The sequence below is a fragment of the Bradyrhizobium sp. AZCC 2289 genome, assembly GCF_036924615.1.
Classification (GTDB): domain Bacteria; phylum Pseudomonadota; class Alphaproteobacteria; order Rhizobiales; family Xanthobacteraceae; genus Bradyrhizobium.
In genome coordinates this window covers 9,079,092-9,191,868 of the sequence record NZ_JAZHRY010000001.1, presented here as the reverse complement: position 1 = coordinate 9,191,868, position 112,777 = coordinate 9,079,092, and the positions used below count along the sequence as shown (strand labels likewise).

At 63.4% G+C, this 112,777-nt stretch carries 113 protein-coding genes and 1 pseudogene (2 of these 114 only partly in view); 52 read left to right on the top strand and 62 right to left on the bottom strand.

What is annotated here, in order from left to right:
• Positions 1–1,115, top strand: partial view of a protein adenylyltransferase SelO gene (locus V1289_RS43020; RefSeq protein ID WP_334407901.1) — the 3' portion only. Its footprint begins 361 nt before the window's first position; only the last 1,115 of its 1,476 coding nucleotides appear in the window; the start codon falls outside the window, past its left edge; the stop codon is at positions 1,113–1,115.
• A 994-nt stretch (positions 1,116–2,109) separates the two neighbouring features.
• Positions 2,110–2,424, top strand: coding sequence for a hypothetical protein (locus tag V1289_RS43015; RefSeq protein ID WP_334405558.1), 315 nt, complete (start codon positions 2,110–2,112; stop codon positions 2,422–2,424).
• A 29-nt stretch (positions 2,425–2,453) separates the two neighbouring features.
• On the opposite strand, the gene V1289_RS43010 is transcribed toward V1289_RS43015, so the two are convergent.
• Positions 2,454–3,089 (bottom strand): hypothetical protein, encoded by a 636-nt coding sequence (locus tag V1289_RS43010; protein ID WP_334405556.1) that lies wholly within the window; start codon positions 3,087–3,089, stop codon positions 2,454–2,456.
• Positions 3,090–3,741: 652 nt separating this feature from the next.
• On the opposite strand from V1289_RS43010, the gene rnd reads away from it, so the two are divergent.
• Positions 3,742–4,890 carry a ribonuclease D gene (gene rnd / locus V1289_RS43005; protein WP_334405554.1) on the top strand — a complete coding sequence of 383 codons (1,149 nt, stop codon included), beginning with the start codon at positions 3,742–3,744 and terminating at the stop codon, positions 4,888–4,890.
• 176 nt (positions 4,891–5,066) lie between these two features.
• On the opposite strand, the gene V1289_RS43000 is transcribed toward rnd, so the two are convergent.
• From V1289_RS43000 to purM, 3 genes are all read right to left on the bottom strand, one after another.
• Positions 5,067–6,218 (bottom strand): autotransporter outer membrane beta-barrel domain-containing protein, encoded by a 1,152-nt coding sequence (locus tag V1289_RS43000; protein WP_334405552.1) that lies wholly within the window; start codon positions 6,216–6,218, stop codon positions 5,067–5,069.
• A 197-nt stretch (positions 6,219–6,415) separates the two neighbouring features.
• Positions 6,416–7,069 carry a phosphoribosylglycinamide formyltransferase gene (gene purN / locus V1289_RS42995; protein ID WP_334405550.1) on the bottom strand — a complete coding sequence of 218 codons (654 nt, stop codon included), beginning with the start codon at positions 7,067–7,069 and terminating at the stop codon, positions 6,416–6,418.
• Positions 7,066–8,139, bottom strand: a complete 1,074-nt coding sequence (purM, locus tag V1289_RS42990) for a phosphoribosylformylglycinamidine cyclo-ligase (protein ID WP_309184436.1) — start codon at positions 8,137–8,139, stop codon at positions 7,066–7,068. The genes purN and purM overlap by 4 nt, the downstream gene beginning before the upstream one ends.
• A gap of 158 nt (positions 8,140–8,297) precedes the next feature.
• On the opposite strand from purM, the gene V1289_RS42985 reads away from it, so the two are divergent.
• The 4 genes from V1289_RS42985 to ppx all read left to right on the top strand — a co-directional run bounded on the left by V1289_RS42985 (position 8,298) and on the right by ppx (position 13,380).
• On the top strand, positions 8,298–8,852 hold the full coding sequence (locus V1289_RS42985) for a CDP-alcohol phosphatidyltransferase family protein (protein ID WP_375144031.1): 555 nt from the start codon (positions 8,298–8,300) through the stop codon (positions 8,850–8,852).
• Positions 8,852–9,529: a chromosomal replication initiator DnaA gene (locus tag V1289_RS42980; protein ID WP_334405548.1), complete on the top strand. Its 678-nt coding sequence runs from the start codon at positions 8,852–8,854 to the stop codon at positions 9,527–9,529. Before V1289_RS42985 ends, V1289_RS42980 begins: the two co-directional genes overlap by 1 nt.
• 137 nt (positions 9,530–9,666) lie before the next feature.
• Positions 9,667–11,865 carry an RNA degradosome polyphosphate kinase gene (locus V1289_RS42975; protein WP_334405546.1) on the top strand — a complete coding sequence of 733 codons (2,199 nt, stop codon included), beginning with the start codon at positions 9,667–9,669 and terminating at the stop codon, positions 11,863–11,865.
• Between the two features lie 12 nt (positions 11,866–11,877).
• A complete protein-coding gene (gene ppx, locus V1289_RS42970) occupies positions 11,878–13,380 on the top strand; it encodes an exopolyphosphatase (protein ID WP_334405544.1) in 1,503 nt (500 codons plus the stop codon).
• A gap of 29 nt (positions 13,381–13,409) precedes the next feature.
• Here the strand turns inward: ppx and V1289_RS42965 are convergent, their stop codons facing one another.
• The 3 genes from V1289_RS42965 to ndk form a co-directional block, all read right to left on the bottom strand.
• The gene (locus V1289_RS42965) at positions 13,410–14,234 is read right to left on the bottom strand and encodes a TerC family protein (protein ID WP_334405543.1); all 825 of its coding nucleotides are present in this window, start codon (positions 14,232–14,234) and stop codon (positions 13,410–13,412) included.
• A 134-nt stretch (positions 14,235–14,368) separates the two neighbouring features.
• Entirely contained in the window at positions 14,369–15,202 is an 834-nt protein-coding gene (locus V1289_RS42960; protein ID WP_074277361.1) for a YjbE family putative metal transport protein, read from the bottom strand.
• A 77-nt stretch (positions 15,203–15,279) separates the two neighbouring features.
• Positions 15,280–15,702: a nucleoside-diphosphate kinase gene (ndk, locus tag V1289_RS42955; RefSeq protein WP_334405542.1), complete on the bottom strand. Its 423-nt coding sequence runs from the start codon at positions 15,700–15,702 to the stop codon at positions 15,280–15,282.
• Between the two features lie 274 nt (positions 15,703–15,976).
• Here ndk and V1289_RS42950 point away from each other — a divergent pair, with 274 nt between their 5' ends.
• Together V1289_RS42950 and V1289_RS42945 are read left to right on the top strand one after the other, a co-directional pair.
• Complete coding sequence (locus V1289_RS42950; RefSeq protein ID WP_309184430.1) at positions 15,977–16,231, top strand: sulfur globule protein precursor; 255 nt, start codon at positions 15,977–15,979, stop codon at positions 16,229–16,231.
• 184 nt (positions 16,232–16,415) lie between these two features.
• A complete protein-coding gene (locus tag V1289_RS42945) occupies positions 16,416–16,604 on the top strand; it encodes a hypothetical protein (protein ID WP_309184429.1) in 189 nt (62 codons plus the stop codon).
• A 195-nt stretch (positions 16,605–16,799) separates the two neighbouring features.
• On the opposite strand, the gene V1289_RS42940 is transcribed toward V1289_RS42945, so the two are convergent.
• Positions 16,800–16,958, bottom strand: a complete 159-nt coding sequence (locus V1289_RS42940) for a hypothetical protein (protein WP_334405541.1) — start codon at positions 16,956–16,958, stop codon at positions 16,800–16,802.
• On the opposite strand from V1289_RS42940, the gene V1289_RS42935 reads away from it, so the two are divergent.
• Complete coding sequence (locus V1289_RS42935; protein WP_334405540.1) at positions 16,949–18,826, top strand: ABC-F family ATP-binding cassette domain-containing protein; 1,878 nt, start codon at positions 16,949–16,951, stop codon at positions 18,824–18,826. The two genes, V1289_RS42940 and V1289_RS42935, sit on opposite strands and share 10 nt — an antisense overlap.
• Before the next feature lie 550 nt (positions 18,827–19,376).
• On the opposite strand, the gene V1289_RS42930 is transcribed toward V1289_RS42935, so the two are convergent.
• From V1289_RS42930 to V1289_RS42920, 3 genes are all read right to left on the bottom strand, one after another.
• Entirely contained in the window at positions 19,377–19,862 is a 486-nt protein-coding gene (locus V1289_RS42930) for a hypothetical protein (protein ID WP_334407900.1), read from the bottom strand.
• A gap of 273 nt (positions 19,863–20,135) precedes the next feature.
• Positions 20,136–20,588 (bottom strand): DNA polymerase III subunit chi, encoded by a 453-nt coding sequence (locus V1289_RS42925; RefSeq protein ID WP_334405539.1) that lies wholly within the window; start codon positions 20,586–20,588, stop codon positions 20,136–20,138.
• 10 nt (positions 20,589–20,598) lie between these two features.
• Complete coding sequence (locus V1289_RS42920; RefSeq protein ID WP_334405537.1) at positions 20,599–22,101, bottom strand: leucyl aminopeptidase; 1,503 nt, start codon at positions 22,099–22,101, stop codon at positions 20,599–20,601.
• Between the two features lie 375 nt (positions 22,102–22,476).
• On the opposite strand from V1289_RS42920, the gene lptF reads away from it, so the two are divergent.
• The 10 genes from lptF to V1289_RS42870 all read left to right on the top strand — a co-directional run bounded on the left by lptF (position 22,477) and on the right by V1289_RS42870 (position 34,200).
• Positions 22,477–23,646 (top strand): LPS export ABC transporter permease LptF, encoded by a 1,170-nt coding sequence (lptF, locus tag V1289_RS42915; protein WP_334405535.1) that lies wholly within the window; start codon positions 22,477–22,479, stop codon positions 23,644–23,646.
• Positions 23,643–24,740 carry an LPS export ABC transporter permease LptG gene (lptG, locus tag V1289_RS42910; RefSeq protein WP_334405533.1) on the top strand — a complete coding sequence of 366 codons (1,098 nt, stop codon included), beginning with the start codon at positions 23,643–23,645 and terminating at the stop codon, positions 24,738–24,740. Before lptF ends, lptG begins: the two co-directional genes overlap by 4 nt.
• A 98-nt stretch (positions 24,741–24,838) precedes the next feature.
• Positions 24,839–27,235 (top strand): LPS-assembly protein LptD, encoded by a 2,397-nt coding sequence (locus V1289_RS42905; RefSeq protein WP_334407899.1) that lies wholly within the window; start codon positions 24,839–24,841, stop codon positions 27,233–27,235.
• Between the two features lie 69 nt (positions 27,236–27,304).
• Complete coding sequence (locus V1289_RS42900; protein WP_334407897.1) at positions 27,305–28,246, top strand: peptidylprolyl isomerase; 942 nt, start codon at positions 27,305–27,307, stop codon at positions 28,244–28,246.
• A 3-nt stretch (positions 28,247–28,249) separates the two neighbouring features.
• A complete protein-coding gene (gene pdxA, locus V1289_RS42895; protein ID WP_334405531.1) occupies positions 28,250–29,254 on the top strand; it encodes a 4-hydroxythreonine-4-phosphate dehydrogenase PdxA in 1,005 nt (334 codons plus the stop codon).
• A complete protein-coding gene (gene rsmA, locus V1289_RS42890; protein WP_334405529.1) occupies positions 29,251–30,129 on the top strand; it encodes a 16S rRNA (adenine(1518)-N(6)/adenine(1519)-N(6))-dimethyltransferase RsmA in 879 nt (292 codons plus the stop codon). Before pdxA ends, rsmA begins: the two co-directional genes overlap by 4 nt.
• Before the next feature lie 165 nt (positions 30,130–30,294).
• Positions 30,295–30,546, top strand: coding sequence for a hypothetical protein (locus V1289_RS42885; protein WP_334405527.1), 252 nt, complete (start codon positions 30,295–30,297; stop codon positions 30,544–30,546).
• Between the two features lie 192 nt (positions 30,547–30,738).
• On the top strand, positions 30,739–31,797 hold the full coding sequence (locus tag V1289_RS42880; RefSeq protein ID WP_334405525.1) for an alcohol dehydrogenase: 1,059 nt from the start codon (positions 30,739–30,741) through the stop codon (positions 31,795–31,797).
• A 68-nt stretch (positions 31,798–31,865) separates the two neighbouring features.
• Positions 31,866–33,080 (top strand): ABC transporter substrate-binding protein, encoded by a 1,215-nt coding sequence (locus V1289_RS42875; protein WP_334405523.1) that lies wholly within the window; start codon positions 31,866–31,868, stop codon positions 33,078–33,080.
• 190 nt (positions 33,081–33,270) lie between these two features.
• On the top strand, positions 33,271–34,200 hold the full coding sequence (locus tag V1289_RS42870) for a hypothetical protein (RefSeq protein ID WP_334405521.1): 930 nt from the start codon (positions 33,271–33,273) through the stop codon (positions 34,198–34,200).
• A 22-nt stretch (positions 34,201–34,222) separates the two neighbouring features.
• Here the strand turns inward: V1289_RS42870 and gmk are convergent, their stop codons facing one another.
• The 7 genes from gmk to fabD form a co-directional block, all read right to left on the bottom strand.
• Entirely contained in the window at positions 34,223–34,876 is a 654-nt protein-coding gene (gene gmk, locus V1289_RS42865; protein WP_334405520.1) for a guanylate kinase, read from the bottom strand.
• A 4-nt stretch (positions 34,877–34,880) separates the two neighbouring features.
• A complete protein-coding gene (locus tag V1289_RS42860; RefSeq protein WP_334405518.1) occupies positions 34,881–35,768 on the bottom strand; it encodes a YicC/YloC family endoribonuclease in 888 nt (295 codons plus the stop codon).
• A 94-nt stretch (positions 35,769–35,862) separates the two neighbouring features.
• The gene (gene mltG, locus V1289_RS42855) at positions 35,863–37,128 is read right to left on the bottom strand and encodes an endolytic transglycosylase MltG (RefSeq protein WP_334405516.1); all 1,266 of its coding nucleotides are present in this window, start codon (positions 37,126–37,128) and stop codon (positions 35,863–35,865) included.
• A 236-nt stretch (positions 37,129–37,364) separates the two neighbouring features.
• A complete protein-coding gene (gene fabF, locus V1289_RS42850; RefSeq protein ID WP_309184412.1) occupies positions 37,365–38,630 on the bottom strand; it encodes a beta-ketoacyl-ACP synthase II in 1,266 nt (421 codons plus the stop codon).
• Positions 38,631–38,727: 97 nt separating this feature from the next.
• The gene (locus tag V1289_RS42845) at positions 38,728–38,967 is read right to left on the bottom strand and encodes an acyl carrier protein (protein ID WP_027536714.1); all 240 of its coding nucleotides are present in this window, start codon (positions 38,965–38,967) and stop codon (positions 38,728–38,730) included.
• 306 nt (positions 38,968–39,273) lie between these two features.
• The gene (gene fabG / locus V1289_RS42840) at positions 39,274–40,011 is read right to left on the bottom strand and encodes a 3-oxoacyl-[acyl-carrier-protein] reductase (RefSeq protein ID WP_334405514.1); all 738 of its coding nucleotides are present in this window, start codon (positions 40,009–40,011) and stop codon (positions 39,274–39,276) included.
• Between the two features lie 10 nt (positions 40,012–40,021).
• Positions 40,022–40,981 carry an ACP S-malonyltransferase gene (gene fabD / locus V1289_RS42835; RefSeq protein ID WP_334405513.1) on the bottom strand — a complete coding sequence of 320 codons (960 nt, stop codon included), beginning with the start codon at positions 40,979–40,981 and terminating at the stop codon, positions 40,022–40,024.
• Between the two features lie 176 nt (positions 40,982–41,157).
• On the opposite strand from fabD, the gene V1289_RS42830 reads away from it, so the two are divergent.
• Positions 41,158–42,405 carry a GGDEF domain-containing protein gene (locus tag V1289_RS42830; protein ID WP_334405511.1) on the top strand — a complete coding sequence of 416 codons (1,248 nt, stop codon included), beginning with the start codon at positions 41,158–41,160 and terminating at the stop codon, positions 42,403–42,405.
• On the opposite strand, the gene V1289_RS42825 is transcribed toward V1289_RS42830, so the two are convergent.
• Both V1289_RS42825 and V1289_RS42820 read right to left on the bottom strand, forming a co-directional pair.
• On the bottom strand, positions 42,402–43,427 hold the full coding sequence (locus V1289_RS42825) for a fatty acid desaturase family protein (RefSeq protein WP_334405509.1): 1,026 nt from the start codon (positions 43,425–43,427) through the stop codon (positions 42,402–42,404). The two genes, V1289_RS42830 and V1289_RS42825, sit on opposite strands and share 4 nt — an antisense overlap.
• A complete protein-coding gene (locus V1289_RS42820) occupies positions 43,424–44,149 on the bottom strand; it encodes a TetR/AcrR family transcriptional regulator C-terminal domain-containing protein (protein ID WP_334405508.1) in 726 nt (241 codons plus the stop codon). The genes V1289_RS42825 and V1289_RS42820 overlap by 4 nt, the downstream gene beginning before the upstream one ends.
• Before the next feature lie 291 nt (positions 44,150–44,440).
• Here V1289_RS42820 and rpsF point away from each other — a divergent pair, with 291 nt between their 5' ends.
• From rpsF to rplI, 4 genes are all read left to right on the top strand, one after another.
• Positions 44,441–44,938 carry a 30S ribosomal protein S6 gene (gene rpsF, locus V1289_RS42815; RefSeq protein ID WP_074277386.1) on the top strand — a complete coding sequence of 166 codons (498 nt, stop codon included), beginning with the start codon at positions 44,441–44,443 and terminating at the stop codon, positions 44,936–44,938.
• A 5-nt stretch (positions 44,939–44,943) separates the two neighbouring features.
• A complete protein-coding gene (gene rpsR, locus V1289_RS42810; RefSeq protein ID WP_002711478.1) occupies positions 44,944–45,183 on the top strand; it encodes a 30S ribosomal protein S18 in 240 nt (79 codons plus the stop codon).
• A gap of 126 nt (positions 45,184–45,309) precedes the next feature.
• Positions 45,310–46,281: a DUF2232 domain-containing protein gene (locus tag V1289_RS42805; RefSeq protein ID WP_334405506.1), complete on the top strand. Its 972-nt coding sequence runs from the start codon at positions 45,310–45,312 to the stop codon at positions 46,279–46,281.
• Positions 46,282–46,345: 64 nt separating this feature from the next.
• A complete protein-coding gene (gene rplI, locus V1289_RS42800) occupies positions 46,346–46,945 on the top strand; it encodes a 50S ribosomal protein L9 (RefSeq protein WP_334405504.1) in 600 nt (199 codons plus the stop codon).
• A gap of 41 nt (positions 46,946–46,986) precedes the next feature.
• On the opposite strand, the gene V1289_RS42795 is transcribed toward rplI, so the two are convergent.
• From V1289_RS42795 to V1289_RS42785, 3 genes are all read right to left on the bottom strand, one after another.
• A complete protein-coding gene (locus V1289_RS42795; RefSeq protein ID WP_334405502.1) occupies positions 46,987–47,451 on the bottom strand; it encodes a PaaI family thioesterase in 465 nt (154 codons plus the stop codon).
• Entirely contained in the window at positions 47,448–48,056 is a 609-nt protein-coding gene (locus tag V1289_RS42790) for a TetR/AcrR family transcriptional regulator (protein ID WP_334405500.1), read from the bottom strand. The genes V1289_RS42795 and V1289_RS42790 overlap by 4 nt, the downstream gene beginning before the upstream one ends.
• 89 nt (positions 48,057–48,145) lie before the next feature.
• Positions 48,146–49,168, bottom strand: coding sequence for a hypothetical protein (locus tag V1289_RS42785; protein ID WP_334405499.1), 1,023 nt, complete (start codon positions 49,166–49,168; stop codon positions 48,146–48,148).
• 252 nt (positions 49,169–49,420) lie between these two features.
• Between V1289_RS42785 and V1289_RS42780 the strand changes: the two genes are divergently transcribed.
• A complete protein-coding gene (locus tag V1289_RS42780) occupies positions 49,421–50,671 on the top strand; it encodes a cyclopropane-fatty-acyl-phospholipid synthase family protein (RefSeq protein ID WP_334405498.1) in 1,251 nt (416 codons plus the stop codon).
• Between the two features lie 8 nt (positions 50,672–50,679).
• On the opposite strand, the gene V1289_RS42775 is transcribed toward V1289_RS42780, so the two are convergent.
• Positions 50,680–50,889: a transcriptional regulator gene (locus V1289_RS42775; protein WP_309184400.1), complete on the bottom strand. Its 210-nt coding sequence runs from the start codon at positions 50,887–50,889 to the stop codon at positions 50,680–50,682.
• A gap of 132 nt (positions 50,890–51,021) precedes the next feature.
• Between V1289_RS42775 and V1289_RS42770 the strand changes: the two genes are divergently transcribed.
• The 4 genes from V1289_RS42770 (at position 51,022) to V1289_RS42755 (ending at position 55,027) form a co-directional block, all read left to right on the top strand.
• Entirely contained in the window at positions 51,022–51,144 is a 123-nt protein-coding gene (locus tag V1289_RS42770) for a hypothetical protein (RefSeq protein WP_309184399.1), read from the top strand.
• A gap of 313 nt (positions 51,145–51,457) precedes the next feature.
• Positions 51,458–52,957, top strand: coding sequence for a replicative DNA helicase (locus V1289_RS42765; RefSeq protein WP_309184398.1), 1,500 nt, complete (start codon positions 51,458–51,460; stop codon positions 52,955–52,957).
• Between the two features lie 45 nt (positions 52,958–53,002).
• Positions 53,003–54,241: an alanine racemase gene (gene alr / locus V1289_RS42760; protein ID WP_334405496.1), complete on the top strand. Its 1,239-nt coding sequence runs from the start codon at positions 53,003–53,005 to the stop codon at positions 54,239–54,241.
• Positions 54,242–54,256: 15 nt separating this feature from the next.
• Positions 54,257–55,027 (top strand): exodeoxyribonuclease III, encoded by a 771-nt coding sequence (locus V1289_RS42755; protein WP_334405494.1) that lies wholly within the window; start codon positions 54,257–54,259, stop codon positions 55,025–55,027.
• Positions 55,028–55,092: 65 nt separating this feature from the next.
• Here the strand turns inward: V1289_RS42755 and V1289_RS42750 are convergent, their stop codons facing one another.
• A complete protein-coding gene (locus tag V1289_RS42750; protein WP_442896135.1) occupies positions 55,093–55,470 on the bottom strand; it encodes a GFA family protein in 378 nt (125 codons plus the stop codon).
• Between the two features lie 208 nt (positions 55,471–55,678).
• Here V1289_RS42750 and V1289_RS42745 point away from each other — a divergent pair, with 208 nt between their 5' ends.
• From V1289_RS42745 to V1289_RS42705, 9 genes are all read left to right on the top strand, one after another.
• Positions 55,679–56,404, top strand: a complete 726-nt coding sequence (locus V1289_RS42745) for a sulfite exporter TauE/SafE family protein (RefSeq protein WP_334405490.1) — start codon at positions 55,679–55,681, stop codon at positions 56,402–56,404.
• Between the two features lie 142 nt (positions 56,405–56,546).
• A complete protein-coding gene (locus V1289_RS42740; protein WP_334405488.1) occupies positions 56,547–57,431 on the top strand; it encodes a prohibitin family protein in 885 nt (294 codons plus the stop codon).
• A 161-nt stretch (positions 57,432–57,592) separates the two neighbouring features.
• Positions 57,593–58,753, top strand: coding sequence for a threonine synthase (locus tag V1289_RS42735; RefSeq protein WP_334405486.1), 1,161 nt, complete (start codon positions 57,593–57,595; stop codon positions 58,751–58,753).
• 91 nt (positions 58,754–58,844) lie between these two features.
• Positions 58,845–60,308 carry a DNA repair protein RadA gene (gene radA, locus V1289_RS42730; RefSeq protein ID WP_334405484.1) on the top strand — a complete coding sequence of 488 codons (1,464 nt, stop codon included), beginning with the start codon at positions 58,845–58,847 and terminating at the stop codon, positions 60,306–60,308.
• A gap of 157 nt (positions 60,309–60,465) precedes the next feature.
• On the top strand, positions 60,466–61,095 hold the full coding sequence (locus tag V1289_RS42725) for a CvpA family protein (protein WP_334405482.1): 630 nt from the start codon (positions 60,466–60,468) through the stop codon (positions 61,093–61,095).
• A 21-nt stretch (positions 61,096–61,116) separates the two neighbouring features.
• The gene (purF, locus tag V1289_RS42720) at positions 61,117–62,634 is read left to right on the top strand and encodes an amidophosphoribosyltransferase (protein ID WP_375144029.1); all 1,518 of its coding nucleotides are present in this window, start codon (positions 61,117–61,119) and stop codon (positions 62,632–62,634) included.
• Positions 62,635–62,779: 145 nt separating this feature from the next.
• A complete protein-coding gene (locus tag V1289_RS42715; RefSeq protein ID WP_334405480.1) occupies positions 62,780–63,520 on the top strand; it encodes an SDR family NAD(P)-dependent oxidoreductase in 741 nt (246 codons plus the stop codon).
• 254 nt (positions 63,521–63,774) lie between these two features.
• Positions 63,775–64,926, top strand: a complete 1,152-nt coding sequence (locus V1289_RS42710; protein ID WP_442896230.1) for a hypothetical protein — start codon at positions 63,775–63,777, stop codon at positions 64,924–64,926.
• A gap of 101 nt (positions 64,927–65,027) precedes the next feature.
• Positions 65,028–66,254 carry an ABC transporter substrate-binding protein gene (locus V1289_RS42705; protein ID WP_334405477.1) on the top strand — a complete coding sequence of 409 codons (1,227 nt, stop codon included), beginning with the start codon at positions 65,028–65,030 and terminating at the stop codon, positions 66,252–66,254.
• Between the two features lie 444 nt (positions 66,255–66,698).
• Here the strand turns inward: V1289_RS42705 and V1289_RS42700 are convergent, their stop codons facing one another.
• From V1289_RS42700 to V1289_RS42620, 17 genes are all read right to left on the bottom strand, one after another.
• Positions 66,699–67,853 (bottom strand): IS110 family transposase, encoded by a 1,155-nt coding sequence (locus tag V1289_RS42700; RefSeq protein ID WP_334398367.1) that lies wholly within the window; start codon positions 67,851–67,853, stop codon positions 66,699–66,701.
• Positions 67,854–68,037: 184 nt separating this feature from the next.
• Positions 68,038–69,291: a TCR/Tet family MFS transporter gene (locus V1289_RS42695; protein ID WP_334405475.1), complete on the bottom strand. Its 1,254-nt coding sequence runs from the start codon at positions 69,289–69,291 to the stop codon at positions 68,038–68,040.
• On the bottom strand, positions 69,288–70,673 hold the full coding sequence (gene der / locus V1289_RS42690) for a ribosome biogenesis GTPase Der (protein ID WP_334405473.1): 1,386 nt from the start codon (positions 70,671–70,673) through the stop codon (positions 69,288–69,290). Before der ends, V1289_RS42695 begins: the two co-directional genes overlap by 4 nt.
• A gap of 53 nt (positions 70,674–70,726) precedes the next feature.
• Entirely contained in the window at positions 70,727–71,320 is a 594-nt protein-coding gene (locus tag V1289_RS42685; RefSeq protein ID WP_334405472.1) for a hypothetical protein, read from the bottom strand.
• 29 nt (positions 71,321–71,349) lie between these two features.
• Positions 71,350–72,003: a tetratricopeptide repeat protein gene (locus V1289_RS42680; protein WP_334405470.1), complete on the bottom strand. Its 654-nt coding sequence runs from the start codon at positions 72,001–72,003 to the stop codon at positions 71,350–71,352.
• A 170-nt stretch (positions 72,004–72,173) separates the two neighbouring features.
• Positions 72,174–73,784, bottom strand: coding sequence for a class I adenylate-forming enzyme family protein (locus V1289_RS42675; protein ID WP_334405468.1), 1,611 nt, complete (start codon positions 73,782–73,784; stop codon positions 72,174–72,176).
• A gap of 11 nt (positions 73,785–73,795) precedes the next feature.
• Positions 73,796–74,635: a 3-methyl-2-oxobutanoate hydroxymethyltransferase gene (gene panB / locus V1289_RS42670; RefSeq protein ID WP_074277408.1), complete on the bottom strand. Its 840-nt coding sequence runs from the start codon at positions 74,633–74,635 to the stop codon at positions 73,796–73,798.
• A 3-nt stretch (positions 74,636–74,638) separates the two neighbouring features.
• Positions 74,639–75,223 carry an NnrU family protein gene (locus V1289_RS42665; RefSeq protein ID WP_334405465.1) on the bottom strand — a complete coding sequence of 195 codons (585 nt, stop codon included), beginning with the start codon at positions 75,221–75,223 and terminating at the stop codon, positions 74,639–74,641.
• Between the two features lie 200 nt (positions 75,224–75,423).
• The gene (locus V1289_RS42660; RefSeq protein ID WP_334405463.1) at positions 75,424–76,035 is read right to left on the bottom strand and encodes a hypothetical protein; all 612 of its coding nucleotides are present in this window, start codon (positions 76,033–76,035) and stop codon (positions 75,424–75,426) included.
• Positions 76,036–76,384: 349 nt separating this feature from the next.
• Positions 76,385–78,004 carry a peptide chain release factor 3 gene (locus V1289_RS42655; RefSeq protein ID WP_334405461.1) on the bottom strand — a complete coding sequence of 540 codons (1,620 nt, stop codon included), beginning with the start codon at positions 78,002–78,004 and terminating at the stop codon, positions 76,385–76,387.
• A gap of 99 nt (positions 78,005–78,103) precedes the next feature.
• Positions 78,104–79,108 carry an inorganic phosphate transporter gene (locus V1289_RS42650; RefSeq protein ID WP_334405459.1) on the bottom strand — a complete coding sequence of 335 codons (1,005 nt, stop codon included), beginning with the start codon at positions 79,106–79,108 and terminating at the stop codon, positions 78,104–78,106.
• Between the two features lie 11 nt (positions 79,109–79,119).
• The gene (locus V1289_RS42645) at positions 79,120–79,764 is read right to left on the bottom strand and encodes a DUF47 domain-containing protein (protein WP_074278755.1); all 645 of its coding nucleotides are present in this window, start codon (positions 79,762–79,764) and stop codon (positions 79,120–79,122) included.
• A gap of 249 nt (positions 79,765–80,013) precedes the next feature.
• On the bottom strand, positions 80,014–80,982 hold the full coding sequence (locus tag V1289_RS42640) for a branched-chain amino acid ABC transporter permease (protein WP_334405457.1): 969 nt from the start codon (positions 80,980–80,982) through the stop codon (positions 80,014–80,016).
• Between the two features lies 1 nt (position 80,983).
• A complete protein-coding gene (locus tag V1289_RS42635; protein ID WP_309184378.1) occupies positions 80,984–81,877 on the bottom strand; it encodes a branched-chain amino acid ABC transporter permease in 894 nt (297 codons plus the stop codon).
• A gap of 76 nt (positions 81,878–81,953) precedes the next feature.
• Positions 81,954–83,174, bottom strand: a complete 1,221-nt coding sequence (locus V1289_RS42630) for an ABC transporter substrate-binding protein (RefSeq protein WP_334405454.1) — start codon at positions 83,172–83,174, stop codon at positions 81,954–81,956.
• Between the two features lie 33 nt (positions 83,175–83,207).
• The gene (locus V1289_RS42625; RefSeq protein ID WP_442896134.1) at positions 83,208–83,951 is read right to left on the bottom strand and encodes an ABC transporter ATP-binding protein; all 744 of its coding nucleotides are present in this window, start codon (positions 83,949–83,951) and stop codon (positions 83,208–83,210) included.
• Positions 83,944–84,699: an ABC transporter ATP-binding protein gene (locus tag V1289_RS42620; RefSeq protein ID WP_334405452.1), complete on the bottom strand. Its 756-nt coding sequence runs from the start codon at positions 84,697–84,699 to the stop codon at positions 83,944–83,946. The genes V1289_RS42625 and V1289_RS42620 overlap by 8 nt, the downstream gene beginning before the upstream one ends.
• Positions 84,700–85,071: 372 nt before the next feature.
• Here V1289_RS42620 and V1289_RS42615 point away from each other — a divergent pair, with 372 nt between their 5' ends.
• Positions 85,072–85,674, top strand: coding sequence for a hypothetical protein (locus V1289_RS42615; protein ID WP_334405450.1), 603 nt, complete (start codon positions 85,072–85,074; stop codon positions 85,672–85,674).
• A gap of 4 nt (positions 85,675–85,678) precedes the next feature.
• The gene (locus V1289_RS42610; RefSeq protein ID WP_334405448.1) at positions 85,679–86,305 is read left to right on the top strand and encodes a hypothetical protein; all 627 of its coding nucleotides are present in this window, start codon (positions 85,679–85,681) and stop codon (positions 86,303–86,305) included.
• Here V1289_RS42610 and V1289_RS42605 read toward each other — a convergent pair.
• A complete protein-coding gene (locus V1289_RS42605; RefSeq protein ID WP_334405446.1) occupies positions 86,302–86,673 on the bottom strand; it encodes an ArsC family reductase in 372 nt (123 codons plus the stop codon). The genes V1289_RS42610 and V1289_RS42605 overlap by 4 nt on opposite strands.
• 14 nt (positions 86,674–86,687) lie before the next feature.
• Positions 86,688–88,007 (bottom strand): dicarboxylate/amino acid:cation symporter, encoded by a 1,320-nt coding sequence (locus tag V1289_RS42600; RefSeq protein WP_334405445.1) that lies wholly within the window; start codon positions 88,005–88,007, stop codon positions 86,688–86,690.
• Between the two features lie 226 nt (positions 88,008–88,233).
• Here V1289_RS42600 and V1289_RS42595 point away from each other — a divergent pair, with 226 nt between their 5' ends.
• Positions 88,234–88,392: a DUF5993 family protein gene (locus V1289_RS42595; RefSeq protein ID WP_334405444.1), complete on the top strand. Its 159-nt coding sequence runs from the start codon at positions 88,234–88,236 to the stop codon at positions 88,390–88,392.
• A gap of 8 nt (positions 88,393–88,400) precedes the next feature.
• On the top strand, positions 88,401–88,955 hold the full coding sequence (locus V1289_RS42590; RefSeq protein ID WP_334405443.1) for a disulfide bond formation protein B: 555 nt from the start codon (positions 88,401–88,403) through the stop codon (positions 88,953–88,955).
• Here V1289_RS42590 and V1289_RS42585 read toward each other — a convergent pair.
• The gene (locus tag V1289_RS42585) at positions 88,952–89,656 is read right to left on the bottom strand and encodes a glutathione S-transferase family protein (RefSeq protein WP_334405442.1); all 705 of its coding nucleotides are present in this window, start codon (positions 89,654–89,656) and stop codon (positions 88,952–88,954) included. The genes V1289_RS42590 and V1289_RS42585 overlap by 4 nt on opposite strands.
• A gap of 80 nt (positions 89,657–89,736) precedes the next feature.
• Between V1289_RS42585 and V1289_RS42580 the strand changes: the two genes are divergently transcribed.
• Entirely contained in the window at positions 89,737–90,600 is an 864-nt protein-coding gene (locus tag V1289_RS42580) for an SDR family oxidoreductase (protein WP_334405441.1), read from the top strand.
• A 26-nt stretch (positions 90,601–90,626) separates the two neighbouring features.
• On the opposite strand, the gene V1289_RS42575 is transcribed toward V1289_RS42580, so the two are convergent.
• The 6 genes from V1289_RS42575 to V1289_RS42550 form a co-directional block, all read right to left on the bottom strand.
• On the bottom strand, positions 90,627–93,119 hold the full coding sequence (locus V1289_RS42575; RefSeq protein WP_334405439.1) for a DEAD/DEAH box helicase: 2,493 nt from the start codon (positions 93,117–93,119) through the stop codon (positions 90,627–90,629).
• A 195-nt stretch (positions 93,120–93,314) separates the two neighbouring features.
• Positions 93,315–94,025: a GNAT family N-acetyltransferase gene (locus V1289_RS42570; RefSeq protein WP_334405437.1), complete on the bottom strand. Its 711-nt coding sequence runs from the start codon at positions 94,023–94,025 to the stop codon at positions 93,315–93,317.
• Positions 94,009–95,346 (bottom strand): amidohydrolase, encoded by a 1,338-nt coding sequence (locus tag V1289_RS42565; RefSeq protein ID WP_334405435.1) that lies wholly within the window; start codon positions 95,344–95,346, stop codon positions 94,009–94,011. Before V1289_RS42565 ends, V1289_RS42570 begins: the two co-directional genes overlap by 17 nt.
• A gap of 193 nt (positions 95,347–95,539) precedes the next feature.
• Entirely contained in the window at positions 95,540–95,890 is a 351-nt protein-coding gene (locus V1289_RS42560) for a Lin0512 family protein (protein WP_334405433.1), read from the bottom strand.
• Between the two features lie 254 nt (positions 95,891–96,144).
• Positions 96,145–96,456, bottom strand: coding sequence for a hypothetical protein (locus V1289_RS42555; protein WP_334405431.1), 312 nt, complete (start codon positions 96,454–96,456; stop codon positions 96,145–96,147).
• Between the two features lie 53 nt (positions 96,457–96,509).
• Complete coding sequence (locus tag V1289_RS42550) at positions 96,510–97,280, bottom strand: DUF899 domain-containing protein (RefSeq protein WP_334405429.1); 771 nt, start codon at positions 97,278–97,280, stop codon at positions 96,510–96,512.
• A 120-nt stretch (positions 97,281–97,400) separates the two neighbouring features.
• Here V1289_RS42550 and V1289_RS42545 point away from each other — a divergent pair, with 120 nt between their 5' ends.
• Both V1289_RS42545 and V1289_RS42540 read left to right on the top strand, forming a co-directional pair.
• Positions 97,401–98,621: a helix-turn-helix domain-containing protein gene (locus V1289_RS42545; protein WP_334405427.1), complete on the top strand. Its 1,221-nt coding sequence runs from the start codon at positions 97,401–97,403 to the stop codon at positions 98,619–98,621.
• A 127-nt stretch (positions 98,622–98,748) separates the two neighbouring features.
• Positions 98,749–99,387 (top strand): Vgb family protein, encoded by a 639-nt coding sequence (locus tag V1289_RS42540; protein WP_309184360.1) that lies wholly within the window; start codon positions 98,749–98,751, stop codon positions 99,385–99,387.
• A gap of 13 nt (positions 99,388–99,400) precedes the next feature.
• Here the strand turns inward: V1289_RS42540 and V1289_RS42535 are convergent, their stop codons facing one another.
• Positions 99,401–99,973 carry a histidine phosphatase family protein gene (locus tag V1289_RS42535; protein ID WP_334405423.1) on the bottom strand — a complete coding sequence of 191 codons (573 nt, stop codon included), beginning with the start codon at positions 99,971–99,973 and terminating at the stop codon, positions 99,401–99,403.
• 229 nt (positions 99,974–100,202) lie between these two features.
• Positions 100,203–101,285 carry an adenylate/guanylate cyclase domain-containing protein gene (locus V1289_RS42530; protein WP_334405421.1) on the bottom strand — a complete coding sequence of 361 codons (1,083 nt, stop codon included), beginning with the start codon at positions 101,283–101,285 and terminating at the stop codon, positions 100,203–100,205.
• A 109-nt stretch (positions 101,286–101,394) separates the two neighbouring features.
• On the opposite strand from V1289_RS42530, the gene V1289_RS42525 reads away from it, so the two are divergent.
• Positions 101,395–101,847, top strand: coding sequence for an SRPBCC family protein (locus tag V1289_RS42525; RefSeq protein ID WP_074277433.1), 453 nt, complete (start codon positions 101,395–101,397; stop codon positions 101,845–101,847).
• A gap of 66 nt (positions 101,848–101,913) precedes the next feature.
• Here the strand turns inward: V1289_RS42525 and V1289_RS42520 are convergent, their stop codons facing one another.
• The gene (locus V1289_RS42520; RefSeq protein ID WP_442896229.1) at positions 101,914–102,408 is read right to left on the bottom strand and encodes a MarR family winged helix-turn-helix transcriptional regulator; all 495 of its coding nucleotides are present in this window, start codon (positions 102,406–102,408) and stop codon (positions 101,914–101,916) included.
• Between the two features lie 222 nt (positions 102,409–102,630).
• Here V1289_RS42520 and V1289_RS42515 point away from each other — a divergent pair, with 222 nt between their 5' ends.
• The 3 genes from V1289_RS42515 to V1289_RS42505 all read left to right on the top strand — a co-directional run bounded on the left by V1289_RS42515 (position 102,631) and on the right by V1289_RS42505 (position 104,179).
• Positions 102,631–103,326 (top strand): VOC family protein, encoded by a 696-nt coding sequence (locus V1289_RS42515; protein WP_334405416.1) that lies wholly within the window; start codon positions 102,631–102,633, stop codon positions 103,324–103,326.
• Positions 103,327–103,381: 55 nt separating this feature from the next.
• Positions 103,382–103,783: a cupin domain-containing protein gene (locus tag V1289_RS42510; RefSeq protein WP_334405414.1), complete on the top strand. Its 402-nt coding sequence runs from the start codon at positions 103,382–103,384 to the stop codon at positions 103,781–103,783.
• A gap of 246 nt (positions 103,784–104,029) precedes the next feature.
• Positions 104,030–104,179 carry a hypothetical protein gene (locus tag V1289_RS42505; RefSeq protein WP_309184354.1) on the top strand — a complete coding sequence of 50 codons (150 nt, stop codon included), beginning with the start codon at positions 104,030–104,032 and terminating at the stop codon, positions 104,177–104,179.
• Positions 104,180–104,215: 36 nt separating this feature from the next.
• Here V1289_RS42505 and V1289_RS42500 read toward each other — a convergent pair whose 3' ends face one another.
• The 8 genes and pseudogenes from V1289_RS42500 to V1289_RS42465 form a co-directional block, all read right to left on the bottom strand.
• Positions 104,216–105,436, bottom strand: coding sequence for an MFS transporter (locus V1289_RS42500; protein ID WP_334405412.1), 1,221 nt, complete (start codon positions 105,434–105,436; stop codon positions 104,216–104,218).
• A 265-nt stretch (positions 105,437–105,701) separates the two neighbouring features.
• Entirely contained in the window at positions 105,702–106,301 is a 600-nt protein-coding gene (locus V1289_RS42495) for a YdeI/OmpD-associated family protein (RefSeq protein WP_334405410.1), read from the bottom strand.
• Positions 106,302–106,336: 35 nt separating this feature from the next.
• Positions 106,337–107,482 (bottom strand): annotated as a pseudogene (locus tag V1289_RS42490) (substrate-binding protein); the annotation flags it as partial.
• A 217-nt stretch (positions 107,483–107,699) separates the two neighbouring features.
• Complete coding sequence (locus tag V1289_RS42485; protein ID WP_334405408.1) at positions 107,700–108,488, bottom strand: DUF899 domain-containing protein; 789 nt, start codon at positions 108,486–108,488, stop codon at positions 107,700–107,702.
• 230 nt (positions 108,489–108,718) lie between these two features.
• Complete coding sequence (locus tag V1289_RS42480) at positions 108,719–109,243, bottom strand: hypothetical protein (protein WP_334405406.1); 525 nt, start codon at positions 109,241–109,243, stop codon at positions 108,719–108,721.
• A gap of 24 nt (positions 109,244–109,267) precedes the next feature.
• Positions 109,268–110,086, bottom strand: a complete 819-nt coding sequence (locus tag V1289_RS42475) for a class I SAM-dependent methyltransferase (protein WP_334405404.1) — start codon at positions 110,084–110,086, stop codon at positions 109,268–109,270.
• A gap of 13 nt (positions 110,087–110,099) precedes the next feature.
• Entirely contained in the window at positions 110,100–110,300 is a 201-nt protein-coding gene (locus V1289_RS42470; protein ID WP_334405402.1) for a hypothetical protein, read from the bottom strand.
• A 27-nt stretch (positions 110,301–110,327) separates the two neighbouring features.
• Positions 110,328–110,783, bottom strand: a complete 456-nt coding sequence (locus V1289_RS42465) for a hypothetical protein (RefSeq protein WP_334405400.1) — start codon at positions 110,781–110,783, stop codon at positions 110,328–110,330.
• 127 nt (positions 110,784–110,910) lie between these two features.
• Here V1289_RS42465 and V1289_RS42460 point away from each other — a divergent pair, with 127 nt between their 5' ends.
• Both V1289_RS42460 and V1289_RS42455 read left to right on the top strand, forming a co-directional pair.
• Positions 110,911–111,882, top strand: a complete 972-nt coding sequence (locus tag V1289_RS42460; RefSeq protein WP_334405399.1) for a LysR family transcriptional regulator — start codon at positions 110,911–110,913, stop codon at positions 111,880–111,882.
• A 649-nt stretch (positions 111,883–112,531) separates the two neighbouring features.
• A protein-coding gene (locus V1289_RS42455) for an IS110 family transposase (protein ID WP_334395129.1) crosses the window boundary here: on the top strand, positions 112,532–112,777 show its beginning. 717 nt of this gene lie beyond the right edge of the window; only the first 246 of its 963 coding nucleotides appear in the window; its start codon is at positions 112,532–112,534; its stop codon lies off the right edge, out of view.

Here is a 112,777-nt window from a genome sequence, read left to right as displayed (position 1 = left end):
GGGGCGATGGCCGCGCCGCGCTGGGTCCCGTGCTGCGCGAATACATCGTCAGCGAGGCGATGTTTGCTTTGGGCATTCCGACCACGCGCTCGCTCGCCGCCGTGATCACCGGCGAGAACGTGATGCGCGAGACCATGCTGCCCGGCGCCGTGCTCACGCGGGTGGCCGCGAGCCACATCCGCGTCGGCACCTTCCAGTTCTTCGCCGCGCGTGGCGACACCGACGGCGTGCGCCAACTCGCCGACCACGCCATCGCCAGGCACTATCCGGAAGCCGCGAAGGCCGACCGCCCCTATCACGCGCTGCTGGAAGGCGTCGTCGCCCGCCAGGCCGATCTGGTCGCGCGCTGGCTCCTGGTCGGCTTCATCCACGGCGTCATGAATACCGACAACTGCTCGATCTCCGGCGAGACCATCGATTACGGCCCGTGCGCCTTCATGGACGACTACAACCCGGCCACCGTGTTCTCCTCGATCGACGAACAGGGCCGCTACGCCTATGCCAACCAGCCCCGGATCGCGCTGTGGAACCTGACGCGGCTCGCCGAATGCCTGCTGCCGCTGTTTTCCGACGACAAGGACAAGACGATCGAACAGGCGCAATTCATCCTCGGCGAATTCGCGGAGAAATTTACCGCGGCCTTCGGTGCGGGCTGGCACCGGAAGCTCGGCCTGTTCACCACGCAGGACGGCGATGATGCGCTCGTGCAGGATCTGCTCGATGCGATGGCGAAAAACGACGCCGACTTCACGCTGACCTTCCGCCGCCTGAGCGATGCCGCGGACAATGCCGACGACGACAGTGTCAGGGCACAGTTCACCGATCCCGCAGCGTTCGACGAATGGGCGGTGCGCTGGCGCCAGCGCACAGCCTGCGAGCCGCAATCCGCCGCTGAACGGCAGGCCGCGATGCGCACGGTCAATCCGGCCTTCATCCCGCGTAACCATCGCGTCGAAGCCGTGATCCAGGCCGCTGTCAATAACGACGACTACGCGCCGTTCGAGGAGTTGCTGACGGTGCTGTCGAAGCCGTTCGAGGATCAGCCGGCATTTTCCGCCTATGCCGATCCGCCGATGCCGGAACAGCGCGTGCTGCAGACGTTCTGCGGGACGTAGAACCGTCATTGCGAGCGCAGCGAAGCAATCCATCTCGCCACGCAATGAACGAATGGATTGCTTCGTCGCTTCGCTCCTCGCAATGACGTTGACAAAGCTATCCCAAACACTGCTGTCATGCCCCGCGAAGGCGGGGCATCCAGTACGCCGCAGCGTCTCGGTTCTATCACTGATGTCTCTGGAATACTGGATCACCCGCATACGCGGGTGATGACGGGAGGGGTGGCACCGACTTGTCCACGTCATTGCGAGCGCAGCGAAGCAATCCATTCTTTCTTTGCGCGGCGAGATGGATTGCTTCGCTTCGCTCGCAATGACGGATTGCTACATCCTGCACAACATGAATCCGCATCCTCGCGACGCCACGCGCCCGAGCTTTGAAAATCTTCCGCCCTCGAAAAACAGAGGGCGCAGGGAAAGCCGGGTGCGCGCTGCACCCGCGGTCTCGCGTGCAATTTGCACAAAGAAAGCGCACACGAGCATACAGGTTCAGCGGAGAACATCCGGCCTTCCCTGCGCAATGGTTTTACGGCTTATAGCGCGCTCTCCCCGGTGACCGGCTTTGTTGTCACCGTCACTTCGCAGATACTTCCGCGAAGCTTGACGCCAGCATCGGGGCGTCAGGACCACACGATTTCGCCGTCCGCATCGGCCGCGCTCGTCAGTCGCAGCTTCCGCGTCCACCGCATCCCACCGCGCGTTTCGTGACGATCGCGAGCCGCCCCTCTTGTCGGGTGAGACGGGCGGAGAAAGGCCACTGATTTGCCAGACCAGACAAGCGGGAAATTTTCTTAGTGATGACTTGACAGGAAAATCTGATTTGCCCGTCGGGCGCGCATTCGCGCGACCGCTTTGCCTCATGTGGGCTATTCGCGGCGACAATGAATCCTCTTGGAATCCTCTTGGAATCCTCTTGGAATCCTCTTGGGCCTCACCGAATTACCGGTGATATAACCGGTGAGTATCGAGACTTGAAATGCCCGGAGCAACGCCCATGGCCACGAAATCACAGCGCAAGGCGACCCGCACGCACCGACGTCGCGCGGCGGTACGTGGTCTCGTGCGCGTCGAGGTTCAGGCGCCCAGGAAGGATGCTGGCCTGATCCGGACGCTCGCCGAAGCCCTGCGCGGCAGGACCGAGGAGGCCGAGGCGCTCCGATCGGCGCTGGCGAAAGCCGTGATGGCGCCTGAACTGAAGACTGCTTTCGACGTCTTTGGCTCGGAGCTTCCCGATGATGTCTTTGCAGGCGTTTTTGACCAGCGTTCCGCGGACGTATTGAACTATTGTCAAACGAAGAAACCGGCGTGACCGCTACGCGATCGCCGTGCTACCGCCGGTCATGATGCATCTCCAACAAACATGTACCGGGAAAGCGCCAGGTTGTTTTGCAAATACATAGGCCCGCGATCCCGATAATGATCGGACCACGACTGAAACCATGGCAGCTTCCGATTGATATCGATCACAATCGGATCGCTCGTGATCTCTACGGACGCGCCTGCGAAACGGGCTGACGGGCCAAAGATGGCCGGAATGTCCTCAGGCGCTATCTTTTCTGCCGTCTTCGGATCCTGCGGATCGGACAGCCAGAGCAACAATGGCATGTTGTCGGATTCGAGTTGCCGCCTGCCACTTGCAGGCGACCAGTCCTTCAGATCGCCAACAGACGTTCCAAGACCGTAGGCTCGGGGCGCGATCCACAGGGCGCCCCAAGGATCACCGAATCTGGCGGGACGACCCCAATCGTTGCTAAGCAGGGAAGCCACCACGACGCCCTTTTGTCCAAGATCGACGAGCGCCGCTTGCCCTCGCAAGGTTGGCGAGTAGGCACCGACATCACCCAACTCGGGCCCTCCGAGCCACTTGACTTCAATGACGCTCGATCCCGAGTGAATCTTGCCGTCAACTTCGATATTGACGGTCAGCCGGTAGCGGTAGCTGTAATCAGGGTATTTGTATTTGTAGCCAGCCACCAACGCACCCACGCAGAGAGCGAGCACAACCAGGGTCGTAAGGCAGCCGCGCCTCATGAGGAATGTCCGGCGCGTTCGGCAATCTCGCTGCCCCGCGGCTTCGCAGCGAAGAAGGTGATGCCCAGCCGCTTCATTCTGACAACCCCATGTGACGCGAGCGCGGGCGACCGCCCTACCATCGCCATACATGGACCAGCTTTATTGACAATTCGCTTCGCCCAAAGGTTGCACGCGGCGCGCCGCCGTTAACCCCACTTCTTAAGCGGCCGTCCACCATCGCGGCCGCCACGCCGCTCTTAACCACATCGCTTAACAACGCCTCAATCCACTCGCGACAAATCTAACGGTTTGCTGGGGAGAATTGCCGTGGACGCCTTTGCTTTTGAATTCTTGGGACTGGCGATAATCGCGCTCTGTCTCGTCGTGCTTGCGCTGCCCGGAAAGCGGCCGACGCGGAACATCCGCTACGAGTGATCCGGGCGCGGAACGATCCGCCTTTTGGCCGGCCGCTCCCCCCAAGGCCGCGGCTGGCGGCGAAGCCTGCGCAGAAAAGCGGTTCCTTGCCTGAAACGCAGGGCCAAAATTCGTCCAAAGACCCTTGACATACCAGCGCTTTCGGCAGAACGCCTGTCGTAAGCGTCATGGACTGTTCATGGATCTGATTACCACCACTTCCGACCTCGCGGCTGCCTGCGACCGCCTCTCCAAGCACCCGGTCATCACCGTCGACACCGAGTTCCTGCGGGAGACGACCTATTACCCCCTGCTCTGCGTCGTGCAGATGGCGAGCGCGGAGGAAGCCGTCGTGGTCGACACGCTGGCGCCCGGCATCGACCTCAAGCCGTTCTTCGAGCTGATGGGCAACGAGGCCGTTCTCAAGGTGTTCCATGCCGCCCGGCAGGACATCGAGATCGTCTGGCACCAGTCCGGCACCATTCCGCACCCGATCTTCGATACGCAGGTTGCCGCCATGGTGCTCGGCTATGGCGACAGCATCGCCTATGACCAGCTGGTCGAGCGCATTGCCGGCCACCGGCCGGACAAGACCCACCGCTTCACCGACTGGTCGCGCCGGCCCTTGAGCGAAGAGCAGGTGCATTACGCCGTCTCCGACGTCACCCATCTGCGCGACGTGTTCGCAGCCCTCGACGCCGACCTGAAGAAGCGCGGCCGCAGCGACTGGGTCAGCGAGGAGATGGAAGTCCTGACCTCGCCGAAGACCTATGATTTCCACCCCGAGCGCGCCTGGGAGCGGCTGAAGACGCGGGTGCGCAAGCCGAAGGAACTGGCGGTGCTGATGGAAGTCGCGGCCTGGCGCGAGCAGGAAGCGCAGAGCCGCGACGTGCCGCGCTCGCGCGTACTGAAGGACGACGCGCTCGGCGATATCGCGACCCACGCCCCGACCAGCCTCGAGCGGCTGGCGAATTTGCGCTCGCTGCCGAAGGGCTTTGACCGCTCGAAATGGGGCAGCGATATCGTGGCGGCCGTGCAGCGCGGCATCGCCCGCGATCCCTCGACATTGCCGAAGATCGAAAAGCCGCGCGGCAATTCCAATGGTGCGGCGATCGTCGAGCTGTTGAAGGTGCTGCTGCGGATGACGTCGGAACGTCACGCGGTCGCAAGCAAGGTGATCGCCACCGTCGACGATCTCGAACAGATCGCCAACGACGATCAGGCCGACGTCGCCGCCCTGCATGGCTGGCGGCGCGAATTGTTCGGCGAAGCCGCCCTGTCGCTGAAGCACGGCAGGCTGGCGCTGGCGATCGAAAAAGGCCGCGTGGTCCGGGTCGACCGGGATTAGCAAAATTCTGTGGCTTCATCCCTCGAGACGCATCGCGGAGCCTGTCATCGGGCGCGCGTTCGCGCGACCCGGTGGCGATGCTCCTCAGGATGAGGTCTTAGACCCTCATGGTGAGGAGCACGGCAATGCCGTGCGTCTCGAACCATGAGGCCACAGGTGCGCGACCATTTCGCCCCCTACCACTTGAACTCGACGCCCACCACGCCCTGATGCGACTGCAAGGCGGCGCGGAATTTGGCGTCGTAGTTGATGTAGAGCCGCGCGGTGTTGGTCAGGCTGAGCGAGGCCGACGCGCCGGCGTCGGCGCCATACTGGCTTTCGCCGATGCCCTGCAGCGTAACGTGCTGGGCGCCGAGGCTGACGGTGATATCGCCAAAATTCTGCACGAGGTTGTCGACGAACTTGCCGTAGGCCGACAGATCGAGAATCTTCTGATCGAAGATCCAGTAGTGCCCGACTTCGGCACCGATCAGCACGCGCATGCGGTCGACAGTCGCGCCGGTCGCCATGACAGGATCGAGGCCGCCCATCTCCTGGAGCGATCCGGTCCTGGCGTGGACATATTCGAGGCCCGCTTTGGGCACGATGCGGCTCTGGTCCTTGTCGAGATAGTAGCTGAGTTCGGTCAGCGCGCCGTCCAGTCGCGCATTGTAGCCTGATGTCGCCAGACCAAAGCCGGTGTCGCGGCTGGAATGGATGTTGCCAAAGCCGTGCACCAGCGCCACGGCCCAGGTCCACGGCCCCTTGTCGACGGACGCGTTGAACCCGAGCTGCGTGAGATTGATCGACGCCGTCTGCAGCGCCAGCGGCACGTCGATGGCGGTGCGGCTCTGGTCGACCGAGAAGCCGACATTGATGCCGGGCGCGACCCGCGCCCCGATCCCGGCGACGCCGCCCCAGGTCGTCCGGTTGTCCCCGACAAAGTCGAGGATCGGACCATTGGTCGCCGAAATGCCGTAGCCCTCGAACCAGGTCCGGTAGCGCGGCCCGTCGGCCGCTTCCGAGGCGCCGCCGCCGCCGGGGTTGTTGCGCAACATGCGGTTGAATCCGTTGGTCGACTGATTGCCGAGCCGCTCCAGAAAATTGCTGCCGAGATTGGTCACGGTCGCGCCTGCCGACAGATCGGAATTGATGACATTCGGCGTCGGACTGGGAGACGGCGATGGGGTCGGCGTGGGAGTTGGCGTCGGGGTTGGCGTGGGTGCGAGCTGCGCATGCGCCGCGGAGGCGACGCCGATCGCGAGCACGAACGCCACCGCGGCCAGCCGCGCCAGCGCGCGACCGGCCCCGATCGTTCCTTTTCGCGAAGGTCGCGATGAGCAGCGCATGCATTCCATTCCCAGGAGGAAGCGCCAGCTCGAAAATGCGCAAATCCCGATCAACTCTAGCCGATTTGCCCTGAGTTCCCCGAGAGCGTCAATCGGTCGGACCCCTCCGCGGCCGTCGAATACGGGCCGTTGTGCCTCCGCTGCCACAGGTGATTGCGGGGCCGGATTTCGCCCGGATGCGCCCGCTGGAAATCGCCTTAGTCGATCGCCGGCGAGATCATCGTGCTGCCTGTCCCGGCAATCCCCGATATCCTGCAGAGATCGCCGTCCAGGCGGACCTTGCCGCTGGCCAGCAGGCGCAGCGCCTCCGGATAGATGCGGTGCTCGATTTCGAGAATGCGCGCCGCCAGCGTCTGCGGCGTGTCGTCATCGGCCACCGCGACCGCCCCCTGCATCAGGATCGGGCCGGCGTCGGTTTCCGGGATCACGAAATGCACGGTGGCGCCCGAAATCTTCACGCCCGCCTTGAGCGCCTGGCCGTGCGGGTCGAGGCCCGGAAACGACGGCAGCAGCGAGGGATGGATGTTGAGCATTTTGCCGTACCAGGCCTTGACGAATCCGGCGGTGAACAGCCGCATGAACCCGCCGAGGCAAATCAGCTCGACGTCGTTCTCGTCAAGCGTCCGCTGCAGGACGGCCTCGAATCCGGCGCGATCCTTGCCGAACGGCTTGCTTTCGATGACGGCGGTCGCAATGCCGCTGGCGGCGGCGGTCGCCAGACCGGGCGCATCGGCGTGGTTGGAAATGACGGCAACGATCTCGGCCGGGAAATCGGCTGATTTGGCGGCCCCGATCAGGGCGGCCATGTTCGATCCGCGTCCGGAAATCAGGATGGCGACGCGGCGTTTCATCTGGAGAGATCGAGGTGACCGTTATAGACCACGCGATGCTCGCCGTCGGCCGCGATCACTTCGCCGAGCACGGCGACGGTTTCGCCGCTTGCGGTGAAGATTTCGGTGACCTGCTCGATGGCGTCCGGCTTCACGATCGCGATCATGCCGATGCCGCAGTTGAACGTGCGCAGCAGTTCGAGTTCGGCGATGCCGCCCTGTTCCGCCAGCCATTTGAACACCGGCAGCACCGGCAGCCGCGCGAGGTCGATGCCGACGCCGAGATGCTTCGGCAGCACGCGCGGAATGTTGTCGGTAAAGCCGCCGCCGGTGATATGGGCGAGGCCCTTGACCGCGCCGGTCTCGCGGATCGCGCGCAGGCATGATTTCACATAGAGTTTGGTAGGCGCCAGCAGCGCACCGCCCAGCGTCATCACCGGCGAGAACGGCGCCGGCGCGTCAAAACCAAGGCCGGATTGCTCGACGATCTTGCGGACCAGCGAAAAGCCGTTGGAATGCACCCCCGACGAGGCGAGGCCGATCACGGCATCGCCGACGGCGATGTCGGAACTCGGCAACAGCGTGCCGCGCTCGGCAGCACCCACCGCAAAGCCCGCGAGGTCGTAGTCGCCATCCCTGTAGAGCCCCGGCATTTCCGCGGTCTCGCCGCCGATCAGGGCGCAGCCGGACTCCCGGCAGCCCTCGGCAACGCCCGCCACGATCGCGGCGGCCGCTTCCGGATCGAGCTTGCCGCAGGCAAAATAGTCTAGGAAGAACAGCGGTTCCGCGCCCTGCACCACGAGGTCGTTGACCGACATCGCCACCAGATCGATGCCGATGCCGCCATGCAGCCCGGTCTCGATCGCGATCTTGACCTTGGTGCCGACGCCGTCGGTCGCCGCCACCAGCACCGGGTCCTTGAAGCCGGCGGCCTTGAGGTCGAACAGCCCGCCGAAGCCGCCGATCTCGGCGTCGGCGCCGGCGCGGGCGGTGGCGCGGACCATCGGCTTGATCAGATCGACCAGCCGGTTGCCGGCATCGATATCGACGCCCGAATCCGCGTAAGTGAGCCCGTTTTTGCGGTCGTTCATGCCCAATTCCAGATGATGACGGCTGGTTACGAAGAATTCCGCGATCCTGCAATGGCTCGCAAGCGAAGCGCGCATATACTATGTAGATAACAACCGGCTCACCGCGCAAAGGGCCGGATCCTTTGCGAAATCAGGCCGGTAGCCGGGAAGCGACCGAGTTGAGTATTCCGACCTCTATTCCGAACATGATTACGCTTGGCCGCATCATTCTGGTGCCGGTCATCGTCTGGGCGATCGCCTCCAGCCAGATGGAAATCGCGTTTGCGATCTTCGTCATCGCTGGCGTCAGCGACGCCGTCGACGGCTTTCTGGCCAAACGCTTCAACATGGCGAGCGAACTCGGCGCCCTGCTCGATCCCCTGGCCGACAAGGCGCTGCTGGTATCGATCTATATGGCGCTTGGCATCTGGGGCGCGGTGCCGCGCTGGATCGTCATCCTCGTGGTCTCGCGCGACATCATGATCGTGACCGCCGTGATTGTGTCATGGTTGTTCGACAAGCCGATCCCGATGAAACCCTTGATGGTGTCGAAGCTCAATACGGTGTTCCAGGTGGCGTTCGCGGCCCTGGTGCTGGCGTCGCTCGGATTTGGTTTTCAGCCAAGGCCTTACGACCTGATCCTGATGGGTTTTGTTACGGTCTTTACTTTGGTTTCGGTCTCCCTCTATCTCGTCGAGTGGGTGCGGCACATGAGCACGATCGAGGCAAGGTAGTGGCAGCCAGCGTTCATCCCCGTCAGCTTGCCTTCGCGCTGCCCCATGCAGAGAGCCTGACCCGCGACAATTTTCTGGAAGGGCCGGCCAATGAAGCCGGCCTCGCGCTGGTCGAGAACTGGCCCGACTGGCCCAACCGCATCATGCTGCTGGTCGGTCCGGAAGGCTCGGGAAAGAGCCATCTCGCCTCGATCTGGGCCGAACGGTCCGGCGCACGCTCGATCTCCGCGCATGCGCTGACGGCGGCCGCGGTGCCCGGCGCGCTGGCGACCGGCGCGCTGGCGGTCGAGGATCTGAAGCCCGGCGATTTCGACGAACGCGCGATGTTTCACCTGATGAATCTGGCGCGCGAGGACGAAGCCTATGTGCTGATGACGGCGCGCATCGCGCCGTCCGCCTTCGAGGTCGAATTGCGCGACCTGCGCTCGCGGCTGCGCGCGGTGCCGGCGGTGTCGCTGCTGCCGCCCGATGATTTGCTGTTCCGCTCCCTGATCGTCAAATTCTGCGCCGACCGCCAGTTGAGCGTCGACGAGGCGGTCGTAAGCTATCTCAGCACCCGGATCGAGCGCTCCTACGCGGCGGTCCGCCAGGCGGTCGAACTGCTCGACAGCGAGGCGCTGCGGCTGGGCCGGCCGGTGACCCGGGCGCTGGCTGCTGAATTACTGCGCAACGCCTGATCCGGCGCGCTTCCCGCCTTGACGCCGGCTGCGGCCGGAACATCAATGTCATTGAAACGTCATTGCCGTAACACATGGTTTGCGCGGGTTCCGTCTAGCTAGACGCACGCGCGGGCCCGGAATGGATCAAAAACTTCATGGATTCGGTACAAGCTATTGAAATCAAAGAAAAAGATATAATCGCCGAGGGCCCGCCCGCAATCGCGACCAGCCCCGAGCGCTTCATTAATCGCGAGCTGTCCTGGCTGCATTTCAATCGCCGGGTGCTGGAGGAAGCGGTCAACCCGGGGCATCCCGCGCTGGAGCGGGTGCGGTTCCTGTCGATTTCCGCCAATAACCTTGATGAGTTCTTCATGGTCCGCGTCGCCGGCATCAAGGCGCAGGTCCGCGAAGGCATCGCCGAACGCAGCCCCGACGGGGCGACGCCGGCGGAGCAGCTTGTCCAGATCAACGAGGCGGTCTCACAGCTCGCAAGCGACCAGCAGGCGATCTGGAGCAACCTGCGGACCATTCTTTCCGAAGTCGGCATCACCCTGGTCGATGGCCGCGACGTCACCAAGGCCGAGCGGAGCTGGATCGAAGATCATTTCCTCCACAACATCTTCCCACTGCTGACGCCGCTCGCGATCGACCCGGCGCACCCCTTCCCGTTCATTCCGAGTCTCGGCTTCACCATCGCGCTGCATCTGGCGCGGGTCTCCGACGGCAAGCCGATGAACGCGCTGATCCGCATGCCCGGCAAGATCGACCGCTTCATCCGCATGCCCGCGGGCAAGGACGGCGCGGTGCGGCTGATCACGCTGGAACAGGCCACCGGCCTGTTCATCGGAAAACTGTTCCCAGGCTATACCGTCAAGGGCCAGGGCGCGTTCCGCATTATCAGGGATTCCGAACTCGAAATCGAGGAAGAGGCGGAAGATCTGGTCCGCGTGTTCGAGACCGCGCTGAAGCGGCGGCGGCGCGGATCGGTGATCCGGCTCGAACTCGAAGCCAAGATGCCGGAAGAGCTGCGCGCGTTCGTACAGCAGGCGCTTTCCACCGCCGACGACGAGATCTTTCTGGTCGACGGCGTGCTGGCGATGAACGAATTGTCGCAGCTGACGAGGCTCGACCGGCCCGATCTGGAATTCACCCCCTACGTTCCGCGCCACCCCGAGCGCGTCCGCGACCACGGCGGCGACATCTTCGCCGCGATCCGGCAGAAGGATCTGATTGTCCACCATCCATACGAATCCTTCGACGTCGTCGTCCAGTTCCTGCAACAGGCTGCGCGCGACCCCGACGTCGTCGCCATCAAGCAGACGCTCTACCGCACCTCGAACAATTCGCCGATCGTGCGCACGCTGGCGGAAGCGGCCGAGGCCGGCAAATCGGTCACCGCGCTGATCGAACTGAAGGCGCGGTTCGACGAGGAAGCCAACATCCGCTGGGCGCGCGACCTCGAACGCGCCGGCGTGCAGGTCGTGTACGGCTTCATCGAACTGAAAACCCACGCCAAGCTGTCGATGGTGGTGCGCCGCGAGGGCGGCAATCTGACCACCTATGTGCACACCGGCACCGGGAATTATCATCCCGTCACCGCGCGCATCTACACTGATTTGTCCTACTTCACTTCGGACCCGGTCATCGGCCGCGATGCGGCGCGGGTGTTCAACTACATCACCGGCTATGCCGAGCCCAGCGACATCGAGAAGATGGCGGTGTCGCCGCTGACCTTGCGCAAGCGCATGCTCGAGCACATTCACGGCGAGACCAATTATGCGCGCCACGGCAAGCCGGGCGCGATCTGGCTGAAGATGAACTCGCTGGTCGACCCCGACATCATCGACGCACTGTATGAAGCGTCCCAGGCCGGCGTGGCGATCGAACTGGTGGTGCGCGGCATCTGCTGCCTGCGGCCGGGTCTGCCCGGACTTTCCGAGAACATCCGCGTCAAATCCATCATCGGGCGTTTCCTGGAGCATGGCCGAATCTACTGCTTCGGGATGGGCCAGGGCCTGCCCTCAACCAAAGCGGCTGTGTATATCTCCTCCGCCGACATGATGCCGAGGAACCTCGACCGCCGCGTCGAGATCCTCTGCCCGCTGCAAAATCCCACGGTACATCAGCAGGTTCTCGAGCAGATCATGGTCGCCAATCTGAAGGATACCGAGCAGAGCTGGCAGTTATTGCCCGACGGGTCGTCAACGCGTATGAAGGCCGCGAAAGGCGAAGAGCCGTTCAATCTGCACAACTACTTCATGACGAATCCGAGTCTGTCAGGCCGTGGAAAGTCTCTCAAGGAATCTTCGCCGCGCCGCCTCACACGCCGGAACGAGCGCCAGCCCTCGTCATAAGGGATCGCCGAAATGAAGCGGCCGCGCAAACGCGCCTCAAGCGTCGCGGTCATCGACATCGGTTCGAACTCGGTTCGTCTCGTGGTCTATGAGGCCATGGCGCGCAGCCTCGTCACCATCTTCAACGAGAAGGCGTTGTGTGGCCTCGGCCGCGAGGTTCAGAGCACCGGCCTGCTGGCGCCCGATGCGGTCGCCAAGGCGCTGACCTCGCTGCGGCGGTTTCGCGCCCTGTGCCGGATCCAGAAGGTCGGCCGCGTCTACGCGATCGCCACCGCCGCCTGCCGCGACGCCTCCAACGGCGCCGATTTCATCGCCAAGGCCGAACGCATCTGCGGCGTTCCGATTGAAATCCTGTCGGGCCCGCGCGAGGCCAAGCTATCCGCGCTCGGCGTCGTGTCCGGCATCCACAATCCCGACGGCATCGTCGGCGATCTCGGCGGCGGTTCGCTCGAACTGATCGACGTGCACGGCAACCGCGTTCGCAGCGGCGTGACGCTGCCGCTCGGCAGCCTGGCGCTGCAGGATCTGTCGCACAAATCGCTGAAGCGCGCCGAGCGCATCGTCCGCAACGATCTCGTCGACGTCGCCCAGCTCAAGGCCGGCCGCGGCCGCACCTTCTATGCCGTCGGCGGCACCTGGCGCGCGCTGGCGCGCATCCACATCGTGCAGAGCGGCTATCCGCTGCGCGTGATGCACGGCTACTCGATCCCGGCCGCGGACGCACTGGATTTTGCGCGCCGCCTGCGCCGCCTCGTCGCCGCCAACATGCTGGCCAATATCGAAATCGTCGCCGACGCGCGGCGGCCGCTATTGACCTATGCGGCGCTGGTGCTCGAACACATCATCCAGGTCGCCAAGCCCAAAACCATCGTGTTTTCGACCTTCGGCGTGCGCGAGGGCCTGCTCTACGAGATGTTGCCGCAGCCCGAGCGCGCCAGGGATGGATTGATCTGCGCGGCGCAAACGCTGAACGGCCTGTTGTCGCGATCCGCCCGCCATGCCGAAGAGCTGATCGGCTGGACCGATCGCCTGGTCAGGGTCGTCAAACTGCGCGAAACCGACGAAGACCGCCGGCTGCGCCATGCGGCCTGCCTGTTGTCCGACATCGGATGGCGGGTGCACCCGGACCATCGCGGCGAAGAGACGCTGAGCCTCATCACCAACGGCAATTTCGGCTCGATCAGCCACCAGGGCCGCGCCTTTGTCGCGCTGTCGGTGTTCTATCGCTATGCGGGCCTGAGCGAGGAAAACGAACCGCCGGCGCTGGTTCGCGAACTGGTGCCGCCGGCGATGGACGAGCGCGCCCGCGTGCTCGGCGCCGCCTTCCGCGTCGCGCACCTGATCTCGGCGGCGCGAACCGGCGTGCTGCCTGCGACCCACTTCCGCAGCCGCGGCCGCAAGCTGATGCTGGTGTTCGAGCACCAGATGGTCGATCTGGTCGCCGACCGCGTCGGCAGCCGCTTCAAGCAATTGGCGCGGCTGATCGGCCGCTCAGGCTCGATCTTGCGGCGCTGAGGCCGACGCCTCACATTGGCGCCGGCTATTTATGCCGGTACGAGATGTTGAAGCTTCCGCCTTCGCCAGATCGATCCCACGATCAGCACGACGAACGCACCCAGCAGCGCGCAGGCGATTTCGCCGCCGTTTACGCCGACGAACAGCGGCGCTGCGCCCAGCAGGGTCAGCAGCGCGTCGAACTCGGCGCCGGCCAGACTTTCCCACAGGCTTTGCAGTTTGGGATGGACCGCGGCATCGTTCGCAATGACGTCACCGGCGATCCAGCCGAGCAATGCAGCACCAGCCCATATCAGAACCGGGAGATAGGTGATGAGGGCCATGATCAGCGCCGCCCCCGCGATAATCAACGGGATGCTGCTCGCCAGTCCGATGATCAGGAGCGGGACACTGCCATTGGCGGCGGCGGCAACCGCGATCACGTTGTCGAGACTCATGATGATGTCCGCAGCCACCACGATCTGCACCGCCGCCCACAGATGCGACGCCGACGCGACACCCTCCTCGTCCCTGTCCTCCGGCACCAGCAATTTTGCGGCGATGACGATCAGCGCCAGCCCGCCGGCCAGTTTGAGATATGGCAGTTCCATGACGGTGGCGACGATCGCGGTGAAGACGATCCGCAACACGACGGCTGCCCCGGCGCCGAGGATCATGCCCCAAAGCCGCTGGCGCGGCTGCAGTCCGCGACAGGCAAGTGCAACCACCAGCGCGTTGTCGCCGGACAGCAACACGTTGATCCAGATGATCTTGGAAAGCGCTACCCAGAACTGCGGATGATGGAGTTCAGCGCCGAATTGCGTGAAAAATGCACCGATCGCGGAAGCGCCAGGAAATTGCGGGAACCAGTTCAATCCGACCTCCATAAGCGGCAGCGAAGTCACTCGCTAGCGCAAAACGGCAGGAGCGTCTGGCGGCTATTTGTCGCAAATCGGGAAGGCGGTCGCTGACAGCAACGGGCCATCAGAGGCCCGAAACCGAGGTGGTGTCAAACCCTCACGGGCGCCACGATCTCCTGCAGCTTGCGGCGGCGCCAGATCGATCCGACGACGAGCACGATGGTTGCACCGAGCAGGGCGAGCACGAGTTCATCGATCTCGCCGTCGAGCTTGAGATGCTTCACAAACCCGAACATCGACGAGGTGGTGTCGATATTGAGACTGACGTCACCGTCGAGCAATTTGCGAAGTTGCGGCGCAATGGCAGGATCGGTTGCGATCACATCGCCGCCGATCCAGCCCAGCAGCGCCGCTCCCAGCCACACCAGGATCGGCATCCGGTCGAGGATCAACATGATCAACGCGGCGCCCGCGATAATCATGGGAATGCTGACCGCAAGGCCGAGCACCAGCAGCGGAAGCTGGCCATTCGCGGCGGCGGCGACCGCGATGACGTTGTCGAGGCTCATGACGATGTCGGCAATCACGACGATGCGGACGGCGTGCCAGAGGCTGGTGCCTTCGGCGATGTCGTCGCCGGCATCTTCCGGCACCAGCAGCTTGGCCGCGATGGCCAGCAGCGCGAGGCCGCCGATCAGCTTCAGATAGGGCAGAACCATTAATGTAGCGACGATCCCGGTGAACAGGATCAGCAAGACCACCGCGATCCCGGCACCGATCACCATGCCCCACACCCGCTGCCGCGGATGCAGGCCCCGGCACGCCAGCGCAATCACCAGCGCGTTGTCGCCCGACAGCAGGACATTGATCCAGATGATCTTGCCGACCGCCAGCCAGAACGACGGCGTCTGCATATCGGCTTTGAATTGCGTGAAAAACGCACCGATATTGGCGGGATCAAGTATCTGCGATAACAAATTCAAAGCCCAACCTCCCCTGGCACAATCGGCCGCCCCCGCGGCTATGACCGGCTAAAATGTCGCGCCATCGTTTGCGTCAATCAACCGACGATTTCATTGCCGGAGAAGAATTGCGCTATTTCGATCGCGGCGGTCTCCGGCGCGTCCGAACCATGCACCGAGTTTTCGCCGATCGACTTCGCATGCGCCTTGCGGATGGTTCCTTCGGCCGCCTTCGACGGATCGGTGGCGCCCATGACGTCGCGATGCTTCAACACCGCACCCTCGCCTTCCAGTACCTGGACCACGACCGGGCCCGAGATCATGAAGTCGACCAGTTCGTCGAAGAACGGCCGCGCCTTGTGGACCGCGTAGAAGGTTTCAGCCTGCTCGCGGGTCATGCGAATGCGCTTCTGGGCCACGATCCGCAAGCCCGCCTTCTCGATCAGCGCGTTGATCGCGCCGGTCAGATTGCGCGCCGTCGCGTCGGGTTTGATGATCGAGAAAGTGCGTTCAATCGCCATGATTTCGTCCTTGAAAGGCTGGTGGGAGTTGCGGCGCTTATATCGGCGCCAACGGCGCACGGCAAGCGATCGAACGGCGTCGTAACGCCCTGAATTACAACAATTTCACGAAGGTGAACCTTTTCTGTAGCGGCCGTCCCGCTTTCGTTCACCTGGGCCGGCGTAGGCTCTTCGGCGATCGGACACCGCGCAGGCTCGCTCGATAGCTGAAAGGGGTGTCACGGGAGATCTCACCGATGGTGCAAAGCCGCGCCGAAACCTTGAGGAGACAATCATGTTACGCAAACTCTCGCTTGTCGCAGTTGCCGCGGTTTCACTGGGTGCGGCCGCATTGGCGCCGACCTCCGCCTCTGCCTGGGGTGGTTGGCACGGCGGTTGGCATCACGGCTGGGGTTGGGGTGGACCGCGCGTCTTTGTCGGCGGACCCGTCTATTACGGCGGCGGCTATGGCTACGGCGGCTGCTATGTGCGGCGCCTGGTCCCGACCCCCTGGGGCCCGCGCTGGCGCCTGATCAACCGCTGCTACTGATCTGACCTGACCTCCCCTGACTTAGCCCCGGCCACCCGCCGGGGCTTTTTTTCGATTCCGGGGGAACCGATCGGAAGGCATTGGTCCTTTTTTTCGGTAATGCGGAAGATTGGCCGGCGGCCGGAAACAAATGGCGGCTTTGCGACTTGAATCTGCAGGATTCAGCACACGAATTGGAACTCGCATGAACAGCCGAATCAACAACCAGCACGACGAAATCGATCACAAGACGTGCCGATCGATCTGCGACGCCGTCGGCGAACGGCTGCAGCAGAGAATGCGCCCCGATAATTCTCCCTCCTCCCATCTGCAGCTACTGATAGACGAGTTGCGCCGGCGCGACAGCGAGGACGGACGGAGGTTGTCGAATTAGGGCCTGTTCGGTTCCTGACTGCATCAGAACCGGGATCGAGGGCAGCGTGCCCATAAATCGAGGTGAGAACTTGCTCGATGCGGTCACGCTTGAGAACTCACCATCGAAAGTCGCTGCCGCCGACCAGCCGTTTCATCCACTTCAGCTCGGCGGAGAGCCCCGACCTCCGTTGCTCTATTCAAATGCAGGGGGCCGTCACTGCAACGCTGCCCGCACCTTGCGCTTCTGGTCGACCATGGCCTTTTGGCTGATTGAGCGGAATTCGGGGTTTTTTGCCTGAAATCCGCAGCCGGATTTACCGAATAAACGGTTGCGTTTGGCGGCGGCTCCGGTGACAAGGCCGCATGCTTTCAATCACTGACATATCGATCCGGATCGCCGGACGGCTACTGATCGACGACAGCTCGGTCCAGATCGTGCCGGGCGCGCGCGTCGGCTTCGTCGGCCGCAACGGCGTCGGCAAATCGACGCTGTTTCACGCGATCCGCGGCGACCTGCCGACCGAGTCCGGCAGCATCACGATCCCGCCGCGCTGGCGCATCGGCAGCCTCGCGCAGGAAGCGCCCGATGGCCCGGAAAGCCTCGTCAATGTCGTGCTGAAGGCCGACCTCGAGCGCGATGCGCTGCTGCACGAGGCCGAGACCGCTGTTGATCCGCACCGGATCGCCGAAATCCAGACAAGGCTGGTCGACATCGACGCCCACTCCGCACCCGCCCGGGCGGCTGCGATCCTGAGCGGCCTCGGATTTTCGACCGCGGATCAGGCGCGGCCCTGCTCGGAATTCTCCGGCGGCTGGCGCATGCGCGTCGCGCTCGCCGCGACATTGTTTTCGGCGCCCGACCTCTTGCTGCTGGACGAGCCCACCAACTATCTCGATCTCGAAGGCACGCTGTGGCTGGAAGACCATCTGGCGAACTATCCGCGCACCGTCATCGTCATCAGCCATGACCGCGATCTGCTCGACACCTCGGTCGACCAGATCCTGCATCTCGATCGCGGCAAGCTGACGCTCTACAAGGGCACCTACTCGTCGTTCGAGGAACAGCGCGCGACGCGTGAAATGCTCGACGCCAAGCACGCCAAGCGCCAGGCCGACGAGCGCAAGCGGCTGCAGGCCTTTGTCGATCGTTTCAAGGCCAAGGCCTCAAAAGCCCGCCAGGCGCAATCCCGCGTCAAAATGCTGGAGCGGATGAAGCCGGTCACAGCACTTGTGACCCAGGACGTGCGCGAGATTTCGTTTCCGGTGCCCGAAAAGATGCTGTCGCCGCCGATCATCGCGGTCGACGACGTCTCGGTCGGCTACGATCCGAAAAGCCCGGTGCTCAACCGCGTCACACTGCGCATCGACACCGACGACCGCATCGCGCTGCTCGGCTCCAACGGCAACGGCAAGTCGACGCTGGTCAAGCTGCTCGCGGGCAAGCTGCCGCCATTCTCCGGTCACGTCACGCGCGCGGAAAAACTCTCGGTCGGCTATTTCGCCCAGCATCAGGTCGACGAGCTCAACCTCGACGGCTCGCCCTACGATCACGTCCGCAAGCTGATGCCGGATACGCCCGAGAGCAAGGTTCGCGCCCGCGTCGGCGCGATCGGTTTCTCCGGCAAGGCCGGCGACACCGTGGTCAAGAGCCTGTCGGGTGGCGAAAAGGCGCGGCTGCTGCTCGGACTGGCCACCTTCTTCGGCCCCAACATGATCATTTTGGACGAGCCGACCAACCATCTGGATATCGACAGCCGCGCGGCGCTGGCGGAAGCGATCAATGATTATCCGGGCGCCGTCATCATGGTCTCGCATGACCGCTATCTGATCGAAGCCTGCGCCGATCAATTGTGGGTAGTCGCCGACCGCGCGGTCACGAATTTCGACGGCGACCTCGACGACTACCGGCGCATGGTGTTGTCGGCGCGCGGCATGCGCACCGCGTCGCGCGATCGCGGCAACAATGAGCGCGGCAACGGCCGCGACAAGCCGGAACGCGCCAGACCCGAAAAGCGGACGCCGCTGAAGCAGCGGATCGCCGAGGCCGAAGCCGAGATCGAACGCATCAACGGCATCATCGCCAAGATCGACACCGCGTTGGCACTGCCGGATCTGTTCACGCGCGACCCGAAACAGGCCGCCCAGCTCAGCAAGGCCCGCGCCGGTGCCGCGAGCGCTTTGCAGCGGGCCGAGGAAGCGTGGCTGGAGGCGAGTTCGCAATATGACGAGGCCACGGGATAAGGCGTCTTCGCGTTCGGTGGCTTCATCCTTCGAGACGGCGCTTCGCGCCTCCTCAGGATGACGGAGAGTACGAACCTCATCCTGAGGAGCTTGCGAAGCAAGCGTCTCGAAGGATGGACGCAACACACGGACTCGCGGCCATCCTTCGAGACGCGGCGAAGACGCCGCTCCTCAGGATGAGGTCTTAGACCCTCATGGTGAGGAGCGCGTCTTTCGCGCGTCTCGAACCATGAGGCCAGCGGACGCGCGGCCATCATTCTACCCAAGCGGAATGCGGCTTACGCCGCTCCTCCTCAGGGTGACGGAGAGTACGAACCTCATCCTGAGGAGCTTGCGAAGCAAGCGTCTCGAAGGATGGACGCAACACACGGACTCGCGGCCATCCTTCGAGACGCGGCGAAGACGCCGCTCCTCAGGATGAGGTCCGAGATAGCTTCACAGCCTCTCAGGATGAGGTCTTAGACCCTCATGGTGAGGAGCGCGTCTTCGCGCGTCCGAACCATGAGGCCAGCGGACGCGCGGCCATCATTCTACCCAAGCGGAATGCGGCTTACGTCGCCGCCGGCTTCTTCTTCGCCTTCGGCTTTGCCACTTTCGGCTGCACCACCGGCTCGGGGCCGCGCTCGATCGAGGTCAACCGTCCCGCCGTGAAGGTATAGATTCCGGCGCGCTGGCCGTGCGAATAGTTGATCACCGCCACCCGGTCGCCGCGGCCATTGTTCGACAGATTGACGCTGTCGGGCGCGCCGATGCCGCGCACCACGTCGCATTCGGTATGGCCGAGCGCCACGGTCCCCGACGTCGATGGCGCCGGTCCGCCGGCAGCCTGCGCATTGGCATCCGCCGCGCCCGGCGGAGGCGCCATGCCCGGACAGCCGCCGTCGGCGCTGACCAGATCCTCGGCCAGCACCGGCTTGTCGGGCGTGAGCGGCGGCGTTTCAATCGAGACGTTGCGCACGAACACCCGGCCGGTGCGCGAAAACCAGTCCGCATCCCGCGACAGAAGCTCGGATGCGCCGCCCGAGCAGCCCGCCATCACGGGGGCAAGCACAAGCAACGCCAGCAGTGGTTTTCGCTTGGGTGTTCCGTCTCGCACGCTGAACCAGGCTCCTGCCGCTGGAGCCAGTTCGGTTCAGGACCGAGGCTCCCGTCTTCTGTTTTACCCGTATCCACCCCGCATCAGGTTCGGGGCAGGCTTTCGCTCGAAAATGCTTTAACTACTTGTCCGAACATCACTTTGCGGCATGACCGTGGCTGCCCGCAAGGCCGGCGTCAGAAACCACGAATTATCATTAATTGCCAGATATCGCTATTGCCGCCGCTGCCAGCGGCCCCGCTCGTCGACCTGCCAATACGTCACCTCGAACCCGCGCGCCTTGCAATCGGTCCAAACGCCGCGCGCCGCGGCCAGCGCCTCGGCGTCGTCGCCGTTGAACACCAGAACCACCCGCTCGTAACTGTCGGAGTCATCCGGCAACGCGGCATTGTCGATCAGGAACCTGACATTGGCCCGGTTCGGATTGCCCTCCTCGATCGAGAGGATGATGGGCTGATCCTGCGCGTCGCCGGCGCGCCAGGTGGCGTGCGGCAAAAACGAATCGTCGCTGTAGGTCCACAGATGCGCGTCGAGCGCGTCGGTGCGCTCCTGCGACGTCGATTGCACGACAACGCGCCAGCCGCGCTCGATCGACTTTTCGAGCAAGGGCGGCAGCACGCTTTCGAGCGACATGTTCTGCAGATGATAGAACAGGACTTCCGTCATGCGATGGCGGCTACTTCGTGGTTTCGTAATACTCCGTGACCAGCCGCTCCAGCAGGCGAACGCCATAGCCCGAACCCCAGGAGTGGTTGATGTCGGTCTTCGGCGCCCCCATCGCGGTTCCCGCGATGTCGAGATGCGCCCATGGCGTGTCGTCGACGAAACGCTGCAGGAACTGGGCGGCGGTGATCGACCCGCCGTTGCGCGCGCCGGCGTTCTTCACGTCGGCAAACTGCGAGTCGATCATCTTGTCGTATTCCGGGCCGAGCGGCATGCGCCAGACGCGCTCGCCGGTCTCGATCCCGACTTTGGTCAATCGCTCGGCGAGTTCATCGTTGTTGGAAAACAATCCAGCATGCTCGGTGCCGAGCGCCACCATGATCGCGCCGGTGAGGGTTGCGAGATCGACCATGAATTTCGGCTTGAACTTCTTCGCCACGTACCAGAGCACGTCGGCCAGCACCAGGCGGCCTTCGGCGTCGGTGTTGATGATCTCGATGGTCTGCCCCGACATCGAGGTGACGATGTCGCCGGGACGCTGGGCGTTGCCGTCGGGCATGTTCTCGACCAGGCCGATGGCGCCGACCGCGTTGACTTTCGCCTTGCGCGCCGCGAGCGCATGCATCAGCCCGACCACACAGGCCGCACCTCCCATGTCGCCCTTCATGTCCTCCATGTTGGCGGCGCCCTTGATGGAAATGCCGCCGGTATCGAAGCAAACGCCCTTGCCGACGAAAGCCACCGGCTGTTCGCCTTTCTTGCCGCCGTTCCAGCGCATGATCACGGTCCGGCCCGGCCGCGTCGAGCCCTGGGCGACCCCGAGCAGCGCGCCCATGCCGAGCTTGGTCATCGCCTTGACGTCGAGAATCTCGACGTCGACGCCGACCTTCTTGAGCTGGCTCGCCCGGCGCGCGAACTCTTCCGGATACAGCACGTTCGGCGGCTCGTTGACGAGCTCGCGCGCAATGATCACGCCGTCGACGATGTGCTGTTCCGGCGCGAACGCTTTTTTCGCGGCCGCGACGTCGCCAACCGCAATCGAAACGTCGGCGCGGACCGCGCCGTTCTCGCCGTCCTTCTTCTTGGTCTTGTAGCGATCGAATTTATAGGCGCGCAGCCGGATACCGGACGCGATTGCGGCCGCAGTATCCGGCTGCATCGCGCCGTCGGCGAGTTCCGCGATCACGGTAACGGCATCGCTGCCGGCGTTCAGCTTGCCGGCGATGACGCCGCCGAATTTGAGAAAATCCTTCTCCTTGATATCCGACGGCTTGCCGATGCCGACCACGATCAGTCGCGGTGCCTTGATCCCCTCGGGCGCCAGAATATCGAGCGTGGATCCGCTCTTGGCCTTGAACGCGTTGGTGGCCGCCGCCCGCTTGATGGTGTCGGCCGCTTTTCCCAGCGCTTTGCGGGTTGCCGCGCCCGATTTCAACGTGTCGTCGCAAAACACCACCAGAATGCCGCGGGACGCGGCGGAAAACGGGACAAAGCCGACCTTGACGGCGTCGGACATAGGTAAATCCTCCAGGAATTCAGGGCTGTTTGCCGGGGCCGGATAGCGGCCCCGGGATCGCGACTAGATAGGTGATAAGGTATTCGGAATGTTCTCTTTGGTGGTGGCCCAAATCGATCCGGGCCTCGGGTTTCGCTCACTATGACCTGTCTGCCGCCACGCTGCCAAGGCTGCCGTGGCCGAGAGGCCACATCCGCCGAATTATTAACCATATGGCAAGGGTGCCATGGCCCGGCCATTTTGTTGACGGATCAAAGGGATGCTAGTGAGAGAGTAGACGACTGGATGGTTAGGCGGCGCGACCAAAGGGGACCTCCTAACAGGGATTGGTCGCATCGCATGTCCGGGGCGCAAGGTGGGATCGTGCGGTAGACGATGGGGTCGATCGACAAGTATATCTTCCGCACGACGCTGGCGTCGTTTGCGCTGGTCTTGGTCAGCCTGACGGGCGTGATCTGGATTACGCAGGCGTTGCGCGGCATCGACCTGATGACCAGCCAGGGCCAGACCATCATCACCTTTCTCGGCATCACCAGCCTGGTGATTCCGGCGCTGGTTCTGATCATCGCGCCGATCGCGCTGATGATTTCGATTTCGCACACGCTGAACAAGCTCGCCACCGATTCCGAAATCATCGTGATGAATGCCGCCGGCCTGTCGCCGTTCCGGCTGTTCCGCCCGTTCCTGTACGCCACCTGCGTGGTGGCGCTGATGGTCGCCTTCATCGCCTCCTATCTCGCCCCCGACGGCATGCGCCGGATCAAGCAATGGGATGCCGAAATCACCGCCGACGTGCTGACCAACATCCTGCAGCCCGGACGATTCGCCCAGCTCGACCAGAACCTGACGATCAGGATCCGCGAACGTCTGCCCGGCGGCGTGCTCGGCGGCATCTTCGTCGACGACCGCCGCGATCCAAAGGAGCGCGTCACCATCATCGCCGACCATGGCACGGTCATGAAGAACGGCAACGGCTCGTACCTGATCCTCGAGGACGGCAATCTCGAACGTTTCGAGGCCGGCAAGCGCGACCCTGCGCTGGTGGCGTTCGGCCGCTATGCGTTCGACATGTCGAAATTCTCCAATCAGGGCCGCGACGTCGCGCTCGGGATTCGCGAACGCTACCTCTGGGAATTGATGTCGCCCGAGCCCGACGATCCGATCTATCAGCAATTGTCCGGCCAGTTCCGCGCCGAATTGCATGACCGCTTCATGTCGCCGGTTTATCCCTTCGCCTTCGCCGCGCTGACTTTCGCGTTTCTCGGCACCCCGCGCACCACCCGCCAGAGCCGCAATTTTTCGATCGGCGGCTCGATTCTCGCGGTGTTCGGCCTGCGCATGGCGGGATTCGCCTGCTCGGTCGTGACGGTGAAAACGCCGGCCGCAGCACTGCTGCAATATTCGATGCTGGTCGCCGCGATCGCGATCGGGCTGTGGATGATTCTCGGCGGCGTCGTGGTCGAGCCGCCGGCCGCGCTGATCGAGGCCATCAACAAGTCGAACGCGCGCATCGCGCGATTGTTCGGACGGCCGGCCACAGCATGAGCATGATGACCAACACGCTCGGGCGATATTTCGCCGGCCGCTTCGTGATCGCGGCGGTGGGCGTGTTCGCCAGCATCTTCGTGCTGCTGGTGCTGGTCGATTACATCGAGATGGTGCGCAAGACCTCGGGCCTGGTTTCGGCCTCCGCCATCACGGTGGCCGAGACGTCGCTGTTCCGGGTGCCGCAATTACTGGAAAAGCTGATGCCGTTCTGCGTCCTGATCGGCGCGATGACCTGCTATCTCGCGCTGTCGCGGCGGCTCGAACTGGTGGTCGCGCGCGCCGCCGGCGTTTCCGCCTGGCAGTTCATTGCGCCGGCGCTGGCCAGCTCGATCATCCTCGGCGTCGCGGCGACTACCGCCTATAACCCGATGTCGGCGAACCTGCGTGAGCTCTCCAAGCGGATGGAGGCCGAACTGTTCGGCTCGGCACCGGGCGGCGGCATCCAGGACGCGTCCGGATTCTGGCTCAATCAGGTCAACAGCGAGGGCCATTCGATCATCAACGCCGCCCGAAGCGAGCAGCAGGGCGTCCGGCTGACCGGCCTGACCGTGTTCCGATTCGATCCAGATTTCCAGTTCAAGGAACGAATCGAAGCGCGTGAAGCGTCGCTCGAAGACGGGCGCTGGGTCTTCAAATCGGTACGCCGATACTCCCTCGACAAGCCGCCGGTCGACCAGGACAATTACTATCTCGCGACTACCCTGACCCCCGCCCAGGTCCGCAACAGCTTCTCCACCCCGGAGACTGTGTCTTTTTGGCAACTCCCGAGCTATATCCGGTCTTCCGAAAGCTCAGGCTTTGCGACCGCAGGGTACCGGCTGCAGTACCATAAGCTCATCGCACAGCCATTTTTGCTGGCTGCAATGGTGATGCTGGCCGCTTCCGTCAGCCTTCGCTTCTTCCGGTTCGGCGGCGTGCAAAAGATGGTTTTGAGTGGCGTGGGTGCAGGCTTTCTGCTCTACGTTCTGTCGAAAGTTACTGAGGATTTGAGCAAGGCTGAGTTGATGCATCCCATCGCTGCCGCGTGGTTGCCCGTGTGCGTGGGCGGCCTCACCGGCTTTTTGGCCTTGCTGTACCAGGAGGACGGGTAGTGGCCGTTGTCGCCGCCCTCCAGAGTCTGACGCCTGCGTTCAGGCGGCGCACCCGCGTGCGCCGCTATCGGAACCGCTTGGGCGCGGTCAGCGGGCCGATGATCGCCCTGCTCCTCGGGTTCGCTCTCGCGGGCGCGATCGGCCTTGCGGCGACGACGCCCGCCAGCGCGCAAAGCTTCACCTACAACCCGCGACCGCCCAAGCCGACGCCACCGCCGGCCAAGAACGACGGGCAGATGCTCGTGCAGGCCGTCGAGGTGGACTACGACTACAACAATTCGCGCGTGTCGGCGGTCGGCAACGTGCAGATGTTCTACAACGGCACCAGCGTCGAGGCCGACAAGGTCATCTACGACCAGAAGACCAAGCGCCTGCATGCCGAGGGCAACATCCGCATGACCGATGCGGAAGGCAAGGTCACCTACGCCAACATCATGGATCTGAGCGACGACTACCGTGACGGTTTCGTCGATTCGCTCAGGGTCGATACCGCGGACGCGACCCGGATGGCGGCGACGCGCGCCGACCGCACCAGCGGCAATTACACCGTGTTCGAAAACGGCGTCTATACTGCTTGCGCGCCCTGCAAGGACGATCCGAAAAAGCCGCCTTTGTGGCAGGTCAAGGGTGCGCGCATCATCCACGACCAGACCGACAAGATGCTGTACTTCGAGAACGCACAGCTCGAGTTCTTCGGCGTGCCGATGGCGTATCTGCCCTATTTCTCGACCCCCGATCCGACCGTGAAGCGCAAGACCGGGTTCCTGATGCCGGCGATCAGCACGTACACGGCGTTCGGCTACGGTGTCGAAACCCCGTTCTACTGGGCGATCGCGCCGGACTACGACGCCACCTTCAGTCCGCGCTTCACGACCCGGCAGGGTGTGCTGTTCCAGGGCGAGTTCCGCCAGCGTCTTTTGGACGGCGCGTATCAGATCCGCGCCTATGGCATCGATCAGCTCGATAAGAACGCGTTCGTCGGCCAGCCCGGCGACCGCCAGTTCCGCGGCGGCGTCGAAAGCAAGGGCCAGTTTGCGCTGAACGACAAATGGACCTGGGGCTGGGACGGCGTGCTGCTGTCCGACTACTACTTCATGTCCGACTATCGCCTCGCCCAGTACAAGGATCCGCTCGGATCGTTCCTGAACCTGCCGACTGAAGCGATCTCGCAGCTTTATCTGACCGGCGTCGGCAATCGCAGCTTCTTCGACGCGCGCACGATCTATTACCTCAGCTTCTCCGGCAACCAGCAATTCGTTCCGGTGATCCATCCGGTCATCGATTACTCCAACGTGATCAACAGCCCGATCTTCGGCGGCGAGTTCAGCTACAAGACGAATTTCACCAGCCTGACGCGCGAAACCGCAGTGTTCGATCCGATCACGACATTGGCCAACACCGCCAGCCTGTGCACGACGACGTCCGCCGATCCACTGGCACGGACGCCATCGCAATGTCTGTTGCGCGGCTTCCCCGGTACCTACACGCGCCTCTCTGCCGAGGCGCAATGGCGGAAGTCGTTCACCGATCCCTTCGGCGAGATATGGACGCCGTTTGCGATCGTGCGCGCCGACGCCATCGATTCCTCGGTTTCGAACCAGCCGGGTGTTTCGAATTTCCTCCCCGTCGGCGACACCCAGGCGCTGCGCGTGATGCCGACGGTGGGCCTCGAATACCGCTATCCCTTCATCAATGTTCAGCCCTGGGGCACCACCACGATCGAGCCGATCGCACAGGTCATCATTCGTCCCAACGAAACCTATGCCGGCAAGCTTCCGAACGAGGACGCGCAGAGCCTGGTGTTCGACGCCAGCAACCTGTTCTCGGTCGACAAATTCTCCGGCTATGACCGCGTCGAAGGCGGCGGCCGCGCCAATGTCGGCGTGCAGGCGACCACGCAGTTCGATCGCGGCGGCAGCGTCAACGTGCTGTTCGGACAATCCTACCAGCTGTTCGGCCTGAATTCATTCGCGGTCGCCGACGTCACCAATACCGGCGTCGATTCCGGCCTGCAGAACTCGCAGTCCGACTATGTCGCCCGCGTCAATTATTCGCCCAACCGCACCTATACGTTCAGCGTGCGCGCCCGCATGGATGAGGCGACCTGGCAGGTCAACCGCTTCGAAGCCGAGGGCCGCGCTTCATTCGACCGCTGGTCGGTCAGCATGATCTACGGCGATTATGCCGCGCAGCCGCAACTCGGCTACCTGACCCGCCGCGAAGGCATCCTTAGCAGCGCCTCGGTCAAGGTGGCGTCGAACTGGGTGGTGTCGGGCTCGGCGCGCTGGGATCTTGAAGCCAACAAGATCAACCAATACGTCGTCGGAGCGGGCTATGTGGACGACTGTTTCGTGCTGGCCGCCAACTATGTCACGTCCTACAGCTATTCCGCCGGCTCCACGCCGCCGGTGCTCAGTCACGCGTTCATGCTGCAGATCGGCCTGCGGACCATTGCCACTTCGTCCTCAACGGCCGGCAGCACCGGCATTCAGTAACGCGCGTTGACCTTGCCGGAAAATACCCGCGGCATCGCGGATGGAATGGGTTGATCGGCTGACATGACCATGACGACCTCCAAGCTCCGACCTCATCGCCTTCGGTCCCTGATCGCCGGCTGCGCGACCGCGCTTGCCGTTCTGACCTGCGGCGGCTCGCCCCTGCAGGCGCAGTCGGTCGCCGTCATGGTCAACGGCGACCCCATCACCAATTACGATATCGAGCAGCGCACCAAGCTGAACTTCCTGACCACCCACAAGCAGATGCCCCGGGAGGAAGTGGTCAACGAACTGATCGACGAGAAGGTGAAGATCAAGGAAGGCAAGAAATTCGGCGTCGATCCCACCGCCACCGACATCGACCAATCCTACGGCCAGATGGCTTCGCGGATGCGGATCGCGCCCGACCAGCTCACAAAATCGCTCGAGAGCCAGGGCATCCGGCCGGACACCCTCAAGGCCCGTATCAAGGCCGAGATGGTCTGGACCAGCCTGGTGCGCGGCCGCTTCAAGGAAAGTCTCCAGGTCGGCGAGAAGGACGTCGCCGCCGCGGCCCAGGAGGGCGGCGACAGCTCCCAGGTCGAGGCTTTCGAATACAAGATGCAGCCGATCGTCCTGATTGTGCCGCACGGGTCCGCGCCCGCCGTCATCGAATCGCGCCGCAAGGAAGCCGATGCGCTGCGCGAACGCGTCCAGACCTGCGACGAGGCCAATTCCTACTTCAAGTCGATGCAGAACGCCGCGATCAGGGAAACCGTGACGCGGACCTCGGCGGATATTCCGGGCCCGCTTCGCGAGGTGCTCGACAAGACGCCGATCGGTCATCTGACCGCGCCCGAGATCACCAAGCAGGGCGTCGAGATGGTCGCGCTGTGCGGACGCAAGCCGACCACGATCGATTCGCCGAAGAAGAAGGAAATCCGGGAGAAGATGTACGCCCAGAAATATGAGGCGAAGTCGAAAGCCTATCTGCAGGAAGTCCGCAAAGCCGCGATGATCGAATATCGTTGATGCATGGCAAAGCCCCTCGCGCTGACATCCGGCGAGCCCGCGGGCATCGGCCCCGACATCGCCATCGCAGCGTGGCTGCGGCGCAATGAACTGGGGCTTCCGCCGTTCTACCTGCGGGGCGATCGCGATTTTCTCGCCGAACGGGCAAAAATTCTCGGATTGAAAGTCGAACTCGCCGACAGCAGCCCCGAGGATTCGCTCGCGGCGTTTTCGAGCGCATTGCCGGTGGTCGCGACCGGTGAGCCCGCGACCGCCCGCCCGGGCCAGCCCGACGCCACCAGCGCGAACGCCGCCCTCGCCTCCATTCGCCAGGCCGTCGGCGACGTCATGGCCGGCCGAGCCGGCGCGGTCGTCACCAATCCGATTGCCAAAAGCGTGCTCTACCGCGCCGGATTCCTTCATCCCGGCCACACCGAATTTCTGGCCGAGCTTGCGGCCAATGGCGGCCGGGCGCCGCAGCCGGTGATGATGTTGTGGTCGCCGGCGCTTGCCGTCGTACCGGTGACGATCCATGTTTCGCTGCATGAGGCGCTCGCACAGCTCTCGAGCGATCTGATCGTCCGAACGGCGCGCATCGCGGTCGCCGATCTGAAGGCCCGCTTCGGCCTTTCCAGTCCGCGTCTGGCCATCTCGGGACTGAACCCGCATGCCGGCGAAGACGGCTCGCTCGGCACCGAAGACATCGAGATCGTCGCGCCGGCCGTCGAAATCCTGCGCGGCGAAGGCATCGACGCCAGGGGGCCGCTGCCGGCCGACACCATGTTCCACGCCGCGGCGCGCCAAAGCTACGACTGCGCGATCTGCATGTACCACGATCAGGCGCTGATCCCGATCAAGACGATCGCCTTCGAGGATGCCGTCAACGTCACGCTGGGATTGCCGTTCATCCGCACCTCGCCGGATCACGGCACGGCCTTCGACATTGCCGGCACCGGCAAGGCCAATCCGTCGAGCCTCGCCGCGGCGCTGCGGCTTGCTGCGCGCATGGCGGCGGCGCGACCGGCATGACCGCGATCGACGATCTGCCGCCGCTTCGCGATGTCATTCGCGAGCACGGATTGTCGGCGCGCAAATCGCTGGGTCAGAATTTTCTGCTTGATCTCAATCTCACGGCGCGGATCGCCCGCAGCGCGGGCCCGCTCGAGGACGCCACCATCATCGAGGTCGGACCAGGCCCCGGCGGGCTGACGCGCGCGTTGCTGGCGCTCGGTGCGCGGCGCGTCATCGCGGTCGAGCGCGACGAGCGCGCGCTGGGGCCGCTGCAGGCGATCGCGAAGCGATATCCGGGCCGGCTGGAAATCGTCCTCGCCGATGCGCAGCGGTTCGATCCCCGTCCGATGCTCGGCGGCGAACGGGCCAAGATCGTCGCCAACCTGCCCTACAACATCGCCACCGCATTGCTGGTCGACTGGCTGTCGATCGAACCGTGGCCGCCCTGGTACGACATGATGGTGCTGATGTTTCAGCGCGAGGTGGCCGAGCGGATCGTCGCCCGGGAGAACGACGAGGCCTATGGACGCCTCGCGGTGCTCGCCAATTGGCGCGCCGAGACCAAAATCCTGTTCGACATTTCGCCCGCCGCTTTCGTGCCGCAGCCAAAAGTCTCCTCTTCGGTGGTGCGATTGACCCCGCGTAGCGCGCCCGAACCGTGCGAGCGCCGGACGCTGGAACAGGTGGCCGCCGCCGCATTCGGTCAGCGCCGGAAGATGCTGCGGCAAAGCCTCAAATCGCTGTCGGTCGACCCGGCGCGGCTCGCCGCTGCTGCGGCCGTCGATGCCACCCGGCGCGCCGAGACCATTCCGGTCTCCGGCTTTGTTGCCATGGCCCGTGAATTGACCGATATACGAAGCACAAAATTGAACGGGTCCCGGGGAGAAATGTGAGCCGACGTCAAAATGGTGACAATCCAGCGGCAAACTCGCGTCGTAATGATCGCAGCGGCTGCTGTCTGCGCGGTCTATTTTCCAACCGCATCCATCGTCGGAAGATCCTACGCGCCCCGCCCAGTCCCACCAGGCGCGGTGAAGGGAATTTTCGGATTCGAAAGATTGTCGGCCAACGGTTTTGCATATCTGTGCCGACAGCCGAATTTCAGCGTGCGCCCCGAGGTCGTCATTTATGAGAACGACAAGCCGCTGCCGGGACCGGGTAACGCCACAATGAGCGACATCGACGGCATCGGCCTCGGAAGATATTCGCAGGAGAACGGCAAGGGTTTCGTGATCTCGGCCAGCGACAACAGCAATCCCCGCGGCAATGGCAACGACTATTGGATTGTGATCCCGCCACAGCGCCGCTAGACCGCGATGCTGCGACCGCCCGAAGTGAGGTTCGAATTGGGAAAGCGCCCGCTACGCGCGGCAGGAGCAGAACTATCGAAGCTGCAACGAACGTACCCGATCTCCGCGCCAGCAACAGAGCTTGAAGTACCCATTGAACGAGTGATGAACTGCCCTAATCAAGTGCCCATAAAGTCAAAGGAAGCCGTTTCCATGCCGCTGATGCGCCGCCAGTCTCTGGTCAAATTCGATGCGCCGTTGTGCGAAACCATCGTCGACATGCCGAAGCCGCAAGGCAGCGAAGTGCTCGTCCGCATCGAGCGTTGCGGGCTGTGCCATTCCGACCTGCATATCCAGGACGGCTATGCCGATCTTGGCGGCGGCAAGCGGCTCGACACCACGCGCGGCATGACGCTGCCGTTCACGCTCGGCCATGAGATCGCAGGCATCGTCGAGGAAGTCGGCGCGGACGCTGCGAAAGAGCTGATCGGAAAAAAGCAGGCGGTGTTCCCCTGGATCGGCTGCGGCCAGTGCCGCGATTGCCAGAACGGCGACGAGAACCTTTGCGTCAAGCAGCGCTTTCTCGGTGTCTCGATCGACGGCGGCTTTGCCAGCCACGTGCTGGTGCCCGACGCGAAATATCTCCTGGATTACGATCCGCTGCCGGTCAATCAGGCCGCAACCCTGATGTGCTCGGGCGTCACGGCCTATGGTGCACTGAAGCGGCTGGTCGACCGTCCGCGGCAGCGCAACCTGCTGCTGATCGGGCTCGGCGGCGTCGGCATGATGGGGCTTTCGTTCGCGCAGGCGATGTTCAAGCAGAACATCGCGGTCGCGGATCTGAGCCCCGCCGCGCGCGAAAGCGCCCTGAAAAACGGCGCGGCGGTGGCCTACGATCCCAGCGAACCCGACGTGGTCAAGCGCATGATCAAGGAGACCGAAGGCGGCTTCGATGGTGTCGTCGATTTTGCCGGCAACGAAAAATCCATGGCCTTCGCGGTTTCTGCGGTAGCGCGCGGCGGCAAGATCGTGGTCTCCGGCCTGATGGGCGGCAATTTCAGCCTGCCCATGGTACAGTGGGTCTACAAGCGGATGACCATCGAAGGTTTTATGGTGGGAACGCTGGCGGAGGCCAAGGAATTGATGGCGCTGGCACGCGCCGGCAAGATCAAGCCGACACCGATGAAGGAAGAGCCGATGGCCGACGTCCAGAAATGGATCGAGGAATTGCGGGCGGGAAAAGTCGTGGGACGTATCGTACTGAAAAACTGAGGCTGAGCATCTTATAAGCCTCGCCAACAGGGGCAGAGTGCCATCCTCGATTAACAGGAAGGACATTTATGGCCTGGAGGAAGAGCTCAACATTGGTCGCCTTGGCGACGGTGGCATTTGCCGTCGCCACCTCGCCTGCGATCGCGCAGAAAAAATATGGTCCGGGCGTTACCGACACCGAAATAAGAATCGGCACCACGACACCCTATAGCGGCCCGGCGTCGGCCTACTCGGCCGGCGCCGTGTCCGCGACCGCCTATTTTGCGATGATCAACGAACAGGGCGGCGTGAACGGCCGCAAGATCAATTTCATCAGTCTGGACGACGCCTACAGTCCGCCGAAGACCGTCGAGCAGATCCGCCGCCTGATCGAGAGCGACGAAGTATCGTTTCTGGTGAACCCGGTCGGCACTGCCACCAACATGGCGGTGTTCAAATACATCAACCAGAAAGGGGTGCCGCATCTTTTCATCGGCACCGGCGCCACGGTTTTCAACGACCCCGAGCACTATCCGTGGACGATGAGCTGGACGCCGCATTACGCCTCCGAAGGCGAAATCTACGCCCGCTACATCGTGTCGACAAAACCCGACGCCAGAATCGGCATCCTGGCGCAGAACGACGACCTCGGCCGCGACTATCTGATGGGCTTCAAGCGCGGACTTGGCGACAGGGCCTCGACGATGATCGTGTCGACGCAGGCCTACAACACCACCGATCCGACCGTCGACTCCCAAGTGGTTTCGCTGAAGTCTTCGGGCGCCGACGTCTTCGTCATCATCACGATCCCCAAATTCTCCGCCCAGGCGATCCGCAAAGCCTACGACATCGACTGGCACCCGCAGGAATTCGTCGTCAGCGTCGGTTCGTCGATTGCGGGTGCGATCAGGCCGGCCGGTTTTGAAGCGGCAAAGGGCATCATCTCGGCGGCCTATCAAAAGGACCCTGCCGATCCGCAGTGGCAGGACGATCCGGCCATGAAGGCCTGGACTGTGTGGATGAACAAGTACAACCCGCGCATCAACAGGAGCGACTACTACGCGCCCTATGGCTACAATATCGGCTACGCGGTCGTGCAGTTGCTCAAGCAGTGCGGCGACGATTTGACGCGCGAGAACATCATGAAGCAGGCCTCCCATCTCGACATGGAGTTGCCGCTGCTGCTGCCGGGCATTCGCCTGAAGACCAGCCCGACCGATCTGCGCCCGATCAAGCAGATGCGGCTGGTCCGCTTCAATGGCGAGCGCTACGTGCTGTTTAGCGACGTGATCGAGAGCAACTAGGCGGGGCGACGCGGCGCACTTTGCCAGACGTCGTGCATATGCCTGTTTTCTAGGCTGCCGGCCGCCTCATGTAAGGCGGCCGCCGAGCCCGAATTAAGCCCCATCCTCTCCGGAATTGCGGCCCATTGCGACCCAAGTCTTTAACGAGATTTAGGGTTTGAAGCGTCGCGTATCAGCACTGGGGATAGCCATGTCAAACCGTACAGCGAAATTCGTCTCGGCAATATTCGCCAGTGTTTTGGCAGGCGCCAACTTCGCCGCCGTTGCGGAGAATGCGGCAAAGCCGGCGGACAGCTGCTTGTCCGCACCGAAAGGTGCCTTGCCCGCAGGCAGCCACTGGTATTACCGCGTCGATCGCGCCACCAAGCGTCACTGCTGGTACCTCGGCGAAGAGAAAGACAAGACGGCGGCGGCTGCCCCGCAGGATGCCGCGGCATCCACTGCGGCGGCGGCTCCGGCTCCGCCAACAGATCTCGTTCCGCCGCAGGCGAAGGCAGGCGTGCGCAAATCTGTCGCCGACGCTCACGCCGAACTGCCCTCCCCGCAAGAGCGTGTCGACCAGGATGCCGGTGTCAACGTTCAACCTGGGAACAGCGCCGCTGCGGCGGTGCCGGCCATCCAGAATAGCCAGGACGCCGTCGCGCCGGATGCGGGCGCTCCGCCATCGATCGTGACGTCGCGCTGGCCCGATTCTTCGGGTGTAAGTTCGTTGAACAATCCTCAGGTTGCCGCGGCGGATGCGCCGGCGAATGCCAGGCCGGCGCCGCAGCCCGCAGCTTCCCCGATCGCCCTGGCGGCTGCGGATTCCACTTTGCAAAGACAATCCGGCTCGACGCAGATGCTGTTGATGGTCATGGCCGGCGCGCTCGCGCTGGCGGGCATCACGGCCAGCCTGGTTTTCAGGTTCGCGCGCAGACGGGTCGTTCAGCCCGAAGTCTGGAGCGACCGGCGCGCGATCTGGGATTCGGTCGATACCGGCCGCTCGTCGCCATCGCTGTTCCCGAACGAGACCGTGCCGAGATGGCGCGACAACGTTACACGCGATCCGCGCGCGCCCGACGATCCGGAGCGGCGCGTCCAGGAAATGCTGGCGCGGCTCGCAAAGAGTGCGGCTAACTGACGTTGAGTGCGGCGAGCTGACGTTATTTTTCCAGCTGGCGCTGCAAGCCGCGAACGAACTCGGTCAGCCCCGTGCGGCGTTCGCGCTTGAGCCGTTCAGCTTTCAGGACCGACTGCACTTCGGCAAACGCGTCATCGACGTTCTGGTTGACGACGATGTAGTCGTATTCCGCCCAATGGCTGAGCTCATGGGTCGCGCGGCTCATTCGCCCGCGAATGACCTCGTCCGAATCCTGGGCGCGGGTGTGCAGCCGTTTTTCGAGGTCGGCGGCCGACGGCGGCAGGATGAACACGCTGACCACATCGGCGCGGGCCTTTTCCCGCAATTGCTGGGTGCCCTGCCAGTCGATGTCGAACAGCACATCCTGCCCGGCCGACAGCGCGGTTTCGACCGGCGCCCGCGGCGTGCCATAGCGGTTGTCGAACACGGTGGCCCATTCGAGCAGTTCGCCCTGCGTGGCCATGGCTTCGAAGCGGTTTTTGTCGACGAAGAAATAGTCGCGGCCGTCGACCTCGCCGGGCCGCATCGGCCGCGTGGTGGCGGACACCGACATCTTCAGACCCGGCGTCCGTTCAATCAGCATGCGCGACAGCGTGGTCTTGCCCGCGCCCGACGGCGACGACAGCACGAACATCAGCCCGCGCCGCACGACTCCGTCGAAACCGCCAATCGTCATTCGATCACTCCAGATTCTGGACCTGCTCGCGGAACTGCTCGACCACGTTCTTCATCTCGAGCCCGGTATTGGTCAATTCGAGATCGTTCGATTTCGAACAGCAGGTGTTGACCTCGCGGTTGAATTCCTGCGCCAGGAAATCGAGCCGCCGCCCCACCGGTCCGCCCTTGCCGATCATCTCGCGGGCCTGCGCCACGTGCGAGGCGATCCGGTCGAGCTCCTCGCGGATATCGGCCTTGGCCGCAATCAGCAGCGCTTCCTGGTTGAGACGATCGGGGTCGAAACGGTCGGAGGTGTCAAGTAACGCGGCGACCTGTTCGGCCAAGCGCGCCTTGATCGCCTCGGGTTTGCGGCCGGGCGCGGCCTCGGCCTTCTTCGCCAGTTTTTCGATTTCATCCATCCGCTGGGAGAGGATTTGTCCGAGCGTGACGCCCTCGCGGCGGCGCATCTCGACCAGGTGGCCAAGCGCCTGCTCGAACGCCGCAGCCGCAGCGTCTCTCGCAGCCTTGTCTTCCTCTTCATTGCTTTCGGGCTCGACGACTTCAATCACGCCCTTGATGCTCAGCAGCCCGTCGATGCTCGGCGCCACCGCATCGATCTTGCCGGCGAGGACGCCTGCGACCTTCACGATCGACGACAGCACGTCCTCATTGATGCGGATGGTCGATACCGCGTTGGCGCGCTTGACGTTGAGATTGGCGTACACGGTTCCCCGCGACAGCACTTCGCCGGCGCGCTTCTTGGCAAAGGCCTCGAGCTCATCCCATCCGGGCGGCAGCCGCAGCCGCAGGTCAAAGCCCTTGGCATTGACCGATTTCAATTCCCATTCGAACGTATACGGGCCGCTGGCGCCGTGGCTCCGGGCAAAACCGGTCATGCTCGATAGCGCCATCGCGTAAAACTCTCTGACAGGGGGATGTGAGACTCGCAAGCGAACTGCGCGACCTTAAAACGAATTCCGTGAAAGTGGAATCACGTTCCGGGCTTCAGCGCTGAACCACCGGCGGCGTGGTGGTGGATTGCGCCGCGCCCTGGCGGGCACCGGCGGGGGCTGCAGGACGCGCAGGCTTTTTCGGCGCCGCAGGCTTTGTCGTCGCGGTCGGATTGGTGTCGGCCGGTGCGGCGGCGGCCGGCGGCGGCGCGTCGTCGGCCGGCTCAACCGTGTCGTTCTGGATCTGCTTTTCCATCGAGCGCAGCTTGGCGACGTTCTTCTGATGCTGGTCGTAGGTTTCGGTAAAGGCGTGGCCGCCGGTACCGTCGGCGACGAAGAACAGGTCGCGGGTGCGCGCCGGATTGGCGGCGGCCTCCAGCGAGGCGCGCCCGGGATTGGCGATCGGCCCCGGCGGCAGGCCATCGATCACATAGGTGTTGTAGGGCGACGGCTGCTGAATCTCGGAGCGCTTGATCGGCCGGCCGAGCGTCCCCTTACCGCCGACCAGCCCGTAGATGATGGTCGGGTCGGACTGCAGCTTGATCTTCTGCCGCAGCCGATTGACGAACACCGCGGCGACCCGGCTGCGCTCGTCGGCCTTGCTGGTTTCCTTCTCGACGATCGAGGCCAGCACGACGAGCTGCTCGGGCGACTTGATCGGAACGTCCGGATTGCGGCGTTCCCAGATTTCCGCAAGCACGCGCTTCTGGGTCTGCTGCATGCGCTGGATCACCTGGTCGCGCGTGGTGCCGCGCGGGAATTTGTAGGTCTCCGGCAGCAGCGTGCCTTCGCGCGGCATCTCCCGCACCGAGCCCGCGAAAATGTCGTTGTCGGTGAGCCGCGCCACGATCTGCTCGGAGGTCAGGCCTTCGGGAATGGTGACGGCGTGCTGCACCACCTTGCCTTCGACGATGGTGCCGATGACGTCGCGCAGGCTGGCATTCTTCTGAAAAGCGTATTCGCCGGGCTTGAGCTCCGAGCGCGCCTTCAGAGCGAACACCGCGCCGATGAACGCCCAGCGATTATTGTCGATCACGCCTTCACGCTGCAGGATATCGGAAATGTCGGTCATTCCCGCCCGCGCCGGAATATTGACGATCTTGTCTTCCGTCAGCGGACCGGGCGCCTCCAGCTTCTGCCTGCCGTAGTAATATCCGCCCCCCGCGCCGATCATCAACACGATGAGAATGGTGATGATCGCATTGCCGACCACGACGAACGGATTGCGGGCGCGCTCCGACCGCTTCGGCGGCGGCGGGACCTGCTCCGGCTCCAGCGCGGCGCGCGGACTGCGTGGTGAAATGGGCGGCCTCTCACTCATCGATGCAACCTGAATCCTGCCGGTTCAATCGTGGCCTGACAAACCCCTGCCCGGCCAATAGCATACGCCCACGCTTCGCGCATGATCCGCCAAAGTGTTGGCGGTTTGGCGACAAGATCATGCGCCTCTTATAGTTCGGAGCGCGATCGGACGCAAAACCGGTTCCCACTTTTGCTGATCGCGCTCCGGAGTCATCGCCGAATACGGCAAAACGGTGGAGACGCTCTTAACACCCGCTAACCAGTCACGCGCTGAACGATCACGGAAGCGTTGGTGCCCCCGAAACCGAAGGAATTCGACAGCGCGATATTGATCTCGCGTTTACGCGCCGATTGCGGCACCAGATCGATCGTCGTTTCCACCGACGGATTTTCGAGATTGATGGTCGGTGGCGCAATGTTATCGCGAATCGCAAGAATGCTGAAAATCGCCTCGATCGCGCCGGCCGCGCCCAGCAGATGCCCGGTCGACGATTTGGTCGACGACATCGACACCTTCGAGGTTGCGTTGCCGAGCAGCCGCTCTACCGCACCGAGCTCGATCTCGTCGCCGATCTGCGTCGAGGTGCCGTGCGCATTGATGTAGTCGATATCGGAAGCCGTGATTCCGGCGCGCTTCAGCGCCGCACTCATGCTGCGGAAACCGCCGTCGCCGTCCGGCGCCGGCGAGGTGATGTGATAGGCGTCGCCGGACAGTCCGTAGCCGGTCACCTCGGCGTAGATTTTCGCACCGCGCTTCTTGGCGTGCTCGTATTCCTCGAGCACCACGATGCCGGCGCCCTCGCCCATGACAAAGCCGTCGCGATCCTTGTCGTAGGGACGCGAGGCCCTTTGCGGCGTTTCGTTGAAACCGGTCGACAGTGCCCGCGCCGCGCAAAAACCCGCCATCGCCAGCCGGCAAATCGGCGATTCCGTTCCGCCCGCCACCATCACCTCGGCATCGCCGAGCGAAATCAGCCGGCTCGCGTCGCCGATCGCGTGCGCCCCGGTCGAACACGCGGTCACCACCGAATGATTGGGGCCCTTGAGGCCGTGCTCGATCGAAACATAGCCGGAAGCCAGATTGATCAGACGCCCCGGAATGAAGAACGGCGAGACCTTGCGCGGTCCACGCTCCTTGAGCAGCAGCGCGGTATCGGCAATGCCGGACAGGCCGCCGATCCCCGAGCCGATCAGGGTGCCGGTTGCGCACTTGTCCTCTTCGGTGGAGGGATGCCAATCGGCATCATCGAGCGCCTGGCGCGCAGCGCACATCGCGAAGATGATGAAATCGTCGACCTTGCGCTGGTCCTTCGGCTCCATCCACTGGTCGGGATTGAAGCTGCCGTCAGAGCCGTCGCCACGCGGAATGACGCAGGCAATCCGGCTGGAGAGATCGGCGACCTCGAAGGTCTCGATCTTCCTGGCGCCGCTCTGGCCGTTCAGGATACGCTTCCAGGTTGCGTCGACGCCGCAGCCGAGAGGCGTAACCATGCCCAGCCCAGTGACGACGACCCGCCTCATATCAAAAACTCCAGCCCGCAAAAGGCCGCCCATAACAAGAAACCGGGGGACCGTTCGACCACGGCCCGTCCGGCTTCAATGCGCACCGCGCGGGGCGTCAGCTTTTTGCGTTCTTTTCGAGAAACTTCGTCGCGTCGCCGACGGTCAAAATCGTCTCTGCGGCGTCGTCGGGAATTTCGCAACCGAACTCTTCTTCAAATGCCATTACAAGCTCGACGGTGTCGAGACTGTCGGCGCCGAGGTCGTCGATGAAACTTGCAGCGTCAACCACCTTGTCTGGTTCGACACCGAGGTGCTCGACCACAATCTTCTTAACCCGCTCGCCAATCTCACTCATCGTTCAACCTCGTGCTTGTTCCATTGGACCCGACCCCAAGACGCCACTAGAGACGATACGAGCCATCGTGGTCGTTAAACTTCCTTCGCAATCGCGCATAGACTTGATTCGGCCCGGTGGTAGCCGACAAAGGCCCGGCGAACGGCAGGCGTCGCCACGCCAATATACAGGGATTCAAATTCCTGCAATGGCCTTGTTTGCCCATCCGCTGATGGTTCGGTTATCATACTTCCCTGACCTTGACTACACGCCTCGCCCGGTTGCCCGAAACGGCCGTTCGACGGATCGAAGCGGCCGGTAACCGGCTCAAAACATGGCCATTCCGCCATTGACGTGGATCGTCTGCCCGGTCACGTAGGCCGCCTCATTGGAGGCGAGATAGACCGCCGCCGCGGCGATATCCTCCGGCGTCCCCAGCCGCGCTGCAGGAACCTTCGAGAGGATGGTTTCGCGCTGCTTGTCGTTGAGCGCGTCCGTCATCGGCGTCTTGATGAATCCCGGCGCAATGCAATTGGCGGTGACGTTGCGCTTGGCGTATTCGGCGCCCAGCGTCTTGATCAGGCCGATGATGCCGGCCTTGGAGGCGGTGTAATTGGCCTGCCCCGGATTGCCGGTCACGCCAACGATCGAGGTGATCGCGATGATGCGGCCGAACCGCTTGCGCATCATCAATTTGGTCGCCGCGCGAGCGAGGCGAAAGGTCGCGGTCAGATTGACCCTGATGACGTCGTCCCAATCCTCATCGCGCAACTGCACGAACAGATTGTCTTTGGTGATTCCGGCATTGGCGACGAGAATATCGACCTGCCCCATCGCTGCTTCGGCTGCGGGCACCAGGGCCTCGACCTCGGCACTGTCGGAGAGATTGCACGGCAGCACGTGGACGCGCAGGCCAAGCTTGCCGGCGAACGTATCCAGCACCTCGCGGCGCGTGCCCGAGATCGCCACCGTCGCGCCCTGCGCGTGCAACGATTGCGCGATGGCGCCACCGATGCCGCCGGTCGCGCCCGTCACCAGCGCCGTCCTGCCCGTCAAATCGAACATCAATGTCTCCCTATGCGGAATGCGCCGCCGCCAGCGCATCCTTTGCCGCGGCAATATCGTTCGGGCCGCCGACCGACACGCCCACCGCGCCGTCGGCGATGCGCTTGACCAGCCCGCTCAGCACCTTGCCGGCGCCGATCTCCAGGAATCGCGTGACCCCGTGGGCAGCCATATAGGCAACCGACTCGCGCCAGCGCACCGTGCCCGTGACCTGCTCGACCAGGCGGCGGCGAATCTCGTCGGGATCGGTGATCGCTGAAGCCAGCACGTTCGACACCAGCGGGGCTGCCGGCGGCTTGATCGTCACATCGGCCAGCGCCTTCGCCATCGCGTCGGCGGCGGGCTGCATCAGCCTGCAATGGAATGGCGCCGACACCGGCAGCAGCATGGCGCGCTTGGCACCCTTGGTTTTGGCAATCTCGAGCGCGCGTTCGACCGCTGCCTTGTCGCCGGACACCACGACCTGCCCGCCGCCATTGTCGTTGGCGGCCTGGCAGACCTGCCCCTGGGCCGCCTCATCCGCGACCGCCACCGCCGCCTCGTAATCGAGGCCGAGAAGGGCGGCCATGGCTCCGGCGCCGACCGGCACCGCCTTCTGCATGGCCAGCCCGCGGATACGCAGCAGCCGCGCGGTATCGCTGACGCTGAGGCTGCCGGCCGCGGCCAATGCGGAATATTCGCCGAGCGAGTGCCCGGCGACGTAAGCGGCATCGCGCCCGACCGAAAAACCGGCTTCGGTCTCCAGCGCGCGCAGGGTCGCGATCGAGACCGCCATCAGGGCCGGCTGGGCGTTTTCGGTGAGCTGCAGGGTCTCGGCCGGGCCATCCCAGATGATCGCCGTCAGCTTCTCGCCCAGTGCCGCATCGACCTCGTCGAACACGGCCCGCGCAGCCGGATAGGCCTCCGCCAGGGCCTTGCCCATGCCGACGGCCTGCGACCCCTGGCCCGGAAAAGTAAATGCTGCCGTCATTTTTGCTGAAAACTCCCTCAAGTGCAGCCGTAAGACACCGGCTTTCGCCGCGCTGTCAAGCCGGACGGACGGTGCAATCGCACAAGCAATCGCCTTGCAGGCAAAATGTTTACGCTGTCCGGAACTTCGCCGTTGCGCTTAAGCGGTCTTAAATACCGGACGCCGAAACTGGGACAATGGCATCTGTAGTCCCACCGACATCGACAGCTTCCGTTCCTGCCGCGCAACCGCAGCGGCTTTGGTTTCAATTGCAAGGCTGCGTCGACTGGTTGCTCGCCGGCCCGCTTCCGCTGCCCGACGATATCCGCAACGAGTTGCTCCAACAAAGGACGAACAAGACCAGGACGTTCGTGGTGGCCGTGCTGGCATCCTTGCTGATCGCATCGATTGCCGCCGCATTGACCGGCGCCGCATGGGCCTATGCCTGGATGCTGGCGGAGCTGGTTCTGGGCAGCACCCGAATCTACCTGATGATGAAAGCCCTCGCGCAGGCGAAAGCCGACCGACGTATCGCGCCGAACATCACGCCGATCTGGGCCGGGCTGACATCGGTCATCCTGATTTCCGCCGGCTGTTATCAATGTGTCGGATCGGGGATCTTGCCGCTGGCCTTGATGGCAGGCATCGGACTTGCGAATTTGGTCGGCGGAATTGCCTCGCGCAACGCCGGAACCCCGCGCTACGGAATTCTTCTGATTTGCATCCTCACGCTGCCCTTCGCACTGGCCACGATGCTGTCGCCGGTCCCGTTCCTGTTTCTCATCGGCTTGCAAACTCCGGTCTACACCGCCGGGATGATTTTCCTACTGCTGGAAAATCACAAGATCCTGCTCGACCTCCACCACTCCGAGCGCAACAATCGCCAGATGGCGCATCACGACCTGCTCACCGGTCTTCCGAATCGCGCTCTCAACCTCAAGCTATTCTCTGAATTGCTCGCCGGTCCGTGGCCGGAGGCGGGGTCGGCTGGCTCAAAGCTCACCGTGTTTTGCCTCGATCTCGACGGCTTCAAAGGCGTCAATGACCGGTTTGGACATGCGGCGGGCGACTCCGTTCTCGTCGCCGTGGCGGACCGTCTGCGCGCCAGCGTGCGCGACGCCGATTTCGTGTGCCGCATCGGCGGCGACGAATTTGTTATCCTGCTGCCCGACATTACCGACGGCGAAGCCGCTACCGTCGCCCGGCGCATCATCTCGCGGGTCTCGGAGCCGTTCGAGTTTGCCCCGACGGCCCGCGTCGGAGCCAGCATCGGCCTCGCGTCTGCGCCACGTGACGGGATTACCGCCGACGAATTGCTGAGCGCCGCCGACCGCGCGATGTACGAGGCCAAACGCCGCGGCAAGGGCGGTTTCGTGATCCACACTTCCGGCGTCGAATTGGTGACTCTTGCCCCCATGGCGAAGGCTCCGGCGCTGGCCTGCTAGAATCCGCCCGCCTTTTGATCCCCGCCGACCTCGGCGCCGGCGCGTGCGCGGCGCACGCTGCTAGCCAATTCTCCCGGCCGATCCTCGTGGTCGGGCTTGGCGGTCGCCAGCCGCAGCACGGCAGCGTAGTTGGGCTGCACCTCCATCCGGTCCGCGTATCGGCTTTCGCTGAGAATCCGGTGGACGCGCGGCAGGTTGTAGCAGGGCACGTAGAACAGCAGATGATGCTCAAGGTGATAATTGACGTAGTACGGCGCGATGAACAGCCGCTCCAGGAAATTCGCGTGCGTGGTGCGCGTATTGCGCAAGGGATCGGCCGAGTCTGGAACGACGGCGTGTTCGGCGATGTTGCGGATACGGGTGATGACCATCTGCCAGGTAAGCAGCGGCAAAAGCCATAACAGCGGATAGGCCCACCACACGCCGGCGGCCGCGAGGCCTGCGAAGAGCACGGCGTTGACGGCAAACTGCGGACCAAGCTTCTCGCGGAAATGCGCGGCGCGCTGCGTGATCGGCCATTCCTTCGGCCCGAGCGCATTCAACAGCTGCGCCTTGCGCTGCTGGTAGCCGGTCTGCCCGGTGATATCGCGGACGAACTTGCGGCGATAGCTCATGCCGGTGATCGGAAACGGCGCCGACAGTACGAGATCCGGATCGTCTTCCTGCTGCGTGCGCGCATGGTGCTGCAGGTGATAGCGGCGATAGGCGCGGGTCTCAGCAAAGATCGGATAGGCGCAGAACCATTGGCTTAGCGTCAGATTGACCTTCTCGTCGGCCGACAGACAGCCATGCGCGCCGTCATGCATCAGGATCGCGAGCCCGAGCTGGCGCGAGCCGATGATGCCCACCGCCAGCAGAAAGGTCAGCGGATTGGGCCACCACGCCACCAGCGCGATCGAGCCCAATATCAGCGCCCACGCATGCGCGATCAGGGCTGCGCCCTTCCACGTCACGCGCTGGCGGACGGCGATCAATTGATCCTCGTTCAGAAAGTCGCGGGCTCGCATGCGAAGCGCGGTCATGATGATCTCTCCCCGTCGGGTGAATCTGAATCGGAGGCGTCGCGGTCGCCAACGAGGCGCAGCCTGGCCGCCTCGCTTGCGGGTTTTGCCGTCGCCTGATCGCCCAGCACGCGCAGCATCTCGCCGCACATTTCCTCGGCCGAACGGCCCATCGCATGGCCCTCGACCATCACGCCGATCGCGACCGCCCAGAACCGCCGCGAACTCGCGTCGGGGTCGCGCAAGCTTTTCCAGCCGTGCCGCTCGATCTGGCCGGCATAGGCGCGCATCCCCTCGCCGTGCAGCCGCTCGATGGTGCGCTCCACCAGCGGCGCGAGATCCTGGCGGCGCCGGGTCAGCGTCAGCGCCTCGGTAAAGAAGGCAACCGAATCCGTCGCCGTTACGGTCTCGACCAGCGCACGGGTGTATTCCCGCGGCGTGTGGGCTTGCGATGCTGCCTGTTCGGCCGCGCGCGCCACGTACAGCATCTCGCGGCAGGCAGCCTCGACGAACAGCGCTTCCTTGGTCCGGAAGTAATAGGTGATCTGGCTCGGAAACGCGTCGGCCGCCGCCGCGATATCCGAGATCGAGGTTCCGGCCAGGCCACGCTCCCTGAACAGGCGGCTGGCTCCGTCGAGCAGGCGCGAGCGCATCTGGCGCCCGGCGGTACGGGTCGCGCGGGTGGCGTGCCTGGGATCGTCGGCCGGCATTTCCGCAGCGGATTGGACAGACTTGGGAGCCATTTTTCCCTCTCGTCCGTTATTTGTATGACATACAAACAAATAAATCAAGACCGGAGATTCGAAACCCTCTCTGTCCTTGCCACGGCGCTCAAAATCCTTATAAACCGCGCATCCGTGGATCCCGGCCGGGAGCTGAACGGACGGTCTCAGCAATTTCTTTGGCGATATTGATGTGGCAGGGCCAGTCGGCCCGTCGTCCCGTGCTTCCGCCTTCTGAGCATTATCGAGTCCTTTCCGAAGGTCTCGAAGGGCTTGCCGCCGGGAACCGCGCCAACACAGGAAAGGACACCCATGCCTCTTTATGAGCATGTTTTTCTCGCGCGCCAGGATGCGAGCACCCAGCAGGTTGAAGAACTGACCACCCAGATGACCGGCATCGTCGAAGGACTCGGCGGCAAGGTCGTGAAGATGGAAAACTGGGGCGTACGCTCGCTCACCTATCGCATGAACAAGAATCGCAAGGCGCATTTCGTGCTGCTGAACATCGACGCGCCGTCGGCTGCGGTCTCGGAGATCGAGCGCCAGGAGCGGATCAGCGAAGACGTTATTCGCTATCTCACCGTTCGCGTCGAAGAGCACGAGGAAGGTCCCTCGGCCATGATGCGCAAGGCCGATCGTGACCGCGAGCGCGACGATCGTGGCGGTGGTTTCCGCGGTGACCGCGATGGCGGCTTCCGTGGCGACCGCGAAGGTGGTGGTTTCCGTGGCGGCGACGGCGGCGGCTTCCGCGGCGACCGTGGCCCGCGCCGGCCACGTGACGACGAAGCAACCGCAGCGGTTGAGGAGTAAGAATCATGGCTGAAGCTGGTGCACGCCGTCCGTTTTTCCGCCGCCGCAAGACCTGCCCGTTCACGGGTCCGAATGCGCCGAAGATCGACTACAAGGATTCCAAGCTGTTGATGCGTTACGTGTCCGAGCGCGGCAAGATCGTGCCGAGCCGGATCACCGCCGTGTCCGCCAAGAAGCAGCGCGAACTCGCGCGCGCCATCAAGCGCTCGCGTTTCCTCGGTTTGCTGCCTTACGTCATTCGCTAAGCAAATACCCTGGTCCGCGGCGTACGCGCCGCGGACCAAATTCTTCATAAGGCTTCCGGGTCGTCCGGTCGCCGATGGTTGGGGTTTTGAAAAACCTCTAACCGCTCGAAAGGAGCGGGACAGCTGATGATCGCGATTCTTGTCATTGCGCTTGCGGCCGGCTCTGCGTCGGCGCTGATGTTCGCCTCGATCATCTCGGGCGCGCTGATCTCAGTCCTGCTGTTCTATCTGGCGCCGCTGCCCTTGATGGTGGCGGCGATCGGCTGGGGACCGCTGTGCGCGACCATCGGCGGCATTGCCGCGGCATCCGGCCTCGGTGCGATCTTCGGCCTGCCCTATTGCATCGCCTTCGTCGTCATGGTGGCGCTGCCGGCCTGGTGGCTCGGGCACCTCGCTTTGCTGGGACGACCTGCGCCCAGTGACGGATCGGGCAACGACGCCGCGCCGGCCACACCCGTTCTGGAATGGTACCCGATCGGCCGCATCCTGCTGTGGATCGCTGGGTTTGCTACGGTAACCACGATGGCGGCCCTGTTCACGCTCGGCAGCGACGCGGATGCGATCAGCGGCGCGCTGCAACGGGGCCTGCTGCGGATTCTAGCTCCGCGCGATGAGGCATCGTCAGGCGATATCCAACGATGGGTTGACGCTGTGGTGATCATCGCGCCGGCGGCGGCGGCCGTCGTCGCCATGATGACGCTGACGCTCAATCTCTGGCTCGCCGCCAAGATCACGGCGACCTCCGGACGGCTGCACCGGCCCTGGCCGGACCTGAAGAGCACCGCGCTGCCGCCGATGACGCTGGTTGCACTGTTGGTCGCCATCGCATTCAGTTTTGCCGGTGGATTGCCGGCGATGCTGGCGCAAATCGTCACCACGGCCCTGATGATGGCCTATGCGCTCACCGGCTTCGCGGTCCTGCACACGCTGACGCTGGCGCTGAAGGGCCGCACATTCTTGCTGAGCTGCACCTACGTCTTTGTCGTGATGTTCACCTGGCCCGTTCTGGCGATGGTCGCGCTTGGCCTCGCGGATGCGGCTTTCGGATTACGCCAACGCTACTTGCGCAGGAGGCCGCCGCCGATTCCTGCGTCGTGAATTCTACCCATCCACTCAAACTTGCACTCAAACCGAATACCATCACCTCAAAAGGAGAACGAATATGGAAGTCATTTTGCTGGAACGCGTTGCCAAGCTGGGCCAGATGGGCGAAGTCGTCCGCGTCAAGGACGGATTTGCCCGCAACTTTCTCTTGAAGCGCGGCAAGGCGCTGCGCGCCACCGCCGACAATCGCTCCAAGTTCGACGGCATGAAGGCCGAGCTCGAGGCCAACAACATCAAGGCCAAGGGCGAGGCAACCAAGGTCGCCGAGAAGATCGACGGCCGCAATGTCGTCCTGCTGCGTCAGGCCTCGGAATCCGGCCAGTTGTTCGGGTCGGTGAATGTGCGCGACATCATCGCCTCGTTCGAGGCCGACAAGGTCACCATCAGCCGCAGCCAGGTCATGCTGGACGCGCCAATCAAGACCATCGGCAAGCACAAGATCGCCATTGCCGTGCATCCGGAAGTCGAAGTCAGCGTCAGCGTCACCGTGGCGCGCAGCGCCGACGAGGCCGAGCGCATCAACCGCGGCGAGGACATCTCGACCCGTCAGGAAGACCAGGATGCCGCCGCCGAGGCGCTCAAGGCCGCCGGCGAATTCTTCGATCCGGAAGCCCAGCGCGACGACGTGCAGCCGGCGGCCGCGGCCGACGAAAAGTAAGCCTTCTCGTTACGTCTGATAGCTCAAAGCCCGGCCTTTAATCAGGCCGGGCTTTGGATTCGTGCTGCGGCTTTGTCGTCGAGCATTGCGATCGAAGCCAATGCCGTTGCGGTGTGTTTCTCGACCCCGTCGATCACGCAAAACACGTCGGCGGCGACGACCGCGACCTGACGCCCTGGCTTGATCACGCGCGCCCGGCAGATCAGGCGTTCGCCAGCCGCCGGCGACAGCAGGTTCAATTTGTATTCCGCCGTCAATGCCGGCTGGCCGCGCGACGTCGCCGCCGCGATCGTGGTCGCATTGTCGACCAGAAACGCCGTCACGCCGCCGTGGAACAGGCCGTGCTGTTGCAACAGCTCCGGCCGCCGGTCGACCGCGAGCGTACAGGTGCCACGCGCCAGTTCGGAGAGCTCGGCGCCGACATGGGTCATAAATCCCTGGCGGCCGACATTGTCGCGGATGCGGGTTGCGATCGGTGCGAAGTCGGGGTCGGTATCCACCATCATGTCGTTTCTCCAGTTATGCCGGGCGCATCGGTTGCCACCACCGCGCGGATCGCGCATGCGATCAAAATCTCGGTCTGCTCTCTCGGATCGGCGCGGTCGCGGCCCGCGAGATAGGCGCGACAGAAAATCTGCGCCGGTCCGATGATCTGGCTGAAGAACAGCACAGGCGACATCGGCAGCAATTCGCCGCGCGCGATCAGCGGCGCGCGCCATCGTTCGACGCCATCTGCAAGGCGCGAATTCTGCGCGCGTTGCGCGACGCGGATCTCTTCGCTCCATTCGCTGCGGGAAATCTCGAACAGATAGCGCGCCTCGCGCCGGTTGTTCACCACCCAGTCCAGATGCGCCTGGATCAGCCGCGCAACCCCTTCCCTTGCGCCGAGGTTTTCCCCGATCGCCGCGAGGACCGCGCCGTGGTAGCGCTGCAGAATTTCCAGAAACAAGGTGCCGGCCAGCTCCTTCTTCGATCCGAAGAAATGGAAAAAGCTGCCGTTGGACGCCCGCGCCCGGGTTCGAATCGCGGCAACGGTCGCGCCCTCAAAGCCGTCGCGGTCGAACACCGCCAATCCCGCCGCCAGCAAATCCTCGCGCGCCGTGGTCGCCATCCATGCCCTCGCCGACTAGATCAATACTCTAGAGTATTACTCTAGAGGTGGTCAAGCCCGGGCGGGCGCCGCCATGGCTATCGCGAAATCTACTGGGAGATCGGAGGTACGGGCGGTCCCGCCGGGGCGACCGGCGGCAGCGGCGGCGCCGAGGCCGTTACTGCCGGGGGCGTGGGTGGGGCTGCCGCCGGCATCGGCGAAGCAGCAGCAGCCGGCGATGGGCTCGCGGCCGGCTCGGGCGTACTGGTGCCGGTGGCCGTCGCCGCCGGGGGCGCCGGTGTGACCGGCGGAACCGGATCGGGGCGTAGGGCGGGAGGCTCGCCGCCAACGCTCTCTTTGGGCGCCTCGACCTTGGCGGTCTCGGACTTGGCGGTCTCGGACGCTTCGTCGGCCGGCTTGGCGGCCTCGGGCTTGTCGCCCTCACCCTTGGCGGTATCGCTCTTGGCGGTATCGCCCTTCGCGGATGCGTCGTCCTTCGCGGCCTCGCCCTTGGCCGGCTCTTCCATCTTCGGCGGCTCTTCGGCGCCCGGCTTGCTACGCTTGCTCAGCCTCTGCCTGGCGCCCATTTTGGGCTCGGTCGCAGCGGGGGTCTGGCCTTCCGCGGGCTCGCTCGGCCGGGCCAGCCGTTTGCGGCCGGGACGGCCGGGTTCGGCTGGCGGCGAAATTCCATCGGTGTCCGGCTTGGCAACCTCCTGCGCCGGTGCGGCCGGATGTTGCCGGCGGCCAAACCGATCGAGCTGGTCCGGCGGACCGGCGGGCCTGGCCTCCTGCGTAGGCTTGGCCTCCTGCTTGCCGTCCTTGCCCTGTTTCGGCTGATCCTTCGCCTGGTACCGGGTGTCGGTCGCGCCATTCGACACCAGGAACGAGGCCAGCACCGAGGCCATGTCGCCGCTGGTGGTGTAGTGCTGACGCAAAAAGCCCGGTAGCGACGAGGCCGGTACGGTCTTCAAGAGGCCACGGGGGCTCTTGTGGCAGGCGGTACAGGTGCCCGAGAAAATCTGGGAAGGGCTTTTGCCGGCTTCGAGATTTGTCACCTGGGCATGCGCCTCGCCCGCCACCAGACAGCCGATCAGAAGCATCACCGTCGCTAAACTGAGCGCTCGGCTCAACATCTAAAATTCTCCAGATTCGGAAATCGCTGCCCGGCGTCGCAGGGTTGCGGCGGTCACCTTTTAGCCGATTATCGCGCGAATGGAAGCACGGTTGTGACGCAACTGCGTGATTGTCACATTTTGGAATATCCGCTTTGAGTACAACGCCGTAGCGCGCAGACATCGCCACTCCTATGATCTTTTGGACGCATTGGAACCATCGGTTCCGCCGTGCGTCAGATGTAACGGCTGGTCCGCTCCATTGGTGCTTCGATGGATGGTTTGTTGCGTTATTTCCTTGGACAATTCGTTCGTCGCGGTTCGATGACCTTCACGACCGCGAACGGGACGACATTTACCTGCGGAGACGGGACCGGCCGGCCGGTGTCGGTGCGGTTCATGACCGCCCGTACGGAACGGCGGATCCTCCTCAATCCCGAACTGGCGCTCGGCGAAGCCTTCATGGACGGCACGTTCGTGGTCGAGGACGGCTCGATCGCGGACACGCTGGCGATCCTGTTCGATCAGCCCGAGATGGTGCCGCGCTGGGCGCGGCTGCAATGGTGGCTGCGCTATTTCGCGCGGCACATCAGGCAGTTCAATTGGCGCGGCCGCGCGAGGGACAATGTCGCCCATCATTATGATCTGGACGGGCGGCTCTATTCCCTGTTTCTCGACGCCGACAAGCAATATAGCTGCGCCTATTTCGAAACCCCGGATATGAGCCTTGACGATGCCCAGCTCGCCAAGAAGCGCCACCTCGCCGCCAAGCTTCTGATCGGTCGTGGTGCCCGCGTGCTCGACATCGGCTCGGGCTGGGGCGGGCTTGGTCTCTATCTGGCTGAAATGGCCGGCGCCGATGTTACCGGCATCACGCTGTCAACCGAGCAGCTGGGGGTCGCGAACGCGCGCGCGGCCGAGAAAAACCTGACGCGATCGGCCAAGTTCCTGCTTGAGGATTACCGCGACATTCCAGGCTCCTTCGACCGCATCGTGTCGGTCGGTATGTTCGAGCATGTCGGCGTCGGCTTCTACGAGACCTATTTCAGGCGATGCGCCGAGCTTCTTAGCGATGACGGTGTCATAGTGCTGCACTCGATCGGCCGTTCGACCGGCCCCGATGTGACGAGCCCCTGGGTCACCAAATACATTTTCCCCGGCGGCTACATCCCGGCCGTCTCCGAAGTCATTCCGGCGATCGAAAAAGCCGGGCTTCTGGTCTGCGACATCGAGATTCTGAGACTGCATTATGCGGAGACGCTGCAGGCCTGGCGCGAGCGCTTCATGGCGCGGCGGGAAGAAGCCGTGCGGCTCTATGACGAGCGCTTTGCGCGCATGTGGGAATTCTACTTGGCGGCGTCGGAAATGTCGTTCCGCAAGCAGAACCTGATGAATTTCCAGATCCAGCTCACCAAGCGCCAGGGCGTGGTTCCGAATACCCGCGATTACATCGCGCAGGAGGAAGCAAGGCTGCGCGGGGTCGAGCAGCGACAACAGCCGCGGCTGCAGTTAGCGGGCGAATAGCGAAGATCTCAGTTTCGCAGGCTGTAAGCGGAGCCGTAATAGCCAAAGCCGGAGGCCGGACGGGCAAGCTGCTCGCGCAGGGCGGCGAGCACGATGGGATCGCAGGGCACCGCGCGCAGTTCCGGGCGGGAAACCTCCTCCATGGCGTCGATCAACGCCGACAGCCAAAGGGTCTGCTCGGCTCCCGTTCGCCACGTCCTGAGTTGCTGCTGACCCATCGTCGTTTCCTTGCCAGACCAACTCCAACCCGGAAGTGGCCCGCCTGTTCCCATCCACCCTGCCGCGAAGAAAATTCGGCGGATGTGATCTGCTTCACATTGGCCACCGGCGGCTTGTCGTAGACCTCCGCCATGGCCGAGAAAACTTACCCAGCTTCGTTCGATCCGCAGCGCGACATCGGGACCGATTACGCCTTGATCGCCACCGGTGTGGCCGCCGCACTGATAGCGTTGATCTATCTGATCCTGATTTGATCAATCGCTAACATCGGGCCCGAAACGCCGACAGCGCTTGGATTAGGTACGTCCAAGTAGCGACAAGGTTCAGGCCGTCCTAAAATATTGCCCGACATTTTTATGATGCTCCGCGGTACTACGGCCCGCCGGTCGCCCGGTTTTGGCCAAAACCCGTCAAGGAGAATGCGCGGCCCGATCCGGGATTCACACTTCACGTTGTGTGAATCGTGCATAAGGCATGTCAGCACTTCCGCCGGGCTCGGGGGTGGCGCTTTATCGCCGCCCCGCTTGTCGGGATTCCCAACAACCGACCCGAAGCATAAAATTGTCCATGGCCCTGACTGATTCGAACGTCCTCAAGCTCGCGCCCGATCCGGGAACGCCAGCCTATCGGAGCGCACCGCACAATATCGAGGCGGAACAAAGCCTGCTGGGCGCGATCCTGGTCAATAACGACGCGTTCTATCGGGTTTCGGACTTTCTGGAGCCGAAGCACTTCTTCGAACCGATCCACCAGACCATCTACGAGACCGCCGGCAGCCTGATCCGGATGGGCAAGGTCGCGACCCCGGTCACGTTGAAGACCTTCCTGCCGGCCGATACCGATATCGGCGGCATGACGGTCGGCCAGTACCTCGCCCGCGTCGCGGCCGAAGCGACCACGATCATCAACGCACAGGATTACGGCCGCACGATCTACGACATGGCGCTGCGCCGCGACCTGATCCGGATCGGCGAGGACATGGTCAATGTCGCCTTCGACGCGCCGGTGGATTTTGCGCCGCGCGCGCAGATCGAGGATGCCGAGCGCCAGCTCTACGAACTGGCGGAATCGGGCCGTTACGACGGCGGTTTCCAGCGCTTTTCGCAGGCGCTCACGGTGGCCGTCGACATGGCGGCAAAGGCCTTTCAGCGCGACGGAAGATTGTCGGGCGTCGCTACCGGCCTGCGCGATCTCGATACCAAGATGGGCGGCCTGCAGGCGTCGGACTTGATCATCGTCGCCGGCCGTCCCGGCATGGGCAAGACCGCGCTTGCGACCAACATCGCCTACAACATCGCCAAAGCGCATCGCGCCGAGGTTCAGCCCGACGGCACCATGAAATCCGTCAACGGCGGCATCGTCGGCTTCTTCTCCTGCGAAATGTCGGCCGAACAGCTCGCCACGCGTATTCTCGCCGAGCAGACCAGCATCGCCTCCAGCATGATCCGCCGCGGCGGCATCACCGAAACCGACTTCGAGAAAATCCGCGACTATTCGATCGAGCTGCAGTCGCTGCCGCTCTATGTCGACGAAACCGGCGGCCTGTCGATTTCGCAGCTCACCGCGCGGGCACGCCGGCTGAAGCGGCAGAAGGGCCTCGATCTCATTGTGATCGACTACATCCAGCTGTTGCAGGGCTCGGGAAAGAAGGGCAACGACAACCGCGTGCAGGAAGTGACGGAGATCACCACCAACCTGAAGGCGCTGGCGAAGGAGCTCAACGTTCCGATCATTGCGCTGTCGCAGCTCTCGCGTCAGGTCGAGAACCGCGACGACAAGCGCCCGCAACTGTCCGACTTGCGTGAATCCGGTTCGATCGAACAGGACGCCGATGTCGTGATCTTCGTGTATCGCGAGGAATATTACCTTGCCAACAAGGAGCCGCGCATCGGCACGCCCGAATATGAAAAATGGCAGCTCGACATGTCGCTGGTGCACGGCAAGGCCGAAATCATCATCGGCAAGCAGCGCCACGGCCCGACCGGAACGGTGGAAGTGCAGTTCGAGGGCCAGTTCACGCGATTCAGCGATCTGGCGCCGGACGGCCATTTGCCCGACCGGATCTGAACGCGCCCGGGTTGAACCGCCCCGGCGCGGGGCGTAAAAAGCGGCATGAACATCGCCCCAGACCCGAAATCGATCCCCGAAAGCACCCTGCTCTCGCCCGAGGCTAACCGGGCCGCCGCGCTTGCCAGCGCCGTCGGCGTGCTGACCGTCGATCTCGACGCCATCGTCGCCAACTGGCGCAAGCTCGAGAAAACCGCCGTGCCGGCCGAATGCGCCGGCGTGGTGAAGGCGAACGCCTATGGTTGCGGCGCCGAACAGGTCGCGCGCGCACTGGCCGGGGCAGGCTGCAAGACGTTTTTCGTCGCCACGATCGAGGAAGCCCGCGTGGTCCGCGCCGCCGTGCCGAATGCTGCGATCTATGCGCTCAGCGGCTTCTTCCAGAATACCGGCGAGGAATACGCCAAGATCGATTGCAAGCCCGTGATCGGCGACCTCAACGAACTCGCCGAATGGGACGTGTTCTGCCGCCGCTCCGGCTGGTCGGGCGGCGCGGCCATTCATATCGACACCGGCATGAACCGGCTGGGGCTGACGATATCTGAAGCGCAAGGCATCATTCCGCGCATCAATGCCGGCGATCACGGCATCACGCTGGTCATGAGCCATTTGGCCTCCGCCGAACAGCTCAACAATCCGTTCAACGCCAGGCAGATCACGAGCTTCCGCGAGATCGCCAGCCTGTTTTCGGGCGTGCCGGCCTCGCTCTCGAATTCTTCAGGCATTTTCCTCGGCGCCCAGTTCCAGTTCGACCTGGTGCGACCGGGCGCGGCCCTCTACGGCATCAATCCGACGCCCGAGGCCGATAATCCGATGCAGCCGGTGGTCGAACTGAAGGCGCGCATCGTGCAAATCCGCAATGTCGAGAAGGGCGAGACCGTGGGTTACGGCGGCACCTGGACCGCGCGGCGGCCGACCAGGATCGCGATCGTTTCCGCCGGCTACGCCGACGGCTATTTCCGCGCCGCCAGCGCCAATGACGGTACCCGCGGCGCCGAGGTGGTGGTCGCGGGCAAGCGGTGCCCGATCGCGGGCCGCGTCTCGATGGACCTGATCGCGGTCGACGTCACCGATCTCGAGAAGAATGCCGCGCGGCGCGGTCACCTGGTGACGTTGATCGGCGACGGCATCACCGTCGACGAGCTCGCCCATCATTTCGGCACCATCGGCTATGAAGTGATGACCAGCCTCGGCCGGCGCTTTGCGCGGATGTACAAGGGCGGCAATCCGACGGCGGCGGAGCCGGTCACGGCTGCGAGTGAGCCAACACCAGCGACACCGGCCTGACGCTTTAGTCAGGTCATGAAGATCGCCACCTTCAACATCAACAATATCAATCGTCGGCTGCCGAACCTGTTGCGCTGGCTGCGCGCGGCAAAGCCCGACGTCGTGGCCTTGCAGGAACTGAAATCGACCGACGCCGAATTTCCGATTGCTGCGATCGACAAGGCCGGCTACGGCGCGGTGTGGCGCGGCCAGAAGACCTGGAACGGCGTCGCCATTCTGGCGCGCAACGCCGAGCCGGTGTTGACGCGAACCGCCCTGCCCGGCGACGCTGACGACCGTGAGGCGCGCTATATAGAAGCCGCGGTCCGCGGAATCATCGTCACCAGCCTTTATCTGCCGAACGGCAATCCGCAGCCGGGGCCGAAATTCGACCACAAGCTCGACTGGTTCAAGCGGCTGCGCGCGCACGCGACAAAATTCATCAAGCAGGACATTCCCGTCGTGCTGGCCGGCGACTACAACGTCGCTCCAACTGAACTGGATATCTATCCGACAAAATCGTGGGACAAGGACGCGCTGATCCAGCCGAAGAGCCGCGCCGCGTTCAAGGCGCTGATGGCGCAGGGCTGGACCGATTCCATCCGCACGCTGCATCCGTCACAGCCGATCTACACGTTCTGGGACTACAAGCGAAACCGCTGGCCGCGCGACGCAGGCCTTCGGCTCGATCATCTGCTGCTCAGCCCCGCGCTCGCACCACGCCTGACCAAGGCCGGCGTCGACCGCAAACTCCGCGGCGAGGAAGGCGCCAGCGATCATGCGCCAGCGTGGATCGTGTTGCGGTAGATTCTTGTCTTGACGCGTTTTCTTCACGCGAACCGGTATCCACTTCGCTGGAAAACGCTTTTGTGTCACCACAGGCTCTTGCCGTCGATCACGGCGACCTGCACCGCATCGAGATCGAAATCGTCGAACAGCCGCGCATTGACGCCGACCTTGGGATTTTCGAAGTCCGGCTTGCCGGTCGACCAGTCCGGCGATTCCGAATAGGTGCCGCAACCGCAATTGGCGCAGAAATGATGCTTGACGGTGCGGCTGCCCCAGCGATAGGTCGCGACATTATCGGGCGGCGAGGTCAGGCGGAATTGCGCCGGCGTGTAATAGGCCCACAGCGCGCCGCGTTTTGCGCACAGCGAACAGGTGCAGCGGGTCACGCCGCCCGGCGCCTCGCTGACCTCGAATTGCGTGTTGCCGCAATGGCAGCCTCCCTTGATGCTCACGATCCGCATCCTTTCCGAATGATCCGCTATCGCCGGACGTCGTAAACTGAGCCTGCTGCCAGCCTGGTGTCAGCAGCCGCTCGGCACGCGGCTGCAATCCAATCAATGGCCATTGGGTCCGGGACTCGGATAACCTCCGCCTGAAAAAAGAAGCGGAGGAGTGCGCGCCGGTCGGTGCCGGATCGCTGAGCCAATCCTTGACGCTGAAAGGGCCGTTGTGGGTTTCCTGTTCGTCCTCATCGTCGGCCTGATCGCCGGCACTATCTCAGGCATCGTCGGCACCGGATCGTCGATCATGCTGATGCCGGTGCTGGTGTATGAATATGGGCCGAAGCAGGCGGTGCCGATCATGGCGGTTGCCGCGGTGATGGCGAATTTTTCACGCATTCTCGCCTGGTGGCGCGAGGTCGACTGGCGCGCCTGCGCGGCCTATTCGGTCACCGGCATTCCGGCCGCCGCGCTTGGCGCACGCACGCTGCTGGCGCTGCCCTCGCATGCCGTCGACATCGCGATCGGCCTGTTTCTGATCGCGATGGTGCCGGTGCGGCACTGGCTCGCCCGGCATCAACTCAAAGCAAAACTCTGGCATCTGGCGATCGGGGGTGCCGCGATCGGCTATCTCACCGGCATCGTGGTGTCGACCGGCCCGCTCAGCGTGCCGCTGTTCCTGTTCTACGGGCTGACCAAGGGGGCGTTTCTTGCCACCGAAGCTGCGAGTTCGCTCGGGCTTTACCTCAGCAAATCGGTGACGTTCGAACGCTTCGGCGCGCTGACGCCGGACGTGTTCCTGAAAGGCCTGATCGCCGGCTCCTCGCTGATGGCCGGCGCCTTCATCGCCAAGCGTTTTGTGCTGCATCTCGAGCCCAATGTGTTCCGGCTGTTGATGGACGCCATCATGCTCGCGGCCGGCGTTTTGCTGCTGTGGTCGGCCGCATTTTCATAAAACTTTTCCATTACCGGCTTGCCGGCCTGGACCAACCGCCGCGATTGGCCGACCAAGGGACGCGAGTCACATCGAATTCGTAACGGGCCATGAATGATTGTCCGGCCTTTAGGCCGCATTCAAAACCGCCCAGGAGGAACACATGCCAAGGGGAATTATCGCCGCGGCCATCATTGGCCTGGTCGCGCTCGCCGCCATTTTGGGAAGCTGGTACACGGTCGATCAGACCGAGCGCGGCGTGTTGCTGCGCAACGGCGCCGTCGTCGGCACCGCGCAGCCGGGTCTTGGCTTCAAGATCCCCTTGATCGACAGCGTCGAGAAGATCAGCGTCAGGACCACGACCTATACGTGGGACAAGATGAACTCCTATTCCTACGATCAGCAGCCCGCCGACCTGAAGATCAGCGTCACCCTGCGCGCGTCGCCCGACAAGGTAGCTGACCTCTACGCCAAATTCGGCCGGCTCGACACCGCCGTCAATCAGGTCGTCAACCCCGTGGTGAACCAGCAGGTCAAGGTCGTGTTCGGCCGCTACACCGCGGTGAAAGCCATTCAGGAGCGCGGCGCGCTCAATAGCGCGATCAAGGACGCCATCACCGAGACGCTGAAATACGATTCGATGATCATCATCGAAAGCGTCCAGCTCGAAAACATCGATTTCAGCGCCAACTATCTGCACTCGATCGAGCAGCGCATGCTGGCCGAGGTCGAGGTGCAGAAGCTGCAGCAGAATGCCGAACGCGAAAAGGTGCAGGCGCAGATCACGGTGACCCAGGCCAACGCAAAGGCCAACGCCGTCCGCGCCGAGGCCCAGGCCAACGCCGACGCCACCCGGCTGAACGGCGAGGCCAAGGCTTCCAACATCAAGATCACCGGCGAAGCCGAAGCCGCCGCGATCGAAGCCCGCGCCAAGGCGCTCGGCACCAATCCGAATCTGGTCACGCTGGTGCAGGCCGAACGCTGGAACGGCGTACTGCCGACAACGATGGTGCCCGGCTCATCGGTGCCGTTCGTGTCGGTGAAGTAGCGTTCAAAGACACGGGACGATGCTGCCGGAGGTCATGATCTCCGGCGTTGTCGGTCGGCGCGCCCCCGTCTCGATACAATAGGGAGCGTTGACTCGCACGGCATCGGCGGCATACGGCATCGGACAATTGATTGTCTCGCAGCCGGATGATGGACCCGTTGATGCCCCAATCCAGACGAAAGCCGGAAGCATCCTTCTACGTCGAGCCCCGAAGCGGCGACCGCTATCCGCTGGATATTCCGCGCTGGTGCGCCGGCGGGTTAAAACCGCTGCTGATCAGCCCGCAGCCCGGCATGGCGGGCGATGAAATCGACCGCCGCTTGCGATCGCTCTGGCGATATCAGGCATCGCTGCCGCTAGAGATTTCCAAACCGATTTCGCTGGGTGAAGGCTGCACCCCGCTGGTGCAGAAGGAATGGGACGATTTCCGGCCGTTCTTCAAGTTGGAATGGTTCAACCCGACTTGCAGCTTCAAGGATCGCGGCACCACCGTGATGCTGTCGTATCTCCGGCAGCTTGGCGTCGATGCGGTGCTGGAGGATAGTTCCGGAAATGGCGGCGCATCCGTTGCGGCGTATGGTGCGGCCGGCGGAATGCGCGTCAAAATACTGGCGCCGGCCTATACCTCTCCTGCAAAGATCGCTCAGGTTCGTGCTTACGGTGCCGAGGTGCAACTCGTCGAGGGACCGCGCGAGGAGTCCGAGAAAGAGGCGATACGCCAGTCCGGTCAGATCTTCTACTCCAGCCACAACTGGCAGCCCTTCTTCCTGCAGGGGACAAAGTCGATGGCATATGAGCTTTGGGAAGATTTCAATCTCGAGGTGCCCGACAACATCATCATTCCGGTTGGCGCAGGCAGCAATCTTCTCGGTTGCCACATCGGTTTCTCAGAATTGCTCGCCGCCGGTCAGATACGGAAGCTTCCACGGCTGTTCGCAGCCCAGCCGTTCAACTGTTCTCCGCTCGACGCGAGCTTCAAGGCCGGCGTCGACACGCCGGTACAACGCGCCGTCCACAAGACCATCGCCGAGGGTACCGCAATCGCGCATCCCCTGCGGCTTCGGGAAATGATCCACGCCCTGAAAGAGACCGGTGGAGAAACGGTGGCGGTCTCCGAGGACGAGATCGTGACAGCCTTGAAGCGCCTCGCCCGGCTCGGACTGTTCGTGGAGCCCACCTCGGCTGGCACCGCGGCTGCGCTGGCAAAGCTCATCGAGCGGAAGGTCATCACCGCCCGCGAGCGCACCGTTGTGTTGATTTCGGGCACGGGCATCAAAACGGCATCCGCTATCGCCGAGCTTCTGGATCAAGGCCATCAATGACCTCCTGATCGCGGAAAGCGCCGCGTACGGAGCCGGGCTTTCCATGCTAGGAAATGCGGCGCAATCTCCGTAAACGGCGACTCACCCCTCCATGGCCAAAAGCACCCTCTCCTTTGTCTGCCAGAACTGCGGCGCGGCGTATAATCGCTGGCAGGGCAAGTGCGAGTCCTGCGGCGAGTGGAATACGCTGGCCGAGGAGGATACGACCGGCGCCACCTCGATGCCGGTCTCGATCCGCTCCAAACGCAGGGGGCGAACGTTCAAGCTGGAATCGCTGACCGGCAAGAGCCAGGACGCCCCTCGCCTGTCCTCCGGCATGGTCGAACTCGACCGCGTCACCGGCGGCGGCTTTGTGCGCGGCTCGGTGCTTTTGGTCGGCGGCGATCCCGGCATCGGCAAATCGACATTGTTGACGCAAGCCACCAGCCTGATGGCCCGCGCCGGCCATCGCGTGGTCTACATATCGGGCGAAGAGGCGGTGGCACAGGTGCGGCTGCGCGCCGAGCGGCTCGGACTTGCCGATGCGCCGGTGCAGCTCGCCGCCGAAACGTCGGTCGAGGATATCGTCTCGACGCTGTCCGAAGGCACCGTGCCGCGGCTGATCGTGATCGATTCGATCCAGACCATGTGGACCGACACGGTGGAATCAGCCCCCGGCACCGTGACGCAGGTCCGCGCCTCGGCGCAGGCGCTGATCAGGTTTGCCAAGAAATCCGGCGCTGCGATCATCCTGGTCGGCCACGTGACCAAGGACGGCCAGATCGCGGGTCCCCGCGTGGTCGAGCACATGGTCGATGCGGTGCTGTCGTTCGAGGGCGAAGGCTCGCAGCAATTCCGGATCCTGCGCGCGGTGAAGAACCGATTCGGCCCGACCGACGAGATCGGCGTTTTCGAGATGACGGGGCTGGGGCTGCGTGAAGTCTCCAACCCCTCCGAACTGTTCCTGTCGGAACGCGATCTCGGCAGTCCGGGCACGGCTGTATTTGCGGGTATCGAGGGCACCCGCCCGGTGCTGGTGGAATTGCAGGCCTTGGTCGCGCCGACCACCCTGGGCACGCCGCGCCGCGCGGTGGTGGGCTGGGATCCGAGCCGGCTGTCGATGGTGCTGGCGGTGCTGGAGGCCCATTGCGGCGTAAAACTGTCCGGCTACGACGTCTATCTGAACGTGGCGGGCGGCCTGCGGATTCAGGAGCCCGCGGCCGACCTCGCCGCGGCCGCAGCTTTGGTGTCGTCGCTGGTCAATGCGCCGCTGCCGACGGATGCGGTCTATTTTGGTGAAATCTCCCTGTCCGGCGCGGTGCGGCCGGTGGCGCAGACCTCGGCGCGGCTGAAGGAAGCCGCAAAACTCGGATTCGGCCGTGCCGTGCTCCCCGAATCGGCCCGTGGCGAGGTCGGCGGCGACGCCGGTCTCGCCCTCAATACCGTGGGCGGATTGACCAGCCTGGTCGCCGATATCGCCGCGCGCGGCAGCCCGAGAGGCGCCAAAGAGGGCTCGCGGGAGGGCGCGGCTGAGAAAAATGCCACACCGGCCCGATTCCGTCGCGAGAACGGTTAAAGCGGCGTGACGGGACCTGCCCCCGCCGCTATACATCCGGCGCGCGGGACAGCGTAATTCCGGTCTTGCCGGATGCGCCATATGACCGTCACCTAGGACGGCACCGACACGCCGATTCGCAAGGTTTTGAGAACGTACGAGCGGACCTGACCAGCCGATGCCGATAACAATACTCGACCTTGTCCTGCTCGCAGTGATGCTGATTTCGGGGCTGCTCGCGATGGTGCGCGGCTTCATGCGCGAGATTCTGTCGATCGCGGCCTGGGGCGCGGCGGCGCTGGTCACGTTGTATGCATTCTCAAAGCTGCTGCCGACCGCCAAAACTTATTTCAATAACGACACGGTCGCCTCCGTGGTCGTCGTGGCCGGCGTGTTCATCGGTACCCTGATCGTGGTGTCCATCATCACGGTGCGGATTTCCGACATGATCCTGGATTCCCGAATTGGCGCGCTCGACCGCACGCTCGGGTTCCTGTTCGGCCTCGCGCGCGGGCTTTTGATCGTCGTCGTCGCTTACCAGTTCTTCGTCTGGTTGGTTCCGGACAAATCTCGGCCCGATTGGGTCACCGGGGCGAAGTCCCGGATGGTGCTGCAGGGAACCGGGGAATGGTTAATGGCGCTCTTGCCTGACGACCCCGAGAACACCATCTTAAAGAAATTCAAGAAGAATAAACCCGAAGACGATCAAACTGACACCGAGCAGGCAGCCCCTGCATCCGGTGATGGCTACAGCAAGCCTGCGCGCGACAGCCTCAAAAAGCTGATCGAGAAACCCGCAGGCAAGTAACTCAAGGCCAAACGAGAGGCGATGGACGAGATGCAAAACCCTTCCGATCCCGCCGAGCAACTTGACCGAAACTCCGGTCCGATCGAATTGCAGGACGATCTCGAAGGCGACACGTTACGCGAGGAATGCGGCGTGTTCGGCATTTTCGGCCACCCCGAGGCCGCCGCCATCACCGCACTCGGATTGCACGCGCTCCAGCATCGCGGCCAGGAAGCCGCAGGCATCGTCTCCTTCGACGGCAGCCGTTTCCACTCGGAGCGCCGGCTCGGCCTCGTCGGCGACACCTTCTCCCGCCGCGAAGTGATCGAGCGCCTGCCGGGCAACGCCGCGGTCGGCCATGTCCGCTATTCCACCACCGGCGCCACCATCCTGCGCAACGTGCAGCCGCTGTTCGCCGAACTCAATGCCGGCGGCTTCGCGGTCGGCCACAACGGCAACCTCACCAATGGCCTGACGCTGCGCCGCGAGCTCGTCCTCCACGGCGCCATGATGCAGTCGACCACCGACACCGAAGTCATCCTGCATCTGGTCGCGCAGTCCAAGCGCAGCCGCTTCATCGACCGCTTCATCGAGGCGCTGCGCACCATCGAGGGCGCCTATTCGCTGGTGTCGCTGACCAACAAGAAACTGATCGGCGCGCGCGATCCGCTCGGCATCCGTCCTTTGGTGCTCGGCGATCTCGATGGCCATCCGATCCTGGCGTCGGAAACCTGCGCGCTCGACATGATCGGCGCAAAATATGTCCGCGACGTCGAGCCTGGCGAGATATTGGTGTTCGACGAACAGGGCGCGCACAGCCACAAGCCGTTCCCGCCCAAGCCGCCGCGGCCCTGCATCTTCGAATACATCTATTTCTCGCGGCCGGATTCCATCGTCGGCGGCCGCTCGGTCTATGAAGTCCGCAAGGCCTTCGGCGCCCAGCTCGCACGCGAAAGCCATGTCGAGGTCGACGTGGTGGTACCGGTGCCGGATTCCGGCGTCCCTGCCGCGCTCGGTTACAGCCAGCATTCCGGCGTGCCGTTCGAACTCGGTATCATCCGCAATCACTATGTCGGCCGCACCTTCATCCAGCCGACCCAGAGCGTGCGCGAACTCGGCGTCCGCATGAAGCATTCGGCCAACCGCGCCGCGATCGAGGGCAAGCGCATCATCCTGATCGACGATTCGCTGGTGCGCGGCACCACCTCGAAGAAGATCGTGCGCATGATGCGCGACGCCGGCGCCCGCGAAGTCCATTTCCGCCTCGCCTCGCCGCCGATCCTGTACCCGGATTATTACGGCATCGACCTGCCCGACCGCGGCGGCCTGTTGGCCGCGACCCACAGCCTCGAAGAAATGCGCGAGATCATCGGCGCGGATTCGCTGGCATTCCTGTCGATCGACGGCATGTACCGCGCCATGGGCGAACCCGGCCGCGATCCCGCCAATCCGAAATTCGCCGACCACTGCTTTACCGGCGCCTATCCGACCCACCTCACCGACCAGACCCAGGTCGAACCGTCACCCCGGCAGCTCTCGCTGCTGGCGGAGGCGAGCTAACTGTCGTCCCCGCGAACGCGGGGACCCATAACCCCGGGGGTCAGTTGTTCGCGCGAAATTAGACATAGACACCTTCCCCGATTACAGCCGTCACGGCGTATGGGTCCTCGCGTTCGCGGGGACGACGATTTGATAGAGTCCCTCAATGCCCCTTCCCCTCGCCTCCCGTATCGCCCTCGTCACCGGCGCATCGCGCGGCATTGGCTATGCCACGGCGCGTGTGCTCGCCAAGGCCGGCGCGCATGTCGTTGCGGTCGCGCGGACGCAGGGCGGCCTCGAAGAACTCGACGATGAAATCCGCAAGGACGGCGGCAGCGCCACGCTTGTGCCGCTCAACCTCACCGATTTCGACGGCATCGCCCGCCTCGGCGCCGCGCTGCATGAACGCCACGGCAAGCTCGACATCCTCGTCGGTAATGCCGGTGTCGCCGGCCCGTCCTCGCCGCTCGGGCATATCGAATTAAAACCCTGGAACGACGTGATGGCGATCAACGTCACCGCGAACTTCCAGCTGATCCGCTGCATGGAGCCGCTGCTCAAGCAGTCTGACGCCGGACGCGCCGTGTTCGTGACTTCGGGCGCCGCCAACAAGGCCGCCGCCTATCTCGGTCCCTATGGCGCGTCGAAAGCAGCACTCGAGACGCTGGTGCGGACCTGGGCCAATGAGACCGCGTCGACGCCGATCCGCGTCAACCTGTTCAACCCCGGCCCGATCCGCACGCGCATGCGCGCCACCGTATTTCCCGGCGAAGACCCGATGACGCTGGATACGCCGGAACAGGCGGCGAAATTCATCGTGCCGATGTGTTCGCCGGCATGGGGTGAGACCGGCAGATTTTACGATTACAAGACGCGCACGCTGATGAGCTTTCGGGCGCCGGCGTAGCGTATCACGGCGCCCCCACGTTCCAAACGCCTTCAGTTGTCATCCCCGCGAAAGCGGGGACCCAGTATTCCGGAGACGACTGCGATTGAATCGAGAAGCCGCGGCGTACTGGATCGCTCGCTTTCGCGGGCGACGACTACTTTATTTGATGCGCCCGCTTTGCCTTCCCCTCGTTGACTCCCCGGCCTCCCCACGATTGACTGCGCCCCCAAGCGGGAAAACCCGCCAATAAAATCGAGGAAGCCAAGATGCGGATGTTCAATCGCGCGCGCCCGATACCTGCCGTCACACGTCTCACCAAAACGCTTTACGCCTGCATCGCTGCCGCCGGGCTGGTCGGCGCGCCCCAGCTTTCGCACACCGCGCAGGCCGGCGAGATCCCGACCTTTGCGGTCGACGCGGCCTGGCCAAAGCCGCTGCCCAACAACTGGATCCTCGGCCAGGTCGGCGGCATCACCGTCGACTGGCAGGGCCACATCTGGGTGATCCATCGCCCGCGCTCGCTGACCGACGACGAGAAGGGTGCGACGCTCAATCCGCCGCGTTCGAAATGCTGCGTGTCGGCGCCCCCGGTGCTGGAGTTCGATGTCGACGGCAATCTGCTGCGTTCGTGGGGCGGGCCCGGCGAAGGCTATGAATGGGTCGGCCGCGAGCACGGCATCGAAGTCGACGAACGCGGCTTCGTCTGGATCGGCGGCAATGCCGACAACGACAACGCGATCCTGAAATTCACCATCGACGGCAAGTTCGTGTCGCAGATCGGCAAGATCGCGCCGAGCAAGGGAAGCAACGACACCACCCAGCTCGGCAAACCCGCCGAGACCGCGATCGACAAGGACGCCAACGAAATCTACGTCGCCGATGGTTACGGCAACCGCCGCGTGATCGTTTTTGACGCCACGACCGGCGCCTACAAGCGGAACTGGGGCGCTTACGGCCATGTGCCTGATGACACCAAGCAGCCGCCTTACGATCCCAAGGCGCCGGCGCCGCAGCAATTCGCCAACCCCGTGCACTGCGTGAAGATCGCCAATGACGGGCTGGTCTATGTCTGCGACCGCATCAACGACCGTATCCAGGTGTTCAAGAAGGATGGCACCTTCGTGAGGGAGTGGTTCTACGAGAAGAACACGCTCGGCAACGGCGCGGTCTGGGACATCGCGATCTGGCCCGATCCGAAGCAGACTTATCTCCTGAGCGCCGACGGCGAAAACAACGAAATCCGGGTGCTGAAACGCGACGACGGTACCGTGGTCGGCAGTTTTGGGCGCAACGGCCGCAACGCCGGGCAATTCCACTGGATCCACGCCATGGCGGTGGATGCCAAGGGCAACGTCTACACCGCCGAGGTCGACACCGGTAAGCGGATCCAGAAGTTCAAGCTGACCTCGGACGCGCTACGATAGGCGGATTGCCGGGAAGGTCCGGACCAACTAACACGATGCCGGTCCAGCCGGGTCAAGCTTCACCAAGAAGGCCGCCCGGCGACCACAGATGGAGGGAATACATGACCACACTTAACGCGCGGCGCCTCGCCGCGCTGATTACTGTTGCCGGCATCGGCCTTGCCGCGCCCGCATTCGCTCAGGACAAGACCGTCAAGATCGGCGTGTTGAACGACATGTCGAGCCTTTACGCCGACATCGGCGGTCCCAATTCGGTGGTCGCCATCAAGATGGCGGTCGAGGACTCCGGCCTCGCCGCCAAGGGCTGGAAGATCGACGTCCTGAGCGGCGATCACCAGAACAAGCCCGATGTCGGCGTCAACCTCGCGCGGCAATGGATCGACAATGAGAAGGTCGATGCGATCGCCGATACGCCGAACTCCGGCGTCGCCCTCGCCGTCAACAATCTCGTCAGGGACAAGAATATCGTCCTGCTCAACTCGGGTGCTGCGACCGCCGATCTCACCGGCAAGGCCTGCACGCCGAACACGATCTCCTTCACCTACGACACCTACATGTTGGCCAACGGCACCGGCAAGGCGCTGACCAAGGCCGGCGGCGACACCTGGTTCTTCCTGACCGCCGATTATGCCTTCGGCGCGGCGCTCGAACGTGACACCACGGCGGTCGTGTCAGCCAATGGCGGCAAGGTGCTCGGCGGGGTGAAGCATCCGATCAATTCGTCGGATTTTTCATCCTTCCTACTGCAGGCGCAGTCCTCGAAGGCAAAAGTGGTCGGGCTCGCCAATGCCGGCGGCGACACCACCAACGCGATCAAGCAGGCGTCCGAATTCGGCATTGTCGCCGGGGGCCAGAAGCTCGCCGCGCTCCTGCTCTTCATCAACGACGTGCATTCGCTCGGGCTGAAGACCGCGCAAGGCCTGACCTTCACGGAATCCTTCTACTGGGACATGAACGACAAGACCCGCGAATGGTCGAAGCGTTTCCAGAAACTGTCGCCCAAGGGCACGATGCCCTCGATGACGGTGGCCGGTAATTATGCCTCTGTCCTGCACTACCTGAAAGCAATGGAAGCGCTCGGCGGCAATCCGCATGACGGCGCCAAAGTCGTCGCCAAGATGAAGGAAATCCCGACCGACGATCCGTTGTTCGGCAAGGGCCCGCTCCGCATCGATGGCCGCCGCATCATTCCGGCCTATCTGTTCGAAGTGAAGAAGCCGGAAGAGTCGAAATATCCGTGGGATTATTACAAGCTGATCGCCACCATCTCGCCGGAAGACGCGGCCAAGCCGCTGGAAGCCAGCGAGTGCCCGCTGGTGAAGAAATAGCTGCGTAGCTGCGTAGGGTGGGCAAAGGCGCACTTGCGCCGTGCCCACCATCCATCCAAATGGTGGTTTCGTGGTGGGCAGGCTTCGCTTTGCCCACCCTCATATGAGGCCTTTTGAGTCAAGCGTCGCGCCGGAGGCTCGGGTTTAATTTTTGGTGTTCGGCGTAGAGGCGGCGCGCGGAGCCATGCGTAGCGCAGCGTGCCGCCGCGGTCGAGGCGCTCAGGGACTGGCTTCCGGCGATTTATGCAGCAGCTCACTGCATCACCTCATATCCGGTCGGACCGCTTTGGCCCGTACCCACATTCCGCATACTTGCGGCGAGGAAGCCATGAGGATGAGACCCATCTACGAAACAGCCTGTTTTTGGCCCAAGGGTGGCACGGTCACCATCCATCCCGCGCTGACCGCGGCAGATGCCGCGACGCCGACGCGTTGGTTGAAAGTTTAGACCTCTGCCGTCTTGAGCATCGCTCCCTCGGGTACAAGGCCGGTTGTGAGATAGTGCCAGAGCGCCACGATCAGCTTGCGCGCCAAGGCCACGATGGCGACGCGCTTGATGCGCTTGCTGGCATTGAGTGTGCGTCGCCGATACTCCTGGGTGAGTTTGCTGTCCGGCTGATGTCGCAGCCACAGCCAGGCCATCTCGATCGCGGCGCAACGGGCGCGCGGGTTGCCCGCCTTGCTGATCCCTTGGTCGCGATCGATCCCGCCGCTCTGCCATGGACTGGGCGTTAGTCCGAAATAGCTCGCGACCTCACGCCGATTGCGAAAGTCCTTGTAGAACACCTCGTTGGTCAGCGTCGTTGTGAACGCCGGGCCGAGGCTTTTGAGCCGGAGCAAGAGTTCGCTGCGCTGTGCCATCTGAGCCGCCGCTGAGGTCAGATCCGCCGGAGCCTGCGCCAGCGCATCAAGCTGCTCGCGCACCAGCATCAGCCGCGCGTGTTCGCGCTTGATCTCGGCCATGATCTGCGGCGGTACCGCCTGGCCTTGCCAGTCCCGCTGCTTCACCAGCCAGGTCAGCCAGTCGTGTCGGCGCGGGTTCCCCACCGCCATGCCCAACAGCCGCAGCAGCGCCTTGATCCGGGTGGTGTGAGCCGTCTGTTCCTTGGTCAGCCGGCCGCGTTCGCGGCTGGCGCGGCGGGCGTCCTCCTGCTCGGGGGTCGGCACCCGCACGATCCGCACCACCCGCGGCTCGCCGCGCAGGTACGCCATCAGCGTGCGCAGCATCTTCTCGCCATCGATCCGGTCGGTCTTCACCCGCCGCGCCCGCTGATCCACTGCAATACTCGCAGGGTCGAACACGTGGTTCGTGATCCCCGCCGCCATCAGAAGCCGATGCAGCCAAAACCCGTCGTAGCCCGCCTCATAGCAACTCACCACCGCCGGGACCGCTCCCAGCGTTCGCGCTGCCCGCTCACGCATCCGCTCGATCAGCGTCAGCAAGCCGACATGATCGCCGCCCTCCAGCTTATGGTGGGATATCTTATCCTTGTCCGGGCAGTGCATCGTCACTAGCCAACTCCTCTGGCTCAGTTCGATCGCTACAAAAATCGTGCTAACATTGCTCTTGATGGGCGTGCTTACGTGGGATGCTTGCATCTGACGTCTCCGCGGGTTCGAGTGTGGAAACCCAAACCTAGCGGATGCACGCCCATCGCCACATGGAATCTACGCGGAAATAATGAACCCACGCCCGATGGTTTCCGACCAGGGGCGTGGGTATTTTTGCGCCTGCAAGACCGCGTGACGAGCGTTGACGCGCGCGGCTTGTAACCCTCGCCGGTCAGCCTTCGCTGCGCGCCGCCTTGGTCGCGCGCAGCGCGATCACCAGCGCCAGCAGCAGCAGCGCCGATGCGAGATAGAACGGCGCGCCCGGTAGTTTGAACGGCGCGTTCGCGCCGATGAACCAGGCAAATATCAGCGTGAACAGGAACGGCCCGATCAGCTGGGAGACGCTCTGCACGCTGTTGGTGGCACCCTGCAACTGGCCCTGCTGATCGGGGGCCACCAATTGCGTCGTCAGCGCCTGGGTCGCAGCGCCCGCGATGCCCCACAACGCCATTACGGGAATACCGACCCAGAACAGCGGCCCGCTCGGCGCCGCACCGAAGATGAAAAAGCCGACGGCGCCGCAGGCCAGACCGAACATCAGGGCGCACCGTTCGCCGAACCGCCTGACGATCGGGCCGATGGTCGTGCCCTGCACCACCATCGCGCAAATGCCGACCAAGGCAAGCGTGGCGCCGACCGTGGTCGTATTCCAGCCGTAGCGATAGGTCGCGTACAGCACGAAGGTCGAGGGCAGCACCACATGCGCGAGCTGGGCAAAGAAATTCGCCAGCGACAGGCCGGCGAGCACGCGGCTCGAACGCAGCAAGTGCAGCGCGCCGATCGGGTTCGCGCTCTTCCAGCGGAACGGCGAGCGGCGCTCGGCCGGCAGCGATTCCGGCAGGATCAGCAGGCCGTACATCGCATTGGCAAAGCTCAATCCCGCCGCGACCCAGAAGGGCAGCCGCGGATCGAAGCCCCCGAGCAGCCCGCCCAGCGCAGGCCCCAGAATGAATCCGGCGCCGAAGGCGACGCCGATCTTGCCGAATACGGTCGCGCGTTTTTCCGGCGGCGTGACGTCGGTGATGTAGGCAAACGCCGTCGAGATGCTGGCCGAGGTGATGCCCGAAATCACCCGGCCGACAAACAGCCAGATCAGCGACGGCGCCAGCGCCATCAGCACGTAATCCGCCCCGAGGCCGAAATTCGACAATAGCACCACCGGCCGCCGGCCGAACCGGTCCGACAGCCCGCCCAGGATCGGCGAGAACAGGAACTGCATCAGCGCCCAGGCGGTGCCGAACAGGCCGAAGATGCGTGCGGCGTTGGCGGTATCGTTGTTGACGAAGCTTTCGATCAGTTTGGGCAGGATCGGAATGATGACGCCGAGCGCCAGCGTATCGAGCAAAATGGTGACGAAGATAAAGATCACCGCCGCGCCGCGCGCCGGAGGGGTTTCAACCACACCGTTCGCGGCCTGCCCGCTCATGACGGCCGCTTGCGCTTGTGGGCGAACGGATTTTCCTTCTCGCGCAGCGAGATTCGCACCGGCGTGCCCGGCAGCTCGAAGAATTCGCGCATGGTATTGACGAGATAGCGCAAATAGGATTTCGGCACGGCGTCGGCGCGCGAGCAGAACAGGATGAAGCTCGGCGGCCGCGCCTTGGCCTGCGTGATGTAGTTCAGCTTCAATCGCCGCCCCGAGACCGCAGGCGGCGGGTTGGCGTCGACCGCTTGCTCGAACCAGCGATTGAGTGCCGCCGTCGGCACGCGCCTGTTCCATACCGCATAGGCTTCCTGGATCGCCGTCATCAGGCGGTCGATCCCCTCGCCCATCAGGCCGGACACCGCGACGACAGGCGCGCCTTTGACCTGCGGCAGCAGATGATCGACATCGACGCGCAACGCCGAGATCAGATTGCCCTTGCGCTCCATCAGATCCCACTTGTTGACCGCGATCACGAGCGCCCGGCCCTCGCGCTCGATCAGGTCGGCGATGCGCAAATCCTGCTCCTCGAACCTGTTCTGCGAGTCCATCATCAGCACGACGACTTCGGCAAAGCGTATCGCGCGCAGCGCGTCCGCCACCGAGAGTTTTTCCAGCTTTTCCTCGATCCGCGAGCGACGCCGCAATCCGGCGGTATCGAACACCCGGAAATCGCGCCCCTGCCAATTGATCTCGACGGAAATGGAATCGCGCGTGGTGCCGGCTTCGGGGCTGGTCAGGAGCCGCTCCTCGCCGAGCAGATGGTTGATCAGCGTGGATTTGCCGGCATTGGGACGGCCGACGATAGCGACGCGAATCGGACGCGTGGCTAGATCTTCGTCGGATTCGATCACCTCGTCGTCGTCGAATTCTTCGCTCTCTTCGACCGGCTCCGGCATCAGCACGCGCAACGCGTCGTAGAGATCGCTCAAGCCCTCGCCATGCTCGGCCGATATCTGCACGGGATCGCCGAGCCCCAGCGCATAGGATTCCATCGCGCCGACTTCGCCGTGCCGGCCCTCGCTCTTGTTGGCGACCAGCACCACCGGCTTGTTGGCGCGGCGCGCGAAATCGGCAAAGGCGCGATCGTTCGGCGTCAGACCCGCGCGGGCGTCGATCACGAACATCAGCGCGTCGGCGAGCGCAATCGCGGTTTCGGTCTGCTCCTGCATCCGCGCCGTCAGCGACCCCTTGGCGCCCTCGTCGAGGCCGGCGGTATCGATGATCGTGAATTCGAGGTCGCCGAGACGCCCCGCGCCCTCACGGCGGTCGCGGGTCACGCCGGGCTCGTCATCGACCAGCGCGAGCTTCTGCCCGACCAGCCGATTGAACAGCGTCGATTTTCCGACATTGGGCCGGCCGATGATCGCGAAGGTGAAAGACATAAGAAATCCGTTCGCCCGTCAGGACGCGGGTGTCAATGAGCTGAAAACAAAACCTAGCGCGTGAAGGTGCCGCTCGGCATCGGTGCCGGGAACGGCGCGGCGGATTGTTGCGACGGGTTGGCCGGATTGGCCGGTTGTGCGGCCGGCTGGGCGGTCTGATCGGGCGGCGGCGCGGTGGTGCGCTTGCGCGCGATCTTTTTGGGCTTGGGTGCCGGCGGTGCGGCGGCGGTGCCGGCCTCTTCCTCCGGCACGGCGTCGGGAGCGGCCGCGGTGGCGGCGGGCGCAGCCGCAGGCTCGGTGCCGGCCGTCGCGGGCGGCTTGCCCTTGCCCTTCGCCGATCGCTTGCCCTTCGGCGCCGGCGCCGGCTCGGGCGGCGGGGCCTCGGTAGCCGCCGCCGCGGCGGCGTTCTGCTGGTCGATCTGCTCCTGCCGGGAGCCCTTGTACAATTCCTTCGGCACGCCCTGCTCGAGGCCCGGCACGCCATCCGGGAATACCGGCTTGCGCTCACCGGGCAGCTTTTTCTTGGTGTCGAGGAAGTCGAGCAGATCGGAGGGATCGAAATTGCTCAGGCTGCTCGAACAGCCCGCCAGCACGCCGGACAGCGCGATGACGACGGCGGCTGCGATCAAACGTTGTGAGCGGCGCATGGTCGATCTCTCACTCAACTCGTTTGCGGTCAGCTCTTGGCGACCGGCGGAAGCAGGGCCTGCAGCGCCTCGGCACGCGAGCGCAGGCTCGGCGGCGTCTCGCCGTCATTGGCAATCTGATCCAGCCATTGCCGCGCCGCAGTCATGTCATTGGCGCGCCAGGCCGACAGCGCCAGCAATTCGCGCGCGGTATGGCGAAAGGTCGCGCCCGGGGCAGCCGCGGCCTCGAGTCGCTGCAACAGGTTGGGATAGGTTGAGGTTTCCAGCAGCAATTGGGCGGCGCGGACCCGCGCCAGATCCTGTTCCGGCGCGCCGACACTGCGATCGGCGGCGATATCGTCGAACATCTTCGCCGCGGCCTGCGGATCGCGGTTGGCGACTTCCGCCGCCACGCGCAGCCGCGCCAGCACGCGGTATCCCGACGGCGCCTTGGCAGCCAGATCGGCAAATGCCGCCTCAGCCTCGGTATGCTTGTTCTGCTCGGAGAGCTCGACGGCCTTGTCGAAGGCCGCACCGGCCTCGGCCGCCTTCTTGGCCTCCAGATACTCATAGCCGCGCCAGCCGCCGACCGAGGCGATGATCAGCAGCGCGCCGGCGACGATATAGATCGAATACTGGTCCCACAGCTTCTTGAGCTGGTCGCGACGGACATCCTCGTCAACTTCGTCAAATAATTCAGACACTTAAAGCTATCCCATCCCCTGGGGGCCGCACCTTTCGGCGGCAGCGCCATGCGCCTGATCCCCCCGCACAGCGGCGGCGTTACCCTAACGATATGGCGCTGGCAAGGCAAAGCCACCCGGATCAAAGCGTTAACGGGGTCGCGGCGGGCGGCCGGGGGGCCACAGCGGAATCAGGCCTGCTCCCGGGCCTGAGCCGCGGCAAAAGCCTCCCGAAGCTGCCGCTTGATCACCTTGCCATTGGCGTTGCGCGGCAACGGCTCTGACGTCAGCGCCATCGTCTCCGGCACCTTGTAATCCGACAGCCGCTCGGCGCACCAGGCGCGCAGCGCCTCGCCGCTGACCGCGTTGCGGGTCACGATCACGGCATGGACCCGTTCGCCCAGCACCGGGCACGGCTTGGCGATGATCGCGCTTTCGATCACGGCGGGATGGCTGGCCAGCACCGACTCGACTTCGGCGGAATAGATCTTCAGCCCGCCGCGGTTGATCATGTCTTTCTGGCGGTCGAACACGCGGACGAAATTCTGCGCGTCGATCGAGCCGAGATCGCCGGAATGCCAGAAGCCCGCGGTAAAGCTCTCGGCCGTCGCCTTTGGATTGCTCCAATAGCCTTTGATGACCGAGGCGCCATGGATCCAGATTTCGCCGATCTCGCCGCGCGGCAGTTCACGACCGTCGGCATCCACGACGATGATCTGCGCGCCCGGGCACGGCAATCCGACGCTGTCGATATGGCTGGCGGTCAATTCGCCGGGCATGATGGTCGACGGCGACGTGGTTTCGGTCGAGCCGTAGCAGTTGATCAGCTTGAGGCCTGGAATCTTGGCATCCAGCTTCTCGATCGTGGCGACCGGCATCGGCGCGCCGCCAAAGCCGCCGATGCGCCAGCTCGACAAATCGTGGCTGTCGAAATCGGGCTGTAACAGGCAGAGATTGTACATCGCCGGCACCATCACCGTGTAGGTGACGCGCTCGCGGGAAGCGACCTTCAGATATTCCGCCGCCTTGAACTCGGCCATGATGATCAACGTGCCGGCGCAGCGGACCATGGTCATGATGTTGGCGATGACGCCGGTGACATGGGCGAGCGGCACGGCGGCGATCGAGCGGTCCGCCGCCGTCAGCTGCAGGCAGGACGCGAACACCATCGCCGAATGGATGACGTTGCAATGCGCGAGCATCGCGCCCTTCGGCCGGCCCGTCGTGCCCGACGTGTACAGGATCATCGCGGTATCTTCTTCGCCGACTTCGGCCGGCACCTGCGACGGGGCGCCGTCGCGTAATTTGGCGAATGGCGACGCGCCCTCGTCGCTGACGGAGATCCGGTGCTTCAGGTCGGGGACGTCGGCCGCATCCGGCAGGCGATCGGCGAGCGTCGCCTCGTGGATCAGCAGCTTTGCGCCGCAGTCGGTCAGGACGTAGGCGATCTCGGGCTTTTGCTGGCGGGTCGAGAGCAGCACGGTCACCAGGCCGGCATGGGCCGCGGCAAACAGCGTCAGCACGAATTCGACGCGGTTGCCGAGCAGCACCGCGACGCGGTCGCCGCGCTGCAATCCCAGTTTTTGCAATCCCGCCGCGATTTGTGCGGATTGCTCGGCAACCTCGCGCCATTTCATGCGCCGCTCGCCGCACACCAGCGCTTCGGCGTCGGGATTTCTGGCCACAGCATCCGCGACCGTCGCCCAGATGCTTTTGGGCCGCGCGCAAAATGCTGGCACGATCCGGTCGCCGAAGCGTGACTCGAGCCGCATCGCGGGAATGGGATGTTTCGACCAATCCATCGTTCGCCCCGTCAGCTCTTGGCTTTCGGATCTTTGGTTTTCATATCGTAGACATGCTCGGGCCCGGGGAATGCGCGCGAGCGGACATCGGTGGCGTAGCCCTCGATGGCGGCCTCGATCGCAGGCCCGAGATTGCCGTAGCGGCGAACGAATTTCGGCGTCCGCGGCGACAGGCCGAGCATGTCCTCCAATACCAGTACCTGGCCGTCACAAGCCGCACTGGCGCCGATGCCGATGGTGGGAATCGCAATCGCCGCGGTGATCTTCCTCGCCAGCGGCTCGGCGACCGCCTCGATCACGACCGAAAAGGCGCCGGCCTCCGAAATCGCCACGGCGTCGTTCTCGATCGGCTCCCAGCTGCCCTGCTCGCGGCCCTGCGCGCGAAACGAGCCGAGCGTGTTGATCGATTGCGGCGTCAATCCGATATGGCCCATCACGGGAATGCCGCGGTCGACCAGAAACGCGACCGTCTCCGCCATCCGCACGCCGCCTTCGAGCTTCACCGCGCCGCACTGCGTCTCCTTCAATATCCGCACGGCGGAATGAAACGCCTGCTCTTTGGAAGCCTCATAGGAGCCGAAGGGCATGTCGACCACGACCAGCGCCTGGCTCGAGCCGCGCATCACCGCCCGCCCCTGCAGGATCATCATGTCGAGCGTCACCGGCACGGTGGTCTCGAATCCATGCATGACATTGCCGAGGGAATCGCCGACCAGGATGGCGTCGCAATAGCGATCGACCAGGGCCGCCGTATGCGCATGATACGACGTCAGCATTACGATCGGCTCACCGTTCTTGCGGGCGCGAATGTCCGGCGCCGTCTTGCGCCGGATGGCAGATTGAACCGACATGACTTAAGCTCCAACCACGGGAACGCCGATCACGACCGGGTGGAACGCGAAGGCCAGCGCGAGATAGGCGACGATCCCGACCGCGATCGCGATCAGATCGTTGCCGGGACCGCCGACGGGGATCGGCGGTGCGCCGGCGTCGGGACGATGTTTCAGCGAAATACGGTCGAACACCGCCCATCCCAGAAACGAGCCGAACAGGATGATCGAGCCGATATCGCCATTGGCGAGCAGATGCGCCGCCGCCCACAGCTTGACGCCGGCCAGCATCGGATGTTTCAGCGTCGCGTAGATCCGGCCGCGGATATAGGACGCCACCACCAGGATGACGGCGGGAAGCATCAACGCCACGGTGATATGCTTGAACGCGGTCGGCGGCGACCAGACATCCCACATGCCGGCCGCGCGATAATCGGCAAAACCCCAGACGATCAGGGCCAGGCCGGCGATCGAGGCCAGCGCATAGCCGATCTTGTAACCGCCCTCGCCCATCGAGACGACAAACCGCGCGCGCAACTCGCGCTGGGTAGTGAGCGTGTGGACACCGAGGAACAGGATGAGGCCTAGGATCATCACCAGCAGTCCCATGATGTCCTCTCCCTGTGTGGCCCGCTTTTCCTGACATCGCCTATCACTTTAGAGGCCAGGGCTGCAATGCGCCAAATGCAAGAGCCGTCATTCCGGGATGGTCCGCAGGACCAGACCTCACCTCAGATGCGCAATTGGGCATCGGGGAATCTCGAGATTCCGGGTTCGCGCTTTCGCGCGCCCCGGAATGACGTGGTAGCTCACGGCTTGCCCGCCTGCGTCCCCAGATCACGGTTGTCGACATAGCGGATCGCGATCGGCCGCCCGGCCAGCGAGCCACCGAGGCCAGCGGTGAATTTCAGCGGCAGGCAGGCATCGAGCGACGCGTTGATGGCTTTCAGGTAGGTGGCGCGGGTGTCCGCCGCGGCGCCTGACGTGGAAAAGGTCATGCGCGGCGGGGCGATCATCTCGCCGCTGCGCTTGAAGCTGAAGCGCACCGACATCTGCATGCCCGCGCGCGCGGTCTCTTCCGGCGGCGGTGACCAGCAGGATCGCAGCGCCGCGAACAAGTCGCCGATGGTATCGAGGTCGTGATCGGGCTTTTGATATTTGGCGGCCTGATCCTGCGGCGGCACGGTTTCGATCGTGAGTTGCAAGTCCTCGCCGTAGGGGTAATCGATTTCGGGGATGCAGGGACCGTGATTGAACACGCTGCAGAAATACGGCGTACAGGGCCGGCCGTCGAGCACGCTGCACGGCGCATGCGCAAACGGCGTGGCGTCGATGTGACGCCGCTGCCCGGCGTCGGCGCTCCCCGAGACGCTGATGGCCACGAATGTAACGAACAGGCAAATGACGATGCGCCGGAACATCAGGCAAAACCTCCAGTCCGGCCAACATGATACGCGCATCAGCCGGGTTCAAGCCTGACCGCAATCACATCCCCGCGTTCATGGCCGACAGCTCCGCGATCAGCGCCTTCTCGCTGGGCTGTCGAGCACGCCAGCAGTATAGAGGGAAGGTGAAAACAGGTTTTGATTGCCGCGCGATGGCGCCCAGGTGCTTTGCACGCGGCGGCGATGCGCCCACGGCTGTCATCGCCCGGCTTGACCGGGCGACCCAGTATCCCAGAGCTGTTGGCGATCAATCGATAAGCCGCGGCGTACTGGGTCCCCGGTCAAGCCGGGGGACGACAAGAAGTGCAGGCGCACCGGCGCCCGCTTACGCCTTCTTCTTCACGTCCTTGACGCTGGAAAAGTTGATGCCCTCGGCACGCTCTTTGGTGTAGCCGAGGTAAAATTCATTCTTGGCCAAAAACACCGGATCGCCATCGACGTCGTCGGCAACGCCGGAACCATTGGCAGCGATGAAGGCTTCCAGCTTCTTGCGGTCGTCGGACGAAATCCAGCGCGCCAGCTGGAATTCCGAGACTTCGAATTCCACTGGCAGCGAATATTCCGCGTCGAGCCGCGCCTTCAGCACGTCGAGCTGCAGCGGGCCGACCACGCCGACCAGCGCCGGCGCGCCGTCGCGCGGCCGGAACACCTGCACCACGCCCTCCTCCGACATCTGCTGCAGGGCTTCCTTCAGCTTCTTGGCCTTCATCGCATCCGTCAGCCGCACGCGGCGAACGATTTCCGGCGCAAAACTCGGCACACCGACGAAGGTGATATCCTCGCCCTCGGTCAGGGTGTCGCCGATCCGCAACGTGCCGTGATTGGGAATACCGACGACGTCGCCGGCAAAGGCCTCGTCCGCCACCGAACGATCCTGGGCGAAGAAGAACTGCGGGCTCGACAGCGACATGTTCTTGCCGGTACGCACCAGTTTTGCCTTCATGCCACGGCTGAGTTTTCCCGAGCACAGCCGCGCGAACGCGATGCGGTCGCGGTGGTTCGGGTCCATATTGGCCTGGATCTTGAACACGAAGGCGCTCATGCGCGGCTCGGCGGCCTCGACCTTGCGCAGATTGGAATCCTGAGCGCGCGGCGGCGGCGCGAACTTTCCAAGGCCCTCCAGCAAATCGCCGACGCCGAAATTGCGCAGTGCGCTGCCGAAATAGACCGGCGTCAGATGGCCCTCGCGAAATGCGTCCAGCTCGAACGGCTTGCAGGCTTCCGACACCAGCGCCAGTTCGTCCTTGATCTCGCCGACGTCGAGATTGGCGTTGCGGCCGGCGAGCTCGGCGATATCGATCTGTTGCGTCGCGCCGGTCTTGGCGCCGCCGCCTTCGAGCAGGCGGACGCCGCCATTGATGACGTCGTAGGTGCCGAGAAAATCGCGGCCGCGGCCGACCGGCCAGGTCATCGGCGTGGTATCGAGCGCCAGCGTCTTTTCGATCTCGTCCAAGAGATCAAAGGTATCGCGGCTCTCGCGATCCATCTTGTTGATGAAGGTGATGATCGGGATGTCGCGCAGCCGGCACACCTCGAACAGCTTTCGGGTGCGCGCCTCGATGCCTTTGGCGGCGTCGATCACCATCACCGCGGAGTCGACGGCGGTCAACGTCCGGTAGGTGTCCTCGGAAAAGTCCTCGTGGCCCGGGGTGTCCAACAGGTTGAACACCAGGCCTTCGAACTCGAAGGTCATCACCGATGTCACGACCGAAATGCCGCGCTCGCGCTCGATCTTCATCCAGTCGGAACGGGTATTCCGGCGTTCGCCCTTGGCCTTGACCTGCCCCGCGAGGTTGATGGCGCCGCCAAACAGCAGCAGCTTTTCGGTCAGCGTGGTCTTGCCGGCGTCGGGGTGGGAAATGATGGCAAAGGTCCGCCGCCGCGCCACTTCATCTGATAGCGGCGACCGGGCTGGCGATTCGGCTGTAACGGCAATGTCGGACATGGGGTTGAGCGTTTGGCAGGGAAAGCGGGCCGGATCAAGGAGCAAAAAAGCACCCTGGATATAGGGACTTACCGGCCCGGCTCCAACCGGCCGACCGGATTATCGCAGCAGCACCACCGCCCAATAGGCCAGCGCCGCCACGATGGCGGAGGCCGGAATGGTGATCACCCAGGCATAGACGATCGAGCTCGCCACGTTCCAGCGCACCGCCGAGGCCCGCCGCGCCGCGCCGACACCGACGATGGCGCCGGTAATGGTGTGCGTGGTGGAGACGGGAACCCCGAGAAAGGTCGCCAGGAACAGAGTGATCGCACCCCCGGTTTCGGCACAAAACCCCTGCATCGGCGTCAGCCGCGTGATCCGCAGTCCCATGGTGCGGACGATCCGCCAGCCACCCATCAGCGTACCCAGCGCCATCGCGGCCTGGCACGCCAGGACCACCCAGAACGGGATCTCAAAGTGGTTGCCGAGGTGGCCTTGCGAGTAGAGCAGCACCGCAATGATGCCCATAGTCTTCTGCGCGTCGTTGCCGCCATGGCCGAGCGAATACAATGAGGCCGAGACGAATTGCAGGATGCGGAAGGCGCGGTCGACCGCGAACGGCGTCGAGCGTACCGACAGCCACGACACGATCGCGACCAGCACCAGCGCCAGCAAAAACCCGACCAGCGGCGACAGCACGATCGCGAGCAGCGTCTTGCTGAGGCCGCTCCATACCGCGGCGGACAATCCCGCCTTGGCCATACCGCCACCCACCAGCCCGCCGATCAGCGCATGCGAACTGGACGACGGTATCCCCAGCGCCCAGGTGATCAGGTTCCAGACGATGGCGCCGACCAGGGCCGCGAAGATCACGGTGGCGTCGACCACGCTCGGTTCGATGATGCCGGTGCCGATGGTATTGGCGACGTTAAGCCCGAACACCGCGAACGCCACGAAGTTGAAGAAGGCCGCCCAGATCACGGCGTATTGCGGACGCAGCACCCGGGTCGACACGATCGTGGCGATCGAATTGGCGGCGTCGTGCAGCCCGTTGAGGAAATCGAACAGCAGCGCGACCGCGATCAATGCGACCAGAATGGGGAGACCAAGCGCGGCGTCCACTCGTCCCTGCCCTATACCTGTTCGATCACGATCGAATTGATCTCGTTGGCAACGTCGTCGAAGCGGTCGGCGACTTTCTCCAGATGGTCGTAGATCTCGGCACCGACGATGAAATCCATCGTGTTGGCGTTGCGATGCTTGAGGAACAGCTCCTTCAGTCCGATGTCGTGGAGGTCATCGACCCGGCCTTCGAGCTTGGTCAGTTCCTCCGTGATGGCGGTCAGCATCGCGACGTTGTCGCCGATCGCCGACAACAGCGGCAGCGCGCGCCCGACCAGATTGGCGCACTCGACCAGCAGAGTCCCCATTTCGCGCATCGGCGGCTCGAACGTGCGCACCTCGAACAGCACCACCGCTTTCGCGGTCTGCTGCATCTGGTCGATGGCGTCATCCATCGCCGTGATCAGGTTCTTGATGTCGCCGCGATCGAACGGCGTGATGAAGGTGCGGCGGACCGCGGTCAGCACTTCGCGGGTGATGTTGTCGGCGTCGTTTTCGAACTGGTTGACGCGCTGGCAGAACACCGGCGTTTCGTCGCCGCCGCGCAGCATCTCCTGCAACGCCTGCGCGCCCTGCACGCATGTCTGGGCATGCCGGGCAAACAGGTCGAAAAAGCGCTCCTCTTTGGGCAAAAAGGCACGAAACCAGCGCAGCATGGGCTTGTCCATCGTTCCGGAATGGCCGCGTTCGACGGCCCGTCACAAAACTGTCATAGACCATTCGCGGCAAAAGCGCGCCACGGCAGGCCCCCGGAAACCGGTCATCCACCGCTTTGTGGCTGTTCCTCCGGACGCCGTGCAGGCCCTGCGGTGCACAGCTCGGCCGGGGTCCATCTGTCTCAGGCAGCGCAGGTCACGGCTCTGCGGAGCGGCGCTGCGCGCTACGCCGCGTCCGGGACGCGCGACCTAGAGCGACCGCCGGAAATAATGCGCGATTTCGCCGATCACGCCGCGGCGGAACGTCAGCACGCAGGCGACGAAGATACAGCCCTGGATCACCGTCACCCACTGGCCGAAACCGGCCAGATATTGCTGCATGGCGATGATCACGAAGGCGCCGACCACCGGACCGAATACCGTTCCAAGACCGCCCACCAGCGTCATCAGCACGATTTGCCCGGACATCCCCACTTCAACGTCGGTCAACGAAGCATTTTGCGCCACAAGCACCTTCAGCGAGCCGGCCAATCCTGCCAGCGTTCCCGACAGGATGTAGGCGAGCAGCTTGTACTGTTCGGTCTTATAGCCCAGCGATATCGCGCGCGGCTCGTTCTCACGAACCGCCTTCAGCACCTCGCCGAACGGCGAGTTGATGGTGCGAAAAATCAGCAGAAACCCAAACAGGAATCCGGCGAGGACGACGTAATAAAGGATGGTCGAGTTGGCGAGGTTGAAAACGCCGAACAGGTGGCCCAGCGGAACGCCCTGGATGCCGTCCTCGCCATGGGTGAACGGCGTCTGCACATACACGAAAAACAACAGCTGCGACAATGCCAGCGTGATCATCGCAAAATAGATCCCCTGCCGGCGAATAGCGACAAGGCCGGTGATCACCGCGAGCGCGGCCGCGGCGCCGGTACCGGCGAGAATGCCGATCTCGGGCGGCACCGCCCAGACTTTCAGGGCATGGGCCGTGACGTAGCCCGCCGTACCCAAGAACATCGCGTGGCCGAACGACAACAGTCCGCCATAGCCGATCAGGAGATTGAAGGCGCAGGCCAATAGCGCAAAGCACAGCGCCTGCATCACAAAGAACGGATAGATTCCGGTCAAAGGCACGATCGCCAGCAGCCCCGCCATCGCGCAGAACGCGATAATCTCGTCGCGCATCGCACGCGGAGGAACCCGAATCGTATCGTCGGTCATCGCTGTCATGTCAGGCCGCCCGTCCGGTCAGTCCCGTTGGCTTTACCAGCAACACCAGCACCATGAACACGAAGACCACGGTGTTGGAAGCCTCGGGATAGAAATATTTCGTCAGTCCCTCGATCACGCCGAGCGCAAAGCCGGTCACGATCGATCCCATGATCGAGCCCATCCCGCCGATCACCACCACCGCGAACACCACGATGATCAAATTTTCGCCCATCAGCGGCCGGACCTGGTTGATCGGCGCCGACAACACGCCGGCGAGCGCGGCGAGCCCGACGCCGAGCCCGTAGGTCAGCGTGATCATCCGGGGCACGTTGATGCCGAAGGCGCGCACCAGCGTCGGGTTTTCGGTGGCGGCGCGCAGATAGGCGCCGAGCCGGGTGCGCTCGATCAGGTACCAGGTCCCGATGCAGACCACGAGCGAGAAGATCACCACCCAGCCGCGATAGATCGGCAGGAACATGAAGCCGAGATTCATGCCGCCCTGCAATCCGTGAAATCCTCCGATCGTTGGATAGTCGGGGATCGCATAGGGCAGACCGGATGAGCCGAAATAATTCTGGAACACGCCCTGAATGATCAGCGCCAGCCCGAATGTCAGCAGCAAGCCGTAGAGATGATCGAGGCCGGCCAGCCATTGCAGCATGGTTCGCTCGAGGATCATCCCGAAGATACCCACGACGATCGGCGCGATAATCAGCGCCGGCCAGTAGCCGATGCTGAGGTACGCATTGTTGAGCAGGAAATACGCGACGAAAGCGCCCATCATGTAGACCGCACCATGGGCGAAATTGATGATGTTGAGCATGCCGAAGATCACGGCAAGCCCAAGACTGAGCAGCGCGTAAAACGAGCCGTTGATCAGTCCCACCAGAAGCTGTGCGTACAGAGCCTGCATCGGTTTCGCTTTCGCACTCAATCTTGGATGACGTGGGTTCGACACCCGCCGGCGCAAGGCCGGCGGGTTACCGGTGTTACTTCTTCACCAGCGGGCAAGCGCTTTCCGAAAGCGGCCTGAAAGCCTGGTCTCCCGGAGTCGTCCCAACCAGCTTGTAATAATCCCAGGGTCCCTTGGATTCCTCAGGCTTCTTGACCTCGAACAGATAGGCCGGGTGAATCTTGCGGCCATCGACGCGGATCGACCCCTTGCCGAACAGCGGATCGTCCGTCGGCAGTTCCTTCATTTTCGCCACCACCTTGGCGCCGTCATGTGGATTGCCACCCATTGCTTCGAGTGCCTTAAAGTAGTGGATCAGGCCGGAATAGACGCCCGCCTGCACCATTGACGGCTCCGCCTTGTTCTTCATGCGCTCGGAAAAGCGCTTGGAAAAGGCGCGGGTCCCGTCGTTCAGGTCCCAGTAGAAGGTTTCGGTGAAATTCAGCCCCTGTGCCACCTTCAGGCCGAGCGAGTGAACGTCGGTAATGAACAGCAGGAGCCCGGCGAGTTTCTGCCCTCCGGCAACGATACCAAATTCCGATGCCTGCTTGATCGTGTTCGTGGTGTCGCCACCGGCGTTAGCCATGCCGATAATCTTGGCTTTGGACGCCTGCGCCTGCAGCAGGAACGACGAGAAGTCCGACGAGTTCAAGGGATGCTTGACTCCACCAATGACCTTGCCACCCGACTTCACCACCACTGCGGTGGTGTCGCGCTCCAGCGCCGCGCCGAACGCGTAGTCGGCGGTAAGGAAGAACCAGGTGTCGCCACCGGCCTTCACCAGCGCCTGACCGGTGCTGTTGGCGAGCATGTAGGTGTCATAGACCCAATGAATCGTGTTCGGTGAACACTGGGCGTTGGTGAGATCCGACGAAGCCGCGCCGGTATTGATCATGATGGAGTTCTTCTCCTTCACCAGATTGTTGACCGCGAGGGCCACGCCGGAGTTCAGCACGTCCATGAAGATGTCGACCTTCTCGACGTCGATCCATTGGCGCGCAATGGTGGCGCCGATGTCCGGCTTGTTCTGGTGGTCGGCGGAGATCAGATCGATCTTCCAGCCCTTGCCGGCCATGCCGGAATCCTCAATGGCCATCTGGGCAGCCAAGGTGGAGCCCGCGCCGCCGAGGTCGGAGTAGAGCCCCGAATTATCAGTCAGCACGCCGATTTTTATCGTTTTGTCCTGCGCAAGGGCGACGCCGTTCGCGGCCATTGCAAGTGCGGCACCAATCAAGAAAACCGAAATTCTATTTTTCATATCTACTCCGTGAAGGCTGCCTTGGAACGTGTTTCAGACGCCGAGATAGGTGTGGAGCTTGTCCATATTGGCCGACAGCTCCGAATTGGCGAAGCCGTCGATCACCTTGCCGTGCTCGACGATGTAGTAGCGATCGGCGACCGTCGAGGCGAAGCGGAAATTCTGCTCGACCAGAAGGATGGTGAATCCCTCCTTCTTGAGCCGCGCGATGGTGTGGCCGATCTGCTGGATGATGACCGGCGCCAGACCTTCGGTCGGCTCGTCCAGCATCAGGAAGCGGGCGCCGGTGCGCAGGATTCGCGCGATCGCCAGCATCTGCTGCTCGCCGCCCGAAAGTTTGGTGCCCTGGCTGTTGAGGCGCTCTTTCAAATTCGGGAACAGATCGAAAATCTGATCCAGCGACAGCCCGCCTGCGCGCACGATCGGCGGCAGCAGCAGGTTCTCGCGCACGTCGAGGCTGGAGAAAATCCCGCGCTCCTCGGGACAGAACGCGATCCCCATCCGCGCGATCTTGTCGGACGAGGCGCGCGTGATTTCCTTGCCGTCGAAGCGGATCGAGCCGGTGCGCTTGCCGATGATCCCCATCACGGATTTCAGCGTGGTGGTCTTGCCGGCGCCATTGCGGCCGAGCAGCGTCACCACCTCGCCGGCGTTCACATTGAAGTTGATGCCGTGAAGGATGTGGGATTCGCCGTACCAGGCCTGCAGATCGTTGACCGACAGCACTTGCGTGTCCGCCGGTTTCGCGGCGGCTTCGGCCATTTTCAGTTCAGGCATGACCGGCCCCCAGATAGGCTTCCTTGACGCGCTCGTCCTTGGACAGGTCGGCATAGTTGCCTTCCGCCAGGACCTGACCGCGCGTCAGCACTGTGATGATGTCGGACAAATTGGCCACCACGGACAGATTATGTTCGACCATCAGGATGGTGTACTTCGCCGAAATGCGCTTGATCAGCGCCGCGATCTTGTCGATGTCCTCATGGCCCATGCCGGCCATCGGCTCGTCGAGCAGCATCATCTCTGGGTCGAGCGCCAGCGTCGTTGCTATTTCAAGTGCGCGTTTGCGCCCGTAGGGCATCTCGACCGCCGGCGTGTTGGCAAATTCGCTCAGGCCGACATCGTTCAGCAGTTCATGAGCGCGGTCGTTGAAGCGGTCGAGCACGCTCTTGGAGCGCCAGAAGTCGAAGGAACTGCCGTGCTGGCGCTGCAGCGCGACACGGACATTTTCGAGCGCGGTCAGATGCGGAAATACCGCTGAAATCTGGAACGAGCGCACCAAGCCGAGGCGGGCCACATCGGCCGGCGCCATCGCGGTGATGTCCTGCCCCTTATAGAGAATCTGTCCCGCCGAAGGCTTCAGGAATTTGGTCAGCAGGTTGAAGCACGTGGTCTTGCCGGCGCCATTCGGCCCGATCAACGCATGAATGCTGCCGCGGCGCACCTTGAGGGCGACGTCGCGAACGGCAAAGAAACCCGCGAATTCCTTGGTCAATCCATGGGTTTCGAGAATGAACTCATCGGCCAAACAAATTTCCCCCATCAGCCATCGCCGCGAAGTCCCCTCGCGTGTGGCCAATTTTTTCCTAACCAGCCAGGTTCTCCCGGACGCCTTGGAACGCCCCGGACCTGCCGCCTCCGGGCCGGAATATGCCGTCAACGGCGGGGATTAGGCAAGGTGGAAAGCTGGGCGTGTGCAAAGCATTAGGACCGGTTCCGAATCCGCCCTTAGTCGAATTGCCGGTGGACAGGATCATCCGGGTTTGCCAGCCGTTTTCCGCCGCCTCCCGCAAACCGGAAAGCGAGCGTTAACGGTGTTTTGCTGCATTCACGCGTTTTCATAGAATATTTCCGCCTCGGGCCCATCATGACGTGATTTACATATTTAGAGATCGCGGCTTTGCATTTCGAAAGCGCCAACCCATCGGTCGTCAAATCGATCAAGCAGCGCGACCTGCTCAACAATTGGCTGCGGCTTTACGCCCGCGACCATTCGCTGCCGCGCATTGACGAATATCAGCCGGCGCGGATCGAGGATGAACTCCCGGACCTGGTGTTTTGCGCCGTCGATACGACGTCTGAGCCGCCGCGGCTGACGATCCAGAGCGACGGCACGCGGACGTCGAGCGCCTATGGCAGCACCGGCAAGGGCCGCTATCTCGACGAATATCTGGGCACGAGGCTCGCGCCGATCGTGATGCCGGTCTATTACGAATGCATCGTCCGCCGCCTTCCCGCCTATACCATCGCCAATATCGATGACATCTACGGGCGAATCGTTGCCTATGAGCGGCTGCTGCTGCCGTTCTCGGGCGGCGGCAACGTCACCCACATCATCGCGTCGCTGAAGACCATCAGCGAGGACGGTGGCTTCGAGATCAAGAATCTGATGCGTGGAAACGACAAGCTGCCGGTGCCGAAACTTCGCAGCATTATCGATCGCGATCTTTTTCATCGCGCACCCGGCCGCATTCCGCCCGGCGACGTGCTCGAATTCGGCTAGCTCCATGGAATTCGAAAGTTCCGATCCCTCGGTGATCAGGTCGATCAAGCAGCGTGAGCTCCTGAACACCTGGCTGCGCGCCGCCGCCAGGCACCGGCCCCTCCCCCTCATCGGCAACTTCCAGCCGAACCGCTTCGGCGAAGAACTGGCCGACATGATGGGATTTGAAGTCAGGGGCATTGGCGACAGCGCGCGCTTCCTGATTACCCAGGAGGGCGTCCGTCTGACCGCCACCTATGGCAACGAGCATATCGATCCGGACAAGCGAACCAACCGCTACCTCGACGATGCGATCGGGCCAGAACGTTACGCCAACGTGATTGAGCTATATCGCGCTTGCGTGACGCACAGGCGGCCGGCCTATTCGATTTCAACGGTGCAGGACGCCGACGGCAAGGACGTTTCCTATGAGCGGCTGCTGCTGCCGTTCGGCAGCAGCTCTAAAGTCGAGCAGATCGTCGGTTCCTACAAGAGCATCAGCATCGAGGGCGGCTTCAAGATCAATAATCTGATGGGTCTGAAGCCGAAAGCCCTGCCCGTGATCCTGATCAGGGCCATCATCGATCGCGAATTCGTTCCGAGCCGGGCAGACCGGCGTCTGTCCGACGACGATGTGATCGAGCCGGATTAGCCCTTCCGCCCGCGCGGCTTCGACGCTACTTCGCTGGCGTAGATGTCGGGCTTGAAGCCAACAAGCAATTTGCCGCCGAGGTCGAGCACGGGCCGCTTGATCATCGAGGGCTGGGCCAGCATCAGCGCCAGCGCCTTGCGCTCGTTCAGGCCCTCCTTGTCGGCATCGGGCAATTTCTTGAACGTGGTGCCGGCGCGGTTGAGCAGCGTCTCCCATCCGACTTCGTCGGACCATTGCTTGAGCTTTTCCATCGCAATACCCGCGGTCTTGTAGTCGTGGAAATCGTAGGCCACGCCATGGCCGTCGAGCCAGGTCCGCGCCTTCTTCATGGTGTCGCAGTTCTTGATGCCGTAGATGGTGATGCTCATCGCATGTGTCTTTTCTAAGTTGCGCCGGGCTCGAGCGCCTCGCCGAGTTCGATCGGATGCGCCATCGCCTCGTGCAGCTTGTCCTTGTCGAGTTCGCCTTCCGAGCGGCTGATGACGATGCAGGCAACGCCATTGCCGATCAGGTTGGTCAGCGCGCGGCACTCGCTCATGAATTTGTCGATGCCGACAAGGATGGCGATCGACTGGATCGGTATGTCCGGCACGATGGAAAGGGTCGCGGCCAGCGTGATGAAGCCCGCCCCCGTCACGCCGGAGGCGCCCTTCGAGGTGATGATGGCGATGCCGAGAATAGCGAGCTCGTGCCAGATCGTCAGGTGGGTGTTGGTCGCCTGGGCCAGGAACAACGTCGCCAGCGTCATATAGATATTGGTGCCGTCGAGATTGAAGCTGTAGCCGGTCGGGATGACGAGCCCAACCACCGGCCGCGACGCGCCGAGGTGCTCCATCTTCTGGATCATCTGCGGCAGCACCGTCTCCGACGACGACGTCCCAAGCACGATCAACAGTTCGTCCTTGATGTAGGCAATGAAGCGGATGATCGAGAAACCCGAGATGCGCGCAATCGCGCCGAGCACGACCAATACGAACAGCACGCTGGTCAGATAGAAGGTGGCGATCAGCGCGATCAGGTTCCACAGCGAATTGAGCCCGTAGGCGCCGACCGTGAACGCCATCGCCCCGAAGGCGCCGATCGGCGCGACGCGGACGATGATGGCGATCACCCTGAAGAACATTTTGGCGGCCTGATCGATCGCATACGCGATCGGCTCGCCGGCCTTGCCGAGAAAGGCGACGGCAAAGCCGGAAAGGATCGAGATCAGCAAGACCTGCAGCAGGTCGCCGCGGGCGAGCGCCCCGAAATAGCTGTCGGGAATGATCCCGAGCAGATGCGCGACGATGCCTTCCTCTTTCGCCTTGCTGACATAGGAGGCGACGGATTTGGGGTCGATCGTAGCCGGATCGATGTTGAAGCCGTGCCCGGGCTGAAGCACTTCGCCGACAATCAGGCCGACGGCCAGCGCCACCGTGGACACGGCCTCGAAATAGATCAGCGCCTTCAGGCCGACCCGTCCGACGCGCTTCAGATCACCCATCGAGGAAATGCCGTGCACGACGGTGCAGAAGATCACCGGCGCAATCATCATCTTGATCAGTGCAATGAAGCCGTCGCCGAGCGGCTTCAGCTCCTTGCCGAGATCCGGATAGAAATATCCGATCAGGACGCCGAGCGCGATCGCAATCAGAACCTGAAGATACAGGATCTTGTACCAGGGCTGATGATGGATGGCAGGGCGGATTGCTGCTGTGGTCATGGCGCGCTCGGAACGGGAATGAGAAAGCTCTTGGGCCATCATGGGATAGAGCCGCGCGGCGGACAATGAAAAATCATCTCGCGGCGCATCAAGGTAATTTCATGACCCCACGGCAAGGACCGCCTGCGTTCGTCGTCCACCGCGTGGCTGATGGGCCTGTTTTTATTCAAACCGGGTCGGCGAATCAGCCATAAAGTGCCGTCGCATTTGCTGCCGGGGGCCGATGATGGAATTTACCGCACTGTTTCTGGCCACCGCCATCGTCATGCTGGTCGCCTGGCGCGGCCCGCGTCCGCTCGCGCTCGGTCTGTTCGCCACCGTCATGATCGCCTGCGTCGCGACCTATCTGCATCACGCCACCGACACGCTGAAACTGTCGTTCTGAGATATGCGATGACCCAAACCCGCGCCATCACCCTGAATGCGCTTGGCCTTTATGCCGTGGCGCTGGTGCTGGCGGCCGCGTTTGCCGCGCAATTCGTGCTGCACGAATTGCCCTGCCCGCTGTGCCTGCTGCAGCGCATCCTGTTCGCGACGCTGGCCATCGGCCCAATTCTGAACATCCGGTTCGGACCCCGTCCCAGCCATTACGCGATGTCGCTGTTCGCAGCCGTTGCCGGCGCGGTCGTTTCGACGCGACAGGTGCTGCTGCACATCATGCCGGGAGACGCCGGCTACGGCTCGGCGCTGCTCGGCTTTCATTATTATACCTGGGCGCTGATCGGCTTCATCGCAGCCATCGTGCTGCTCGCTTCCATCCTGCTGTTCGACCGCCAGTTCGACGACACCGCACCGCAACCGATCTCCGGCGGCGCTTTCGCGCAAGCCGCGGTGTGGCTCATGATCGGGCTGACGGCGCTGAATGTGGTCTCGACGCTGCTGGAATGCGGTTTTGGCGCCTGCGCCGACAACCCCACGGTCTACGAACTGCTCAAGCACGCCGCTTAAGGCCGTTTCGGAATGTTCAGGCCACGCTCCACGGCAGGCCGCGCCAGGCCGCGCTCCAGCCAGGCGGGCACGTGTGTGAGCGTATCGAACGCAACGATCTCACGCGCACCGTAAAAGCCGACCAGGTTGCGCACCCAGCCGAGCATGGAGATGTCAGCGATGGTAAAATCGTCGTCCATGATCCATTGCCGTCCCGCGAGGTGCGTCTCGATCACGCCCAGCAGGCGTTTTGATTCCGCGACGTAGCGCTCTAGCGGCCGCTTATCCGGAAAATCTTTGCCGGCGAATTTGTGGAAGAAGCCAACCTGGCCGAACATCGGCCCGATCCCGCCCATCTGGAAGTGCAGCCACTGGATGGTCTGGTAGCGGCGCGCAGCGTCCGAGGGCAGCAGTTTTCCGGTTTTCTCGGCAAGATATTGCAGGATCGCGCCGGACTCGAACAGGGGAAGCGGCTTGCTGCCGGGGCCATCCGGATCGAGGATCGCCGGGATCTTGCCGTTCGGGTTCAGCGACAGGAATTCGGGCGTCTTCTGGTCGTCCTTGCTGAAGTCGACGAGATGCACTTCGTAGGGCAAGCCGATCTCTTCCAGCATGATCGAGACCTTGACGCCGTTTGGCGTCGGTAGCGAATACAGCTGAAGGCGGTCGGGGTGTTTGGCTGGCCAGCGTGCGGTAATCGGAAAGGCGGAAAGACCGGACATCAAAACTCGTTCTTTGCTTGGTTCTTGTTGGGTGGCTAATGTACGGGCCTATCCGCACGTGGCAAGGGCCGGCGTTACTCATGAACGATCACCAGACGACGGAAAAACTTGGCCTGACCGACACGGAGCTTGCGGTTCATCCGACCGTGTTCGCGACCGACCTGCTCAGGGATCAGGTCGTCCTCGTCTCCGGCGGTACCGGCGGCATCGGCCGCGCGATCGTCTGGCTGTTTGCACGGCTCGGCGCGCATGTCGCCGTCATCGGCCGCAATCAGGACAAGCTCGACGCCCTCGTCGCCGAATTGGCCGGCCGAAACCTCGGGGCATCCGCCTGCGTTGCCGACATCCGGGAGCCGGATGCGATCAACGCCCTGTTCGAAACGGTCTGGGCGGCGCATGGCCGCGTCGACCATCTCATCAACAGCGCCGGCGGCCAGTTTCCGCAACCCGCAATCGACTTTTCGGTGAAAGGCTGGAACGCGGTCATCAATACCAATCTGAACGGCACCTGGTACATGATGCAGGCGGCCGCCCAGCGCTGGCGCGACCACAAGCATCCCGGCAGCATCGTCAACATCGTGGTGGTGACAACGCACGGGCTTTACGGCATCGCGCACACGATCGCGGCGCGGTCCGGCGTCATCGGATTGTCGCGCGCCGTCGCCGTCGAATGGGCGCCGCTGAACATCCGGGTGAACTGCGTGGCGCCCGGCGCGATCGAGACCGAGGGCTGGAAGGTCTACACGCCGCAAGCCCGCGCCGCCTACCCGCGCTCCAACCCGATGATGCGCGCGGGCTCGCCCTGGGACATCGCGGAGGCCAGCGTGTATCTCGCGGCGCCTTCGGGAAGATTCGTCACCGGCGAGACGCTGACGGTCGATGGCGGCGGCCAATTGTGGGGCGAGACGTGGACCACGGGCAAGCCGGCGTATTTTGGCGACTAAGGCCATCGTTCAACTGCGGCCGCCCGTCACGCCGTCCTGCCCCGCAAGCTGTCCGCGAACGCGGAAAGCATATCGGCAATTTTTCTCGCGGTTTCCGGTGCCGGCAGCGGCATTTTGAGGTTTTGCGCGCCGGTGTTTGGATCGCGCTCAATCCAGGGATGCGCGGCGGCGTCGGGATTGCTGGCAGCAGCCAGCGCGGCAATAAACTGAGCGCCAACCTGCGCCAGGGCTTGCCACGGGTCGGAATTCGTATCGCGCGGTGGCACTGCGGACCCATCGGCCCGAGCCACCGCCGTCGCTCGAGCGTCAACGCTCGGATCCGCACCGGCCGCTTCCACTGATCCCGCGCCATCGGCGGTGACTGTATTCGTCACTTCCTCTGCCGGCGTCACGGCCTCGCCCTCACCCATATTTCCGGTGACGCTCTCCACCTCCTTCATGAAGCGGCTGAGACGCGAGCCGCCGAGCGAAATCTCGCCGCTGCCGCCGTCGAGAATTCCGGCCGACAAGGAGCGTTTGAACGCCAGCGTCGAAAGCATCCCCTCCTCAATGGTGCCCTTTGCCACGAAATTGATGACCCGCACCGGTCGCACCTGACCCATGCGATGGATGCGAGCGATACGTTGTTCGAGGACCGCCGGATTCCACGGCAAATCCATGTTCACCAGGGTCGAAGCATGCTGCAGATTGAGACCGGTGCTCCCGGCATCGGTCGACAGAAACACGCGGCAGGCGGGGTCATCGCGAAAACGCTCGATCAGTGCCGGGCGCTTGTCCGACGGCACACCGCCGTGGAAACTGACGTAGCCGACCCCCCGCGCTTCGAGGCGGCGGATGACGATGTCATGGGTCCGCGTCCATTGCGAAAACACCACCGCCTTGGCGTCGGGCTCAGCGAATAATTCGTCGAACAGTGCCGCCAATTCGTCCGCCTTGACACCATGGTCGGATTCCTGATCCAGCAGGTAGGTGCTGTTGCACGACATGCGCATGTTCTGCAGGGCACACATCAGCCGCCGCTGATCCTTGTCCGACAGAAACCTGGTCTTGCGCCAGCGCCTGACGATTTTCCCCACCTCGTCGGCGTTTTCCTCATGATAATCCATCTGCGACTCCGTCATCGGCACCAGCAGGTTCTGGTCGGTCCGGCTCGGCAGTTGCCGCAGTACCTCGGATTTGCGGCGGCGAATCATGATCGGCGCCAGCGTTTGGCCGATCTTCTCCAGCCCGGTATAGCCGGTGACTCGACCGGCTTCGTCCTTGACCTGATGCTCGTGCAGCAGCTTCCAGGTTGGCCCCAGCCGATGCTGATCGACGAACTGAACGATGGAAATCAATTCCTCCAGCTTGTTTTCCAACGGCGTGCCGGTCAGCACGATAGCATAGGAGCTATCAATCCGCTTCAAGGCGCGCGCCGCAATGGTGTTCCAGTTCTTCACCCGTTGGGCTTCATCGACGATGACCAATTCGGGCGCCCATGCCGCAATCAGGTCGAGATCGGGTTGGAGTTTCTCGTAGTTCGTGATCTTGCAGAAGTCGTCGTAGGCGTAGTCCTTCTGCCGCTGCGCTCGGCCGCCGTTGATGACGCGTGCAGCATCCTCACCTTCCCGCCCCGAGAAACGCGCAATCTCGCTTTGCCATTGATATTTGAGGGACGTTGGGCAGACCACCAGAACCTTCGAGACGCCAAAATCCCGCGCCAATATTTCTGTCGCGGCGATTGCCTGTATCGTCTTGCCGAGCCCCATGTCGTCGCCGATGAGGGCCCGGCCGATCCGCACTGCGAACAGCGCGCCCTCAGCCTGGTAGGGATACAGTGGCACCTTCAAAAGAGACCGCAGCTTGGGATCAGTGGCGCCGCGCGGGAACAACTGCTCGAGCTTTGAAGCCCGACGGTCCGCGTCCCGTCTCCCGGCGACGAAATCGAGCGCATCGTCGTACGCGCGCAACTCATGACCGCTCTTCGACACCATGGTCATGAAGCGGTCCAGTTCGTCAAGGCGATCGTCCGGCAATATTCCATTGTGCCCGGCGTCGAACAAATCGGCGGCGGCCTCACTCACCTCCGGCGGGCAATCCGTTCCGGCGCGAAAATGCACGCGGCGTTTGCCATCATTACGCAGATATAACTCGGAAAACGCCGGCTGGTAACCGCGCGCGAACGCCGTCCTGGCGCCGCGTATTTTTTCCAGTCGCGCAAGCGTGAATTCCAGATGCTTGCAGGTTCCCAACTCGCTGGTGGCATAATCCGGGCATGAACAGAAATTGCCGCCCGGTCCCAAGCCTCGAATCGCCACGCGATAGCTGGACTTCGAAACGGGATTGCTGACCCGAAATTCGGAGAAAAACGGTTCGCTGCCGAGGTTTTCAAGCCCGAACGCTTGCTCGCGGCCGAATTGGCGGCGCAAGCCGCGTTGCCAGGCCAGCGGCGATAGATCGGCGGGCGCATGGGTGCGGGAGAGCTTCGGTTCCTTCTTCGGCTTGGCAGTGAAATTCAGGTTTCGGCGCTTGGATTTCATGGCAGGACGGTCCGTTCGGAAGAGGTTTCGCGGCCAACGAAGATTTCGAACAAGCCGAGTTCGCGGCCCAACGGCTTCATCCTAGAACAATCCGCGCAAGGGTTCGACTGGCCTCATGCTCATATTTGGGGACGTTTAATAGCCATCGGTCGAGATAGCCTAGATCGCTCCCGCTCAATCATTGCTGGCGAAATATCAGATCTGCTTCTGCAACACCGTCACATGCAGACGACGGCGGATTTCCATTCCCTGCCGCTGGTAGAGCGCGATCGCGGATGTGTTGTTCGAAAACACATGCAGGAACGGAATCTCTCCGCGCGACACGATCTGGCGGGCAACCGCGCCAAGCAGCATTTGCGCGTAGCCGCGGCCGCGGTGATCGGGATGCACGCAGACGGCCGTCATCTCGGTGTAATGGCCGGGCTTCATTCGCTCGCCCGTCATCGCGACGAGCTGACCGTCGATGCGGATGCCGAGAAAAGTACCCAGCTCATGGGTGCGCGCGCTGAAGGGGCCGGGTTTTGTGAGCTCGGTCAACGCGATCATCTCTGGAACATCGTTGACACCGAGTGTGACGGTCTCAACCCCAGGAAGCGAGCTTTCCGCGGGCGTTCCAATCATCTGCTCTCCAGTTTCGGCAAGCAGAATCTTGAACTCATCGGGCGCGGTCACGGCGTCTGGCGTGAACAACACGGCGATTTCGGATCCGGACAGGATCGCGCCGAGCGCGGCGAAACTCTTTGGCGACATATCCACCATGTCCGCGAACGGCGCGATCGCAGGCGGATAACGCCGTGCCATGGCACCGCCTTCCGCCAAGGACTGTTGCCGGGTCGTCAGCGCGCTCCAGATCGGACGATCAAGCGGATGCACCGGAACCGGACGGCTTTCACTTGCCACGCGCATGCTGATCGAACGCGCTGAGCACGGCGAGCGTCATGGCCGTAACGCCGGTTTCAATGGTCGGCTTCGGCACCGGGGCGAACAGCGGCGAATGATTCGACGGCAGTTCAGGTCCGGTGCCGTTGTTTGCCGCGACGAAGCGTTCAAGTTCGTAGACGCCGATGTTGAAAAACATCGACGGCACCCCAGCATTGACAAACTCGGAATAATCCTCGCTCGGCGTGCCCGGAGGAGAGGTCCTGAACTTGTCGCCGAACGCGGCCTTCAGCACCTTTTCGGCGGTCGCCACCACCTGGGGATCGTTCATCACAGCCTTGGCGCCCTCGGTGATCTTGATATCGGGCGCGGGCGCATCCGACATCGCGGCGGCGGCCTTCGCGGTCCGCTCGATCCCCGCCAGCATTTTGGCGCGGACCTCGGGCTTGAAGGTACGGATGGTTCCGCGCAGCAGCACGTCGTCGGGAATGATGTTTTCGGCCGTCCCGCCCTGAATAGCACCGATGCTGACCACGCCGAATTCGGTCGGGTCCTTTTCGCGGCTGATCACGCTTTGCACGTCGACGACGAAGCGTGCGGCCATCATCACGGGATCGATGGTTCGCTGCGGCGCCGCGCCGTGACCACCGCGGCCGTGGAACGTAATTTCGAGGCTGTCGGAATTCGACGAGCCGATGCCGACGCGATAGCTGATGTAGCCGTAGGGGAACGGCCCGTCGTGCAGGGCAAAGCCGAAATCGGGCTTCTTGAAGCGCGTGAACAGGCCATCGGCCAGCATGGCCTTGGCGCCCGATACGGTTTCTTCGGCCGGCTGGGCGATGAACATCAGGGTGCCCTGCCACTGGTCCTTCAGGCCGACCAGCGTCTTTGCCGTCCCTACCCAACTCGCCATGTGGATATCGTGGCCGCAGCTATGCGCCACAAAGGTCTCGCGCCCGTTCCAAACGGTCTTGTCGTGGCTTGCGTAGGAAAGGCCGGTCTTCTCTTCCATCGGCAGCGCGTCGAGCTCGGTGCGCACCATGATGGTGGGACCGTCGCCGTTTTTGTAGATCGCGACCAGGCCGGTCTTGCCGACCTTCTCGGTAACCTCGAAACCGAGCGCGCGCATTTCAGCGGCGAGCTTTGCGGCGGTCTTCACTTCCTGGAAGGCGATCTCCGGATGGGCGTGGATATCCTTGTAGAGGGCATCCAGCTTTGGATAGTCGGCTTCGACCGATTGCTCGATCGTAGCCTTGAGCCGCGCAACGTCCATCTCCGCGTGCGCGGGCAAGAACGTCGCCACACACAGCGCGGCAGACATCAGGAAAGGCTTGGCAAAATGTTTCATGGCACTGACGCTCCCTGTGTGCCCAAATCCGGATTTCACGATCGAACACGAATTGCACGAGACGGACAACTTGAACCCCCGATAGATGGGTGTCTAGAGCATCGGTTCTGATCGAATCAGAACCAATGCGCTAGATTCTTGTTTTGACGCGTTTTCTTCACGCGAACCGGCATCCACTTCGCTCGAAAACGCTCTAGCCTGCCGCGCTGTCATCGAGACTAACGATCACGGCGGCATTGGCGATGAGGATGGAATCACTGCCCTGCTCGGCAGGAATCTCCAGTCCGCCCTTCACCGCGGTCACGGTCACCGTGCCGTAAGGCAGCTCTTTCGCGACCGCAGCGGTGTCGACCGAGCTCGGGTCCGGCACGCCGATCGTGACGTCGACGAACATGTCCTTTGCGGTCTTGCCCAGCATCCTGAAGAACCCGAGACTGGAATGGCGGATCGCGTCCGAGACCGCCCGCTTGGCCGCCTTCGTCGCATCGCCGCCGTGAACATCAACGCCCATGCCCATTTCAGTGATACAGCGCACGCGTGCCATCGGTTTTTTGCTTTCGTTAGGGTGCGAGGGATATCGATCTTGAGCGAGAGTTTCGCGCCAAGGCGTTCGGAACGCAAGCGGCTCGCAAGTTCGAGTCAATCTCAGAGAGCTGAGGGAAAAACGAAAACGATCCCGCGGCGCGATGCGCCCGAGCGGTGCCAGAGCCTTTCCCCCCGTGATAACAGAGGGCGCAGGAAATGCCGGGTGCCCGATGCGCCCGCAGCCTCGTGTGCAACATTCCGAATGCTGCGATCTCAGGAGGTCGTGTCCTCCGGCGACGGCGTCGAGGCGCGGCCCCTTCGTCGTCTGGAGATCAGCTTCAGCCAGGGCCCCAAATGGAAGGCACTCATCAGCAGGTACATCGGCGCCATTCCGCTCAGCGGCGACGCGGCCGAGCAGAGCATCTCCGGCGGGCCGCTGGCGGGAACACCCGTAAGCAACGCCATGATGGCGAAGGTCGGCGCGGCCGCGAGGCATAGCCAGTCGGCTGCGCGGAGCGTGGCGGCGCGGCCGCTTTCGTGACGGATCACGCCGCTCGCGCGTTCGCCGGTGTAAGCCTCACCCATGATTTCTCTCCGGCAACGTCCCGCGGTGGCGCCGACGACATCCATGACCGCGCTCATCGCTTGTCGTACTGATCATGGTGGCGCCACCAGAGGCCCGTCTCGTTGCGCCCTCTCGGGGCACGGTCGAGCCACTGGTACATGCCCCACAGGCCATCCAGTCCGCGCGCATAGGTGGAATAGGTGTGGTAGACGACGCCGTCCTCATGCGTGAACGCGCTCATGCCCGGCCGCTGGCGCATGAACCCGGCGGTGTCGGTTCCGGCCATGGCAGCGAAGGCGACAGGCCCCTCGGCGGCGGCTTCCGGCTTGGCGTCCAGCACATGGCCGCTGCGCTTGTAGTTGTAGTCGATGCCCCCAGCGCGCTGTTGCTGCTCGGTGATCGACACGTTGAAGTCGAAGTTGAACTCGCCGCCCTGCGAGGACGCCCAGGGGAACGTCCACCCCATCCGCCGCTTGAACGCCTGCAGTTTTGCCAGCGGAGCCAGCGACACCGCGGAAAGCATGACGTCATGGTTCGCCAAATGGACGGCGAAGCCGTTGAAGCCATCCGCGATCGCCGAGCAGGACGGACACCCCGCCGCATAATCGGGCCCGAACATGAAATGGTAGACGAGGAGCTGCGAGCGCCCTCTGAACAGGTCCACCAGCGAGGCGGCCCCTTCCTCGGTCTCGAATCGGTACGCCTTGTCGACGCGCACCCACGGCAGCGCCTGGCGCCGCCGCGCCAGTTCGTCGCTGCGCCGCGTCAGGTCCTTCTCCGCCTCGAGCAGTTCGAGCCGCGCCGTCAGCCATTGTTCACGCGTTCCGGTCGTGTGTATCGTCATTGTTTTCTCCTGTCGTTTGTCGCCCGCAGCGTTCGCGATACGGCTTGCTGGTTGGTGGTCGTGAGATAGATTAGGGCCCGATATCGGAGGGGTGGGAGTGACAAGTGTGTCGGGATTTAGATGGACTCGCTGATTACGGCCGCGGCGCGCGCGCTTGCGGCGGGTGATCCCCTCGGCGCACTGAACCGGGTCGCCCTGCGCGACGACGCGCCGGCGCTGGCACTCCGGGGCATCGCAATGGCGCAGCTCGGCGATTTCAGTCGAGCGAAAACGCTGCTGCACAGTGCGGCGCGCGCCTTCGGTCCGAAGGAGGCGGTGGCCCGCGCGCGGTGTGTCGTTGCGGAAGCCGAGATCGCGCTGGTCTCGCGCGACCTGGGCTGGCCTGCAAAAACGCTCGACGCCGCGCGGATCACGCTCGAAGCGCATGGCGACCGGCTGAATGCCGCGCATGCGCGCTATCTCGAGGTCCGGCGCCTGCTCCTGATCGGGCGCGTCGACGCCACCGAGCAGGCGCTTGCCGGGCTCGATCCCGCCCCCTTCCCGCCCGCATCGCGGGCCGCCCACGAGCTTGTGGTTGCGGGGATCGCGATGCGACGCCTCCACGCCAGGGCCGCGCGCGCAGCCCTCGCCCGGGCCGAGCGCGCGGCGCGCCATGCCGGCATCCCTGCGCTGACCGCGGAGATCGAAAGCGCCTCTTTCATGCTGAACACACCGGCGGCACGCCTGATCGCGCGTGGCGAGGAGCGCCCTCTTCTGCTTGATGAGGTCGAAACGTTGCAGGCGTCGAAAGCGCTGGTCGTGGACGCCCTCCGTCATGTCGTGCGTGACCCGCGCGCGGCGGTCTCGCTCGCCAGGCGTCCGGTGTTGTTCGCGCTCGCCCGCGCGCTGGCCGAGGCGTGGCCGAAAGACGTGCCGCGGGACGTGCTCGTGGCCCGGGCCTTCGGCGGCAAGCACGCCGATGAATCGCATCGCGCCCGGTTGCGGGTCGAGATCGGGCGGCTGCGCACATTGCTGCGGACGCTGGCCGGCGTGAACGCGACCAGCCAGGGCTTTGCGCTGACGCCGCGCCGCGCCCGCGAGGTCGTCGTGCTGGCGCGGCCGGTCGACGAGCGGCATGCGGCGGTGCTCGCCTTCCTCGCCGATGGCGAATCGTGGTCGAGTTCGGCGCTGGCGCTGGCGCTCGGCGCCAACCAGCGCACCGTGCAGCGGGCGCTCGACGCGCTTGCGGCAGCCAGCAAGGTGCAGTCGTTTGGCCGCGGCCGCGCGCGTCGCTGGATGACCCCGTCGGTGCCGGGATTCGCGACGACCTTGTTACTCCCCGCGCCGCTGCCGAGCGACTAGGATGCAGACGCAACCAGAGCGTTTTCAAGCGAAGTGGGTACCGGTTCGCGTGAAGAAAACGCGTCAAAACCAGGAGTCCGGAGCTTCGGTTCTGATTCAATCAGAACCGAAGCTCTGGGAAGGAACCATGAAAAAATCAGCCGCCGAGATCATTCGTGAGTATGGACCCCTGCCGGGCATCGACCGCATCGGCGGGGTTACGTTTGACGGCCAACACGTCTGGCTTGCGTGCGGAGACAAGTTGAACGCGCTCGATCCCGCGAGCGGCAAGACGGTGCGCGCGATCGATGTCCCAGCCCATGCGGGAACGGCCTTCGACGGCCGGCATCTGTTCCAGATCGCCGAGGATCGCATCCAGAAGATCGACCCGGACACCGGCCGTGTGCTCTCGACGATCCCAGCGCCCGGCGGCGGCGGCGACTCCGGGCTCGCCTGGGCCGAAGGCACGCTCTGGGTCGGGCAGCATCGGGAGCGCAAGATCCATCAAATCGATCCGCAAACCGGCGCGATCCTTCGCACCATCGAATCCAACCGCTTCGTCACCGGGGTCACCTGGGTCGACGGCGAACTCTGGCATGGCACCTGGGAAGGCGACGAGAGCGATGTGAGGCGGATCGATCCCGAAACCGGAGAGGTTTTGGAGCGGCTCGAGATGCCGCCCGGCGTCGCCGTGTCCGGCCTCGAGTCCGATGGCGGCGATCAATTCTTCTGCGGCGGCGGGGGAAGCGGAAAGCTGCGAGCCGTCCGCCGGCCGAAGCGAGGCTGAGCGGCCTGCCGGCTCAACTATCCACCGGCTTGTCCGAATCCCCCGAGAGCAGGCAGGGATACAGCGGCTTGAAGGCAAACTTGTCGTCGCCCTTGCCCCGGTCGAAGCGGAGCACGACGTCATAGCGATCGCCATCCCACTTGGTCGGCAGCTTGCCTTTGCTGACCGGAATCCGCGGCAGGATGTCGGAGATGATCGCCTTGTGCTCCCAGCACACCAGCGCGACGCCTTTCAGCGGCAGCAGCGCGTTCACCAGGTGTTTTTCGTCGCCCTTGCCGAAGCCTTCATTGGGCGTCAGCTTGAGTCGGGCCGCCAACGCCGAAATGGTTTCGGCGGGACGACGGCTCGGCCCCTTGTTCGGGTCGTTGTCCGCGCCGGGCGTGGCGGCGTAGATCGCCTGCGGGGCGGGATAGTCCTTGTCGGAAAGCCCGGCGCCAAACAAGGCTGCCCAGGCGCCGGCGCGTTGCCATCCCCGGATCACCAGCGACTCCGTGTCCGAAACGCCATCATCCATAAAGCCCGGCCCCGGCCAGGTCTCACCGGGCTTTTCACCGTGACGAATGATAAAAATCGTGAGTGCGTCCATCTCTGGCCTCATGGAAGTTGTCGTTCTGAAACTTTACCGAAGGATATTCGGTATCGCAACTATAGCGGCGCATATCACGTTATCTCTACTAAAGAATGTTTGTGCGGTTCTGCCCATTCTCAAGGCTAACGATCACGACGGTGTGACGGCTTTGGTGGGAACATTCAGACAGCGATGGATGCAAGTCCGCATGCGCGCGGCGCGATGCGCCCTCACCCATCCTCAGTTTTTAATCCTCCCGCAGCGTGAAGACCGCACAAGGCGTGGCGATGCCGCGCAAATCCTGCTCACCGAGCGAGATCAGCTTCATGTTCGTCTCGGCTGCGACCGCGCCCGAGATCAGCACGCTGCGGCCAAGCGGCCGGCATAGTCCTTCGAGTCGGCTGACAAGATTGACGGCGGGACCGATCGCGGTGAAATCCAGCCGGTCGGCGGTGCCGATGTTGCCCCACAGCATCTCGCCGAGGTGCAACGCTGCGCCGAAGGGCAGCGGCGGCAGGCCTTGCTGTTGGCGTGTCCTGTCGAGATGTGTCATTCCGGCCCGGGCCGCGCCGACGGCGCTGAGCGCAGCGTCGCAGGCGGCGGAAGGCGATCGCTCGCCGATCGGAAAAATCGCAAGCACCCCGTCGCCGATGAATTTCAGCACCTCGCCTCCGAACGCGTGAACGGCGCCGGCGATGCGGTCGAACCAGGCGTCGAGTGCTGTGACCACCGCCTCCGGCGCCATCGTCTCGGACAGCGCCGTGAAATCGCGCAGATCACCAAACAGAAGCACCGCGCGGATGGTCTCGCCGGTTTGGCGCCGCAGCCGTCCCGCCAGCACCTGCGCCGCGCTGCGCCGGCCGAGATAAGCCTCGAGCAGCGCTGCGAGCGTCGATCGCGTTGCTAGCACGGCGAGCGGTGCCGCGGCGAAACGCGCCGCCTGGTGCAGCAACGCAGATTCCTGCCCGGTGAGCGGCCGCAAGATCGACCAGCCAAGTTCGGGACCATCCGGCGCGGGACCGGCGACATCCTGTTGCACCACCGCGCCGCCAAGCCGCGTCAGCCAATCGCGGCCGACATTGTCCTGCCCGGACCCGGCCGAGCCCAAAGCCTCGAAGCCCAGCGCCTCGATCACCACGCCGGTCTCCGCCCGCCATAGCCAGGTGCGGCGCGCGATCATTGGATGCGGCGCCGCCAGCGTCAATGCACCGCCGGCGAGCGGCAAATCATCGGCGATCAGCCGTGCGCCGAGCGCGGCCAGGAAATGGTCAGCGCTATCAGCGGTGCTGGCCTCGTCGAGCAGCCACGCAAGGGTGATGGGCAACTTCATGCGGGAACAATGCGGCCGCGGCGGAGACCTGTCACCATGGCATCGTTACCAAACTGGGCTCGCAGGCAGGAATGTGCTTTTATCCAGCACGGAGCAACGGAGGCTTCCGATGATCGAACCGCTCATCGTCCGGCGCGAGGTCCACATAGCGGCACCGCCAGCGACCGTGTTCGCTTTCCTCACCGATCCCCAGAAAATCCTGCGATGGATGGGCACGGAGGCGACGATGGAACCGCATCCCGGCGGCCTTTACCTCGTCAACGTTACCGGCAAGGACGTCGCCCGCGGCAGGTTCACCGAGGTTATTCCGGTCCACCGCCTCGCCTATAGCTTCGGCTGGGACGAGCGTGACAAAAATGTACCGCCGGGCTCGAGCCTGATCGAGATCGACCTGATCGATCATGAGGCGAACGGGACGCTGTTGCGCATGACCCATAGCGGCCTGCCGGACGCTGCGAGCTGCGCCAACCATGACAAGGGCTGGACCCACTATTTCGCAAGGCTGGCTCAAGCCGCCTCCGGCGGCGATCCCGGTCCCGACCCCAACCGCAAGGTAGCCTGACGCATTTTAGTGTTCCGGCTCGCTCGCGAGGCCGACGATGGCCTCCTTGTCGACTTTGTCCATCGCTCATTCCTCCTCCGCCGTCGCCTTGATCAGAGTGTCGCGGAGCGTCACGATGCTTTTCTGCAGGCGCGCGAATTCGTCCGGCTTGAGCCCGCTCGACTTCACCAGCTTCATGTGCATGCCCTTCTCGCGCAGCCTTCGGCCGGCGTCGGTGAGGCTTACGCGCACCTGCCGCTCGTCTGCGGGATCGCGCTGCCGGCGCAAATAACCCATCGCTTCAAGCTTTTTCAGGACCGGCGTGAGGGTGTTGGATTCGAGGAACATCTTGTCGCCGAGATCGCTCACGGTCTGGCCGTCCTCTTCCCACAGCGCCACGATCGCGATCCATTGCGGGTAGGTAAGCCCGAGTTCATCGAGGCCCTGCTTGTAGGCCCGCCCGTAGGCGAGGTTAGCCGAATAGATCGCAAAGCACAGGAAGTCGGCAAGGCGCCGGTCGCTCGCGGCCGGTTTCTGCTTCGCTTTTGAATGGTCTCTGGAATTGGCCTTGGGATTGTCCATGGGATTATCCTTGGGATTGGCCTTGGAACCGTCTTTCAGCGTCATGGGGCACCCTTCCGACACGAACATGTGAAGCCTCGCACCCATATATATCGTATCCGATTAAATCGGAAGGGTTGACATCGGAAGTGCGGTGGCTTTTATACATCGTATCCGATTCGATCGTACACGATATAACTCAATCAACCGCCGCACACCCTTCCAAACACCAAGGAGAGAACCATGACAGACATCAAGGAACGAACCGGGACGACTGCAATTGAGACCCCGAAAGCACCGGCGGTCGAGCTGAAGCTCGAGATCGCCGTCATCCCGGTTTCCGACGTCGATCGCGCCAAGGCGTTCTACACCGGCCTGGGCTGGCGACTCGACGCCGACTTCGCCTCCGGTGACGATTGGCGCGTGATCCAGTTCACGCCGCCCAGCTCGCCGGCCTCCGTCATCTTCGGCAAGAACGTCACCGCGGCAGCCCCCGGCTCCGCCCAGGGACTCTATCTGATCGTCTCCGACATCGAGGCCGCCCGCAACGAACTGCGCAGCCGCGGTGCTGACGTCGGTGAAATCTTCCACCCCGTCGGCGACAAACACACCGGCACCGACGAGCCCTATCTGTCGGGGCGACACCGGGTCAGCGGCCTGGATCCTCACCGTGGCAGCTACCGCTCCTACGCCTCGTTCAGGGATCCCGACGGCAATGGCTGGCTGCTGCAGGAAATCACCACGCGATTGCCTGGACGCGTGGATGCGCACGGCGCGAGTTTCGCCTCGTCGACTGATCTTGCCGCCGCGCTCCGGCGTGCGGCGGCCGCGCATGGCGAGCACGAGAAACGGAACGGCGGCCAGCACGATGCCAACTGGCCGGACTGGTACGCCGACTACATCGCCCGCGAGCAGGCCGGCGAGCCGCTGCCGTCGTAAGCCGCGGCCCCCGATCGTTACACACGGGTTCACTGACGCATAACAGGAGGTTCACATGACGACGGTTCGAAGCTTGGCTTTGGCGGCGCTGATTTTCGCAAGCGGTCTGACGCTGCCCCCGGCGCTGGCGCAGCAGCCGGGCGTCAAGCGTACCGACCTGCAGCGGCACGATCTCAGCGCCCCCGGGCGCGAGGCGGTCCAGGTGCGGGTCGATCTCGCGTCCGGCGTGGCGTTCGGCAAGCATACGCATCCGGGCGAAGAGATCATCTATGTCCTCGAAGGCACGCTTGAGTATCAGATCGAGGACAAGCCGCCGGTGACGCTCAAGCCCGGCGACGTCCTCTTCATTCCCGCCGGAACGGTCCATTCGGCGAAGAACGTCGGCAGCGGCACCGGCAGTGAACTGGCGACCTACATCGTCGAGAAAGGCAAGCCGCTGCTCACACTGGTGAAGTGACGGCGGCTTCAGGAAGTAACAGGGGTCCAGGATGATGACAACGCGAAAGCTCCTCATATTGGGTGTGCTGTTGATCGTCGTGCTCCTTGCCATAGCGCAATTCGGCCCATCGCTGCTGTTTCGGTGAAGCAACAACGCCGCGGCCAATTCGGCTCTCGACAAGTTGAAGATATGATTATTGTCATTCCATTGATCGGCGCGGCGTAGCGACTAGCTCAGTAGTAGTTCCTGTTAAGGAGAAGTCCAATGACCAAGCCAACCGAAAAGTCCGGATACCATCGCTATGAACTCGTGCACGGCGACGATGCCGACTTCGTCGCCTACCAGCGCCATCTCGGCGATGGCGTCTGGCAGACGTTTTCGACGTGGATGATCCCGCACGCGGCCTGTGACTGACCCATCCGGTCAACCCGAAGCCGTCCGGCGTGAACTTCACGCAGGCACCGGCTCGGGCTCGGCTTTCGCCGCCGGGAACGGCCTGAAGGTCAATGCGATCACGAAGGCGCCAAGGCCGAACGCCCAGGAACCGATATAGAGCCAAGCGTAGCTGGCAAAGGTGTCGTAGATCAAACCTCCGGCCAGCGGTCCCGTCGCCATGCCGAGGCTGCCAGCCATGGCGGTGCCGCCGATCACCGTGCCCATCATCCGCAGCGGAAAATTTTCGCGCGCCAGCACGGAATAGAGCGGCATGGTGCCGGCGTAGATGAAGCCAAAGATCGCGGCGACGGCGTAGAACGCGGCAAGCTCGCGCACGAAGACGTAGCCGAGTGCGCCGAACGCCTGGGCGAGCAGCCCTGTGACCAGCACGCGCTTGGCGCCGAAGCGGTCGCCGAGCAGGCCGAACGCGATGCGGCCGCCCATCCCCGCCAATCCCTCCACGCTGTAGATCGTAACGGCTGATATCAGCGGTATGCCGCAGCTGACGGCATAACTCACGGTATGGATGATCGGGCCCGAATGCGTGGCGCAACAGAAGAAGTTCGTCAGCAGCAACACGATGAACTGCGGCGAGCGCAACGCTTGCCCAAGCGACATCTCGGATTGCGACGCGCCAGCGCCGGCCGGGGCGGAATGCGCAGCTTCCAGCGCCGGCGCGCGGCGAACCAGCAGCGAGACCGGGATCATGATGCACGCAACGACCGCGGCCACGATCTGCATCGAGGTACGCCAGTCGTGGTTCGAAACCAGCCAGGCCGCCAGCGGCGACATCGTCATCGGCGCCATGCCCATGCCGGCCGACACCAGCGAGACCGCGAGGCTGCGATGGGTGTCGAACCAGCCGGTGACGGTCGCCATCATCGGGGCGAAGATCGCGGAGATCGAGCCGCCGACCATCAGTCCGAACATGATTTGGAACGACAGGAGCGAGGTCGCCCGGCTGGCCAGCGCCAGGCTTGCTGCCAGCACGATCGACCCGGTGAGCACCACCGGCAGCGGCCCCACCCGATCGGACAAGGTGCCCCAGGCCATGCTGGTGCAGGCCATCGCGAGGAAGCCGATCGTCATCGCGCTGGACACGCCGGTGACCGACCAGCCGGTATCCCGCGCAATAGGTTGCAGGAAAACCGGCAGCGAAAACATGCCGCCGATCGCGACGCAGCCGAGCAGACCACCGGCCGCGACAATCACCCAGCGATAGCGAGAATTGGTCATTCGTGGTCTCCAGTGCAGCTCCCTCTGGATGGTAGACGAACGAGACCGGCCGGAACCGACAGGCTGACGGGGGTGCCCGCTGATTTTTTTTGTGAGGCGACGGGTCCGGCAATTAGCGACCAGCCCGTTTGCATCCCGGCTGCGGCGCGATCTCTTCCAGCGCGCGGACGGTGACAAGATCGCGGCCTTTGGTCCTGGCGATGAACATTATCGTCGCGCGGTAGTCCACGAGCAAGTGACCGGGCCCAGGTGGTGATCGCGAGGGTCATTTCTTGCCTTGTGGGTAGATCGTCTCGCCGCGCTTGAGCATCGCGACAAAGGCCTCGATTTTCTTCTTCCGGCCGGCTTCGGTTTTCATGTTATGAGTGCGAAAGGCCAGCGAGAAGCGGTTCTGCGCACTGAGTTTCGCCAGCATTGCCTTTGCCTTGGGCTCGGCATCGATCGCGGCTTGCAGATCATCCGGGATTTTCATGTCCTTGCCGCTCTTATAGGCGCGCGCCCAGCGCCCGTCGGACTTGGCCTGATCGACCTCCTTTAACCCGTGTTCAGTCATCCGGCCTTCCTTGATCAGCCGGGCGACGTTATCGACGTTGATCTGGCTCCAGATGCTTTTGCTGGTACGCGGCGTGTAGCGCTGGAGAAAGCTCTTGTCGTCGAAGCCCTTGCGGAGGCCATCGATCCATCCCCAGCAAAGTATGACGTCGATGGCTTGTTTCGGAGTGATCGATTTGATCCCCGAATCCACCTTGTAGATCTTGATCCAGATCTCACCTTCCCTGTCGTGGTGCTTGCCGAGCCACTTATGAAAGCTCTCTGCGTCACTGAACGTGCGGATATTGTCGGGATTGATTTTGACGGGTGCCATCAACAGTCCTGTCCAGTGCCTGTAGCGCTCTGCGGTTAGCGATCAGCCAGTTTGCATCCCGGCTGCGGCGCAATCTCTCCCAGCGCGCGGACGGTGACAAGGTCGCTGCCTTTCGTTTTGGCGATGAACATGTTCATGGTCGCGTGGTGGTCGTGGCCGATGGTCACGGGCCCTGTCGGCGATGGAATGATCAGACCCGCCATGGCGTCGACGATGGCCTCCTTGTCGACCTTGCCGGCCTTCTCGATCGCCGCCTTGAGCGCGATCAGCGTGTTGTAGTGCGTCATGACATAGTTCGACACCGCGACGTCGGCGCCCGCCTCGGCGCGGGCCTTGGCGACGAACGCCTTGACGGAAGGCTCGTCGCTGGTCGCCACCGACGGCACCACCGTGACCATGTTCTGGCCCTTGCCGCGGAAAATGCCGAGATCGACCTCCGACAATCCCAGGAATGCGATCGTCGTGTCCTTCAGCAATCCCCGGTCATCCGCCTGCCGGATGAAATCCATGCCGTCGCCCTTCAGCGCGAACAGCAGCACTTTTGCCTTGGACGCCGCCACCTGCGCGATCAGCGGCATGAAATCGGTCTCGGTCCCCAGCGTATATTTGATACCGACGACCTTGCCGCCGAGCTTCTCGATCAGAGGCTGCGCCAGATCGAACATCTGGTGCGGCCAGAACCGGTCGGCGCCCAGCAGGAAATAGCTGTTGCCGATGGTCTCGTTGACATAGGGCAGCAATTGGCCCAGTTCCTGGTTCGGAACCGTGCTGAACGCGAAAACATATCGGCTGCATTTGCCGCCTTCGTAGTTCGTGGCGTAGAGCAGCGGCGTTTTCAGGTTTTCCGCGACCGGCACGATCGCATTCAGGTTTGCCGAGGTGATGGGGCGACGACCGCCACGACGCCGTCGCGTTCGATCAACTCGTGCGTGGCCGCCACCGCGGATTCCGGACGGGTCCTGTCGTCGGCATAGATCACCTCGACAGGCCTGCCGAGGATCCCGCCCGCCGCGTTGATGTCCTTGACCGCGAGGTCAAGCCCAAGCTTGGCCTGCTGGCCGTACAGCTCGACGCCACCGGAAAACGGCAGCACCGCGCCGACGCGGATCGGCTCGGCGGCACCGACACCGGTTGAAGGGCCGCACGCTCCGCCGCCAACCAGCAACGCGAAGGTGATGCATTTGATCGACCGCAACTTCATGCGCGTTTTCCCCTCCCCGACTCAGATCGGCCGTGGCTGAGCCTACCGCAGCATCATGGAAATTATGCCAGGACGCCGTCATTTTCTGGCCGAAACCTGCGAGGTATGCTCCGCGCGCCGAGCGAGTGTGCCGCTCTTTGACTCATTCCCGCGCTTCTATCGACGCCTCCGCGTCAGCGATGCCGCGCCTCACCGGATTAGCCGTCGCGTTTGCGAAAGGCAGCCTCGCCGGCGTCCGACACCTTGACCCATTTCGGGTCGGGCGCGGCGTTGGGGACGTAACTGTCATTCCAGTTCCACCATTTGTACGGCCGGGTCTGGGGGTAGCCCTCGGGCGAGTCCTCCCACTCCTCCTGACGCCCGAGCGCCGTCATGTCGAGGTAGCTCCAGACGGTACCCATCGCCTCGTCGCCGCGGCTGTTGATGAGGTAGGTGCGGAACACGCGATCGCCGTCGCGGATGAACGCGTTGTGGCCGTGCCATTCATCCACCCCGAAGTCGGCGTCGAAACTATCGGTGATGGTAACCCACGGGATTTCCCAGCCCATCCGCGCTTTCAGGCGCGCGATGTCGGCCTGCGGTGCGCGCGAGGCAAATACAAGCGTCGTGTCGCGCGCGTTGAGATGCGCGAGATGAGAGACCTGGTCGGCCCCGAGCGAACAGCCGATGCAGGCATGCTCCGGCCAGCCGTGCACGCCGGGCTCGAAGAAGGCGCGGTAGACGATCAGTTGTCGGCGCCCCTGGAACAGGTCAAGCAGGCTCGCCTTGCCCCCGGGCCCGTCGAACGCATAGGCCTTTTCCACGGCAACCCACGGCATCCGCCGCCGCTCCGCGGCCAGCGCGTCCCGGGCGCGGATCATGGCCTTCTCCTTGACGAGAAGCTGCTCGCGCGCCGCCTCCCACGCCTCCGGCGACACAATCGGCGGCGTATTCATGGCGGGCTGTCCTTGTTTCCGGTTTTTCTCGGGTGAAGTAATCGTGGTCATCGCAACCTCCTTATTAGAGCGGCCTCTCGTGTCTGCGGACTGGAACGCGCCACTGTTCACGGCCGATCGCTCGCTGTTGGTCGAGTTAGTATCGCCGCCAGACCTCGAACGCCGGGAGTGACAAATGTGACGCGATTCATGTTTGGCCGCGCTGCCGGGGGAACTAAGCGTGACCGACCCCAGTTCCTCGCCCTGGTTCTTTTATGCGCACGATCAGACGGTCGAGCAATCTAAGCTGGGGCCACATCGTCGGCGATGGTCCGAGCCGCCTTGAGCTGATGACGCACCAGAAAATAGAATGCGACGATGTGCGTGATCATCAGCACGGGTACGTAGATGATCGGGATCGCGTAGGTGGCGCCCAATTCCCCGGCCTTCGCAGGGAGGTCGACCTGCACCGCGTGGTAATAGTCGAGGATCAGATCGACAAACCCCACCAGATTGAAGGCGACGACGAACAGCCAAAACAGCGGACGGATTCTGACCGTGAGCAGCGCCAGCAAGGCCAGCACGCCGGTTGCAAAATCCCAGTAGGCGGCGAACACGGCGAAGCTGGCCGGCAGATCGGGGCTGACCACGCCCGGAAGGATGAAGACGAGCCCGAAGAAGCGGAAGCTGTGCAGCGTAGCGATCGCACGTTGCGCTTCGAAATGGTCCATCGCTTTGAGCCGGGGCCAGATGTACACGCCAAAGCAAAGCAGCCACGCGACATACCCGAGGACGAGATGGGTCTGGAACAGGATTTCCGTAGGCATTTTGGCCTCCTATCAGCAGTCGATTTACGCGGCCTCGAACACCGCGGTTAGAATGCCGAGCCGGCCTTCCATGAGATTTCTCCCGAGGTTGGCGGAAAGCTGTGCGAAGTCCGGCCCCATCACCACGCCGAGATTTGGCGAAGGCGGCGGCCCCGATGCGCGCAGCTGGGTGACCCACGCCTTGGCCGCCTCGGTGTCGTCTTGCCAGACAACCGCGCGGAAACCGGCCGGTTCGATCGTCTCGCGTGTCACGGCGGCTGTCAGAAGAAAGCTGGTTGCGGGCGTCCGCGCCCACGGCACGGGATAATGCGGCTCACCGCCGTTCGAGACGACGTCGAAAGTCGCGAACCTGCCACCTGTCTTCAGCACGCGACGGATCTCGCGGTAGAGCCGCGCCCGGTCGGAGATGTTCATCGCCACATGCTGCAGCAACACGGCGTCAAAGCGGCCGTCGTCAAACGGAAGCTCCAGTGCGCTGGCGGTCTGGAACGACACCTGCCCGCTCTGTCCGGTGCGCTCGGTCAGATAGCGCGCGGCATCCACGAATGGCTCAGAGAGGTCGACGCCCGTCACCCGGCAGCCATAGGTCGCAGCCAGAAAGCGCGCCGGTCCGCCGACGCCCGAGCCGACATCGAGAACCGACATGTCGGCGGTGATCCCCGCCAACCTGGCAAGCTCGGTGGTCGCTGCGAGCCCACGGGTGTGAAACTGGTCGAGGGCGCCCAGTTGCTCGGGCGTGAGCCGCTGATCCTCCGGCCCGAGGGCCATGAGCGCCGTCTTCAGCCGTTCGGTCAGGCCGGGGCTGCGATAGTGGTCGCGCACGTCATCAAGGACATCGGTCATTGCAAGGTTCCTCCTAGCGTCGCATCAACTGGCGCAGCGACAGCGCGTGCAGCAGGATCAGCCGAACGGCAAGGGCCGGAAGGCCGCTCTCCGGAAGCACTGGTAGCGAGTAGTTCAACCACGTCCACAGTACCGTGAATGGGACGGTCCAAAGCAGGCTGCGCCAAGCGGGACGCGATGGAATCATGGCTGCGGAAACAGAATCGGTGGTCATCGGCAGTCCTCTGCGCGAGTCTCGACCTTATGGCCGGTGCTCGGGATTGGTTGCGAGCAAGCCGAGCGGCAGCAGTGGACCGACGGCGATGTACTCGTGGTCCATCAGATCCTGCTTGCCCAATGGAAGGCCGTCCATGATCGTGTGCGCCTCGCCGACATCCCGGGTATCCAGCAGAAAGACGACTCCGCGACCATCACCGCGCGAATACCACTCGCGAATCTTCCCACCGAGATAGAGCTGCACCGTCTGCCGGATTTCAGCCGGCATCACGGCCATGACTTGTTCGCGCGTGACGCCCGCCTTCACGGTGAGGATGACCATCACCCCGGTGGTTGTGGGCGAGGTGGCTTGGGCTTGGGCAACGGATGGATGGGCCATGGAAATAACACCTGTCAGAGTTAGGGTAAGGACCAGGACGACGTTCAAGGCGGCGTTATGAATTGCTTTCATCGGTCTCGTTTCTCGGATCACGGCGGTCACCTCCGGTTCTCTGAGATAGCCATGATGTCGCGAATGTTCGGGCTCGACATCGGCGGCGCTCCTGATTTGCAACCCGGATGTACGACCGCTTCCCGTGAGCGACTATCCGCGATAATGTCGTTGGGCCATGAAGCAGAACTTCACAGTCAGACAGGGCGCGCTCGATGGCGTGGAAGCGTTCCTCAGCGTTGCCCAGCACCGCAATTTTCGCAAAGCGGCCGCAGAGCTTGCGGTGACGCCTTCTGCGATCAGCCAGGCAGTGCGTACGCTCGAGGCGCGCGTCGGCGCGGCGCTGTTCATACGCACGACTCGCAGTGTCGGGTTGACCGAAGCCGGCGAACGATTTCTCCTGCGCGCAAAGCCCGCCTTCGAGGAACTGGTCGCCGCAAGCGAGGTTGCGCGTGACCTTGGGCAGCGGCCTGCCGGACTGTTGCGCCTCACGGCGCCGCGGGCGGTGGTGCCGATCCTGCTGGAGCGGCTGATCGCGTCGTTCTGCCGAGCCTATCCCGAGGTCGAGGTGGAGGTCGCCGCAAGCGCGGAGTTGCTCGATATCGCTGCCGGAGGATTTGACGCCGGCATCCGGCAAGGCCAGTTCATCGAGGCCGATATGATCGCGGTGCGTCTGACGCCGTCGCACCCGCTGACGGTGGTCGGTAGCCCCGACTATCTGCGTCGGCGGCAGCGGCCGGAAGTCATCGACGATCTGCGCCAGCACGCCTGCCTGCGCATGCGCCGCTCAAACGGGTCGATCGCGCCCTGGTCCTTTGTCAACGGCAACGAGGCCGTCGAAGTCGTCGTTTCAGGACCTCTTATCGCCAACGACATGCCCACAATGCTTGGCGCAGCCGTCGAAGGATTGGGCCTTGCGCAGGTGCCCGAGCCGATCGCTGCCGGCGCGGTCAAGGCAGGAAAACTCGTGCAGGTGCTGCAGCCGTTCGCGCCGATGGCGCCGGGTGTGTTTCTCTACTATCCCAGCCGCCATCAAATGACTCCGAAACTGCGGGCCTTCATCGATCACGTGAAGAGCCGCGCGGGCGCTACCAACAAAGCCCGAAGTCACATCGATGACAAGCGAACACGCGGAACGAAAATGCGCTGACGTGGGAGGCGCGGACCGGAATGGATTGAAGACACTTCCAGTCGACGCGATGCATCGATCGCGCAACCGTTTCCGATTCGAATTTCAAACAGCCTCTCCGTTGTCATCGTCCGCCAACGGGTCGGCCGAATGGCCGCCCGATGACAGGCTCCGGCGGACGATCCAGTATTCCAGAGACGCCGGTGCTTGACCCGAGAAGCCGCGGCGTACTGGATCGCCCGGTCAAGCCGGGCGATGACGGCTGGAGGATGTGCGTCCGCATTCTCGCGGCATGAGATGCCCGAGGCTTGCGTAACTTTTCACCCTCAGAGCATGTCGAGGGCGCAGGGAAAGCCGGGTGCGCGCTGCACCCGCGGTCTCGCGTGCATATGTGCATCAAGAATGCGCACACGAGCATACAGGTTCAGCGGAGAGCATCCGGCCTTCCCTGCGCAGTGGCTTTACAGCTTACTTCGTGCTCTTGTGTCCGCAAAATCTGTCAGAATGTGCAAACGGGCGGTTTTGACCAACCGCCCGTTCGCTGGATCTGAGCCCGTTCGTGCTCGAAGGCCATAGAGCCTGCCGGGGAGCGTGGGACAGGTCCGGTGTCTTCCTCAACCCGAACAGTTGCATGGGCTTGGAGCCCGAACCGAGCAAGGAAGGGAGCTGGATGATGGCACAAAATGATCTCGTTGTCGCGGGAATCGATGTCGCCAAGGACAAGGTGGATGTTTGCATTCGTTCGCTGGCTTTGAGGCGCACGTTTGCAGCCACAGCCGAAGGTCGCCGCGAACTGGCATCGTGGCTCCGCCGGCGGAAGGTCAGCAAGGCGGTGATGGAGGCGAGCGGCGGCTACGAGCGCGAGTGGGCCAAGGCGCTGCGTGATGCCAGGATCGAGGTTCGGATCGTCGATCCG

Bases quoted from the DNA above. Each gene is read 5' to 3' on its own strand.
- V1289_RS43015 (WP_334405558.1), top strand. From the start codon at position 2,110: ATGGCCACGAAATCACAGCGCAAGGCGACCCGCACGCACCGACGTCGC.
- rnd (WP_334405554.1), top strand. From the start codon at position 3,742: ATGGATCTGATTACCACCACTTCCGACCTCGCGGCTGCCTGCGACCGC.
- V1289_RS43000 (WP_334405552.1), bottom strand. From the start codon at position 6,218: ATGCGCTGCTCATCGCGACCTTCGCGAAAAGGAACGATCGGGGCCGGT.
- purN (WP_334405550.1), bottom strand. From the start codon at position 7,069: ATGAAACGCCGCGTCGCCATCCTGATTTCCGGACGCGGATCGAACATG.
- purM (WP_309184436.1), bottom strand. From the start codon at position 8,139: ATGAACGACCGCAAAAACGGGCTCACTTACGCGGATTCGGGCGTCGAT.
- V1289_RS42975 (WP_334405546.1), top strand. From the start codon at position 9,667: ATGGATTCGGTACAAGCTATTGAAATCAAAGAAAAAGATATAATCGCC.
- ppx (WP_334405544.1), top strand. From the start codon at position 11,878: ATGAAGCGGCCGCGCAAACGCGCCTCAAGCGTCGCGGTCATCGACATC.
- ndk (WP_334405542.1), bottom strand. From the start codon at position 15,702: ATGGCGATTGAACGCACTTTCTCGATCATCAAACCCGACGCGACGGCG.
- V1289_RS42950 (WP_309184430.1), top strand. From the start codon at position 15,977: ATGTTACGCAAACTCTCGCTTGTCGCAGTTGCCGCGGTTTCACTGGGT.
- V1289_RS42945 (WP_309184429.1), top strand. From the start codon at position 16,416: ATGAACAGCCGAATCAACAACCAGCACGACGAAATCGATCACAAGACG.
- V1289_RS42935 (WP_334405540.1), top strand. From the start codon at position 16,949: ATGCTTTCAATCACTGACATATCGATCCGGATCGCCGGACGGCTACTG.
- V1289_RS42930 (WP_334407900.1), bottom strand. From the start codon at position 19,862: ATGGCGGGCTGCTCGGGCGGCGCATCCGAGCTTCTGTCGCGGGATGCG.
- V1289_RS42925 (WP_334405539.1), bottom strand. From the start codon at position 20,588: ATGACGGAAGTCCTGTTCTATCATCTGCAGAACATGTCGCTCGAAAGC.
- V1289_RS42920 (WP_334405537.1), bottom strand. From the start codon at position 22,101: ATGTCCGACGCCGTCAAGGTCGGCTTTGTCCCGTTTTCCGCCGCGTCC.
- lptF (WP_334405535.1), top strand. From the start codon at position 22,477: ATGGGGTCGATCGACAAGTATATCTTCCGCACGACGCTGGCGTCGTTT.
- lptG (WP_334405533.1), top strand. From the start codon at position 23,643: ATGAGCATGATGACCAACACGCTCGGGCGATATTTCGCCGGCCGCTTC.
- V1289_RS42905 (WP_334407899.1), top strand. From the start codon at position 24,839: ATGATCGCCCTGCTCCTCGGGTTCGCTCTCGCGGGCGCGATCGGCCTT.
- V1289_RS42900 (WP_334407897.1), top strand. From the start codon at position 27,305: ATGACGACCTCCAAGCTCCGACCTCATCGCCTTCGGTCCCTGATCGCC.
- pdxA (WP_334405531.1), top strand. From the start codon at position 28,250: ATGGCAAAGCCCCTCGCGCTGACATCCGGCGAGCCCGCGGGCATCGGC.
- rsmA (WP_334405529.1), top strand. From the start codon at position 29,251: ATGACCGCGATCGACGATCTGCCGCCGCTTCGCGATGTCATTCGCGAG.
- V1289_RS42880 (WP_334405525.1), top strand. From the start codon at position 30,739: ATGCCGCTGATGCGCCGCCAGTCTCTGGTCAAATTCGATGCGCCGTTG.
- V1289_RS42875 (WP_334405523.1), top strand. From the start codon at position 31,866: ATGGCCTGGAGGAAGAGCTCAACATTGGTCGCCTTGGCGACGGTGGCA.
- V1289_RS42870 (WP_334405521.1), top strand. From the start codon at position 33,271: ATGTCAAACCGTACAGCGAAATTCGTCTCGGCAATATTCGCCAGTGTT.
- gmk (WP_334405520.1), bottom strand. From the start codon at position 34,876: ATGACGATTGGCGGTTTCGACGGAGTCGTGCGGCGCGGGCTGATGTTC.
- V1289_RS42860 (WP_334405518.1), bottom strand. From the start codon at position 35,768: ATGGCGCTATCGAGCATGACCGGTTTTGCCCGGAGCCACGGCGCCAGC.
- mltG (WP_334405516.1), bottom strand. From the start codon at position 37,128: ATGAGTGAGAGGCCGCCCATTTCACCACGCAGTCCGCGCGCCGCGCTG.
- fabF (WP_309184412.1), bottom strand. From the start codon at position 38,630: ATGAGGCGGGTCGTCGTCACTGGGCTGGGCATGGTTACGCCTCTCGGC.
- V1289_RS42845 (WP_027536714.1), bottom strand. From the start codon at position 38,967: ATGAGTGAGATTGGCGAGCGGGTTAAGAAGATTGTGGTCGAGCACCTC.
- fabG (WP_334405514.1), bottom strand. From the start codon at position 40,011: ATGTTCGATTTGACGGGCAGGACGGCGCTGGTGACGGGCGCGACCGGC.
- fabD (WP_334405513.1), bottom strand. From the start codon at position 40,981: ATGACGGCAGCATTTACTTTTCCGGGCCAGGGGTCGCAGGCCGTCGGC.
- V1289_RS42830 (WP_334405511.1), top strand. From the start codon at position 41,158: ATGGCATCTGTAGTCCCACCGACATCGACAGCTTCCGTTCCTGCCGCG.
- V1289_RS42825 (WP_334405509.1), bottom strand. From the start codon at position 43,427: ATGACCGCGCTTCGCATGCGAGCCCGCGACTTTCTGAACGAGGATCAA.
- V1289_RS42820 (WP_334405508.1), bottom strand. From the start codon at position 44,149: ATGGCTCCCAAGTCTGTCCAATCCGCTGCGGAAATGCCGGCCGACGAT.
- rpsF (WP_074277386.1), top strand. From the start codon at position 44,441: ATGCCTCTTTATGAGCATGTTTTTCTCGCGCGCCAGGATGCGAGCACC.
- rpsR (WP_002711478.1), top strand. From the start codon at position 44,944: ATGGCTGAAGCTGGTGCACGCCGTCCGTTTTTCCGCCGCCGCAAGACC.
- V1289_RS42805 (WP_334405506.1), top strand. From the start codon at position 45,310: ATGATCGCGATTCTTGTCATTGCGCTTGCGGCCGGCTCTGCGTCGGCG.
- rplI (WP_334405504.1), top strand. From the start codon at position 46,346: ATGGAAGTCATTTTGCTGGAACGCGTTGCCAAGCTGGGCCAGATGGGC.
- V1289_RS42795 (WP_334405502.1), bottom strand. From the start codon at position 47,451: ATGATGGTGGATACCGACCCCGACTTCGCACCGATCGCAACCCGCATC.
- V1289_RS42790 (WP_334405500.1), bottom strand. From the start codon at position 48,056: ATGGCGACCACGGCGCGCGAGGATTTGCTGGCGGCGGGATTGGCGGTG.
- V1289_RS42785 (WP_334405499.1), bottom strand. From the start codon at position 49,168: ATGTTGAGCCGAGCGCTCAGTTTAGCGACGGTGATGCTTCTGATCGGC.
- V1289_RS42780 (WP_334405498.1), top strand. From the start codon at position 49,421: ATGGATGGTTTGTTGCGTTATTTCCTTGGACAATTCGTTCGTCGCGGT.
- V1289_RS42775 (WP_309184400.1), bottom strand. From the start codon at position 50,889: ATGGGTCAGCAGCAACTCAGGACGTGGCGAACGGGAGCCGAGCAGACC.
- V1289_RS42770 (WP_309184399.1), top strand. From the start codon at position 51,022: ATGGCCGAGAAAACTTACCCAGCTTCGTTCGATCCGCAGCGCGACATC.
- V1289_RS42765 (WP_309184398.1), top strand. From the start codon at position 51,458: ATGGCCCTGACTGATTCGAACGTCCTCAAGCTCGCGCCCGATCCGGGA.
- alr (WP_334405496.1), top strand. From the start codon at position 53,003: ATGAACATCGCCCCAGACCCGAAATCGATCCCCGAAAGCACCCTGCTC.
- V1289_RS42755 (WP_334405494.1), top strand. From the start codon at position 54,257: ATGAAGATCGCCACCTTCAACATCAACAATATCAATCGTCGGCTGCCG.
- V1289_RS42750 (WP_442896135.1), bottom strand. From the start codon at position 55,470: ATGCGGATCGTGAGCATCAAGGGAGGCTGCCATTGCGGCAACACGCAA.
- V1289_RS42740 (WP_334405488.1), top strand. From the start codon at position 56,547: ATGCCAAGGGGAATTATCGCCGCGGCCATCATTGGCCTGGTCGCGCTC.
- V1289_RS42735 (WP_334405486.1), top strand. From the start codon at position 57,593: ATGCCCCAATCCAGACGAAAGCCGGAAGCATCCTTCTACGTCGAGCCC.
- radA (WP_334405484.1), top strand. From the start codon at position 58,845: ATGGCCAAAAGCACCCTCTCCTTTGTCTGCCAGAACTGCGGCGCGGCG.
- V1289_RS42725 (WP_334405482.1), top strand. From the start codon at position 60,466: ATGCCGATAACAATACTCGACCTTGTCCTGCTCGCAGTGATGCTGATT.
- purF (WP_375144029.1), top strand. From the start codon at position 61,117: ATGGACGAGATGCAAAACCCTTCCGATCCCGCCGAGCAACTTGACCGA.
- V1289_RS42715 (WP_334405480.1), top strand. From the start codon at position 62,780: ATGCCCCTTCCCCTCGCCTCCCGTATCGCCCTCGTCACCGGCGCATCG.
- V1289_RS42710 (WP_442896230.1), top strand. From the start codon at position 63,775: ATGTTCAATCGCGCGCGCCCGATACCTGCCGTCACACGTCTCACCAAA.
- V1289_RS42705 (WP_334405477.1), top strand. From the start codon at position 65,028: ATGACCACACTTAACGCGCGGCGCCTCGCCGCGCTGATTACTGTTGCC.
- V1289_RS42700 (WP_334398367.1), bottom strand. From the start codon at position 67,853: ATGCAAGCATCCCACGTAAGCACGCCCATCAAGAGCAATGTTAGCACG.
- V1289_RS42695 (WP_334405475.1), bottom strand. From the start codon at position 69,291: ATGAGCGGGCAGGCCGCGAACGGTGTGGTTGAAACCCCTCCGGCGCGC.
- der (WP_334405473.1), bottom strand. From the start codon at position 70,673: ATGTCTTTCACCTTCGCGATCATCGGCCGGCCCAATGTCGGAAAATCG.
- V1289_RS42685 (WP_334405472.1), bottom strand. From the start codon at position 71,320: ATGCGCCGCTCACAACGTTTGATCGCAGCCGCCGTCGTCATCGCGCTG.
- V1289_RS42675 (WP_334405468.1), bottom strand. From the start codon at position 73,784: ATGGATTGGTCGAAACATCCCATTCCCGCGATGCGGCTCGAGTCACGC.
- panB (WP_074277408.1), bottom strand. From the start codon at position 74,635: ATGTCGGTTCAATCTGCCATCCGGCGCAAGACGGCGCCGGACATTCGC.
- V1289_RS42665 (WP_334405465.1), bottom strand. From the start codon at position 75,223: ATGGGACTGCTGGTGATGATCCTAGGCCTCATCCTGTTCCTCGGTGTC.
- V1289_RS42660 (WP_334405463.1), bottom strand. From the start codon at position 76,035: ATGTTCCGGCGCATCGTCATTTGCCTGTTCGTTACATTCGTGGCCATC.
- V1289_RS42655 (WP_334405461.1), bottom strand. From the start codon at position 78,004: ATGTCCGACATTGCCGTTACAGCCGAATCGCCAGCCCGGTCGCCGCTA.
- V1289_RS42645 (WP_074278755.1), bottom strand. From the start codon at position 79,764: ATGCTGCGCTGGTTTCGTGCCTTTTTGCCCAAAGAGGAGCGCTTTTTC.
- V1289_RS42640 (WP_334405457.1), bottom strand. From the start codon at position 80,982: ATGACAGCGATGACCGACGATACGATTCGGGTTCCTCCGCGTGCGATG.
- V1289_RS42635 (WP_309184378.1), bottom strand. From the start codon at position 81,877: ATGCAGGCTCTGTACGCACAGCTTCTGGTGGGACTGATCAACGGCTCG.
- V1289_RS42630 (WP_334405454.1), bottom strand. From the start codon at position 83,174: ATGAAAAATAGAATTTCGGTTTTCTTGATTGGTGCCGCACTTGCAATG.
- V1289_RS42625 (WP_442896134.1), bottom strand. From the start codon at position 83,951: ATGCCTGAACTGAAAATGGCCGAAGCCGCCGCGAAACCGGCGGACACG.
- V1289_RS42610 (WP_334405448.1), top strand. From the start codon at position 85,679: ATGGAATTCGAAAGTTCCGATCCCTCGGTGATCAGGTCGATCAAGCAG.
- V1289_RS42605 (WP_334405446.1), bottom strand. From the start codon at position 86,673: ATGAGCATCACCATCTACGGCATCAAGAACTGCGACACCATGAAGAAG.
- V1289_RS42600 (WP_334405445.1), bottom strand. From the start codon at position 88,007: ATGACCACAGCAGCAATCCGCCCTGCCATCCATCATCAGCCCTGGTAC.
- V1289_RS42595 (WP_334405444.1), top strand. From the start codon at position 88,234: ATGGAATTTACCGCACTGTTTCTGGCCACCGCCATCGTCATGCTGGTC.
- V1289_RS42590 (WP_334405443.1), top strand. From the start codon at position 88,401: ATGACCCAAACCCGCGCCATCACCCTGAATGCGCTTGGCCTTTATGCC.
- V1289_RS42585 (WP_334405442.1), bottom strand. From the start codon at position 89,656: ATGTCCGGTCTTTCCGCCTTTCCGATTACCGCACGCTGGCCAGCCAAA.
- V1289_RS42580 (WP_334405441.1), top strand. From the start codon at position 89,737: ATGAACGATCACCAGACGACGGAAAAACTTGGCCTGACCGACACGGAG.
- V1289_RS42575 (WP_334405439.1), bottom strand. From the start codon at position 93,119: ATGAAATCCAAGCGCCGAAACCTGAATTTCACTGCCAAGCCGAAGAAG.
- V1289_RS42570 (WP_334405437.1), bottom strand. From the start codon at position 94,025: ATGCGCGTGGCAAGTGAAAGCCGTCCGGTTCCGGTGCATCCGCTTGAT.
- V1289_RS42565 (WP_334405435.1), bottom strand. From the start codon at position 95,346: ATGAAACATTTTGCCAAGCCTTTCCTGATGTCTGCCGCGCTGTGTGTG.
- V1289_RS42560 (WP_334405433.1), bottom strand. From the start codon at position 95,890: ATGGCACGCGTGCGCTGTATCACTGAAATGGGCATGGGCGTTGATGTT.
- V1289_RS42555 (WP_334405431.1), bottom strand. From the start codon at position 96,456: ATGGGTGAGGCTTACACCGGCGAACGCGCGAGCGGCGTGATCCGTCAC.
- V1289_RS42550 (WP_334405429.1), bottom strand. From the start codon at position 97,280: ATGACGATACACACGACCGGAACGCGTGAACAATGGCTGACGGCGCGG.
- V1289_RS42545 (WP_334405427.1), top strand. From the start codon at position 97,401: ATGGACTCGCTGATTACGGCCGCGGCGCGCGCGCTTGCGGCGGGTGAT.
- V1289_RS42540 (WP_309184360.1), top strand. From the start codon at position 98,749: ATGAAAAAATCAGCCGCCGAGATCATTCGTGAGTATGGACCCCTGCCG.
- V1289_RS42535 (WP_334405423.1), bottom strand. From the start codon at position 99,973: ATGGACGCACTCACGATTTTTATCATTCGTCACGGTGAAAAGCCCGGT.
- V1289_RS42530 (WP_334405421.1), bottom strand. From the start codon at position 101,285: ATGAAGTTGCCCATCACCCTTGCGTGGCTGCTCGACGAGGCCAGCACC.
- V1289_RS42525 (WP_074277433.1), top strand. From the start codon at position 101,395: ATGATCGAACCGCTCATCGTCCGGCGCGAGGTCCACATAGCGGCACCG.
- V1289_RS42520 (WP_442896229.1), bottom strand. From the start codon at position 102,408: ATGGACAATCCCAAGGCCAATTCCAGAGACCATTCAAAAGCGAAGCAG.
- V1289_RS42515 (WP_334405416.1), top strand. From the start codon at position 102,631: ATGACAGACATCAAGGAACGAACCGGGACGACTGCAATTGAGACCCCG.
- V1289_RS42510 (WP_334405414.1), top strand. From the start codon at position 103,382: ATGACGACGGTTCGAAGCTTGGCTTTGGCGGCGCTGATTTTCGCAAGC.
- V1289_RS42505 (WP_309184354.1), top strand. From the start codon at position 104,030: ATGACCAAGCCAACCGAAAAGTCCGGATACCATCGCTATGAACTCGTG.
- V1289_RS42500 (WP_334405412.1), bottom strand. From the start codon at position 105,436: ATGACCAATTCTCGCTATCGCTGGGTGATTGTCGCGGCCGGTGGTCTG.
- V1289_RS42495 (WP_334405410.1), bottom strand. From the start codon at position 106,301: ATGGCACCCGTCAAAATCAATCCCGACAATATCCGCACGTTCAGTGAC.
- V1289_RS42485 (WP_334405408.1), bottom strand. From the start codon at position 108,488: ATGACCACGATTACTTCACCCGAGAAAAACCGGAAACAAGGACAGCCC.
- V1289_RS42480 (WP_334405406.1), bottom strand. From the start codon at position 109,243: ATGCCTACGGAAATCCTGTTCCAGACCCATCTCGTCCTCGGGTATGTC.
- V1289_RS42475 (WP_334405404.1), bottom strand. From the start codon at position 110,086: ATGACCGATGTCCTTGATGACGTGCGCGACCACTATCGCAGCCCCGGC.
- V1289_RS42470 (WP_334405402.1), bottom strand. From the start codon at position 110,300: ATGACCACCGATTCTGTTTCCGCAGCCATGATTCCATCGCGTCCCGCT.
- V1289_RS42460 (WP_334405399.1), top strand. From the start codon at position 110,911: ATGAAGCAGAACTTCACAGTCAGACAGGGCGCGCTCGATGGCGTGGAA.